Source organism: Lactococcus sp. DD01 (assembly GCF_001578715.1).
Taxonomy (GTDB): domain Bacteria; phylum Bacillota; class Bacilli; order Lactobacillales; family Streptococcaceae; genus Lactococcus; species Lactococcus petauri.
This window is the reverse complement of sequence record NZ_KQ968939.1, coordinates 1,098,547-1,190,118: the sequence shown is the minus strand read 5'-3', so window position 1 is coordinate 1,190,118 and position 91,572 is coordinate 1,098,547. Positions and strand designations below refer to the sequence as shown.

The 91,572-nt window shown below is 38.9% G+C and carries 80 protein-coding genes, 1 tRNA gene and 1 pseudogene; 75 read left to right on the top strand and 7 right to left on the bottom strand.

Going from position 1 to position 91,572, the window contains the following annotated elements; translation table 11 throughout:
* Positions 1-119 precede the first annotated feature (119 nt).
* The 22 genes and pseudogenes from LACDD01_RS05740 to LACDD01_RS05640 all read left to right on the top strand — a co-directional run bounded on the left by LACDD01_RS05740 (position 120) and on the right by LACDD01_RS05640 (position 24,781).
* Positions 120-452: an ArsR/SmtB family transcription factor gene (locus tag LACDD01_RS05740; protein ID WP_061413667.1), complete on the top strand. Its 333-nt coding sequence runs from the start codon at positions 120-122 to the stop codon at positions 450-452.
* Positions 449-1,126, top strand: a complete 678-nt coding sequence (locus tag LACDD01_RS05735; RefSeq protein WP_061413665.1) for a type 1 glutamine amidotransferase domain-containing protein — start codon at positions 449-451, stop codon at positions 1,124-1,126. Before LACDD01_RS05740 ends, LACDD01_RS05735 begins: the two co-directional genes overlap by 4 nt.
* The gene (locus LACDD01_RS05730; RefSeq protein WP_061413664.1) at positions 1,126-2,046 is read left to right on the top strand and encodes an NAD-dependent epimerase/dehydratase family protein; all 921 of its coding nucleotides are present in this window, start codon (positions 1,126-1,128) and stop codon (positions 2,044-2,046) included. The genes LACDD01_RS05735 and LACDD01_RS05730 overlap by 1 nt, the downstream gene beginning before the upstream one ends.
* A 97-nt stretch (positions 2,047-2,143) precedes the next feature.
* Positions 2,144-2,834: pseudogene (locus LACDD01_RS05725) on the top strand (HAD family hydrolase).
* A 51-nt stretch (positions 2,835-2,885) separates the two neighbouring features.
* Positions 2,886-2,957 (top strand) — tRNA-Arg (locus LACDD01_RS05720).
* 186 nt (positions 2,958-3,143) lie between these two features.
* Positions 3,144-4,076, top strand: coding sequence for a ribonuclease Z (rnz, locus tag LACDD01_RS05715; RefSeq protein ID WP_061413662.1), 933 nt, complete (start codon positions 3,144-3,146; stop codon positions 4,074-4,076).
* Positions 4,057-4,704: an SDR family NAD(P)-dependent oxidoreductase gene (locus tag LACDD01_RS05710; protein WP_061413660.1), complete on the top strand. Its 648-nt coding sequence runs from the start codon at positions 4,057-4,059 to the stop codon at positions 4,702-4,704. Before rnz ends, LACDD01_RS05710 begins: the two co-directional genes overlap by 20 nt.
* A gap of 32 nt (positions 4,705-4,736) precedes the next feature.
* Positions 4,737-6,971: a single-stranded-DNA-specific exonuclease RecJ gene (gene recJ, locus LACDD01_RS05705; RefSeq protein ID WP_061413658.1), complete on the top strand. Its 2,235-nt coding sequence runs from the start codon at positions 4,737-4,739 to the stop codon at positions 6,969-6,971.
* Entirely contained in the window at positions 6,961-7,473 is a 513-nt protein-coding gene (locus LACDD01_RS05700; RefSeq protein WP_003134000.1) for an adenine phosphoribosyltransferase, read from the top strand. The genes recJ and LACDD01_RS05700 overlap by 11 nt, the downstream gene beginning before the upstream one ends.
* 125 nt (positions 7,474-7,598) lie before the next feature.
* Entirely contained in the window at positions 7,599-8,159 is a 561-nt protein-coding gene (gene rpoE / locus LACDD01_RS05695; RefSeq protein WP_003134001.1) for a DNA-directed RNA polymerase subunit delta, read from the top strand.
* Positions 8,160-8,264: 105 nt separating this feature from the next.
* A complete protein-coding gene (mltG, locus tag LACDD01_RS11835) occupies positions 8,265-9,980 on the top strand; it encodes an endolytic transglycosylase MltG (RefSeq protein ID WP_061413656.1) in 1,716 nt (571 codons plus the stop codon).
* A gap of 24 nt (positions 9,981-10,004) precedes the next feature.
* A complete protein-coding gene (gene greA / locus LACDD01_RS11830; protein ID WP_019292667.1) occupies positions 10,005-10,478 on the top strand; it encodes a transcription elongation factor GreA in 474 nt (157 codons plus the stop codon).
* Between the two features lie 119 nt (positions 10,479-10,597).
* On the top strand, positions 10,598-11,050 hold the full coding sequence (locus LACDD01_RS05680) for a CtsR family transcriptional regulator (protein WP_019292666.1): 453 nt from the start codon (positions 10,598-10,600) through the stop codon (positions 11,048-11,050).
* Positions 11,040-13,490 (top strand): ATP-dependent Clp protease ATP-binding subunit, encoded by a 2,451-nt coding sequence (locus LACDD01_RS05675; RefSeq protein ID WP_061414148.1) that lies wholly within the window; start codon positions 11,040-11,042, stop codon positions 13,488-13,490. The genes LACDD01_RS05680 and LACDD01_RS05675 overlap by 11 nt, the downstream gene beginning before the upstream one ends.
* Before the next feature lie 122 nt (positions 13,491-13,612).
* The gene (hpf, locus tag LACDD01_RS05670; protein ID WP_003134010.1) at positions 13,613-14,170 is read left to right on the top strand and encodes a ribosome hibernation-promoting factor, HPF/YfiA family; all 558 of its coding nucleotides are present in this window, start codon (positions 13,613-13,615) and stop codon (positions 14,168-14,170) included.
* A 247-nt stretch (positions 14,171-14,417) separates the two neighbouring features.
* Positions 14,418-16,751 (top strand): formate C-acetyltransferase, encoded by a 2,334-nt coding sequence (pflB, locus tag LACDD01_RS05665; RefSeq protein ID WP_061413654.1) that lies wholly within the window; start codon positions 14,418-14,420, stop codon positions 16,749-16,751.
* A gap of 623 nt (positions 16,752-17,374) precedes the next feature.
* Positions 17,375-17,557, top strand: coding sequence for a hypothetical protein (locus LACDD01_RS05660; protein ID WP_061413652.1), 183 nt, complete (start codon positions 17,375-17,377; stop codon positions 17,555-17,557).
* Positions 17,558-17,703: 146 nt separating this feature from the next.
* The gene (gene coaE / locus LACDD01_RS05655; protein WP_019294150.1) at positions 17,704-18,309 is read left to right on the top strand and encodes a dephospho-CoA kinase; all 606 of its coding nucleotides are present in this window, start codon (positions 17,704-17,706) and stop codon (positions 18,307-18,309) included.
* A gap of 46 nt (positions 18,310-18,355) precedes the next feature.
* Positions 18,356-19,546: a multidrug efflux MFS transporter gene (locus tag LACDD01_RS05650; protein ID WP_061413650.1), complete on the top strand. Its 1,191-nt coding sequence runs from the start codon at positions 18,356-18,358 to the stop codon at positions 19,544-19,546.
* The gene (gene rpmG, locus LACDD01_RS11530; protein WP_014024306.1) at positions 19,543-19,689 is read left to right on the top strand and encodes a 50S ribosomal protein L33; all 147 of its coding nucleotides are present in this window, start codon (positions 19,543-19,545) and stop codon (positions 19,687-19,689) included. Before LACDD01_RS05650 ends, rpmG begins: the two co-directional genes overlap by 4 nt.
* 132 nt (positions 19,690-19,821) lie before the next feature.
* Positions 19,822-21,045 carry an FtsW/RodA/SpoVE family cell cycle protein gene (locus tag LACDD01_RS05645; protein ID WP_061413648.1) on the top strand — a complete coding sequence of 408 codons (1,224 nt, stop codon included), beginning with the start codon at positions 19,822-19,824 and terminating at the stop codon, positions 21,043-21,045.
* A gap of 316 nt (positions 21,046-21,361) precedes the next feature.
* Positions 21,362-24,781 (top strand): pyruvate carboxylase, encoded by a 3,420-nt coding sequence (locus LACDD01_RS05640; RefSeq protein WP_061413646.1) that lies wholly within the window; start codon positions 21,362-21,364, stop codon positions 24,779-24,781.
* 45 nt (positions 24,782-24,826) lie between these two features.
* Here LACDD01_RS05640 and LACDD01_RS05635 read toward each other — a convergent pair whose 3' ends face one another.
* A complete protein-coding gene (locus tag LACDD01_RS05635; RefSeq protein ID WP_003134020.1) occupies positions 24,827-25,426 on the bottom strand; it encodes an ATP-dependent Clp protease proteolytic subunit in 600 nt (199 codons plus the stop codon).
* Positions 25,427-25,605: 179 nt separating this feature from the next.
* On the opposite strand from LACDD01_RS05635, the gene LACDD01_RS05630 reads away from it, so the two are divergent.
* The 7 genes from LACDD01_RS05630 to LACDD01_RS05600 all read left to right on the top strand — a co-directional run bounded on the left by LACDD01_RS05630 (position 25,606) and on the right by LACDD01_RS05600 (position 30,269).
* Positions 25,606-25,983 carry a VOC family protein gene (locus LACDD01_RS05630; protein ID WP_061413644.1) on the top strand — a complete coding sequence of 126 codons (378 nt, stop codon included), beginning with the start codon at positions 25,606-25,608 and terminating at the stop codon, positions 25,981-25,983.
* A gap of 59 nt (positions 25,984-26,042) precedes the next feature.
* Positions 26,043-26,573, top strand: a complete 531-nt coding sequence (locus LACDD01_RS05625; protein WP_019292658.1) for a hypothetical protein — start codon at positions 26,043-26,045, stop codon at positions 26,571-26,573.
* A 161-nt stretch (positions 26,574-26,734) separates the two neighbouring features.
* Positions 26,735-27,133 carry a transcriptional regulator Spx gene (spx, locus tag LACDD01_RS05620; protein ID WP_003134024.1) on the top strand — a complete coding sequence of 133 codons (399 nt, stop codon included), beginning with the start codon at positions 26,735-26,737 and terminating at the stop codon, positions 27,131-27,133.
* A gap of 134 nt (positions 27,134-27,267) precedes the next feature.
* Positions 27,268-28,041 carry a TatD family hydrolase gene (locus LACDD01_RS05615; RefSeq protein WP_061413642.1) on the top strand — a complete coding sequence of 258 codons (774 nt, stop codon included), beginning with the start codon at positions 27,268-27,270 and terminating at the stop codon, positions 28,039-28,041.
* Entirely contained in the window at positions 28,038-28,583 is a 546-nt protein-coding gene (rnmV, locus tag LACDD01_RS05610) for a ribonuclease M5 (RefSeq protein WP_061413640.1), read from the top strand. The genes LACDD01_RS05615 and rnmV overlap by 4 nt, the downstream gene beginning before the upstream one ends.
* Positions 28,580-29,506 carry an ABC transporter ATP-binding protein gene (locus tag LACDD01_RS05605; RefSeq protein ID WP_061413638.1) on the top strand — a complete coding sequence of 309 codons (927 nt, stop codon included), beginning with the start codon at positions 28,580-28,582 and terminating at the stop codon, positions 29,504-29,506. Before rnmV ends, LACDD01_RS05605 begins: the two co-directional genes overlap by 4 nt.
* The gene (locus LACDD01_RS05600) at positions 29,499-30,269 is read left to right on the top strand and encodes an ABC transporter permease (protein WP_019292654.1); all 771 of its coding nucleotides are present in this window, start codon (positions 29,499-29,501) and stop codon (positions 30,267-30,269) included. Before LACDD01_RS05605 ends, LACDD01_RS05600 begins: the two co-directional genes overlap by 8 nt.
* A gap of 56 nt (positions 30,270-30,325) precedes the next feature.
* Here LACDD01_RS05600 and LACDD01_RS05595 read toward each other — a convergent pair whose 3' ends face one another.
* Together LACDD01_RS05595 and LACDD01_RS05590 are read right to left on the bottom strand one after the other, a co-directional pair.
* Positions 30,326-31,297 carry a LacI family DNA-binding transcriptional regulator gene (locus LACDD01_RS05595; protein ID WP_019292431.1) on the bottom strand — a complete coding sequence of 324 codons (972 nt, stop codon included), beginning with the start codon at positions 31,295-31,297 and terminating at the stop codon, positions 30,326-30,328.
* Positions 31,297-32,712, bottom strand: a complete 1,416-nt coding sequence (locus LACDD01_RS05590; RefSeq protein ID WP_061413636.1) for a sucrose-6-phosphate hydrolase — start codon at positions 32,710-32,712, stop codon at positions 31,297-31,299. The genes LACDD01_RS05595 and LACDD01_RS05590 overlap by 1 nt, the downstream gene beginning before the upstream one ends.
* Before the next feature lie 182 nt (positions 32,713-32,894).
* Here LACDD01_RS05590 and LACDD01_RS05585 point away from each other — a divergent pair, with 182 nt between their 5' ends.
* From LACDD01_RS05585 to LACDD01_RS05570, 4 genes are all read left to right on the top strand, one after another.
* The gene (locus LACDD01_RS05585) at positions 32,895-34,832 is read left to right on the top strand and encodes a sucrose-specific PTS transporter subunit IIBC (protein WP_061413634.1); all 1,938 of its coding nucleotides are present in this window, start codon (positions 32,895-32,897) and stop codon (positions 34,830-34,832) included.
* A gap of 16 nt (positions 34,833-34,848) precedes the next feature.
* Positions 34,849-35,724, top strand: a complete 876-nt coding sequence (gene scrK, locus LACDD01_RS05580) for a fructokinase ScrK (RefSeq protein ID WP_061413632.1) — start codon at positions 34,849-34,851, stop codon at positions 35,722-35,724.
* Positions 35,725-35,899: 175 nt separating this feature from the next.
* On the top strand, positions 35,900-36,790 hold the full coding sequence (gene rsmA, locus LACDD01_RS05575) for a 16S rRNA (adenine(1518)-N(6)/adenine(1519)-N(6))-dimethyltransferase RsmA (protein WP_061413630.1): 891 nt from the start codon (positions 35,900-35,902) through the stop codon (positions 36,788-36,790).
* Entirely contained in the window at positions 36,791-37,372 is a 582-nt protein-coding gene (locus tag LACDD01_RS05570; RefSeq protein WP_019293328.1) for a uracil-DNA glycosylase family protein, read from the top strand.
* Between the two features lie 97 nt (positions 37,373-37,469).
* On the opposite strand, the gene LACDD01_RS05565 is transcribed toward LACDD01_RS05570, so the two are convergent.
* Positions 37,470-37,916, bottom strand: coding sequence for a GNAT family N-acetyltransferase (locus LACDD01_RS05565; protein WP_019293329.1), 447 nt, complete (start codon positions 37,914-37,916; stop codon positions 37,470-37,472).
* A gap of 109 nt (positions 37,917-38,025) precedes the next feature.
* On the opposite strand from LACDD01_RS05565, the gene LACDD01_RS05560 reads away from it, so the two are divergent.
* The 8 genes from LACDD01_RS05560 to yjeM all read left to right on the top strand — a co-directional run bounded on the left by LACDD01_RS05560 (position 38,026) and on the right by yjeM (position 47,996).
* On the top strand, positions 38,026-39,147 hold the full coding sequence (locus tag LACDD01_RS05560; RefSeq protein ID WP_019292424.1) for an AI-2E family transporter: 1,122 nt from the start codon (positions 38,026-38,028) through the stop codon (positions 39,145-39,147).
* A gap of 45 nt (positions 39,148-39,192) precedes the next feature.
* Positions 39,193-40,521: a hemolysin family protein gene (locus LACDD01_RS05555; protein ID WP_061413628.1), complete on the top strand. Its 1,329-nt coding sequence runs from the start codon at positions 39,193-39,195 to the stop codon at positions 40,519-40,521.
* A 112-nt stretch (positions 40,522-40,633) separates the two neighbouring features.
* A complete protein-coding gene (locus LACDD01_RS05550) occupies positions 40,634-42,094 on the top strand; it encodes a DHA2 family efflux MFS transporter permease subunit (RefSeq protein WP_061413626.1) in 1,461 nt (486 codons plus the stop codon).
* 66 nt (positions 42,095-42,160) lie between these two features.
* Positions 42,161-42,955 carry a pyruvate formate-lyase-activating protein gene (gene pflA, locus LACDD01_RS05545; protein ID WP_061413624.1) on the top strand — a complete coding sequence of 265 codons (795 nt, stop codon included), beginning with the start codon at positions 42,161-42,163 and terminating at the stop codon, positions 42,953-42,955.
* A gap of 145 nt (positions 42,956-43,100) precedes the next feature.
* On the top strand, positions 43,101-44,045 hold the full coding sequence (locus LACDD01_RS05540) for a manganese-dependent inorganic pyrophosphatase (RefSeq protein WP_014024319.1): 945 nt from the start codon (positions 43,101-43,103) through the stop codon (positions 44,043-44,045).
* Entirely contained in the window at positions 44,045-44,809 is a 765-nt protein-coding gene (locus LACDD01_RS05535) for a DUF1803 domain-containing protein (protein ID WP_061413622.1), read from the top strand. Before LACDD01_RS05540 ends, LACDD01_RS05535 begins: the two co-directional genes overlap by 1 nt.
* 2 nt (positions 44,810-44,811) lie before the next feature.
* Complete coding sequence (gene pepT / locus LACDD01_RS05530) at positions 44,812-46,053, top strand: peptidase T (protein WP_019292420.1); 1,242 nt, start codon at positions 44,812-44,814, stop codon at positions 46,051-46,053.
* Positions 46,054-46,394: 341 nt separating this feature from the next.
* Entirely contained in the window at positions 46,395-47,996 is a 1,602-nt protein-coding gene (gene yjeM / locus LACDD01_RS05525) for a glutamate/gamma-aminobutyrate family transporter YjeM (protein ID WP_061413620.1), read from the top strand.
* 61 nt (positions 47,997-48,057) lie between these two features.
* Here the strand turns inward: yjeM and LACDD01_RS05520 are convergent, their stop codons facing one another.
* Positions 48,058-49,509: a UDP-N-acetylmuramoyl-L-alanyl-D-glutamate--L-lysine ligase gene (locus tag LACDD01_RS05520; RefSeq protein ID WP_061413618.1), complete on the bottom strand. Its 1,452-nt coding sequence runs from the start codon at positions 49,507-49,509 to the stop codon at positions 48,058-48,060.
* 193 nt (positions 49,510-49,702) lie between these two features.
* A complete protein-coding gene (locus LACDD01_RS05515; protein ID WP_061413616.1) occupies positions 49,703-50,581 on the bottom strand; it encodes a helix-turn-helix domain-containing protein in 879 nt (292 codons plus the stop codon).
* 280 nt (positions 50,582-50,861) lie between these two features.
* On the opposite strand from LACDD01_RS05515, the gene LACDD01_RS05510 reads away from it, so the two are divergent.
* The 7 genes from LACDD01_RS05510 to rpoC all read left to right on the top strand — a co-directional run bounded on the left by LACDD01_RS05510 (position 50,862) and on the right by rpoC (position 63,882).
* Entirely contained in the window at positions 50,862-51,362 is a 501-nt protein-coding gene (locus tag LACDD01_RS05510; RefSeq protein WP_061413615.1) for a hypothetical protein, read from the top strand.
* 8 nt (positions 51,363-51,370) lie between these two features.
* Positions 51,371-51,925 (top strand): hypothetical protein, encoded by a 555-nt coding sequence (locus tag LACDD01_RS05505; protein ID WP_061413613.1) that lies wholly within the window; start codon positions 51,371-51,373, stop codon positions 51,923-51,925.
* A 113-nt stretch (positions 51,926-52,038) separates the two neighbouring features.
* Positions 52,039-53,757, top strand: a complete 1,719-nt coding sequence (locus LACDD01_RS05500) for a putative polysaccharide biosynthesis protein (RefSeq protein ID WP_061413611.1) — start codon at positions 52,039-52,041, stop codon at positions 53,755-53,757.
* A 95-nt stretch (positions 53,758-53,852) separates the two neighbouring features.
* The gene (locus tag LACDD01_RS05495) at positions 53,853-55,736 is read left to right on the top strand and encodes an endopeptidase PepO (RefSeq protein ID WP_061413609.1); all 1,884 of its coding nucleotides are present in this window, start codon (positions 53,853-53,855) and stop codon (positions 55,734-55,736) included.
* Entirely contained in the window at positions 55,730-56,041 is a 312-nt protein-coding gene (locus LACDD01_RS05490; protein ID WP_061413607.1) for an MGMT family protein, read from the top strand. The genes LACDD01_RS05495 and LACDD01_RS05490 overlap by 7 nt, the downstream gene beginning before the upstream one ends.
* 283 nt (positions 56,042-56,324) lie before the next feature.
* Entirely contained in the window at positions 56,325-59,915 is a 3,591-nt protein-coding gene (gene rpoB, locus LACDD01_RS05485) for a DNA-directed RNA polymerase subunit beta (RefSeq protein ID WP_061413605.1), read from the top strand.
* Between the two features lie 319 nt (positions 59,916-60,234).
* Complete coding sequence (gene rpoC / locus LACDD01_RS05480) at positions 60,235-63,882, top strand: DNA-directed RNA polymerase subunit beta' (protein ID WP_019292410.1); 3,648 nt, start codon at positions 60,235-60,237, stop codon at positions 63,880-63,882.
* A 91-nt stretch (positions 63,883-63,973) separates the two neighbouring features.
* Here the strand turns inward: rpoC and LACDD01_RS05475 are convergent, their stop codons facing one another.
* A complete protein-coding gene (locus LACDD01_RS05475; protein WP_061413603.1) occupies positions 63,974-64,882 on the bottom strand; it encodes a diacylglycerol/lipid kinase family protein in 909 nt (302 codons plus the stop codon).
* A gap of 246 nt (positions 64,883-65,128) precedes the next feature.
* Here LACDD01_RS05475 and LACDD01_RS05470 point away from each other — a divergent pair, with 246 nt between their 5' ends.
* From LACDD01_RS05470 to LACDD01_RS05340, 27 genes are all read left to right on the top strand, one after another.
* The gene (locus tag LACDD01_RS05470; protein WP_019292408.1) at positions 65,129-65,812 is read left to right on the top strand and encodes an adaptor protein MecA; all 684 of its coding nucleotides are present in this window, start codon (positions 65,129-65,131) and stop codon (positions 65,810-65,812) included.
* A 3-nt stretch (positions 65,813-65,815) separates the two neighbouring features.
* Positions 65,816-67,072 (top strand): glycosyltransferase family 4 protein, encoded by a 1,257-nt coding sequence (locus tag LACDD01_RS05465; RefSeq protein WP_019292407.1) that lies wholly within the window; start codon positions 65,816-65,818, stop codon positions 67,070-67,072.
* Positions 67,073-67,149: 77 nt separating this feature from the next.
* Positions 67,150-67,920, top strand: coding sequence for a Fe-S cluster assembly ATPase SufC (gene sufC, locus LACDD01_RS05460; RefSeq protein ID WP_061413601.1), 771 nt, complete (start codon positions 67,150-67,152; stop codon positions 67,918-67,920).
* 71 nt (positions 67,921-67,991) lie between these two features.
* On the top strand, positions 67,992-69,248 hold the full coding sequence (gene sufD / locus LACDD01_RS05455; protein WP_019292405.1) for a Fe-S cluster assembly protein SufD: 1,257 nt from the start codon (positions 67,992-67,994) through the stop codon (positions 69,246-69,248).
* A complete protein-coding gene (locus tag LACDD01_RS05450) occupies positions 69,248-70,459 on the top strand; it encodes a cysteine desulfurase (RefSeq protein WP_061413599.1) in 1,212 nt (403 codons plus the stop codon). Before sufD ends, LACDD01_RS05450 begins: the two co-directional genes overlap by 1 nt.
* Positions 70,460-70,483: 24 nt before the next feature.
* Positions 70,484-70,939, top strand: a complete 456-nt coding sequence (gene sufU / locus LACDD01_RS05445) for a Fe-S cluster assembly sulfur transfer protein SufU (RefSeq protein ID WP_019292403.1) — start codon at positions 70,484-70,486, stop codon at positions 70,937-70,939.
* Positions 70,940-70,963: 24 nt separating this feature from the next.
* Positions 70,964-72,361, top strand: a complete 1,398-nt coding sequence (sufB, locus tag LACDD01_RS05440; protein WP_004259194.1) for a Fe-S cluster assembly protein SufB — start codon at positions 70,964-70,966, stop codon at positions 72,359-72,361.
* Positions 72,362-72,656: 295 nt separating this feature from the next.
* Positions 72,657-73,301 (top strand): CPBP family intramembrane glutamic endopeptidase, encoded by a 645-nt coding sequence (locus LACDD01_RS05435; protein WP_019292099.1) that lies wholly within the window; start codon positions 72,657-72,659, stop codon positions 73,299-73,301.
* Between the two features lie 146 nt (positions 73,302-73,447).
* A complete protein-coding gene (locus tag LACDD01_RS05430) occupies positions 73,448-75,004 on the top strand; it encodes an ABC-F family ATP-binding cassette domain-containing protein (protein ID WP_061413597.1) in 1,557 nt (518 codons plus the stop codon).
* A 164-nt stretch (positions 75,005-75,168) separates the two neighbouring features.
* The gene (locus LACDD01_RS05425) at positions 75,169-76,344 is read left to right on the top strand and encodes an SLC13 family permease (protein ID WP_061413595.1); all 1,176 of its coding nucleotides are present in this window, start codon (positions 75,169-75,171) and stop codon (positions 76,342-76,344) included.
* 57 nt (positions 76,345-76,401) lie between these two features.
* Entirely contained in the window at positions 76,402-77,046 is a 645-nt protein-coding gene (locus LACDD01_RS05420) for a helix-hairpin-helix domain-containing protein (protein ID WP_061413593.1), read from the top strand.
* Between the two features lie 19 nt (positions 77,047-77,065).
* Positions 77,066-79,276: a DNA internalization-related competence protein ComEC/Rec2 gene (locus LACDD01_RS05415; RefSeq protein ID WP_061413591.1), complete on the top strand. Its 2,211-nt coding sequence runs from the start codon at positions 77,066-77,068 to the stop codon at positions 79,274-79,276.
* Between the two features lie 154 nt (positions 79,277-79,430).
* Complete coding sequence (locus LACDD01_RS05410) at positions 79,431-80,207, top strand: alpha/beta hydrolase (protein ID WP_061414146.1); 777 nt, start codon at positions 79,431-79,433, stop codon at positions 80,205-80,207.
* Between the two features lie 195 nt (positions 80,208-80,402).
* The gene (locus tag LACDD01_RS05405; RefSeq protein WP_003135074.1) at positions 80,403-80,618 is read left to right on the top strand and encodes a F0F1 ATP synthase subunit C; all 216 of its coding nucleotides are present in this window, start codon (positions 80,403-80,405) and stop codon (positions 80,616-80,618) included.
* Between the two features lie 54 nt (positions 80,619-80,672).
* Positions 80,673-81,386 carry a F0F1 ATP synthase subunit A gene (gene atpB / locus LACDD01_RS05400; protein WP_004259176.1) on the top strand — a complete coding sequence of 238 codons (714 nt, stop codon included), beginning with the start codon at positions 80,673-80,675 and terminating at the stop codon, positions 81,384-81,386.
* 13 nt (positions 81,387-81,399) lie between these two features.
* The gene (gene atpF, locus LACDD01_RS05395; protein WP_004259173.1) at positions 81,400-81,906 is read left to right on the top strand and encodes a F0F1 ATP synthase subunit B; all 507 of its coding nucleotides are present in this window, start codon (positions 81,400-81,402) and stop codon (positions 81,904-81,906) included.
* Between the two features lie 14 nt (positions 81,907-81,920).
* Positions 81,921-82,448 carry a F0F1 ATP synthase subunit delta gene (locus LACDD01_RS05390; RefSeq protein WP_019292093.1) on the top strand — a complete coding sequence of 176 codons (528 nt, stop codon included), beginning with the start codon at positions 81,921-81,923 and terminating at the stop codon, positions 82,446-82,448.
* Positions 82,449-82,513: 65 nt separating this feature from the next.
* The gene (atpA, locus tag LACDD01_RS05385) at positions 82,514-84,022 is read left to right on the top strand and encodes a F0F1 ATP synthase subunit alpha (protein WP_061413589.1); all 1,509 of its coding nucleotides are present in this window, start codon (positions 82,514-82,516) and stop codon (positions 84,020-84,022) included.
* A gap of 11 nt (positions 84,023-84,033) precedes the next feature.
* Positions 84,034-84,915, top strand: coding sequence for a F0F1 ATP synthase subunit gamma (locus LACDD01_RS05380; RefSeq protein ID WP_061413587.1), 882 nt, complete (start codon positions 84,034-84,036; stop codon positions 84,913-84,915).
* A 59-nt stretch (positions 84,916-84,974) separates the two neighbouring features.
* Positions 84,975-86,384 (top strand): F0F1 ATP synthase subunit beta, encoded by a 1,410-nt coding sequence (gene atpD, locus LACDD01_RS05375; RefSeq protein ID WP_004259151.1) that lies wholly within the window; start codon positions 84,975-84,977, stop codon positions 86,382-86,384.
* Positions 86,385-86,401: 17 nt separating this feature from the next.
* Positions 86,402-86,827, top strand: coding sequence for a F0F1 ATP synthase subunit epsilon (locus tag LACDD01_RS05370; RefSeq protein WP_019292091.1), 426 nt, complete (start codon positions 86,402-86,404; stop codon positions 86,825-86,827).
* Positions 86,828-87,005: 178 nt separating this feature from the next.
* Positions 87,006-87,677 (top strand): hypothetical protein, encoded by a 672-nt coding sequence (locus LACDD01_RS05365; RefSeq protein WP_061413586.1) that lies wholly within the window; start codon positions 87,006-87,008, stop codon positions 87,675-87,677.
* A gap of 31 nt (positions 87,678-87,708) precedes the next feature.
* Positions 87,709-88,536, top strand: a complete 828-nt coding sequence (locus tag LACDD01_RS05360) for a hypothetical protein (RefSeq protein WP_061413584.1) — start codon at positions 87,709-87,711, stop codon at positions 88,534-88,536.
* Positions 88,537-88,624: 88 nt separating this feature from the next.
* The gene (locus LACDD01_RS05355; protein ID WP_061413582.1) at positions 88,625-89,542 is read left to right on the top strand and encodes a lactate/malate family dehydrogenase; all 918 of its coding nucleotides are present in this window, start codon (positions 88,625-88,627) and stop codon (positions 89,540-89,542) included.
* Positions 89,543-89,655: 113 nt separating this feature from the next.
* Positions 89,656-90,360 (top strand): histidine phosphatase family protein, encoded by a 705-nt coding sequence (locus tag LACDD01_RS05350; RefSeq protein ID WP_019292087.1) that lies wholly within the window; start codon positions 89,656-89,658, stop codon positions 90,358-90,360.
* The gene (locus LACDD01_RS05345; protein WP_061413580.1) at positions 90,344-91,129 is read left to right on the top strand and encodes a M15 family metallopeptidase; all 786 of its coding nucleotides are present in this window, start codon (positions 90,344-90,346) and stop codon (positions 91,127-91,129) included. The genes LACDD01_RS05350 and LACDD01_RS05345 overlap by 17 nt, the downstream gene beginning before the upstream one ends.
* A 31-nt stretch (positions 91,130-91,160) precedes the next feature.
* Entirely contained in the window at positions 91,161-91,565 is a 405-nt protein-coding gene (locus tag LACDD01_RS05340; RefSeq protein ID WP_061413578.1) for a hypothetical protein, read from the top strand.
* Positions 91,566-91,572: the final 7 nt, after the last annotated feature.

The window sequence follows — 91,572 nt, the reverse complement described above, 5'->3', positions numbered from 1 at the left end:
TCCCTTTGGTGCTGTGAGTTTTTTTATTTTCTTTAAAAAAAACAAAGAGGTTGTCAATCCAATTTTTTGACATTAAGGTTAGATAATGGTTTAAAAACATAAACCAATAAGGAGTAATAATGAAATTTGAACATTTAAAATATGAACTAAGTGAAGTCAGCGACTTTTTAATTGCCTTAGGTGATGAAAAGAGACAAGCAATTATTATTAAGTTATTGGAGAAGAGTGATTGCAAAGGCATACAAGTTGGAGATTTAATCGAAGCTACAGGCTTATCGCGCCCCGCTATTTCACATCATTTGAAAATCTTAAGACAAGCAAAGATAGTCAATTATCGTTCAGAAGGAACAAGAAACTTTTACTATCTTGAACATGATACATCAGAAATTATGAAATTACAACATTTTCTGGATGAAGTAACAAGGATAATGAAAGGAAAGCAAGAAAAATGAATAAAGTTTTGATTGTCGAAACAAATATTAAGCGTTATAAGAATACTAATGAAGCGACAGGGCTTTGGCTGGGCGAGAGTGCAGAATTTGTTGATGAACTCCAAAAACATGGTATTGCTTATGACTTTGTTAGCCCAAATGGTGGCTATGTTCCACTTGACCCACGGAGTATGAAGTATATGGATGAAGCCATTTGGAACATTTATGAGCGGCAAGACTTTGTCGAAAGAGCTTTAAAAAAGACTTTGAAACCTGAGGAAGTAATCTCGCAAGACTATCGTGCCATATATTTCACAGGTGGCCACGGTGTGATGTGGGACTTTCCAGATAATCCAGAAATAAAAGGTATCGCCCAAGCTATTTATGCGCATGGTGGTTATCTCACTTCCGTTTGTCATGGTATCGCCGGTTTACTTAATCTTAAGAAGCAAGAAGGTCAATACATCATTTCAGGGAAAAAGATAACGGGTTTTACAACAGCTGAAGAAGTTCTTGCAGGCAAGAAAAAAATCGTTCCTTTTCTCAATGAAGAGGTAGCCAAAAGCCGTGGGGCAACATGGTGCAAAAAAAGATTCTATAAAGATTTTGCCCTCCAAGATGGGCAACTTATCACGGGACAAAATCCGTTTTCTGTAAGGTCAGTCGCTAAAATGCTTATAAAGGAGATTGCATAATGCAAACAATACTAGGAAGTAATGGACAGATTGGTCAAGAGCTGGCCAAGGAACTTTTTAAAAAATATACAAAAGATATTAGGCTTGTGAGTAGAAAACCACGTAAAGTAAACCCAACAGATAGCTTGTTTTCGGCTGATTTACTGAAGGCTGAGGAAGCGCATGCAGCGATTGCTGGCAGTGAGATTGTTTATTTTACAGCCGGTTTACCGATGAATTCTGAGCTTTGGGAAGAACAATTTCCTCTGATGATGAAAAATGTCATTGACGCTTGTAAGCTGCACCAAAGTAAATTGGTTTTCTTTGATAATACCTATATGTACCCTAAAAATGCGGAAATACAATATGAAGACACTAAATTTGAACCGAGGGGAAGAAAATCCACGGTACGTGCACGGTTAGCAGAAATGGTAATTGAGGAGATAGAGAACCATTCGCTCGAAGCTGTAATCTGCCGCGCGCCGGAGTTTTATGGCCCAGGTCAGACGCAGAGTATAACAAATACAATGGTCTTCAATGCAATTAAAGAGAATAGAAAAATAAAAATTCCCTTGAGTGCTACTCGTTTGAGAACCTTGATTTGGACACCCGATGCTAGCCGTGCAATGGCTCTCATAGGGAATGATGCGGATGCTTATGGTCAAACTTGGCATTTGCCATGCGCACCAAGCTTGACTTATCAGGACATCATTACACTTTCAGAAGAAATCACAGGAAAAAAACTTCAATACACAATAATTAAGATGTGGCAATTCAAATTGGCGGCCCTTTTCAGCCAAAAAGCGAAAGAATTGCAAGAACTTCTTCCGCGTTATGCAGAGGACAATGTATTTAATTCAGACAAGTTTAAAAAACATTTTCCAGAGTTTGAAGTAACAAGCTTTGAAGCAGGTGTAAAACAGGTGCTTTTAGAGAAATAGCCTTATGAAAAACTTCCTGATGGCTCGTCTTAATTCATTTGATATCCAGAAGGCAAAATGATAAACTTTTAAAGAAAGAGGAAAGGGATTGAGAAGTATGAAAGAGATAAAAAATATTATTTTTGACTGGGACAATACACTCTTTCCTTTTAAAAAAATATTGGGAAACAGCACACCGGAAAGTTTTTTTGGACTTGATTGATTTTCAGGATGAATTTTCTATAGATGATTTTATGGCAAAGTATCGTGAAGTGGATGAGCAACTCTGGCCTTTAGTTCACGAAGGAAAAATGACGATTGAGCAGCTGCGCGAAGAGCGTGTGCGCCAAGTCTTGGATTACTACGCAATTCACTATAAAGAAAACTTTGTGCGCCTGTTCTTTGACATTTTTTTGACAGCTTTACTTGAAGAGATAGAAGTTGATCAGAATTTATTATCTAAAATGCTAGAACTCTCTCAAAATTATAATATTGCTATTTTAAGCAATGGGGAGAGTGGAGAGCAAAGAGAAAAAATTAAACGTTTTGGCTTTGAAAATCTGTTTCCAGTTTATATTTCGGCCGAAACTGGCTTAACCAAACCTGATCAAGCAGCTTTTTATAATATTTTAGATAAGGAAGGCTTCGATCGTGAAGCAACACTTATGGTTGGAGATCTCCTTGAACATGACATTCTTCCAGCACAAAAACTTGGTTTAGCCACTGCTTACATAGGACATGACGATAAGGAAATCGCAGATAAAACCTATGAAAGCATCGAAGATTTCCTTGAAGATTTTTTGAAATAAAGAAACTTGAAATTTCCTTTGTTTTCCTGTAAAATGATAGAGTTATCAGTGCCGTCTGTAGTGTAATGGATATCACGCAAGATTCCGGTTCTTGCGATGGGGGTTCGATTCCCTCCAGACGGATAAATTTTTTATTTTTAGCGCTGTAAGACATTGTGAGAAGCACAATGTTTTTTACATTTTGATATTCTCTTTTCTGACTTAATGAACAGGTGAAAACTATGAGAGACAAGCATCAAAGTAGAAAATGTTTTTTATTTGATTCCAATAATGGATAGGAAAGAACATAATTAGAATATTGAGGAAGATATGGATATTCAATTTTTAGGGACGGGCGCGGGCCAGCCATCACGAACGCGAAAAACACAGGCTATCGCTTTGAAGTTACTCGATGAACGTAACGAAATATGGCTATTCGATTGTGGCGAAGCGACCCAACATCAAATTTTGGAAACATCAATTAAACCAAGAAAAATCACCAAGATTTTTATTACACATTTGCATGGCGATCATATTTTTGGTCTACCGGGTTTTCTATCTAGTCGTTCTTTCCAAGGTTCAAGTAAAGATGAGGAGCATACGGACTTGGAATTATATGGACCAAAAGGTCTGAAAGACTTTGTGATGACGGCTCTGCGCATGTCGGGATCGCGTCTTGGATACAAGATTCACTTTCATGAAATTGAAACGCCTGGTAAGATATTTGAAGATCAAACCTTTGAAGTATATGCTGATACCTTAGATCATACAATTTTTTGTCTCGGCTATCGTGTAGTCGAAAAAGATCGTCCTGGAGAACTAGATGCAGCGGCTTTGAAGGCATCAGGTCTACCTTTCGGTCCCCTCTTTGGCAAAATAAAGAATGGTGAAACAGTAGAGCATGATGGGAAAGTTTTTCATCCAGAGGACTATATTGGCGCAGACAAGCAGGGGAAAGTTGTCACTATTCTTGGAGATACCCGACGTACACCAAGCGCTGTTCGTTTAGCGGTTGGGGCAGATCTTTTAGTTCATGAAGCAACTTATGAAGCAAAAGAGGCAAAAATGGCCCGCCGACACGGACATTCGACCTCAAAACAAGCAGCAGATGTTGCTCAGGAAGCTGGCGTAAAACGTTTGGTGCTCACGCATATTAGTGCACGCTATGTTGGCCCACTTGTGGCTCAGCTTGCGCAAGAAGCACGAGCTGTTCATCCTAATTCGTATGTGGCGAAAGATTTTTATGAAGAAAAAGTTGAGTAAAAAGAATATTGTAATTACAGGCGCTAGCGGTGATATTGCACAAGCACTTGTTCAGCGTTTAGAGGATCATAATCTTATCTTGATCAGTCGCTCGTTTCCTCAGCCAGTCATGCCTGAAAAAGTAGATATTCTCATTAATAATGCAGGTTTTGGAGAGTTTACAGAGTTAAGTAACTTATCGGATGAGCAAATTGATGAAATGTTCAAGGTTAATACGTTAGATCTGATTAAGCGGACGCGTGATTTGCAACCACAGTTGCAAGTAATTAATATTGCATCCATAGCAGGAAAGTTACCTACAGCGAAATCGACCGTATATGCAGCTTCCAAAGCCGCTGTTCTCGCTTTTTCTGATGCTTTACGTTTAGAAAAACCAGATCTTATCGTGACAACAGTCAATACAGGGCCGGTCCGCACAAAATTTCACAAAGACAATATGGACTATTTGGAAAAAGTGGGCGAAAATGTGGTCAGTGCAGAATATGTTGCGGATAAGATTGAGCAGGTTTTAGGGAAAAATAAAAGAGAATTGAACTTACCTGTCCAGCTGGCTTTCGTTGCGAAAGTTCGTGCATTTTTCCCAAGTCTTGTAGATAATATAGGAAATAGGTTTTTTAATTATAAATAAATCTTCAAATAAGCAGTCGAAGTGGAGGAAACTTGATTAAATCAAAATATATATGGAAGTTAACTGAGTCAGACTTACCGGATGAGTTTCTTAAGTTAAGTAAAAAATATAAATTAGATACACTGGCAGCGCAAATTTTGTGGCAACGCGGCATAAGGGCAGAAGAGGAGATTCAAGCTTACTTGAATCCTGATCTTCAGCAATTACATGATCCGTTTTTGTTGCACGATATGGAAAAAGCCGTTCAAAGAATTTTGACTGCAATTGAAAATGGGCAAAATATCTTAATATACGGTGATTATGATGCGGATGGTATGACGGCAAGTTCCGTCATGAAATCAGCTTTAGATGAATTAGGAGCGGAAGTTCAGGTCTATCTTCCTAACCGCTTTACTGATGGTTACGGGCCAAATCTTGATGTCTATAAATATTTCATTCAAAATGAAGACATTGATTTGATTATTACCGTGGATAATGGTGTGGCTGGTCATGAAGCCATCGCCTATGCACAAAGTCAAAATGTTGATGTTATCGTAACTGACCATCACAGCATGCCAGAAGTACTGCCAGAAGCTTTTGCAATTGTACATCCTGAACACCCAGAATCAAACTATCCTTTTAAGTATTTGGCTGGAGTAGGAGTAGCTTTTAAAGTCGCAACAGCTCTTTTAGACTATATTCCTTCAGATATGCTTGATTTGGTGGCAATCGGAACAATTGCGGATATGGTTAGTCTTACTGATGAAAATCGTATTTTGGTGAGTCATGGACTAAAAGTATTAGCGAATACTGAGCGTGCAGGCTTGATGGAACTCATGCGTCTCTCAGGAACTGATTTTGAAAAGGTGAATGAGGAAACGATTGGTTTTCAAATTGCCCCTCGTTTGAATGCTCTGGGGCGCTTAGATGACCCAAACCCAGCGATTGAACTATTAACAGGCTGGGATGAAGAAGTGGCTGCCGAAATTGCGCAGATGATTGATGAAAAAAATAGCGAGCGTAAAGTAATCGTAGAAAATATCTTCAATCAAGCCCTCACAATGATAACGGACGAGCCCGTACAAATTCTGTATCATAAGGATTGGCATAAAGGTGTTTTAGGTATCGTTGCCGGACGTTTACTTGAGCAATTTCACAAACCTATTATTATGTTGGCAGAAGAAGAGGGAATTCTCCGAGGATCAGCACGTTCGATTGAAAGTTTTAATATATTTGAAGCACTCAATGAACACCGTGAACTTTTTATGGCTTTTGGTGGCCACAAACAGGCTGCTGGGATGACTTTTGCCTTGGAGAATGTGGAAGCAATCAAGCAAGTGATGCTCGACTTTATTCAAGAAAACGATATCGATATGTCAGAAAAAAGTTCACTAGAAGTTCAGGGCAGTTTGCAGTTTGACGAGATTAGCTTAGAGACGATTAGAAGTTTAGAAAAGTTATCTCCTTATGGTATGGACAATCCGAAGCCTCATTTTCTCCTTACGGACTATCAGGTTGAGCAGGCACGTAGTATGGGAAAAGACAATAGTCATCTCAAACTTAAATTAGTACAAAATGGACAAGCTTTAGATGCGGTTTACTTTGGGCATGGAGCTGAAAGCCTAGAATTTGAACAAAGTGATACAGAACTTGTCGGTACCTTGTCTAGCAACACTTGGAATGGTACAACAACTGTTCAGCTTATGGTGGCTGATGCTAGAGTAAATGGTGTTGAGCTTCTGGATATTCGAAGTCGACAAGTTGAATTGCCTAAAAATACAATACGTTTTGTCCATAATGAAGTGAAAAATGGTACAATAGAAGAAGTGCTTATTATTGAGGAAGCCCCAACTGATAAGGAAGCCTTATCTGCTTTGACGGAATTAATACATGAGCAGGAATTTGAATTGATTTATTTCAAAAATACAATCAAGAAAAATTATTATTTGACGGGAGCGGGGACGCGTGAGCAGTTTGCGCGCTTCTATAAAGCAATTTATCAGTATCCTGAGTTTGATATACGTTTTAAATTGAAAGACTTAGCAAATTATTTGAAGATACCCGATATTTTACTGATAAAGATGATTCAAATATTTGAAGAACTGAATTTTGTCACTATTGACAATGGCATGATGAGTGTGAATAAAGCCGCCGAAAAGCGTGATATTTCTGAAAGTAATATTTACCAAGAGCTTCAAGAAATTGTTGCTTTTCAAGAACTTTTCGCCTTATCCCCTGTCAAAGAAATTTATAAAAAATTAAAAGAGGAAGATGCACATGCAACTTAAAGATTACATTGCAACGATTGAAAATTACCCAACAGAAGGTATCGTTTTCCGCGATATCTCACCACTTATGGCTGATGGAAATGCCTACAACTATGCAGTTACTGAAATTGTGCAATATGCACGCGATAAAGAAATTGATGTAATTGTTGGCCCAGAAGCGCGTGGATTCATCGTTGGATGTCCTGTTGCTTTTGCACTTGGTGTTGGTTTTGCGCCTGTGCGTAAACCAGGAAAATTACCGCGTGAAGTTATTTCAGCAGACTATGAAAAAGAGTATGGTACAGATACATTGACAATGCATGCTGACTCTATTAAGCCAGGACAACGTGTTCTGATTGTAGATGATCTCTTGGCAACAGGTGGAACAGTAAAAGCTACTATTGAGATGATTGAGCGTTTGGGTGGTATCGTTGTTGGGTGTGCCTTCTTTATTGAACTGGATGACCTTAAAGGGCGTGAAAAACTTGGCAACTATGATTATAAGGTCTTGATGCACTATTAATTTCATCCTACCAAGTAAGACGGAAAACGACACATAATGAAACAGTTTAAATCCGTTTACATATTGACAATGAAGCGAATTTAATATAATATAGAAAAAGAAAATCTGAAAGAGAGCAAAAAAGTTTGAAAATTGAAGCATTAGAAGGACAAAATATCGAAGAACTTTCAATGATTGAAGTTGCTCATGCAATTTTGGAACAAAATGGTAAGGAAATGGCTTTTGCAGAAATCTTGAACGCTGTTCAAGACTACTTGAAAAAGTCTGATAATGAAATCAAAGCCACAATTGCACGTTTTTACACAGAAATGAATACAGATGGAAGCTTTATTCCATTAGGAAATAACATTTGGGCGCTGCGCTCGTGGTACGCGATCGATGAAATCGATGAGGAAGTAATTGCTCTTGATGAAATTGACGACGAAGAAGAAAAAACAACTAAAAAACGTACAAAAGTTAATGCATTCGGTATCGAAGATGAGGTGGATCCTGAAGATGAACACATCGACAAAGGAAACGATGCAGATGACATGACTTATGATGATGAGAATCCAGATGATGAAAAAGATGAGGTTCAAGCTTATGATGCTGAACTTGCTGAAGTTGAACTGGATAACGTGGATGAAGACGTTGAACTCGATGAAGAGGACGACGATGATGACGACAGCGACTCAGAAGAGAATTAAAATCTAAAAGAGTGAGGTCCCTGACCTCGCTTTTGTGAATATTACCCAACAAACTTACGCTTCACTGTTTAAAAAAAGAGGGTGGCGTGATAAGGAGGATTAACCTTGGTAGAAAAAGATACGGAGAAGTTTTCGAGAGAAAGTTTCAAAGATAAAATCTTGCGTGAACTTGAAGAAGGAAATCGAGCCAACACGGATGGGACTTTTGAAAACTATGCCCGTGAATCCAACAAAGAACTTTCTTCAACTCCGAGTAGACATACTCGGCGAGAACGTGCTGATTTTTCGGATATTCAACGTCCAACTTCATTTAAGTTGACAGAAGAACTGGAAAATCCAGAAGTAGAGGAACAAGCTAAAATTTCCGAAGATGTAGAATTTCCTGAAAAAGCTGTTTCTGATCAAGTGAAAACAGAAGCATCAGCACATGAAGAACGTCCAGACTTTGCAAGTGTTCGCGAGCAAATGCTCCAAGCGAGCCAAGGACAAAGTTATTCACGACTTAGACGCAAGACAAAAGAGTCTGATAAAGAAGTTGTTGATGAATATGAGCGACCTGAAGCACAAGCAAGTGATGCTGCAGAGTCTCTTGCCGAAGAGACGACTCACAGACAAAGAAGTCGTCGTGCAGCAGTAAAATCGGATGCGGAAGCTGAAGAAATGCAGCCCAAGTCGAAAGCGAAAAAATCGAAGAAGAAAGTTTCTTCTGGAAAGATTATTGCTGTTATCGTAGCTGTTTTAATTTTGGCTGCGGCAGGGACTGGTTTTTACGGTTATAATTTCATCAAAGAAGGTGTACAACCGCTCAATACTGCAAATACAACCAAACGCGCCATTAACATTCCAGCGGGAGCAAGCAGTAAACAAATCGGAGATATCTTACAACGAGAAGGTATTATCAAAAATGGTATGGTTTTCCAATACTATACTAAATTTAAAAATTTCAGTGGCTTTAAGAGTGGCTACTACAACTTGGCGCCTAGCATGAGCTTGTCAGATATTGCAAGTCTTTTGGAGCAAGGAGGAACCGAACATCCTGTGGAACCAACTCTGGGCAAAATTTTGATTCCTGAAGGTTATACATTGGAACAAATTGCTCAAGCTGTTACAGTGAATTCTGCGGATAAAGATGAAAAAACACCTTTTACTAAAGATGAGTTTATGAAGACTGTACAGGATCAGGCGTTCATCGAAAAAATGAAAGAGAAGTTTCCAAAACTTCTTGCAAGCTTACCAAGTAAAGACAGTGGTGTGAAGTATCAACTTGAAGGTTACCTCTTCCCAGCAACTTATGAGTATACGAAAAAGACAACTGTTGAAAGCTTAATTGAGACCATGCTTTCAACAACTAATACACAGCTGGAACCCTTGTATGAACAAATACAAGCGAACGGACTTACGGTCAATGAAACCTTGAGTTTGGCTGCCATTGTCGAAAAAGAAGCGAATAGCGATGATGATCGCCGTAACGTTGCACAGGTCTTCTTTAACCGTAAGGATTTAGGGATGACGATGGATTCTAATACAGGAATCTTTTATGCTGAAGGTAAGCTAGGTAAGGATACTTCGCTTGATCAGCAAGCTGCAATTAATACACAATTAGACTCACCTTTCAATACTTATTTGTATCCAGGTTTTGGTCCTGGACCAATCGTGAGTCCAAGCTTGTCGTCAATCAAAGCAGTGCTTAACCCGACTGCGAATGATTATCTTTATTTTGTAGCAGACGTTGAAGGTAAGATTTACTTTGCGCAAACACTTGAAGAACAAAACATCAATGTTCAAAAGTATGTCAATGATGCGATTGCGTCGGGTAATTAATTAGAAATTTAAAAAGGATAAAAAATGGTAGAAAAAACTTTCCCCATGACCAAAGAAGGTCTGGAAAAATTAGAACAAGAATTAGATAACCTTAAATTGGTTAAACGCCCTGAAGTTATTGAACGCATCAAAATTGCACGTAGCTACGGTGACCTTTCAGAAAACTCAGAATACGAAGCAGCAAAAGATGAACAAGCCTTTATCGAAGGTCGTATCTCAACTGTGGAAACAATGATTCGTTATGCTGAAATCGTAGACAATGCTAATATTGACAAAAATGAAGTTGCTCTTGGTAAATCAGTTGTTTTCCAAGAAGTTGGAGATGACGAAGAAGAAGAGTACGAAATCGTCGGTACTGCTGAAGCTGATCCATTTTCAGGCAAAATTTCAAATGAATCTCCAATCGCTCAAGCCTTGATTGGCCGTAAAGTTGGCGATGTTGTGAAAATTCCGTTGCCTATGGGTGAAATCGAAGTTAAGATTGTTGATGTAAAATAAAATAAAAAAATCTGCTTTTAGCGGATTTTTTTATTTTAGAGACGTTTCAGCCACTATTTTTGGTAAAAAATTAAAATTTTCGATATAATAGTCAATAAAGGTCAAAGATTGGAGGTTCTATGTCTGCCCAAAATACTTCAGATATTATCGAAGCTTATTTGCGAAAACTGCTAGAAGAGGCACGTGAGATTGAGATTAAACGTGCAGATTTAGCCAGTCAATTTGACGTGGTTCCTTCGCAAATTAACTATGTGATTAAAACCCGTTTCACCCCATCTAAAGGCTTTGATGTTGAGTCAAAGCGTGGTGGTGGCGGCTATATCAAAATATTCAAATACCATTATTCGGCAAAGCATGAATTCTTGCTTGATTTAGCACAGAAGTTGCCTGCCAACTTGACCGAAAGTATGGCACAAGATGTCTTGCAACTTTTATTTGATGAAAACATTTTGACTGAACGAGAAGGAAATCTTCTCCTTTTGCTTTTAGCTGATAGTGATATTTCTAACAGTTGTCGAGCACAAATGATGATAAAAATACTACAGAGATTGGATCGTGATGATGAAATTTAATGAAATGGACTTTACACCACAAGTCGTAAAAGTGCTTGAGAAGTCTGTCGACTATGCGCACAAGTTTAACTACGCATGGGTTGAAAGCTCGCACCTATTGGCTGCCTTGGCTGAGGTCCCGGCTTCATTGGCATTTACGCTACTTAATTCAGAAAAGATTGATTTGGAAGAAATGTTAATCGACATCGAAGATTTTTCAAGTCAAGTGAAGACAAAAAAATCAGAAATAAAGCTTAGTCCAAGAGTGGAAACGATTATTGAGCAAGCACGAGCACTGGCTCAAAATAATGATAAAAACCGCATCGGGACCGAGCATCTCTTATATATGCTGTTGGCAAATGAAGCCAGCTTTGCAGGACAACTTTTACGTGAGCAAGACATCAATATCGTTAACCTCCGCAAAAAGCTAGAGCAAAAAGCATATCTACGCGTGCCAGAACGCCGTAAAGCGGTGACACCAGCTTCGAAAAGAAACCTGTCGGGGAAAGTGTCCGAAACAACGACAACGCCTACTTTAGACACGGTATCAACAGATTTGACAAAAGCAGCCCGTGAAGGAAAGCTTGATCCCATGATTGGAAGAGAGCGTGAAGTTGAACGTCTTATCCACATTTTGAGCCGTCGAACAAAAAATAATCCTGTTCTTGTTGGTGAGCCAGGTGTTGGTAAGTCAGCGATTATTGAAGGCTTTGCGACACGTGTGGCTGCAGGAAATGTTCCTGTAGGTTTACGTGGTAGCCGCATTATGGCTTTAAATATGGCGATGGTCGTAGCGGGGACAAAATTCCGTGGTGAATTTGAAGATCGTTTGACGGCTATTGTTGATGAAGTGACACACGATAAAGATGTTATCGTCTTTATCGATGAACTGCATACAATCATTGGGGCTGGTGGCGGCATGGACTCGGTCAACGATGCCTCAAACATTTTAAAACCAGCATTAGCACGGGGCGAGTTCCAACTCATCGGTGCTACCACTTATCAAGAATATCAAAAATATATTGAAAAAGATGAAGCCCTAGAACGCCGTTTTGCCCGTGTCAATGTCGAAGAACCCTCAGAAGAGGAAACGGTTGCGATTTTACAAGGCTTGAAAGAAAAATTTGAGGCTTACCATACAGTCAAATTTGAAGAAGGGGCTTTGGAGCGTGCTGTCAGCTTGAGTAATCGCTATATGCCTAGTCGTCGTCTGCCAGACAAAGCTATTGATCTTCTTGATGAAGCAGCAGCCAAAGTTAAAATCACGAGTAAAACAAATTACACTAAGTTAGACGAGTTAAAAGCAGAATTAAAAGCGGAAGAGCTGAGATTACAAAAAGCAGTTGTTGCTCTTGATATTGTTGAAGCGCAAGGGGTTGAAAAAGATATTGAAAAACTAACGCACAAGATTGATAATTTTACAGTATCGGAAAATGATAATCCTTTGGTTGAGGAAAGCGATGTTTATGCTGTCGTTTCTAACCTTACAGGAATCCCGCTCCAACAGATGACGAAAACAGAAAGTGAACGTCTGATTAACTTAGAAAAAGAGTTACATAAACGTGTGGTTGGACAGGAAGAAGCGATTTCTGCTGTTTCTCGTGCTATTAGACGTGCACGTTCAGGTATTGCCGATACGAGACGTCCTTTGGGCTCATTTATGTTCCTTGGTCCGACAGGAGTTGGGAAGACAGAGCTTGCTAAGGCTTTAGCGGAAAGTGTCTTTGGCAGTGAAGAAAATATGATTCGTGTAGACATGAGTGAATTTATGGAAAAATTCTCGACATCGCGTCTTATCGGAGCACCTCCTGGATATGTAGGTTACGATGAAGGTGGGCAATTGACAGAGCAAGTCCGTAATAAGCCTTACTCTGTTATCCTCCTTGATGAAGTCGAAAAGGCCCATCCTGATATTTTCAATATCATGTTACAAATTTTGGATGATGGTTTCGTTACAGACACCAAAGGACGTAAAGTTGATTTCAGAAATACGATTATCATTATGACATCTAACTTGGGTGCAACGGCTATTCGTGATGATAAAACGGTTGGTTTTGGGGCTAAATCAATTTCAACGGATTATCCAGCTATGAAAGCAAGAATCATGGAAGAGCTGAAGAAACAGTACCGTCCAGAATTTCTCAATCGTATTGATGAAACTATCGTTTTCCATTCACTGACAGAAAAAGAGATTGAACAAGTCGTGAAAATCATGAGTAAATCTCTTGTATCGCGTTTGAAAGATCAAAATATCAAAGTGAAATTTACACCTGCTGCTTTGAAAGTTATTGCTGATAAAGGATTTGATCCTGAATACGGTGCCCGCCCATTGCGTAAAGCTCTGCAACGTGAGGTTGAAGACACGCTCAGTGAACAATTGCTTGCCGGCGAAATTCATCCAGGGGATACGATTTCGATTGGTTCTTCTAATAAAAAGATTAGAATAAGTGTTATTGATTGACTTGTAAGCGATTATATATTATAATTAAATTAGAAATAAAGAAAGGACGGTTCTTAAAACTTGACTGTCCAGCGCCTGCAAAACAGTGAAGGTTCAATACAAGAGCCGTTAAGGTAGACTCTATGATCAAATATAATATCCGTGGTGAAAATTTTGAGTTAACAGATTCAATCCGCTCATATGTTGAAGATAAGGTTGGAAAACTTGAAAAATACTTTAACGATGGTCATGAAGTAACAGCCTATGTAAATCTTAAAGTTTACTCCGACAAACGTTACAAAGCAGAAGTTACCGTTCCTGCTAAAAATGTAACTTTGCGTGCAGAAGATACAGCAGCTGACATGTATGCAGCTATTGACTTTGTTGAAGAAAAACTAGAACGTCAAATTCGCAAGTATAAAACACGTGTAAACCGTAAATCTAAGATTAATGTTCCTACTGGACAAGCTTTCGGAGACGAGTTTGCACCACTTGATGAAGCTGAAGAAGTAAATGAAGATCAAGTAAAGATTGTTCGTACAAAACATGTTTCCTTGAAACCAATGGATGCTGAAGAAGCAGTCCTTCAAATGGACATGTTAGGACATGATTTCTATATCTTTACAGATGCAGATACAGACAGTACTAATGTCGTTTACCGTCGTGAAGATGGCAACATTGGTTTAATCGAAACCAAATAAGATTTAAGTACAGAAACTGTATCAAGAAAAAAGTCAAGCAAAAAAGCTTGGCTTTTTTTGTTATCTCTGTACTTCTGTGACATTTTACATCTGTAATCGTTTACCATAAATATAACAGTTTAACTTAAAATTCAAACTGTACTAGTAAAGAAAGTGCAAACATTCCCAGATATCCCTTGAAATTAGTAAACTGTATGATATAATAAAAGCGTAATCTGAAACAGAAAGACCAAAGGAGATTTTCTACATGAAAACAGAAACTAAAGAAATCTTTGAGCAAGCCTGGGAAGGTTTCAAAGGATCAGACTGGCAAGATAAAGCAAGCGTTACACGCTTTGTTCAAGCCAACTACAAACCTTATGATGGAGACGAAAGTTTCCTCGAAGGGCCAACAGAACGTACGCTTAAAGTAAAAGATATTATCGAAACAACAAAAGCGCACTATGAAGAAGTAGGATTCCCATTCGATACTGATCGTGTGACTTCTATTCACAAAATTCCTGCTGGTTACATCGATCCTGAAAACAAAGATCTCGAATTAATCTACGGTATGCAAAACAGCGAACTTTTCCGTTTGAACTTCATGCCAAAAGGTGGTCTTCGTGTAGCAGAAAAAATCTTGACAGAACACGGACTTAGCGTTGATCCTGAATTGCACGAAGTGTTGGATACAACAATGACTTCTGTAAATGATGGTATCTTCCGTGCCTATACATCAGCTATCCGTAAAGCACGTCACGCACACACAGTAACTGGTTTGCCAGATGCTTATTCACGTGGACGTATCATCGGTGTTTACGCACGTCTTGCACTTTACGGTGCAGACTACTTGATGAAAGAAAAAGCACGCGAGTGGGATGCAATCACTGAAATTACAGAAGAAACTATCCGTCTTAAAGAAGAAATCAACATGCAATACCAAGCACTTGATCAAGTTGCTAAATTTGGTGATCTTTATGGACTTGACGTTCGTCGTCCGGCCCTGAACACTAAAGAAGCTATCCAATGGATCAATATTGCTTACATGGCTGTATGTCGTGTTATCAATGGTGCGGCTACATCACTTGGACGTGTGCCAATCGTTCTTGATATCTTTGCTGAACGTGACCTCGAACGTGGTACTTTCACTGAACAAGAAATTCAAGAATTCGTTGATGATTTCGTATTGAAACTTCGTACAATGAAATTCGCGCGTGCTGCTGCTTATGATGAACTTTACTCTGGTGACCCAACATTCATCACAACATCAATGGCAGGTATGGGTAATGACGGTCGTCACCGTGTTACAAAAATGGACTACCGTTTCCTTAACACATTGGATACAATCGGTAACGCTCCAGAGCCAAACTTGACAGTACTTTGGTCTGATAAATTACCGCATGCCTTCAAACGTTATGCAATGTCAATGTCTCATAAACACTCTTCTATTCAATATGAAGGTGTAGAAACAATGGCTAAAGAAGGCTACGGCGAAATGTCTTGTATCTCATGTTGTGTATCACCACTTGACCCAGAAAATGAAAACGAACGTCACAACCTCCAATACTTCGGTGCACGTGTTAACGTTCTGAAAGCGATGCTTACTGGTTTGAACGGTGGTTATGACGATGTTCACAAAGACTACAAAGTGTTCGATATCGAACCTGTAACTGACGAAGTCCTTGACTACGAAACAGTTATGGAAAACTTTGACAAATCATTGACTTGGTTGACTGATACTTATGTGGATGCAATGAACATCATCCACTATATGACTGATAAATACAACTATGAAGCCGTTCAAATGGCCTTCTTGCCAACACGTGTTCGTGCGAACATGGGCTTCGGTATCTGTGGTTTCGCCAATACAGTTGACTCACTTTCAGCAATCAAATATGCGAAAGTTAAAACTATTCGTGATGAAAACGGCTATATTTATGACTACGAAGTTGAAGGCGACTTCCCACGTTACGGTGAAGATGATGACCGTGTAGACGATATCGCTAAACTTTTGATGAAGATGTACTATGAAAAACTAGCTTCACACAAACTTTACAAAAATGCTGAAGCTACAGTTTCACTCTTGACAATCACTTCAAACGTGGCTTACTCTAAACAAACAGGTAACTCACCAGTTCATAAAGGTGTATTCCTCAATGAAGATGGTTCAGTGAACAAATCTAAAGTAGAATTCTTCTCACCAGGTGCTAACCCATCAAACAAAGCGCGCGGTGGATGGCTCCAAAACTTGAACTCTTTGGCGAAACTTGAATTTGCTCATGCAAATGACGGTATCTCATTGACAACTCAAGTTTCTCCACGTGCACTTGGTAAAACACGTGACGAACAAGTAGATAACTTGGTTCAAATCCTTGACGGTTACTTCGGACAAGGTGGACAACACGTTAACCTTAACGTTATGGATCTTAAAGATGTTTACAGCAAAATTATGGCTGGCGAAGACGTTATCGTACGTATCTCTGGTTACTGTGTAAACACTAAATACCTCACACCAGAACAAAAACAAGAATTGACTGAACGTGTGTTCCACGAAGTTCTTTCACAAGATGATGATGAAGTAATGCACACATCAAACATTTAATGAAATGCATAAACAATCTATCCTTTGGATAGGTTGTTTTTTGCTTCCTCTTATATTAAAAGCCGCCTCTTTGATTTTTGTCATAATGCGCACTGTATGTATCGTCTAAACCGTAAGTCAAATTATCACGAATTGTTCCCCAATTTGCCTTCCTATGCGACTTTTGTTATAATCATTCTATACAGAACAACACGAAAAAACTGACCGCTCCAACGGCCACGTGTCTTAGTTCTCTGTAGATGGGTTAAACGTTAGTCTTTGGGACTAGCGTTTTTGTATTCTTTCCAAATCTTGAAGAGATCGATAGCAATTGTTACAACATCAAGAACTATCCAAACCCAAACAGTCATCAGTAAGAATTTTCCCTTCTACAGAGAGTAGGAATGTCATCATAACCTGTCCACCTCTCATGACTAGTATTTGCAGGCGACAGGTACAGAGTAACATAAGACACGAGAGTTTTACTCTCATTATATTATTTGTAAAAACTTTATAAATGTAACAAAAATATGGCAAAAAAATAGAACTTCCCTTCATCATCATGGAAGTTCAAATGAAATTATTCAAATTTATATTGAGCCTAAGGACAAGCTTTTGTTTATAAGGATCAGTGGAAAGAAGACTTGCTGGCTAAGATAAAGCCAGCAGATCTAATCGTTGAAGATGACAATGTCCGCTTGTACGGTGTGAAGTTCTATACTGGGGATAATGGACGTGAAATTCTTAATGAATTGGAGACGCTAAGGTCAAATGGACACTCTAAGCTTGTAAAAACTATCGAAGAGGAATTTGAGAACCTGCTTTAGCCAGTAGAATGATAGGGTGAAAACGTATGAATTGATGTGCTTTACGTCTAATCTCATGCGTTTTTTGATTAAGAAGAAATATTGTTTTTGCTTCATGGGGTCGTAATTACTGAATATCGTATCATGAGTTGTGCTATAATAAAGCTATGAAGAAAGTAATCGGTTTGACAGGTGGAATAGCTTCTGGGAAATCAACGGCGGTTGATTTTTTGCGTTCTCAGGGCTATCCGATCATTGATGCGGACCAAGTGGTTCGTGAATTACAAGCACCAGGTGGCTCCTTATATCAGGCGATTCTACAAGAATTTGGCCCTGCCTACTTTGATGAGAAAGGACTGTTAGTTCGGCGAAAATTGGGCGACTTAATTTTCTCAAATGATGAAGCTCGAGAAAAACTAGCATTGCTCCAAAATCATATTATTCGCCAAGAACTTTATAAGAGACGTGAAGCACTTTTGAAGGATGATAAGGTTCAAAAGGCCATAATTATGGATATTCCCTTACTCATCGAACAGGCTTATGATGGTTTTGATGAAATATGGTTAGTAGCTGTTCCAGAAAGTATCCAAATTGAGCGTATCATGAGTCGGGATAATATGACAAAAGAAGAGGCAGAAGCACGTATCAAAGCTCAAATGCCTTTGTCAGAAAAGAAGAAGTATGCCACACGTATTATTGACAGTTCAGGAACAATTCCTGAAACTTATGAAAAAATCACAGAACTGTTAAAAGCAGTAGAAAAGAGGGATTAAAACGAGTAAATCAACAAAAAACAGAAAAGTTAATTGGAAACAAAATTTGTGGATTACATGGATTGGCTGCTTTATTGTGGGCTCATCTTTTTCACTGGTGATGCCATTTTTGCCCCTGTATATTCAAAGCCTAGGTGTGACGGGTTCTAATGTGGAGCTGTTTTCTGGTATTGCTTTTGCTTCGACAGCTTTGGTCTCAGGCTTAGTTGCTCCTATGTGGGGAAAATTAGCGGACAAATACGGCCGGAAACCTATGATGGTCAGAGCTTCTTTTGCCATGACCTTTACCATGTCTGCGATTGCTTTTTCTCATCATATGGGTGGCTATTGGTGGCTCTTGCTCATGCGCAGTCTTATGGGCTTCTTTTCAGGATTTATTCCCAACTCGACAGCAATGATCGCTTCTCAAGCACCGAAAGAACGTTCAGGTTATGCCCTGGGAGTCTTATCCACTGCAATGATTACGGGAACTTTGATTGGCCCTTCTATCGGTGGTTTATTGGCACAATGGTTTGGGATGGCGAATGTCTTCCTTATCGTTGGGAGTCTGCTAGCTCTTGCAACAATTCTGACTGTCTTTTTTGTTCATGAAAACTTTGAACCTGTAACGAAAGATAATATGTTATCTACAAAGGAAATTGTCAATCGTGTAAGTAACAAGCATATCCTTTTTGGCTTACTTATTACCAGCTTCATTATCCAAGTCACCACACAATCAATAGAACCATTTGTGACCCTTTACATCAAAACATTGACTACAAATACAAATAACTTAATGTTTATCTCAGGTCTTATTGTATCTGCAGTTGGCTTATCTGCAATGATGTCTTCTAGTACATTGGGTAAATTAGGAGACAAATATGGCGCACATCGACTGATTTTAATCGGTTTAGCTTTTAGTTTCGCTATGTATTTACCGATGGCTTTTGTAGAAACCCCTCTTCAATTAGGAATCTTAAGATTTATGCTGGGGTTCGGCACGGGTGCTCTGATGCCTTCCGTCAATTCCCTTTTGGCTAAAATCACCCCTAAGGAAGGTGTGTCACGGATCTTTGCCTATAACCAAATGTTTTCTAACTTTGGTGTTGTTGTAGGTCCAATCGTTGGCTCAGCAATTGCAGGCTGGGTTTCCTATCGGATGGCGTTTATTGTGACAAGTCTTTTCGTAGTGGTTAATTTCTTTTGGTCCTTGGCTAATTTCCGGAAATATTTAAGAAAGCGGAGCATCGTAGAATGAGAGTGAAAATAACTTTAGCTTGCACAAGTTGTAAGAGTAAAAATTATATCAGTAGTAAGAATAAAAGCAGCAACCCTGATAAAGTCGAAACGATGAAGTTTTGTCCAAAAGAGCGCATGGTTACATTACACCGAGAAGTTTAAGTGCTATGAAGTATTTTTCATTCTAGAAAAACCATTTATTTTTAAAATAATTGCACATCTGTAAAAATGAAACTGAAAAAATGGTATAATAAAAAATGTTAAAAAATAATAGAAATGAAATGATAACATAAAATGAATGATGGATTGAAGAAAGCAAACTTCCTGAACTATTCTATTTTGATTCCCTACCTGATAATGTCAGCTGTAGGTATCGTGATGGTTTTTTCAGCAACAGTCCCATATCAACTGGCGAAGGGACTTTCACCTTATAAAATGGCAATCAACCAAGGCGCGTTTATGTTGCTGAGTTTTGTTGCTATTGCAGTGATTTACCGGATGAAACTCCGGGCCCTTAAGAGTAAAAAAATGATTGGCTGGGTTTTATTTCTTTTGATTTCAGCCATGATTTATTCGCGTGTCGGGCCAAATACTTCCGCAAATGGCGCTCATGGCTGGATTCCTATCCCAGGTGTGGGGACGATTCAACCTGCTGAATATGCAAAATTTTTCGTTGTGTGGTATCTGGCTTCTGTCTTTTCCGAAAAGCAGGATGAAATATATGAAAAAGATATCGCAGCAATTTTCAAAGGGAAAACTATTTGGCAAAAACTATTTGGTGGATGGCGCTCTGCGATTCTCGTAATGTTAGGGATTTTGGTTATCATGCCAGACTTGGGTAATGCTTCTATTATGGCGATGATTACAGGAGTAATGATTGCTTCGAGTGGAATCTCTTGGCGTTGGTTTAGTGGCTATGGCAAGATAATTTTGGGAGCGATGGTTGCCTTTATTGCCTACCTTTATGCCGTAGGTGGGGATGTTATCCCGGGACACTATGTCAATGCACGTTTTAAGGCAATGGTTAATCCGTTCGGAGGCTTATCAACATATGGTCACCAAATGGCCAACTCCTATTACGCCGTAAGTAATGGCGGATGGTTTGGTCGTGGACTCGGAAACTCTATTGAGAAAAACGGTTTTCTACCTGAAGCGCACACGGACTTTATCTTCTCGATTGTCATTGAGGAGCTGGGTCTAATCGGAGGGATTCTTGTTCTCGGCGTATTGTTCTTTATGATTGTTCGTATCTTAATGGTCGGTATCCGTGCAAAAAGTGCGTTTAATTCGATGATCTGTATCGGTATTGGTTCTACCCTTTTGATTTCAGTATTTATCAATATTGGGGGAGCCTTTGGAATTATTCCGGAAACAGGGGTAACATTCCCATTCCTATCGCAAGGAGGATCATCATTCCTTGTGTTGTCTTTGGGGATTGCTTTCGTACTCAACATTTCGGCAGATGAAAAACGTAGAGAAGTCAGAGAGCTTTCAAGTACATATGCTAAAAATGTTTAATATTAAATGCTAAAGTTAAGAAAAAGCTAATCAAATTAGCTTTTTTTATAAAGTTTGTATGTTGTGAAAATTCATAATTTGGTTGCTGATGCTTTCTAATACTCAATGCCTCTATCTTGCTAAAGCAAGAAGAGCCAAACGCAAACTCTTATGGAGATTTGCTAGAGTCTTACTACTTCCTTCGCAAAAAATGTTTTTACTGCGTCAGGTCGTAATACTCATGCCTCTATCTTGCTAAAGCAAGAAGGAAATTGAATTATAAGGTATCGTCAACCATATTACACAACATATTTAGGAAATAAAGATAGGGGATTGTATGAAAAAACTGCTCGTTGCCAACCGTGGTGAAATTGCCATTCGTGTTTTTCGTGCCTGTAATGAACTGGGTTTGTCCACTGTAGCCATCTATGCAAAAGAAGATGAGTACTCGGTACACCGTTTCAAAGCAGACGAAGCATACTTAGTCGGACAAGGTAAAAAACCGATAGATGCTTACCTTGATGCGGATGATATTATTCGTATTGCTCTAGATGCAGGAGCGGATGCAATTCACCCGGGATATGGTTTACTTTCTGAAAACTTAGAATTTGCGACTAAGGTCCGTGAAGCTGGCTTAGTTTTTGTAGGGCCAGATTTAAAACATTTGGATATTTTTGGCGATAAAATTAAAGCTAAGAAAGCAGCGGATTTAGCGCAAATTCAAGGTATTCCAGGAACGGATGGAGCTGTCGATTTGGATGGGGCTCTTGCCTTTTCTGAAACCTATGGTTATCCTGTCATGATAAAAGCAGCTCTCGGTGGTGGCGGACGTGGAATGCGTGTTGCTCGCAATGACGAAGAGATGCGTGACGGTTATGCGCGTGCCAAGTCTGAAGCACAAACAGCTTTTGGTTCAGCAGAAATTTACGTTGAAAAATATATTGAAAATCCAAAACATATCGAAGTACAGATTTTGGGAGATACACATGGCAATATTGTTCATCTTCATGAGCGAGATTGTTCTGTGCAACGCCGTAATCAAAAAGTCATCGAAATTGCACCAGCTGTAGGCTTAGATCCAGAATTTAGAAATGAAATCTGTCAAGCAGCTGTCCAACTTTGCCAAGCTGTGGGTTATGTTAATGCAGGGACAGTTGAGTTTTTAGTTAAAGATAATCAATTTTACTTTATTGAAGTTAACCCACGGGTCCAAGTAGAACATACGATTACGGAGATGGTTACTGGTGTCGATATTGTTACAGCACAAATTCTTATTGCTCAAGGCAAGGATTTGCATCAAGATATCAAAATTCCTGCACAGGATGAAATTCCATGTCTAGGTGCAGCCATCCAGTGCCGTATCACGACTGAAGATCCCGAAAATAATTTCCTTCCAGATACAGGAAAAATTAACACATACCGCTCACCAGGCGGATTTGGTGTACGTCTTGATGTAGGTAATGCTTATGCAGGATATGAAGTGACGCCTTATTTCGACAGTCTTTTAGTCAAGGTTTGTACTCATGCGACAGATTTTGAAGAGGCGGTGCATAAGATGCAGCGTGTCTTACGTGAATTCCGCATTCGTGGGGTAAAAACGAATATCCCGTTTTTGGAAAATGTTATTGAGGACGAGCAGTTTACCAGTGGTCAAGCAACGACAACCTTTATTGACAATACACCACAACTCTTCAAGTTTTCTCGCAAACGTAATCGCGGTACAAAAATCTTGAAATATATTTCGAATATTACCGTGAATGGATTCCCAGGGATTGACAAAACAGAGAAGCGTTATTTTGAACCTGCTCGTCAACCTGAAATTGAGCTTCTCCAGAAAACAACAACAAAGAATATCCTTGATCAAGAAGGTGCTGCAGCCGTAGTAGACTTTGTTAAAGGTTCACATGAAGTTTTGCTCACAGATACAACTTTTCGGGATGCACACCAAAGTCTTTTAGCCACACGCTTGCGTCTACAAGATATGAAGGGGATTGCAACCTCTGTAGATCAAGGTCTTTCTGACCTATTCTCTGTAGAGATGTGGGGCGGGGCAACTTTCGATGTCGCCTACCGTTTCTTAAATGAATCACCTTGGTATCGCTTAAGAAAATTGCGTGACCAGATGCCCAATACACTTTTCCAAATGCTGTTCCGCGGCTCAAATGCAGTAGGTTATCAAAATTATCCTGATAATGTTATTCAGGAGTTTATTCAAAAAGCAGCAGCTGAGGGAATCGATGTTTTCCGTATTTTTGATAGTCTTAACTGGCTGCCGCAAATGGAAAAATCTATCCAAACTGTGCGTGACACGGGTAAAATTGCTGAAGCAACGATTTGTTATACTGGCGATATCTTAGATAAAACACGTCAAAAATATGACTTGAAGTATTATAAAGACCTAGCTAAAGAATTGGAAGCTAGCGGTGCTCATATTCTTGCAATTAAGGATATGGCTGGTCTTCTGAAGCCACAAGCTGCCTATGTACTGATAACAGCACTGAAAGAAACAGTTGATTTGCCGATTCATTTGCATACACATGATACGGCAGGTAATGGTATTATTACTTATTCGGGTGCGATTAAGGCAGGTGTAGATATCGTCGATGTGGCGACCGCATCACTTGCTGGTGGCACATCGCAGCCTTCTATGCAGTCACTTTATTATGCCTTGGAGCATGGTGGACGTCATGCGGCTTTGCATATTGCTAACGCGGAACAAATTGACCATTATTGGGAAGATACGCGTCGTTATTATGCGCCTTTTGAAGCTGGAATTACGAGCCCGCAAACAGAAGTTTACAGACATGAGATGCCAGGGGGACAATATACCAATCTTAAAGCACAATCTGCTGCAGTTGGCTTAGATGCTCGTTTTGATGAAGTCAAAGCTATGTATAGCAAAGTGAACATGATGTTTGGTGACATTATTAAAGTGACTCCAAGTTCGAAAGTTGTGGGTGACATGGCACTCTTTATGGTGCAAAATGATCTCACAGAAGAAGATGTTTATGCAAAAGGCGCAGAATTAAACTTCCCAGAGTCAGTTGTTTCCTTCTTCCAAGGAGATTTAGGTCAACCTGTAGGTGGTTTCCCAGAGAAACTTCAATCGCTGGTTCTCAAAGGTAAACAAGCGTTAACAGATCGTCCCGGTCTTCACGCGCCAGCCGTTGACTTTGCACAAGTGGAAAAGGAACTCTCAGACATATTAGGTTACCCAGCTGAAGAACATGAAGTTTTAAGCTACATTATGTACCCACAAGTCTTCTTGGATTATCAAAAAATGCAAGATGCTTTTGGCTCAGTAACCTTGCTTGATACGGAAACCTTCCTCCATGGTATGCGTATGGGTGAGCAAATTGAGGTGCAGATTGAGAAAGGTAAAACTCTGATTATTCGTCTTGATGAGATTGGTGAGCCAGATGTTTTAGGAAATCGTGTGCTCTTCTTTAACCTTAATGGTCAAAGACGTGAAATTAGTGTAAATGATCAATCGATCAAAACACAAATTGTTGCGAAGCGCAAGGCTGACAGCACCGATCCACAACAAATTGGTGCAACCATGCCGGGATCTGTTTTGGATATCCTAGTGAAAAAAGGAGATCAGGTCAAAAAAGGACAAGCACTGATAGTTACAGAAGCAATGAAGATGGAGACGACCATCGAAGCACCGTTTGATGCTACGATTGAAGAAATTCATGCCGTAGCAGGAGAAGCGATTCAGACGAAAGATCTTCTTATCGAACTACGTGAGCAATAAAAGAAAAACGTTCAACTCTTAGGTTGAACGTTTTTTTGTTTTACTTTACTTTAAGCTGTTGGCTTCCATGATTTCGTCAATGAAACCATAATCCAATGTTTCTTGGGCTGTCATCCAGTTGTCACGTTCTGCATCAGCATGTACTTTTTCCATAGACTGACCAGAGTTTTCGGCCAAAATCTTTTCTAAAGTACGACGTGTTTTGAGCAAGTGTTCTGCTGCGATAGCCATATCGGTTTGTTGTGTACCACCACCAGTACCGCCCATAGGTTGGTGGATCATGTATTCAGCATGCGGCAACATGAAACGTTTGCCTTTTGTACCACTAGAAGCAATGATTGTACCCATAGATGCAGCAATACCCATAACAATTGTTTGAACGTCAGATTTGATGAAGTTCATAGTATCAACAATTGCAAGTCCAGCAGAAACAGAACCACCAGGTGTGTTAATGTAGAGGTAAATATCCTTTGTGCTGTCTTGGGCATCCAAGAAGAGGAGTTGTGCGATGATTGAGTTGGCCATACCATCCTCAACTTGGCCTGTCAACATGATGATACGGTCTTTCAGTAGACGGCTATAAATGTCATATGCGCGTTCACCACGGCTTGATTGCTCGATGACAGTAGGTACTAAATATCCCATAGATAAGTCTCCTTTTTCAATGTTTTATTCTATTATAAATCAAAGGTCAAAAAAGGTCAAAAAATAAGTACGATTAAAAAGGAGGAAATGAAGATATCTTTTCAAAAGTAAAATGTTTCAAAGAAAGGAACACTTTTATCTGTCGGAGTATATTATAATAGAGTCAAGGAGATAAAAAGATGAAAGTTGAACATATCGGAATTTGGGTAAGAGACTTAGAGAAGATGAGGCATTTTTATGAAACCTTTTTTTCTGCAAGGGCGGGTCAGCAATATCACAACTCTAAAACAGGCTTTACTTCATATTTTATGAGTTTTGAAGAAGGGGCACGTGTAGAGCTCATGCATCGTGCAGATATTGAAAAGATAATGCCTGAAGGTCTGGGTTTTGCTCATCTTGCTTTACAGGTGGGAGATGAAGCCGAGGTAGACAAGCGGGCTCAAGAATTTTTAGAACAAGGCTTTGAAGTTTTATCTGGACCACGGAGAACTGGCGATGGCTATTATGAAGCCGTTATTCTCGATCCTGAGGGAAATAAGATCGAAATAACAGCTTAGCTATATAAATTCTGGAGAAATGAGTTTTAAAATATTAGTCATTTTGTTATAATAATAGTATGAATTCAGAACTTATTATTTCTATGATTATTGCTATGATTGCGGGTGCTTGGCTTTTTATTGCGGGCATGTATATCTACAAACGTTTTGACGAAAATCGCTATAAGAAGCGCTTAGCCATTGAGAAACTCTTACGCGAAATTGAAGTCAGAAACACCTTGAATCAAAAAATTATCGAAATCTTGAACCGTCCGATTATTGGAGATGATGAAGAAATCGTTAATCCCCGTAGTGATGTAAAAGTGCCGTTTTACGACTATAATTTTTTGAAAAATTATACTTCAATGTATAATTTGTACATCCCCGCTTATTTCTTAAGTACTTTCTTTAAAAATCTATCCCACCATTTGGCTGTTTTCGAAGATGAACAAGATTTGAAAAATGGCGGCTATATTTTCAAAGAAGCACGTCCTATTTTTGAAAATTTTTCGGTCGAAATTACGGAAGATATTGAGAATAAGAAAAAAGAACTGGAAGAAGCAAAGAACATTTATCCATCTATGTTAAAACGCCAGTATTATAACATTTAAATACTTTTTTTAATCTGTCCAATAGGACAGATTTTTTTAGAATAAAAAGGGAAAGGGTCTTTTTTTTGTCTGTCAATTGTGCTATAATAGCAAATGCTAATACCGCTAGGTATTATAAATAAGATCATGGATTGTTCCATATTAATATAAAGGAGAGAGGGATGCTTACTATTTATACGGCCCCATCTTGTACGAGTTGTAAAAAAGCTAAAACTTGGCTTACTTATCACAATATTCCATTTCAAGAACGTAACCTCATTGGCGACCCACTTTCAGCAGAAGAAATTAGTCGTATTCTTGAAAAGTGTGATGATGGTGTGGAAGGGCTTATTTCTAGCCGTAATCGCTTTGTGAAGACCTTAGGCGTTGATTTTGAAGACTTGTCGCTTTCAGCAGCCATCAAAATCATTTCAGAAAATCCGCAAATCATGCGCCGTCCAATCATTATGGATGAAAAACGTCTACATGTGGGATACAACGAAGAAGAAATCCGTGCTTTTTTACCGCGTACAGTACGTATTTTAGAAAATGGCGGCGCTCGTTTGCGCAATGCCATCTAAAAGCAAATGCAATTATTATAAACACCCCGAGCGGGTGTTTTTTGCTGCATGCTTTTAGTAAAGGAAAATTTCTTTTTAAAATAGAGCGGTTTTTCTAAGATAAGATTTGCTTTATTTTGGGTTATAATAGAAGAATGGATATTTTTGACACGCACACACACCTCAATTCAGATGAATTTATTGGTAGAGAAAAGGAAATTATTACTCAGGCACATGAGCTAGGGGTTCATCGCATGAATATTGTCGGAGTGGATCGTAAAACAAATGATTGGGCGATAAAGCTTGCTACAGAACATGAAGAATGCTATGCTACGATTGGTTGGCATCCAGATGAATGTGGAAGCTTTGATCAAGCTGCAGAGCAGTATCTGCTGGAAAATTTGCAAAAAAATAAGGTGCTGGCAGTGGGCGAAATTGGCTTAGACTATCATTGGATGGTCGAATCGAAAGAACTGCAAGAACAAAGTTTTCGGCGCCAAATTCAAATTTCAAAAGAAGCAGATGTTCCTTTTGTGGTACACACACGTGATGCTTTAGCTGATACTTATGAAATTATAAAGTCTGAAGGCGTTGGCTCTCGTGGAGGAATCATGCACAGCTTTTCTGGTACCTATGAAGAGGCCCGACAGTTTCTGGAGCTTGGTCTAATGCTTTCTTTCTCAGGTGTTGTGACATTTAAAAAGGCTCTTGATGTCCAAGAAGCAGCTACAAAGCTTCCTTTAGATCGCATACTTGTGGAAACTGATGCCCCTTATCTTTCACCAATGCCTTATCGCGGTAAGGAAAATCAGCCAGGCTACACACGTTATACAGCAGAGAAAATTGCAGAACTTCGTGGACTTAGCTTGGAAGAAGTGGCTGAGCAAACCTATGCAAATGCACTGAAAGTTTTTGGTTTGTCCTCATGAAAGAAAAAATCGAAAAAGTTATTGTCGTTGAAGGGCGAGATGACACAAGGAACCTGAAGCGCTTTTATGATCTGGATACCTATGAAACTGGTGGAAGTAGTATAGACGCGACTGATATCGAGCGGTTAAAGGTCCTACAAGAGAGACGAGGGCTTGTTGTTTTTACTGATCCAGATTTTCAAGGGGAACGCATCCGTAAGATTATTATGCAAGCTATTCCTGAGGCGCAGCATGCCTTTTTGAAACGTGAAGAAGCACGACCTAAAGGTAAAGGTTCTCTCGGAGTAGAACATGCCAAGTATGAAGATTTGCAAAAAGCTTTGGGATACTTGACAGGAGGCGCGAATATCGAGCCGACTGTGGTTCAAGCAGATCTTATTAACTTTGGTCTTGTCCTCCGCTCTGATAGTCGCCAACGTCGGGAATATCTCTGTGAAGAACTCCGCATAGGTTATGCTAATGGCAAGCAAATCCTCAAAAGACTTAACATGTTTGGGATTGAGCTTCAACAAATAGAAGAAATAATGAAGGGCTATAAATGAAAAAAGCACTTGAAATAAAAAACTTAAGAAAAGTATATGATTCCGGTACGGAAGCCTTAAAAGGTATTGATTTAGCAGTTGAAGAAGGAGATTTTTATGCCTTGCTTGGTCCTAACGGGGCAGGGAAATCAACTACTATCGGTATTATTACTTCACTCGTGAATAAAACGTCTGGAACAGTTAAAGTCTTTGACTATGATATTGATAAAAATCTAGTGCAGGCTAAGCAACAACTCGGACTTGTGCCCCAAGAGTTTAACTTTAATCAGTTTGAAACGGTTCAACAAATCTTAGTCAATCAAGCCGGATACTATGGTGTACCTCGTAAGGAAGCGCTCAAACGCTCAGAAAAATATCTCACACAGTTGGAACTTTGGGAAAAGCGTAATGATCGTGCAGGACGTCTTTCTGGTGGGATGAAACGTCGTTTGATGATTGCGCGTGCCTTGATGCATGAGCCTAAGCTCTTGATTTTGGATGAGCCAACAGCGGGTGTTGATATTGATGTTCGCCGCTCAATGTGGGAATTTCTCGCACAACTCAATGCTTCAGGCACAACAATTATTCTGACGACACACTATTTGGAAGAAGCAGAAATGCTTTGCCGAAATATTGGAATTATCCAATCTGGACAAGTAATTGAAGATACAAGTATGAAAAACTTACTATCGAAATTACAGTCGGAAACATTTATTCTCGATATTAAAGCGGAAGGGCAAGCACCAGAGCTTATTGGATATGAGATGAAATTGGTGGATTCCCAGACCTTGGAGCTTAAGATTGAACGCAACCAGGGCATCAATGCTGCTTTTGAACAACTAACTGCACAAGGTGTTCAGGTCCTCTCCATGCGCAATAAATCAAACCGTCTAGAAGAGCTTTTTGTTAAGCTTACCCATGAAGAGGAGGGAAAAAATGTTTAAACTCTACTGGACTGCAGGAAAATCTCTTGCTATCAAGGAAGTCACACGTTTTATGCGTATTTGGGTGCAAACTCTTGTGCCACCAGTGATTACGACCACACTTTATTTTATTATCTTTGGTAAAATGATTGGTTCACGAATCGGTGATATGCATGGTTTTTCTTATATGCAATTTATCGTGCCCGGACTTATCATGATGTCTGTTATTACTAGCTCTTATGCGAACGTTTCTTCGAGTTTCTTTTCGCAAAAATTTCAAAAAAATATTGAAGAATTACTCGTCGCTCCAGTGCCTACACATGTGATTATTTTAGGCTTTGTGGCCGGCGGAAGTCTTCGAGGTATTTTCGTTGGGACGTTAGTGACTATCATTTCGTTGCTTTTTGTTCCTTTAGTTGTGAAGTCTTGGCTCGTAATTATTGTAACTCTGTTGTTGACGGCTTTCCTCTTTTCCTTGGCTGGGCTTCTTAATGGTGTCTTTGCGCGTTCTTTTGATGATGTTTCGATCGTGCCAACATTTGTCTTACAACCTTTGACTTATCTCGGTGGTGTCTTCTATGCTATCTCTATGTTACCCCCAATTTGGCAGGACATTTCGAAAGTCAACCCGATCGTATATATGATTTCAGGTTTCCGTTATGGCTTTTTAGGTGTGCAAGATGTTGCCCTGTGGATTAGCTTGCTTGTGCTACTTGGTTTTGTCATTGCTCTCTATGCCGTTTGCTATTACTTTATTGAACGTGGTCGTGGTTTGAGATCTTGAAAGTAAGATAAAGAAAGTTAAAATAAAAAAGCGAAAACCGATTGGTTTTCCTTTTTTTATTCTTCTTCGAAAGGCTTTCGTCCTTGATGTAAAGTTATAGGAAGTTTATAAGAGTTTTCGACTGTTTCTCCTTGGATTTTACGAATAACTAAGTCGACTAAAAGCTCCGCCAAATCTGTAATAGGTTGCTTCACTGTCGTCAAGTCTGGATGATATTCCCTGATAAACTCTGTGCCGTCAAAGCCAATGATACTTATATCTTTGTTCATTGCCGCCGCTAGATTTTTCACAAGAAGTGCTGTTAAGTCATCTGTGCAGAAAATCCCGTCAAAGTCAGATTTTTTTAAAATTCTCTTGATTTCTTCTTTTTTATTCAGAAAAGTTAAACTTGTTGGGATTTTAATCACATGAGGTTCTAAGTCATGCTTTTTCATCACAGAGAGATAGCCTTCACGTCTGAGGCGCGTGGGCGAATTAGTATTGTCACTGCCGGTAAAAATAGCAATTTTTTTGTTCCCGTTTTTTATCAAAGTTTCTGTTGCTAAACGACCGCCTTGCAAATTATCTGAACTAACGATAGTAGTCTGGGCAGTGAGGATGCGGTCAAAAGATACGATAGGTGCGTGGATTGCAGTATAATCGTTAGTACTTAAATTATGACTTCCATAAATGATACCATCCACTTGGTTAGAAAGGAGTAAAGTTAAATAATCTCTTTCTTTCCTTTCGTCGTGCTCAGTTGTTGCCAGCATGGCTTTATAACCTCTTCGAAAGAGTGCCTGTTCAATTTTTTCGATTAATTCTGCATAGAATACATTCTGGATATTAGGAAAAACGAGACCAATTAATTTTAAAGATTTCCCTTGTAAAGAGCGGGCTGCAGCATTTGGGACATAATGCAAGTCACGCATTGCGGCCTCAACCTTAGCAATAGTTGTGTCGCTTAAGTACCCTTTGTTATTAATCACACGCGAAGCGGTTGTCAAACTTACACCCGCTTTTTTTGCAACATCTTCAAGTTTAACCACTAATTCAGTTCCCACATTTTAATATTTATCGGTTTTTCACTTTGTATAAAATACTGTTCTTTGTTAGGAAATACACGCCCCGATAAGACTTTCTCTCCATCATTAATAAAAATTTCAAAAATAGATTTATCTATAAATAGATTAACTTTTTCTATTTTAACATTTACTGTCCTTTTTTCATAATTTCTTTTAACCGTGAAACAATCATTTTCCTTGTCAATGTGGATTTCCAGTGCACTTTCATGAGAAGCGTTTGCCATGATATTCAAATGGTGTGATTCTTCAGACTTGAGGTCAATTTCCATTTCAAAAGCATTATGTGTAGGAATAAGCTCTTCTTTGAGTAAAAACTCTTTTGCTTTCTTGCGTAAATTTTTCATTTCATCTACAGGAGTTTGATAAAGCTTTCCGTCTTTAATACTTAGTTTTTTGACCATAGACAAGGCGCCTTGCACGCCAAACTGATCTGTCGGATAAGTTGTATCTGGTAAACCTAACCAAGAAATAGCATAAGCAGAGCCGTCAGGAGCATTAAAAGCCTGTGTGGCATAACAGTCAAAGCCATAATCAAGATTTTCTATCCTATTGTCGCCCATTAACCGGACTTCTTTATCAACAGAAAAAGAATCGGCAATAAGATAGGTATTGGGGTAAATATTGCCATAAGAGCAGATTGATTGATCCAAGCCTTGGGGGCAGAAGATGAGGACCGGTGTGTTATTTATAAAGATAAGATTGGGACATTCGATCATATAGCCCATCTTTTCTGAAGTATAATTCAAAAATCCTAAGTCTTCCCAAGCTGTTAATTGCTCATTTTTAGAGCGATAAATCTTTATTTTTCCTTCTTCGGCGACAGATTGTGCACCAATCAGCATATAGTGTTTCTTTTGGTGTTGAAAAATTTGTGGATCTCGAAAGTGATCAGTTGTTTCTGAGAAATTGGGATAGATTATAGGCTCTGGCAACTTTTCTAGCTGATTTTCTTTATCCAACTTAGCACCAAGTTGATAAGGTATGCGTGTCCAATCCTCTTTACGATGATTTCCTGTGTACATGATAAAAAGTGCATCATCAAGAGGAAAAGCAGAACCAGAAAAAGCACCAGCGTTCTCAAATTTCGTATCAGGGTAGAGAATGAGTCCTGATTTTTCAAAGTGCACCAAATCTGTAGAAGTCAAATGTACCCATGACTTCAAACCATGCACAGCGCCAAATGGAAAATGTTGGTAAAAGAGATGCCATTTGCCATTAAAAAATGAAAAACCATTGGGGTCATTGAGAAGACCGGTTTCTGGCTCAATATGAAAAGTTGAGTGCCAAGGGGATTGAGCAACACGTTCGCGTAAGGTCTTTAATTCATCCTCAGAATAGCTTTCATAAGCACGGTATCGTTCAGTGGTAGTCCATGTCATTTCTTGTATTTCCTTATCGTCATATTTTATTTTTATGATAAACGTTTTTCATGTAAAAGTCAATTTATAAACTTGATTAATTTAAATAATATTTTATTTTATGTTAAACGCTTGACATATTTTTTGTAAAGTGATTAAATGTGTTATGTAAGCGACACCAAAATAAATTTTAGGAGAAAACTATGAACCACAAACAAGTTGCTGAACGGATTATTTCTGCTGTGGGAGAAGAGAATATTCAAGCAGCGGCACATTGCGCAACCCGCTTGCGCCTTGTACTGAAAGACAGCTCATTGATTCATCAAGAAGCCTTAGACAATGACCCAGATCTCAAAGGAACTTTTGAGACGGCGGGACAATATCAAATCATTGTGGGACCTGGTGATGTCAATAAAGTCTATGAGGAATTTGTCAAACTTACAGGAGTAAAAGAGGCGTCGACAGCTGATTTAAAAGAGATTGTAAACAGCCAAAGCAAACCAAATCCTGTGATGGCATTAGTCAAACTTCTTTCAGATATCTTTGTTCCTTTGATTCCCGCTCTTGTTGCAGGTGGTTTATTGATGGCACTCAATAACGCTCTTACCGCTGAGAATCTTTTTGCAGCAAAATCAGTTGTTGAAATGTTTCCAGCTTGGAAAGGATTTGCAGACATTGTCAATGCTATGAGTGCAGCACCATTTGCCTTTATGCCTGTTCTTATAGGATTTTCGGCTACCAAACGTTTCGGAGGAAATCCCTATCTTGGTGCGGTTATCGGGATGATTATGGTGATGCCATCGCTTGTTAATGGTTATGCGGTGGCCACAGCTATTGCAAACAATGAAATGACCTACTGGAATATATTTGGTTTAAATGTTGCTCAGGCAGGTTATCAAGGTCAAGTACTTCCTGTTATTGGGGTATCTTTTGTCCTTGCAAAGCTGGAAAACTTTTTCCATAAACATTTGAACAACGCAGTTGACTTCACTTTCACACCATTGCTTTCGGTAATTATTACAGGATTTCTCACTTTTACCATAATTGGTCCTGCACTTCGTTTTGTATCAAATGGTTTAACAGATGGCTTGGTTGGCCTTTATGACACCTTAGGTGCCTTAGGAATGTTCATATTTGGCGGCTTTTACTCACTGATTGTTTTGACAGGTTTACACCAAAGCTTTTCAGCAATTGAAACCATGCTTATCACTAACTATCAGCATTCGGGTATTGGTGGGGACTTTATTTTTCCGGTTGCAGCCGCAGCCAATATGGCACAAGCAGGTGCAACCTTCGCGATCTTCTTCTTGACAAAAAATATTAAAACAAAGGCGCTCGCAGCTCCAGCTGGTTTTTCCGCCCTTTTAGGGATAACTGAGCCTGCCCTCTTTGGGGTCAACCTAAAACTTAAATATCCATTCTTTATTGCACTTGGTGCTTCCGCTGTTGGTTCATTATTTATGGGGCTTTTTCATGTGCTGGGTGTAAGCCTAGGTTCTGCCGGTTTGATTGGCTTTATCTCCATTAAAGCAGGCTACAATCTGCAGTTTATGTTCGCTATTTTGATTAGCTTTATCCTTGCATTCATTGTTACTTTGATTTACGGACGACAAGTTGAAAACAAAAAAATTGAGGAGCCTCAGGTAGAGAAGCCCACTTCTGAAATGCAAGATATAGAAAACTCTGAAAAGGAAGCAATTTTCGTACCAATCAATGGCACAGCTTTTCCACTCTCGCAGGTCAATGATCCTGTCTTCTCCACAGAAAAAATGGGCAAAGGTGTCGCTATCCAACCTGCAGATGATCATGTCTTTGCGCCAGCAGATGGAGAAATTGTGATTGCTTACGAAACGGGTCATGCCTATGGTATGAAAACCGAAAGTGGAGCAGAAATCTTGATTCACATTGGTATTGATACGGTCACGATGAAGGGCAAAGGGTTTAGCCAAAATGTGAAGGCAGGCCAAAAAGTTAAAAAAGGTGACTTGCTTGGAACATTTAACAGAAAGACTATCAAGGAAGCTGGGTTAGAGGATATGGTAATGATGATGATTACAAATTCGTCTGATTATAACGATATTTTAGTGTTAAAGGAATATGCAGAAGTAGTAAAACAGGAAAAAATTCTTTCATTAATTTGAAGAAAAGGAGTAGAAGTTGACAATGTATTATGGATCTATAGAAGCTGGTGGGACAAAATTTGTGCTCGCCGTTGCGGATGAGCAGTTCGAGCTTGTAGATAAAATTAGAATATCTACCACAACACCCGAGGAAACAATTGCTGCTACCGTCGATTACTTTAAATCAAAAAATGTTGCGGCAATTGGCTTAGGATCGTTTGGTCCTATCGATATTAACAGTAAAAGTAAAACTTACGGCTTTATTACTTCAACACCTAAGGCTGGTTGGGCAAATACGGATTTGGTTGGACTTTTAGAAGACGCGCTTCATGTTCCCATAGCTTTTACTACTGATGTAAATGCATCGGCTTATGGTGAAATGATGAATACTGCTCTTGAAAATCTAGTCTACTTTACTATTGGTACAGGGATTGGCGGCGGCGCTATTCAAGGCGGTCACTTTATTGGTGCTACAAGCCATGCTGAAATGGGCCATCAAATGGTTAAACGCCATCCAAACGATCTTTATTTTAAAGGTATTTGTCCGTTTCATGGTGATTGTTTGGAAGGACTGGCTTCAGGTCCAAGTCTTGAAGCCAGAACAGGGATTTCGGGTGAAGAACTTCCTGCAGGCAGTCCTGAGTGGGAAATCTTGGCCTACTATATCGCGCAAGGCGTGCTTAATGCAACTTTAACATTAGCACCTGATGCTATTATATTAGGCGGTGGGATTATGGAGCAGCCCAATATGCTCGCACATGTTCAAAAAGAATTTGTGAAACTTCTGAATCATTACGTTGCTCTCCCATGTTCGATAGATGAATATTTGCGCCTGCCGAGTGTTTCGGAAAATGGCTCCGCAACCCTTGGGAACTTTGCTTTAGGTAAAGCAGCCTTAGAGCTTGTGGAGTGAGATGCTGGGCTTCCCAAAATATTATTCGTAGCTCACAAGCTAAAGTTAAGGAGAAAAAGTATGTTTTGCTTAGCTTATTTGCATTTACGGTTATAAAAAGAAAAAAATGGAAATTCTTTGATTTCTGTTTTTTTCTTTAAAAGCAGTTCGTCGGCTTTTCTGCTATAATAAAGCTATGACAACTTCAAATATAGATCGTATCTCAAATGTCATTCGCACACAGGATATTCTTCGTCGGCATGACTTTAACTTTAAGAAAAAATTTGGTCAAAACTTTTTGACGGACCATAATATTTTGACAAAAATTACGGCAACTGCTGAACTTTCAGATCAAGTAAACGTGATTGAGATTGGACCAGGTATTGGTTCACTCACACAGTATTTACTTGAAGAAGCAGCAGAAGTAATGGCTTTTGAAATTGACAAAACTTTGATTCCAATTTTGGAAGAAACTTTGGCGCCGTATGATAACTTTCAACTTGTAAATGCTGATGTTTTGAAAGTTGATATGCGTGAGCACATCAAGAATTTCAAAAATCCTGACTTGCCTATAAAAGTCGTAGCAAATCTTCCTTATTACATTACAACACCAATTCTCATGCACTTGATTGAATCTAAGATTCCCTTTACTGAGTTTGTAGTGATGATGCAAAAAGAGGTTGCGGATCGTATTGCAGCTAAACCAAGCACAAAGGCTTACGGCTCGCTTTCGATAGCGGTGCAATATTATATGGAAGCGCAAGTCGCTTTCACTGTGCCGCGCACAGTTTTTGTTCCAGCGCCTAATGTAGATTCAGCTATATTGAAGATGACACACCGCGAGCAGCCTTTGGTTGCTGTGAAGGATGAAGATTTCTTCTTTAAAACCATGCACTCAACCTTTGTTCACCGTCGTAAAACCTTGATGAACAACTTACAATCTGCTTTTGGTAAGGATAAAAAACCAGAAATAACTGAACTTTTGGCCCAGGCGGATATTTCGCCTACCATTCGTGCCGAAGCACTTTCAATACCAGAATTCGCACGGTTAGCCGATGCTCTACTTCCTCTCAAAGAAGGAGAATAAATGGATAAGCTGTCAAAAATTTTTCAAGCCATAAAAGAAGATCCGCAAAATACTTTGTATACTGCACAAGGTATTGACCCGCTCTACTCTGCACACCAGGAAGCAAAAATCCTTATTGTAGGTCAAGCACCAGGAATTCGAGCACAGGAGAGCCGTCTTTTTTGGAACGATCCTTCTGGGGATCGTCTTCGTGAATGGCTAGGGATTTCTTATGAAGAATTTTACAGCTCATCTAAGCTCGCCATCTTGCCTATGGACTTTTACTTTCCAGGTAAAGGAAAATCTGGTGATTTACCGCCCCGTAAAGGCTTTGCGGAAAAATGGCATCCTTTATTGATTAAAGAAATGCCGCAGTTGGAGCTTATTGTCCTCATTGGTTCTTACGCGATTCCTTACTATCTTAATGTGCCGAAGAAAACACGTATTACGGATGTTGTACGTGATTTTGAGAATTATCTACCGGAATATTTTCCACTTGTGCATCCTTCACCACGTAATAATATTTGGTTACGGAAAAATCCATGGTTTGAGGCACAGGTCTTGCCGGAGTTAAAAATAAGAGTAAAAAATCTCCTTGCTTGAAGCAAGGAGGTTTAGTTTTGTTTAAGGAATTGCTAATATAATGCATATAAATAAAGGAAAGCGCTCTCCAACGGTGAATAGGTGAGCGCTTATTTTTTTATTTAATTTCAAAAGACATGGTAACATGTTCGATTCCAGCTTCTGTAAAGGTTTTGCCTTGCGCTTGAAAGCCGAATTTTTCATAGAGGCCTTTGGCGCTAAGTTGTGCATGCAAAGTTAAAAGGGTAATTCCTGCTTGATTGCAAAAATCAAGAAGACTTTGTAAGAGGACATTTGCATAACCTTTGCCACGTTCCTCTTTTAGAACGGCCATTCGTTGGACCACAGCATGTTTCTTATCTTCGCTATCCACCAAAAGACGAACAGTCGCTAAGGCTTTGCCATCCTCGTAACCTACAAAGTGCACGGAATGTGCCTCATCAATAGGACTGCCAACTTCTAAATCAAAAGGAACACCTTGCTCCTTTACAAAAACAGTATTACGAATACGTAATGCATCACAGTATATTTCCGACATGGTGTCACGGGTTTGCTTGATTTGCATAAATTTCCTCCCGAAATCTTGAATTTGCGTAAAAATCTTATTTCAATTATAATATAAATAGCTTTAAAAAAAAAGAAAGGGCTTCGTTTGCCCTTATTAGTAGGATATTATGTTTAAAAACAGTAAATTATTTTTTTGGACAGTAGAAATTTTAGCAGCGACCCTGCTTATTTTTATGCTCATGCAACTGGAATTTCTCTTCCAACCGGTCAAAACTCTTTTGGCCCTGCTCTTTATTCCCTTCATCATCGCGGGTTTTCTTTACTACATCTTCAAACCTGTAGTGACTTATATGGAAACCCGTTGGAAAATTAAACGTTTCTTTGCGATTTTGATTGTTTTGATTACTTTGCTTGGACTTGTGGTTTGGAGTATTGCATCCATCATTCCTAATGTCGTTTCGCAGTTAAGTAGCTTGATTGATGCCAGTACGAAAGCATTTCCTGAGTTTCGTCATTGGATTGAATCTTTACAAAATGATCCACGATTTGCTCACATTTACCGTCAGCTGGACATTAATGGCATGATTAGTAATATTAATTTATCTTATACTGATATTCTGAATAATTTGCTTAAAAATTTAACGGACAGTGTTGGAAGTATCGTAAGTATCATTTCCTCTGTGGTTATGGTTGCTATCTTAGTTCCTATCCTACTTTACTATATGCTAAAAGATGGTGAAAAATTACTTCCTTCTTTAAAACGTACAATTTTTCGTGAAGATCCACTTGGTTTTGTTGAGCTCCTTGAGAAGATGAATGCGACAATTTCTCGTTATATTTCGGGCGTGGCTTTGGACTCGCTTTTGGTTTTCATCTTTGTCTTTGTAGGTTACATGTTGTTCGGCATTCCTTACGCCTTCTTGTTTGCCAGCTTTTCGGCTATTACCAACTTAATTCCTTATGCAGGACCCTATATCGGAGTTTTGCCGGTAATTTTTACTTTGGCATTTACTCAACCTTGGACAGCTGTACTCGCTGTCGCTTATGTTTTAATCCTACAACAGATTGACGGGAACCTTGTTTATCCTAAAATCGTGGGGAATGCTGTGCGCGTTCACCCTGTGACGGTTATGGTTTTGATGTTGGTTTCAGGAAGTTTATATGGGATTCTAGGTATGATTATTGCCGTACCTGTCTACTCATTAGTTAAAGAAATTGTGAAGTTCCTTGCTGGCTTATGGCATAATCATCGTGAGCAAGAAAAGAAAAAAATATTTCAAAACGATTAAACTATGATATAATAGTTTTCATATTACTAAAAAATAGGAGTAAAAATGGCACACCCTGACCCCGAGAGCACCTCGATAATTTTACAGATTTTATTACTTGTTTTTCTTACTGCTTTGAATGCATTCTTCTCAGCAAGTGAGATGGCACTCGTTTCTCTATCGCGATCGCGTGTAGAGCAAAAGGCGAGTGAAGGCGATGAGCAGTATCAATATTTGCTTAGTGTAATCGATAATCCGACACACTTCCTGTCCACCGTTCAAGTTGGGATTACCTTCTTGAATATCGTAGCGGGGGCAAGTTTGGCTGATACATTAGCTGCACAGCTGGCACCGTTGTTTGGTGATACAAGCTTTGCCCAAACCTTAAGTAAAATCATTATCTTGGTTATTTTGACTTTCTTTACGATTGTATTTGGTGAGCTTTTCCCTAAACGTATCGCTCAGGCTCTGAAAGAAAAAGCAGCTTTGAAAATGGTTCGTCCCTTGATGGCGATTGGTGTAGTTTTAAAACCTTTCATTTGGTTGTTGACCATTACGATTAATGGGCTGGCAAGAATTTTCCCAATCAAGTTTGACAGCAGTGATGATGACATGACACGTGATGAGATTGAGTATCTCGTGCACACGGATGAAACGGCCTTAGATGATTCTGAACGTGAAATGATTACAGGTGTTTTCAGTCTTGATGAACTTGTAGCACGTGAAATTATGGTTCCACGTACGGATGCCTTCATGATTGATATCAATGATGATCCGCGTGAAAATATTGAGAAAATGCTCAGCGAGTCATACTCTCGTGTGCCTGTTTATGATGATGATAAAGACAACATCTTAGGGATTATTCACACCAAACGTATCTTAGCTCGAGGCTTTGCTGACGGTTTTGATAACATTGATTTCCGCGAGATGTTGCAAGAACCACTCTTTGTTCCTGAAACAGTCTTTGTGGATGACTTGATGCTTCAGATGCGTAATACCCAAAATCAAATGGCTATTTTGCTGAATGAATATGGGGGCGTTGAAGGTATCGTCACACTTGAAGATTTGATTGAAGAAATCGTCGGAGAGATTGAAGACGAAACGGATATTGCAGAAGCAGAAGTTCATAAGATCGGTGAGAACATGTATGTGGTTCAAGGTAAAATGACCATCAATGACTTTAATGACGAGTTTGGCACACATTTGGTCAACAAGGATGTAGACACAATGGCCGGTTTCTTCCTCTCAGAAACAGGACAAATTCCAGAAAAAGGTCAACAAGTGATGTGTAAGATTGACAACTTAGAAGATCATTTCTCACTCACAAGTCTGGAAGTAGATGGAAATCGTATATTAAAACTTCGTGTGGAGTTCGATATAGAGCTTCCTGAATAAAAGTAAAAGATAGATTAAAATTAATCTATCTTTTTATTTTACTGTCCTGACTTTCTGAAAAAAACTATGATAAAATGTAAAAGAAATGAAGATATAGAACAGAGGAGGGAATATGAAAAGAAAAGAACATTTGGCTATTGTTATAGCTATTTTTATTGCAACATTTATGACATCTGTTGAGGTTACGATTGTGACCACAGCTATGCCAACCATTATTTCTCAGTTGAAAGGTCTAGAATTACAAAGTTGGGTTTTTGCTATTTATTTACTGATTTCAGCTATTGCCACACCAATCTATGGGAAGTTGGCGGATAATCTGGGACGGAAAAATATTTTTATCTTTGGACTTGTTTCTTTTGTGATCGGTTCGGTACTTTGTGGTATCGCACCCAATATGCTATTCCTCATTATTTTTCGAGCGATTCAAGGTATCGGTGCAGGAGCTGTGATGCCTTTAACCTTCACAATTATTGCTGATTTATTTGATTTTGAAGAGCGTGCAAAAATTATGGCGTTGAATAATACAGCTTGGGCGATTTCGGCTTTAGTAGGCCCGTTGCTTGGCGGATGGATTGTTGATACGTTGGGTTGGCACTGGGTTTTCTTCATTAATGTGCCCTTGGGATTGATCACACTTTTACTTACAATTTTTGGTTATAAGGATGTACATGAAAAAACAGCAAAACAACCGATGGACTGGTCAGGTATTGTCTCTCTATCTGTACTTTTAGTTTCATTATTACTGATGTTTCAAGAAATGTCAGCTTCCACAATCAATTGGCTATTAGAAGTTGTGCTCCTCTTCTTGATTGTTGCGGCCAGCATCATTTTTATTCGTACAGAGAAAAAAGCAGTCGATCCTTTATTTAATTTAGAAATGTTTAAAACAAGGACTTTCAGTATTCAGATTATTATTTCAATGCTTTTAAGTGGCTGCTTGATTGCTTTCAATATTTATTTTCCTATTTGGCTACAAGCCATTTACCGCGTTCCAGCCTTTGTTGCAGGTCTTGCATTAACACCTACATCATTGTTTTGGATGGTAACCAGTTTCTTTGTTGGTTTTCTTTTACGACGTTTTGCGCCGAAGAGACTTTATGCCGTTTTAGTGGGTATTCTTATCCTGGTCTACATTCCCTTGGTTCTTTCAAGTGTTGCTTTCCCAATTGAAGGTTTTTACATTATTTCAGCTTTCACAGGAAGTGTGATGGGGGTTATACTTTCAACAACGACACTTTTGGCACAAAAAATGGTTCCTGCTGAAATGGTTGGTCAAGCAAGTTCTCTCGTTGTGCTAGGGCGAACTTTGGGTCAAGCAATGATGACCGGGATATTGGGGCTAGCTTTTTCCTTAGGTATCAATGCGGGGCTCAGTAAATTTCCAGAAGTCAGCTTTAAGAATGTCAACGAATTTATTAGTACAGCTTCCAACGTAGTCGTTCCCGAGAAAATTCATGGTCAATTAGAACAAATCGTTCTTGGAGCTTTGCATAATGTTTTCTTCTTGGCCTTGCTTCTCTGCGTGATTACTTTTGTGGTTAACCTGTTTGATGATGGAAAATTAAGAGCCTAGAAAAGGATTTGATAATAAGAGAGATTTGAGGTATGATAAAAGCATACTGAAGAAGAGGAAAAGCTTATGACTGATACATATATTGAAGAAGCCAAAAAAGTAACCGGCCTGATTCACTCTACCGAATCCTTTGGATCTGTAGATGGTCCAGGAGTACGTTTCATTGTTTTTATGCAAGGTTGTCAAATGCGCTGCAAATATTGTCATAACCCAGATACTTGGGCGTTGAAAAACGAAAAAGCAACGACACGTACGGTAGAAGATGTGATGGACGAAGCACTTCGTTTCCGTGGTTTTTGGGGCGAAAAAGGAGGTCTCACTGTATCTGGTGGGGAAGCCATGTTGCAAATTGACTTCGTCATCGCTCTTTTCCAATACGCTAAAAGTTTGGGTATCCATACCACATTAGACACTTCAGCACGGCCATTTAGAACGGATGAATATATCACCTCTCGTATTGATGAACTTCTTGAAGTCACAGATCTTGTCTTGCTGGACTTGAAAGAAATTGATTCAAAACGTCACAAGGCCTTGACGGGACACCCTAATGAAAATATTTTAGAATTTGCCCGCTACCTTTCTGACAAGGGGCAAGCCATGTGGATCCGTCACGTGCTTGTACCAGGTGAAACGGATATTGATGAAGATTTAGAAAAGCTAGGGGAATTTGTTAAAACCTTGGATAATGTTCTGAAATTTGAAATCTTACCTTATCATACGATGGGGGAATTCAAATGGCGCGAACTAGGCTGGAAATATCCACTTGCTGGTGTTAAACCGCCGACAAAAGAACGTGTGTCCAATGCACAATCAATCATGGGTACAGAAACTTATCAAGAATATTTAGAGAGAATTAGATAAAACTTGAAGGCCGCATTTGGCTTTCAAGTTTTTTCAGTGCCAAGATTAAGGCAAGAACACTTCCAGTAATAGATTGAAAGCGTGCGTAAATCCTCTTTTTTTGATATAATGAAGCGAATATAAATATATAAATGAGGTAAAAGAAATGTCAGATAAAATTTTTGTCTTTGGTCATCAAAAACCAGATACAGACGCAATCGCATCATCTTATGGTTTCTCATATTTGAGCAACCATCGTCCAGTTGGCGCTTTGAATACAGAGTGTGTTGCATTAGGTACACCTAATGAAGAAACGCAATTTGCATTGGACTATTTTGGTGTAGAAGCACCACGTGTTGTAACATCAGCAGCAGCTGAAGGCGTGGATACAGTTATCTTGACGGATCACAATGAATTCCAACAATCAATCGCAGATATTGCTTCATTAAATATCTTTGGTGTGGTGGACCACCACCGTGTAGCTAACTTCAATACTGCTTCTCCTTTGTTTATGACAATTGAACCTGTTGGCTCAGCTTCTTCAATTGTTTACCGCAAATTCCTTGAAGCGGGTGTTGAGATTCCCCGTGAAGTAGCAGGTCTCTTGCTTTCAGGTTTGATTTCAGACACATTGCTTTTGAAATCACCAACAACACATGCAACTGACCATAAAGTTGCAGAAGAATTGGCAAAAATTGCTGGTGTTGATCTCCAAGAATATGGTATGGCTATGCTTAAAGCTGGCACAAACTTGGACAACAAGTCAGCAGATGAACTCATTGATATTGATGCAAAAACATTTGAACTTAATGGCAGTCGTATCCGTATCGCTCAGGTAAATACAGTTGAAATTCAAGATGTACTTTCACGCTTACACGATGTCAAAGTAGCCATCAAGAAAGCAATGGAAGTTGAACATTATGATGACTTTGTCTTCATGATTACAGATATCGTAAATTCTAACTCAGAAATTGTCGAAATCGGTAGCCACAAAGATAAAGTTGAAGCAGCTTTCCACTTTACGTTAGAAGACGACCATGCTTTCTTAGCTGGTGCCGTTTCACGTAAAAAGCAAGTTGTACCACAACTTACTGAAGAGTTTAACAAATAATGCCTATTCGCGTTTTTAATGAAAATAGGCTGACTTGTCAGCCTTTTTTCTTAAAACTGATTAATTACCTGCACGTGCATGAAGATGTAACCTTACGCCAAATTCATAAAGTTTTTGAACAAGAGAAAAACTTAGATCGCCAGCTTGATAGCTTTATTGCTGCTGGTTTTATCTGGCGCAAGGATAAACGTTATGGCAATAATTTTAAAGTTTTTACTGATGCTGACTTTGATCTTTCTTCAAAAACAATGCCTGTAGCTGTTAATATCTATGAGGAACCATTTTTTGTGACAGTTGGAAGTCAAGTGGAGCAGAGACTGGAGCAGTCTATTGTCCAGCAAAAACTTCAAAATAAAACCAATACAATCACGCTACATTTTTCAAGTCGGTATGATTTGACCACAGATAGCTTATTTAACTATTTTTACAAGGTGGCGCATCACTTACCGCTTACAATACTTGAACAAGAAGTATATCAGCTTATGGGCGATGTTGATCCAGAGTATGCTCTGAAATACATGACCAGTTTTTTACTCAAGTTTACGCGTAAAGATATTGTCAAAGCACGTCCAGATATTTTCATCAGAGCCTTAGAAAAATATGGCTACATCTCCGCAGTAGGTGAACGAGAGTTTACGTCAAATCTTGCGTTTGACGATACACTTCAACTTGAAGAAATTCATTTTGATTCTCCTCAAGACTTCATCTCTGCCCAAATCCAACAAACAAAGGTATTAAAGAACTTCATTTCCATAGGAGGATAAAAATGAAATACGAAAAATTGTTACCCCGTTTCCTTGATTATGTTAAAGTAAACACACGTTCAGATGAAAATTCAACAACTGTACCATCTGTTCCTGCTCTTGTTGATTTTGCTCATAAAATGGCAGATGAGATGCGCGAAATTGGTATTCAAGATGTACACTATCTTGAATCAAACGGTTATGTTGTAGGGACTATCCCAGCAACTACAGACAAAAATGTCCGTAAAATCGGTCTGATTTCTCACATGGATACAGCAGACTTTAATGCAGAAGGTATCAATCCGCAAATTCTTGAAAACTATGATGGAGAGTCTGTGATTAAACTTGGTGATTCTGGTTTCAGTCTTGATCCAGCAGAATTCCCAAACTTGAAAAACTACAAAGGTCAAACTTTGATTCATACAGATGGTACAACACTTTTGGGTGCTGATGACAAGTCGGGGATTGCTGAAATCATGACTTTGGCTGATTATTTAATCAATATCAATCCTGATTTTGAACATGGTGAAATCCGTATTGGTTTTGGTCCAGACGAAGAAATCGGTACAGGGGCTGACCGTTTTGATGTTGAAGATTTCAATGTTGACTTTGCTTATACAGTTGACGGTGGACCCCTTGGTGAATTGGAATATGAAACATTCTCAGCTGCCGGTGCTGTTTTAGAGTTTCAAGGTAAAAATGTTCACCCAGGTACAGCCAAAAATACAATGGTTAACGCTCTGCAATTAGCAATGGATTACCATGCGCAATTGCCAGAATTTGATCGTCCCGAAAAAACAGAAGGACGTGAAGGTTTCTTCCACCTTTTGAAATTAGATGGAACTGTCGAAGAAGCACGCGCACAATATATTATTCGTGACCATGCAGAAGATAAATTTAATGAGCGCAAAGCCTTGATGCAAGAAATTGCTGATAAAATGAATGCTGAACTTGGCTCTGAACGCGTAAAAGCCACAATCAAAGATCAATATTACAACATGGCTCAAGTTATTGAGAAAGACATGTCAATCATTGATTTAGCCGAAGAAGCAATGAAAAACTTGGATATCGAGCCAAAAATCGAACCTGTTCGCGGTGGGACAGATGGTTCTAAGATTTCATTTATGGGCTTGCCAACACCGAACATCTTTGCTGGTGGTGAAAACATGCACGGTCGTTTTGAGTTTGTAAGCTTACAAACTATGGAAAAAGCAGTAGATGTACTGCTCGAAATGCTTAAACTCAATAATAAAGTTGAAAAATAAAGCATAATAAGCTAAAATAGTTCTTAAGGTTGGGAGGAATAGCTTTCCAACAGTGATTTTTTCGAGAGAATTTACTTTTCTTAATTAAATAAACCAATAAACAAGTCGCCTTTGGGTGACCTGTTTTAGGTTTTTCTTAGAATTGTCGCACAATTATAACGAATTCTAGTTATGATTGTTCTATTCTATCTTTTATAAAAGACAATATAATTCACTGTTGAGAGTTCTGGTCAAACTTCCCACTCGCCTTTACTTATGGTAATTATACAAGTACTTTAAGTTACTTGATTTACAAATATTTTCAATCAGTCAATCTGATTATAAAAAAAGGAGGACATTTGATGTCTGATAAAGCAAAAGGGAAACTTTCTCTTGTCGGCTTATGCCTGATGATCTTCACATCAGTATATGGATTTAACAACATCCCACGTGCATTCTACATGATGGGTTATGCTGCAATTCCATGGTATATCGTGGGTGGATTATTCTTCTTCCTGCCCTTTGCCTTCATGGTAACTGAACTTGGTTCAGCTTTCAAAGAAGAAAAAGGTGGGATCTATTCTTGGATGGAGAAAGCAGTTGGTCCAACTTTCGCCTTCGTCGGAACATTTATGTGGTACGCTTCATATTTGGTATGGATGGTCAACGTTTCAAATGGTATCATGGTACCCATCACAAACATGATTTTTGGTAACTCGCTTCATGTGCCAGATCCATGGATTCTCTCAATCATTGCTATGATTTGGGTTGCTGCAATCACTTTCTTTGCACTTCGTGGTTTGGATGCAGTCAAAAAATTCGCTACACTTGGTGGTATTGCTGTTCTTTCATTGAATGCGATTCTCTTGATTTGCGCACTCTTAGTCCTTATTCTTAATGGACATCCAACAACACCAATTACTGCTGAAGCTTTTGTAACCAGCCTTAACCCTAACTTCAATAACAGTTCTGCAATTGGCTTTATTGCCTTCATGGTATTTGCTATCTTTGCTTATGGTGGTGTTGAAGCAGTTGGTGGTTTGGTTGATGAAACAGACCAACCTGAGAAAAACTTCCCTCGTGGTGTTGTAACGTCAGCGCTTATCATTGCAATCGGTTATTCTGTAATGATTCTCTGTGTTGGTTTCTTCATGAATTACCAAACAGGCGGTGTATTTTACGAAGGCGTAAAAGCTGGAACAATTAACCTTGGTAATGCAGGTTATGTAACAATGCAATACCTTGGTGAAGCGCTTGGTGCTGCTTTTGGTATGAGTCATTCAGGTGCGGTAGTTATCGGTTCAATTCTTGCCCGTTACATGGGTCTTGCAATGTTGCTTTCATTAATGGGTGCTTTCTTTACATTGATTTACAGCCCAGTTAAACAAATTATTTCTGGTACACCAGATAAACTTTGGCCTGGTCGCTATGGACAACTTGATAAAGAATCAGGTATGCCAAAATTTGCCATGGTTATCCAATTCGTAATTGTCTTTGTTATCATCTTGCTGAACATGCTCATCAACCTTGGTGGTGGTGCAGAAGCAGCGGCGAAATTCTTTGCAATCTTGACAAACATGGCCAACGTTGCGATGACATTGCCTTACCTCTTTATCGTTATTGCCTATGCAAAATTCAAACTCAATGATAATATTGAAAAACCATTTACGCTTTATAAATCTAAAGGTGTAGCGATGGCGTCTGTAACGGTAACATTTCTTGTTGTTGCTTTTGCAAATGCCTTCACAGTAATCCAACCTATCACAGATTACTTTGCTTTGCCAGTTGCTGAACGCTCTGCAGTCCTTGGAGATACAATCCAAACAGTTGTATCAATGATTGCTGGTCCAGTTATCTTTGGTTTGGTAGCCTTCTTTATGATGAATCGCTACAAAAAACGTTACCCTGCAGAATATGCCTCATTAACAGAACTTTCTGAAGATGAATTACATAATGCTAAATAAAAAAGAGCAGCTTAGGCTGCTTTTTTTTATTCCAAAACATAAAATGCCGATGAGGCAATTTTTAAATAAATTTTTCTGCTATGGCTCTATCACCAGGATAAGGTTCACGTTTATCATTGACTAACTGGAACTTGTCTGCACCCTTTCCAGCAATAATAACAGCATCATTTTGATCTGTCACACGTTGAATGGCTTGTTTTATAGCCTCTGCACGATCTGCTTCAAAATCACAGGAGCGTGAAACATAACTTGCGATTTCATCAGCAATGGCTTTAGGATCTTCGTGGTTAGAATCATCTTGAGTGAGAATGACTTCTAAGCGTTCGTGTGCTTCGATAACTTGGCCAAAATCCTTACGACGACTTTCACCTTTATTACCCGTAGCTCCTAAAACCAAGACGATTTTACCGTTATGATGAGGTTCAACAACAGACACTAAGTTTTGCAAACTAATACCGTTATGGGCGTAATCGACATAAATTCTTGCACCTTTTTTTGTAGTTAACATCTCCATGCGTCCAGGTACTACGGCTTTTGCTAAGCCGTTTTTAATTTGTTCGATTGTGGCTCCTAGATGTTGGGTTGCTAAAGCTGTTGCTAAGGCGTTTTCTTGGTTAAATTTTCCAAGTAAACGAATGTCAAAATGGTCAGCTATTTTACCGCTTGTTGTAAAATCGTGTGCATGAGATTCGATGATTTGATTGTCAGATTTTTCACCGTAAAAATCATGCGGGATTTTAAGATCTGCTAACTCTTGCTTAATGACATTAAAATGGGTCATTTCGCTGTTGGCTACAAAGTAACCGGAATGATGTAAAAGTTGTCGCTTGCAGTAAAAATAATCTTCAAGTGTAGGATGTTCGACAGGTCCGATGTGATCGGGAGAGATATTAAGGAAGACGCCAACATCGAAGTTAATAGCATAGACACGTTCAGTCTTATAAGCTTGTGAGCTTACTTCCATCACAAGGTGTGTCATTCCATTATCCACAGCTTGGCGCATCATTTTAAGTAAGTCAAGACTTTCGGGTGTAGTTAACTCAGATTTGAAGAAATTTTTCCCATCAAGAGTTGTTTCTGCTGTAGAAAGCAAAGATGTTTTTTGTCCGTTCATTTCATCTAAGATTGATTTAGCGAAGTAAGCAGAAGTTGTTTTTCCTTTTGTTCCGGTCAAAGCTAATATTTGGAGTTCATTTTGTGGATAATCATAAAATGATTGAGCTAAGAGACTCATTGCACGCTTAACATTTGAAACAATGATTGCAGGTATTTCCACTTCATAATCTATTTCAGAAATGTAGAAAGGTGCTGCTAAGTTTTCTAGATATTCTGCTTTAAAATTTAGACCTTTCGCAAAAAATAGGGTTGATGCAGAAGTGTTTCGGCTATCATAGCTTAATTGATCGAAGGTGAAATCTTCTTCCCAGTTATAGTAATATTCCTTTTTAAAGATAATCTCGTGAAAGTTTTCGTCTTTTTTCAGAATTTCTAAAACATCTTGTATTTTGAGCATGGGTTTTCTGCCTCCTTTATTTATACCATTTAACTCTGGAAGAGAGCTAAATTATAAGGCACTTCACTTAAATGTGGATAGGTGCTTTTTTCTTATACGTAGGCTTAATTATACCATTTTCACCTATATTTTTGTAACTTGATAACCGCTTCATGTTTTCGTGAACAAGAGAGGATAGTGTTATAAGAAGTGTTTATCTTGCTTTTACTACAGTCTCTAAGCTTTTAATTTCCTGTTCAAGTTTCAGAGCAATTTGATAGGATTCACATCGTTCAAAAATATATTGACATTTTTTCATTGTTTCTATAGCGCTCGTATCTCCAAAAACCACTTCAAAATGCGCTTTTTGGTATATGAAATTTACTCTTTCAAAAAGATTAATTTCTGGAATCTTTAAAGAAGCAATAAAATGAAGTAACTCTTCCGCTAAATATTTCTGTCTATTTTTAATAAAAATCTCGAGGAAGGTTATTCCAGTTTTGATTTGAGCTTTTTGGGTAAGAGGATGAATGTTTCTGCATCGTGCTGTTTTGAGTATTTTATGGCTAAACTTTGATAAGGTACCTAAGTCTAGAAATCCAGCTATGTCACTCAACAAATCAAATTCATATGCGCCCCATATTTTGACGTTAATTAAGTAGTGTTTAATGACAGTAAGACTTTTAGAAGAGAGGTGATAATGGGAATCTATCTGCTTCATGGTTGCCTCTAAGCGAAATTTATCCAAGTTTAATCTTTGAGTGGAAGATGAGCTTTGTATAAGTGATTTTTCATATTTTTGGATAATTTTTTGAAGATGGAGCGTATTACTGTTTAGATGAGCCATATCACGTTCTTCAAACCAGTCCAAATGATTGAGTTGGGTATTAAGATGATGGAAAAATTCGTGAGGTGCTACATTTATATTATTCAAGAGATAGAGCAAAACAATGCAAGAAACATAATTGCGTCCATTTTCAAAATTAGAAAGTTGGGAAGTGGAGATGCAGTCCTTCGCCGCTTCCTTAAGGGCGAAATTTTTAGAAGTACGAAAATAACGATATATTTCTCCGATGAGCAGTGTTTTTTTCATAAAAGACTCCTATATTTTTAATATTTTTATGTTTTGAAACTGTGGTAAAAGAGCAAGAAAAAGCTTATTTATGGTAATTTTTCTATAAACTAGGTCGACAAAGAGCTGTCAATATATAGTAATTTAAGTCTAAGTTATAACTGTTTTTAGGTGTAATGTTGTTATAGACTAACTATAAGCGATATAAAGGGATAGGGTTAATCAAGATCTTTAAGTATTATTCGTATCTTTGCTGAAAAATTCACACATAAAAAATCATAATCACAGGAAGGAAAATTTAATGAAAAGACAAACTAAAAAAAGGATAGTTGGTATGATTGCGCTCGCTCTCTTATTTTCGACAGTTGGACCGTCTGTGACAGGGCTAGTACAAGCGAATGATATTCAAGCAAGTCAACAACAAAGTGAAAATTGGGATTCGCTTGAACAGGTTACATTTGATGAATCTGACTTGGCTTTTTTACAACAAAAAGAAAAAGTATTGATGGCAAGTCAAAATGTGCCATTATTGGCACCGCGTGCTTTTTCTATCCGAATGGTCGGAAGGAATTTGGAAGGCTTGTGGCATCGTTCAGCAGGGATGCGCAGGGCTTTAACTGCGGTAGGGTTTGGTTGGACACAAATTAAGGCTATCGCGCGTGGCGTATATGTCTATAGCTATAGAGTCATTGCGGCTAAAATAGCAACAGTTGCAGCTTGGAACTGGGCCGTTGGCGCTGTTATTGGTGTTTCAGCAGGAGCAGCTATCTATACAATGGGAAATTTCCGGCTTTTTTATTAATCATCCTTATGAATAAAAATAACCAAACTTATATTTTTAGCGCTCTGATTTTCCTTGGTGGTAGTTTTCTTATCTTTGTTTCAGAGGAAAGTGTATTCACGGGTTTTGATTCACTTTTAGGTCTTCTTGTGGTAATTCAGAGCAGTTTCATTCTGAATTACATGGGTATCTTCATCTTCCAAAACGTGGCATTCATGGAAAGAACAGTGGAGCTAAGCTATTACAAAAAACAACTGCCAAAAATTCAGGCTCTTTCTTACCTGATGGCTCTATCTTTTTTTACTGTAGCTTCGTCCATGAATTTAACTGTAGTCTTGGCAACGGTCTTCTTAATAATGATGAATACGGTAATCCGGGCTTATTTTATCAGTATGCGCATCTTAAAGTTAATGTATATCCAACGACAGATAAAGGAGTATTTTTTTAGAGGACTTCTGGGCTTAGCTTTCATCCTGCTTATAACTTATTTTAATTTTTATAGCGTGACATTTTTTTCTGTGCTACTTTTATGTCAAACGTTCTGGAATTTCAAGTTAATTATATCTCACGGTTCTAGTAAATAAAGGAACTAAACTCATCCATCTAGAATTTGTAGTTCGAAATAGAACTTATTTTGTCCAAGGAGTGTTATAAACTTTTATTGTCAAAAATCCCTACTTCATGGTAAAATAGAAAAATGAATAGTACAGAAATGACTGATAATCTCAGCATGGAAGAAAAGCTCCAGCAAATGGATGCGGAAACCAAGCGTAAAGAGATTCGAGACAATAAAGCAGCACAGCAGGATACAATGATGCGCGGGACCTTGTGGTTTACTTTAGCGGATATTTTATCACGTCTTCTGGGTGCGATTTACATCATTCCGTGGTTTGCGTGGATGGGAGAACACAATAATGAAGCCAATGCCCTTTTTTCAATGGGGTATAATATTTATGCGCTCTTTCTCTTGATTTCAACTGCAGGTCTTCCTGTAGCTATTGCGCGTGAGGTAGCCCATTATAATGCGATGGGAGATGAAAATCTAAGCAATCGTTTAGTTCGTCATATCTTTATTTTTATGGTTGGGCTTGGTATTGTAGCAGCTGGTGTGATGTATATCGGTGCGCCCGCATTAGCAGCTATGTCAGGTGGAGGAGAAAACCTAACAGAGGTGATGCGCTCGCTTTCGCTCGCCATTCTGATTTTCCCGGCTATGTCAGTTATTCGAGGATATTTCCAAGGGCTTAATGATATGAAGCCGATAGCTTTGAGCCAAATTTATGAACAAGTTGTCCGTGTAATTTGGATGTTAGTATTTACGTTTATGATTATGAAGCTTGGCTTCTCAGGTGGAGATTGGACACAAGCAGTTGTCCAATCCACAACAGCAGCCTTTATCGGTATGTTGGGCTCATGTGCTGTCTTGCTCTGGTATTTGATCAAAAACAATATGCTTGGCAAGATTATTAACCCAGGCCCAAGTATTACAAAAATTAGTGCTTGGCGCCTGCTTTCACAAACCATCTATCAAGCTATCCCGTTTGTCGTTATTGGCTCAGCTATTCAAATTTTTAAAATTGTGGACCAAGCGACCTTTGTTACGGTCATGCGGTGGGTATCTGACTATAGTGATACACAGCTTTTAGTTTTCTTCTCATACTTTTCTGCTAATACCGACAAATTGACAATGATTCTCATTGGTGAAGCGATGACTTTAGGAGCTGTGGCTCTGCCACTTATTGCCTCTAACTTTGTTAAGAAGAATTATAAAGAAACAGCGCATTTGATTTCTTACGATTTTCAACTGTTTGTGGCCTTTATGTTGCCTGCGGTCCTAGGCATGACAATTTTAGCTGCACCAATCTATACACTGTTTTATGGTTCAGTAAATAGCTTGCAGCTTGCACTGTTTATCTGGGCTGTCCTCCAAAGCTTCTTGCTGGCTTTGTACACGATGGTTGCCCCAATCTTGCAAGCTTTGCACTATTCTAAAGTAGCGATGCGTTACTTCATTATTACTTTAGTGATCAAATTGATTTTGCAAGTGCCGTCAATTATGATTTTCCACTCTTATGGTCCGCTTGTGGCGACAACTATTGCTTTTGGATATGGCACATGGATTATTATTCGCAAAATTCATGAAGTTACGGGTTTCCGAGTTAAGAGTACTTTGAAAGGAATTATTGGAATCTCAATTATTACGGCTATTATGGCCGTTGTGACTCTGGTTCTTTATGGGTTGATTTCGTTGATTTTGATGCTACTTTCTCCAGGTCATTTCAAAGCCTTGCTCGTGGTAGCTGTGGCTGGTGGCGGTGGATTCTTCACCTACATTTATATTGCAGCCAAAGCTGGCTTACTTGAAAAATTAATGGGGAGCCGAGGCACAAGACTTCGTCAAAAACTTCATATTTAAAAAAATAGATAAAGCGAATTTCAGAATGCAGAGCTGTTCGGAAGTTTGCTTTTTCTTTTATGTTATAATATAAAAAACGTTTTCAGGAGGTTATAATGACACGAATACAAGATGATTTATTTGCAACAGTAAATGCCGAATGGCTTGAACAGGTACAGATACCAGCTGATAAACCTCGTATCTCTGCTTTTGACGAATTGGTATTGGAAAATGAAAAAAACTTAACAGCCGATTTGCAGCGCATGTCTGTGGAACTTCCAGAAGATAATCCTGAACTGCTAGAGGCTATAAAGTTTTACAATAAGGCAGGAGATTGGAAAAGTCGTAATAAAAACGATTTCTCGGCCGTTATTAGAGAGATGGATAAGGTAACAAATCTTAACTCATTCGAAGATTTTCGTACGCATTTACTTGATTTGATTTTTCATTCTCAAGCCCCATTACCTTTCTCAATCAGCGTTGATGCAGATATGAAAGATGCAGTGCACCATTCTCTAGGCTTCACTGGTCCTGGGCTTATTTTGCCTGATACTACTTACTATGAGGAAAGTCATCCTCGTAAAGCTGAACTTTTGAGTTTTTGGCAGGAAAATTCCAAGGAAATATTAGAGCATTTTGGGCAAAAAGATGCCCAAGAAATCGCGGCTAAAGCAGTGGCTTTTGATGGCCTTTTGGTGGAATCAGCAAATACTGCGGAAGAGTGGGCTAAATATGCGGAGCTTTATAATCCGATTCCTTTTAAGGAGTTTGTAGGACATTTTAAAAATATAGATTTTGACTCATTTATTAAGGGTTTGGTTAGCACTGAACCGGAGAAAATCGTTGTCTTTGAAAATCGTTTTTATGACTCTTTTGACCATATCATCAACGAAGAAAACTGGCCTTTAATTAAAGCGTGGATCTTGGTGAAAATCGCGCGTAAGGCAACTGGCTTACTTTCAGATGAATTACGACTTTTAGGGTCTGCATATGGACGTTTTTTATCGAATGTATCCGAGGCAAGGAGTCAAGAAAAACATCAACTCGATATAACGGAGAGTTATTTCAGTCAAGTGATTGGCCTTTATTACGGTCTAAAATATTTTGGAGAAGAAGCTAAATCAGACGTTAAGCACATGACTTCTGAGATGATTAAAGTTTATCAAGAACGCTTAGATAAAAATGAGTGGCTCAGTCGTGCAACGATTGATAAGGCTATTGAAAAATTGAGTGCAATTACTGTGTTCATAGGCTACCCGGACAAACTTCCAGAAATATATAGTCGTTTTAAAGTTGGAAACGGGACTCTCTACGAAGATGCCTGTCATTTTGATGAATTACTCACTGCACGTCACTATGAAAAATTTAGCGAAGAAGTTGATAAGAGCTTGTGGCATATGCCGGCTCATATGGTTAATGCTTATTATAGTCCGGACAGCAATACGATTGTTTTTCCGGCAGCTATCTTACAGGCACCTTTCTACAGTCTTGAACAGTCAGCTAGTCAAAATTACGGTGGTATTGGTGCAGTAATTGCCCATGAAATTTCACATGCTTTTGACAATAATGGAGCACAGTTTGACAAGTATGGCAATCTCAATAAATGGTGGACAGACGAAGACTATGAAGCTTTTGAGAAGAAACAAGAAGAAATGATTGCAGCTTTTGATGGACGAGCAACTGAAGCTGGTCCAGCAAACGGCAAGTTGATTGTTTCGGAAAATATTGCCGATCAAGGAGGAATCACGGCAGCGATGACTGCTGCGCAAAAAGAAGAGGATGTTAATCTTACAGATTTCTTTAGCCAATGGGGGAAAATTTGGCGTATGAAAGCCAGCATGGAATTCCAGCAAATGCTTCTTTCAATGGATGTTCATGCCCCAGCGAAGTTGCGCGCCAATATTCCACCGACAAACTTAGAAGAATTTTATCAGACTTTTGAGGTGCAAGAAAGCGACGGGATGTATCGCGCGCCTGACCAACGTGTGAAAATATGGTAAAGGACTTTGAAGAGCTTAAGCCGGAAACGCAACGGATACTTAAGGAAATCAAAACGGTACCCTATGGACAAGTGAGTTCATACAGAGATATTGCACTACGGGCAGGCCTTATAAATGGTGCGCGGCAAGTCGCCAGAGCACTTCACGGTCTATCGGAAAGCCATCACTTACCTTGGTGGCGAATCATCAGATCAGATGGCACTATAGGGATGCACGGTGAAGGGCGTCTAGAACAAATTCGTTTGTTAAAATTAGAAGGTGTTGAAGTGACGGATAGAGGTAAAGTTAAGCTGAAAGAAAAGTAATTCAAGGGCATTTAGACCTTGTAAAGACAGTCGATAAATGATATAATATAGGGTAATGGTTTGTCGACAAATTCTGTGGGAAATATTGTCCCCACGGGTTTTGTAAGCAACGAAACGTCAAGTTTTCGTTGCTTTTTTGCCGTTTCTGAACTGTAAAAAATCTAAAAAGTAATGAAAAAGACAAACTACTGACTTTTCAGAATTTTTCATAAGAAACTTAAAAACGACAAATCTTGTATAACACATCCAGAAAAACTGGAAAAATAGAATGAGGAGAATCAACTTGGCAGGACATGACGTAAAATACGGTAAACACCGTACAAGACGCAGTTTTTCACGAATCAAAGAAGTAATTGGTTTGCCGAACTTGATCGAAGTTCAAACAGCAAGTTATCAAAACTTCCTTGACGAAGGTTTGGCTAACGTCTTCAAAGAAATGTTTCCAATTGACAACTTTGCGGGCACAATGGAGCTTGAATTTGTTGGATATGAAATGAAAGCCCCTAAATACACTGTGGATGAAGCCCGTGCTCACGATGCAAACTATTCTGCACCGATTCATGTGACTTTCCGCCTTGTAAATAAAGAAACAGGCGAATTGAAAACACAAGAAGTTTTCTTCGGTGATTTCCCACTTATGACTGAAATGGGTACATTCATCAACAACGGTTCTGAACGTTTGATCGTCAGCCAGTTGGTACGTAGCCCAGGTTCATACTTCCACCTTAAAACAGATAAAAATGGTTTGGAATCTTATGGTCATACAACTATTCCTAACCGTGGTGCGTGGTTTGAATTAGATACAGACGCTAAAGGTGTTGGTTATGTACGTATTGACCGTACACGTAAGTTAACATTTACAACAATGTTGCGTGCTCTTGGTTTTGGAAGTGACGATGAAATCCTTGAACTTATGGGACCAAGTGAACTCCTCAATACAACATTGGGCAAAGATGTTCACAAAAACCCATCAGACACACGTGTTGAAGAAGCACTTAAAGACATCTATGACCGCCTCCGTCCTGGTGAACCTAAAACAGCGGACAGCTCTCGTGGACTTTTAATTGCACGTTTCTTCGACCCACGTCGTTACGACTTTGCACCTGTAGGTCGTTATAAATTTAATAAAAAGCTTGCACTTAAAAACCGTATTCTCGGTTTGACTTTGGCAGAGCCAATCGTTGATCCTGAAACAGGTGAAATTCTCGTTGAATCTGATACTCCTGTAACACGTGATGTTTTAGATTCTATCGAAAACCTTTTGGATAATGGTCTCAATACAACAGTTTATCAACCATCTGACGATGCTGTTATTCCTGAGCCAATTGAACTTCAAACATTGAAAGTTTACTCTCCAAAAGATCCAGAACGTGTCGTGACATTGATTTCTAATGGTCAAATTCCTGCAGAAAATCGTGTGTTGATGCCAGCAGATGTGATTGCTAACATTAACTACTGGTTAGGTCTTTCTGAAGGTATTGGTAAAGTAGACGATATCGACCACTTAGGAAACCGTCGTATCCGTTCAGTTGGTGAATTGCTTCAAAACCAAGTCCGTATCGGTCTTTCACGTATGGAACGTGTTATCCGTGAACGTATGTCATCTTCTGAAAATGAAAATATGACACCTCAAGGATTGATTAACATCCGTCCTGTAACTGCTGCCATCAAAGAATTCTTTGGTTCTTCACAGTTGTCACAATTTATGGACCAACATAATCCTTTGTCAGAGCTTTCACACAAACGTCGTTTCTCTGCCTTAGGCCCTGGTGGTATCTCACGTGACCGTGCTTCATATGAAGTACGTGACGTTCACTACACTCACTATGGCCGTATGTGTCCGATTGAAACACCTGAGGGTCCAAATATCGGGTTGATCAATAACTTGTCTTCTTATGCCAAAATCAATGAATATGGTTTCATCATGTCACCATACCGTCGTATTGATCGTGCAACGGGAACAGTTACGGATGAAGTAGAGTATTTAACAGCTGACGAAGAGGACAACTACACTGTTGCCCAAGCTAACTCACCATTGACTGATGACAACAAATTTGTCAACGAAACAGTAATGGCCCGTCACGTTGGTAACAATATTGAAGTTGATGCTTCAACGGCAGACTATATGGACGTTTCTCCTAAACAGGTTATCGCCGTAGCAGCTGCTTGTATTCCTTTCTTGGAAAATGATGACTCCAACCGTGCCCTTATGGGTGCCAACATGCAACGTCAAGCCGTTCCATTGATTGATCCACATGCACCTTGGATTGGTACAGGTATGGAACATCAAACAGCACGTGATTCAGGTGCTGCTGTGATCGCTAAACATGATGGTACCGTTGAATATGTAGATGCTGACGAAATCCGTGTACGTCGTACATCAGGTGAACTTGATATCTATAACATCATGAAGTACCGTCGTTCAAACTCAGGAACTTCATATAACCAACGTCCACTTGCTGAACTGGGTGATAAAGTTGAAGCGGGCGACATCATTGGTGATGGACCATCAATGGAAAAAGGGGAAATGGCGCTTGGCCAAAACCCACTCGTTGCTTATATGACTTGGGAAGGTTATAACTTCGAGGATGCCATTATCATGTCTGAACGTTTGATTAAAGATGACGTTTATACATCTATTGCTATCGAAGAGTATGAATCAGAAACACGTGATACAAAGCTTGGCCCTGAAGAAATTACACGCGAAATTCCAAATATTGGTGATGAAGCCCTCAAAAACTTGGACGAAGACGGTATTATCCGTATTGGTGCTGAGGTTGAAGATGGAGACTTGCTCGTTGGTAAAGTAACACCAAAAGGTGAAACTGATCCTACACCTGAAGAACGTCTTCTTCGTGCTATCTTTGGTGAAAAAGCACGTGAAGTTCGTGATACATCACTCCGTGTTCCTCACGGTGGTGGCGGTATTGTTCACGATGTACGTGTATTCACACGTGAAAACGGTGATGAATTGCCATCAGGTGTGAACAAGTTGGTTCGTGTATTCATCTCACAAAAACGTAAAATCCACGTTGGGGATAAGATGGCCGGACGTCACGGTAACAAAGGTGTCGTTTCAAATATCGTTCCTGTAGAGGATATGCCTTACTTGCCAGATGGTACACCAATCGATATCATGTTGAATCCATTGGGTGTCCCTTCTCGTATGAATATCGGACAAGTTATGGAACTTCACTTAGGTATGGCTGCACGTACATTGGGTATTCACATTGCATCACCGGTCTTCGATGGTGCAAGTGATGAAGATATCTGGAATACCGTTAAGGAAGCTGGAATGGCTGATGATGCCAAAACAGTCCTTTATGATGGACGTACAGGTGAAGCTTTTGATAACCGTATCTCTGTCGGTGTCATGTACATGATCAAACTTCACCACATGGTTGATGATAAACTTCACGCACGTAGTGTTGGTCCTTACTCACTCGTTACACAACAACCGCTCGGTGGTAAAGCACAGTTCGGTGGACAACGTTTCGGGGAAATGGAAGTTTGGGCCCTTGAAGCGTATGGTGCGGCAAATGTTCTCCAAGAAATTTTGACTTACAAGTCAGATGATGTTATTGGACGTACACGTGCCTATGAAGCTATCGTTAAGGGTGAACGTATTCCTAAACCAGGTCTTCCTGAATCATTCCGTGTCCTTGTAAAAGAATTGCAAGCACTTGGTATGGATCTTAAAGTCCTTGATGGTGAGAAAAATGTCCTTGACCTTCGTGAACTTGATGATGAAATCGAAGTTCGTCAAGAAAATATTGACATTACGCCAGAAATGCTTGAAGCTCAGGAGCAAATTGTTACTGAAGCAGTGGAAACTGAACAAGCATTGATTAGCGAAGCAAAAGAAGAAAAATAATTGTTCTTTTCTGTGAACAAGAAGTTTATTAGGAGTAAGAAATAGCTTTTCGTAATAAATTTAAGATAAAAGCCTTTTAAGGTAAACCGCTGTGCAAGTGTGCTAGGCGGTAATGTAGAACTGTATTTGGATGGATAACTTCTATTTTAAAAATAAGTTCTACATTGCTGCCTATCACATGAGCTTTGATCCGTTAGATTGAAGATTTTCGGGCAAGATTGTGTTTTAAAAGATACAGCTAGCGGGCTTCACAGAAATGTTTGTCAAGAGCCAAACATTCAACAGAAAAGAAATAAATACAAAGAAAGTGGAGAAAACATTGGTCGATGTAAATAAATTTGAGAGCATGCGAATTGGTATCGCATCTCCACAAAAAATTCGTTACTGGTCATTTGGTGAAGTCAAAAAACCAGAAACCATCAACTATCGTACGCAAAAACCTGAACGCGAAGGTCTCTTCGATGAGCGTATCTTTGGTCCACAAAAGGACTGGGAATGTGCTTGTGGTAAGCTTAAAGGCGTTTTCTACAAAAACCAAGTCTGCGAACTCTGTGGTGTTCAAGTAACGACAGCTAAATCACGTCGTGAACGTATGGGACACATCGAGTTGGCAGCACCAACTTCACACATCTGGTATTTCAAAGGGATTCCATCACGTATGGGGCTTGCACTTGATATGAGCCCACGTGCTCTTGAAGAAGTTATTTACTTCGCAAGTTATGTCGTTATTGATCCTAAGGAAACAGATCTTGAAAAGAAACAACTTTTGACAGAGCGTGAATATCGGGAACAACTTTTGAAAAATGGTTTTGGTTCATTTGTTGCGAAAATGGGTGCTGAAGCTATCCAAGATTTGCTTAACGATGTTGATATTGATGCAGAAGTTGCTGAACTTAAAGAAGAATTGAAAAATGTTAGCGGACAACGTCGTGTGAAAATCATTCGTCGTTTAGACGTATTAACAGCCTTCAAAAAATCTGGTAACAAATTAGCTTGGATGGTACTTAATGTGCTTCCAGTTATTCCACCAGATCTTCGTCCAATGGTTCAATTGGATGGTGGACGTTTTGCCACATCTGATTTGAATGACCTTTATCGTCGTGTTATCAACCGTAACAATCGTTTGAAACGTTTGATGGAGCTTAACGCCCCTAATATTATCGTCCAAAATGAAAAACGTATGTTGCAAGAAGCTGTTGATACATTGATTGACAACGGTCGTCGTGGTCGTCCAATCACAGGTGCCGGTAATCGTCCGCTTAAATCTCTCAGCCATATGCTGAAAGGTAAACAAGGGCGTTTCCGTCAAAACTTGTTGGGTAAACGTGTTGACTACTCAGGGCGTTCAGTTATTGCAGTTGGTCCAACACTTAAAATGTACCAATGTGGTGTCCCACGTGAAATGGCTATCGAACTCTTCAAACCATTCGTAATGTCCGAATTGGTTAAACGTGAAATGGCTGCCAACATCCGTGCGGCTAAACGTAAAGTTGAACGCCAAGATGCTGAAGTTTGGGATGTCCTTGAAGAAGTTGTTAAAGAACACCCTGTTCTTCTTAACCGCGCACCGACGCTTCACCGCTTAGGTATTCAAGCGTTCGAGCCAGTACTTATTGATGGACGTGCAATGCGTTTGCACCCGCTGGCTTGTGAAGCCTACAATGCCGACTTTGACGGTGACCAAATGGCGATTCACGTGCCATTGTCAGAAGAAGCGCAAGCCGAAGCACGTTTGCTTATGCTTGCTGCTGAACACATCCTTAACCCTAAAGATGGTAAACCAGTCGTTACACCTTCTCAAGATATGGTCTTGGGTAACTACTACTTGACAATGGAAGCAAAAGGACGTGAAGGAGAAGGTATGATCTTCTCTAATCCTGAAGAAGTTGAAATTGCAATGCGTAACGGATATGTTCACTTGCATACACGTATCGGTATTGCAACACAATCAATGAATAAACCTTGGACAGAATTCCAAAAAGGTAAAATCTTGATTACAACTGTCGGTAAAGTAATGTTCAACTCAATTATGCCTGAAGGAAATGAAATTTATCCAGAAGGTATGCCTTACTTGAATGAAAATACCGATGAGAACATCACAACTCAAACGGATGACCGTTTCTTCATGGAACCTGGTGAAGATATCCATAAACGTTTAGCTGAAATTGATACAGTATTGCCATTCAAGAAAAAACACTTGGGTAATATTATCGCTGAAGTCTTCAAACGTTACCGCACAACAACAACTTCTGAGTTCCTTGACTTGCTCAAGAACTTAGGTTACCACCAATCAACATTGGCTGGTTTAACAGTTGGTATTGCGGATATCCCAGTGGTTCCTGAAAAAGCAGAAATCATTGGTGCTGCACACAAACGTGTAGAACAAATCACTAAACAATTCCGTCGTGGTTTGATTACTGATGATGAGCGCTACAATGCGGTTACTGATGTTTGGCGTGGTGCAAAAGATACACTTGAAAAACGCTTGATTGAAGAACAAGATTTGACTAACCCGATCGTTATGATGATGGACTCTGGTGCCCGTGGTAACATTTCCAACTTCTCACAATTGGCCGGTATGCGTGGTTTGATGGCTGCTCCTAATGGTCGTATCATGGAATTGCCTATCATTTCTAACTTCCGTGAAGGTCTTTCTGTCTTGGAAATGTTCTTCTCAACTCACGGTGCGCGTAAAGGTATGACCGATACAGCCCTTAAGACTGCCGATTCTGGTTATCTTACACGTCGTTTGGTTGACGTTGCTCAAGATGTTATCATCCGTGAAGTGGATTGTGGTACAGATCGTGGACTCTTGATTTCTGATATTGCCACTGGTAAAGAAATGGTAGAACCGTTGGTTGAACGTCTTGAAGGACGTTACACACGTAAAACAGTTGTACATCCAGAAACTGGTGAAGTAATTATTGGCGATGATCAATTGATTACAGAAGATATCGCGAAGCAAATCGTTGCTGCAGGTATCAAAGAAGTTACAATTCGTTCAGTATTTACATGTAAAACACCACATGGTGTATGTAAACACTGTTACGGTAAAAACTTGGCAACAGGTGAAGCCGTTGAAGTTGGTGAAGCTGTTGGTACAATCGCCGCTCAATCAATCGGTGAACCTGGTACACAGTTGACAATGCGTACATTCCACACGGGTGGTGTTGCGTCAAGCTCAGATATCACTCAAGGTTTGCCTCGTGTACAAGAAATCTTTGAAGCACGTAACCCTAAAGGGGAAGCAATCATTACCGAAGTTACTGGTACGGTTGAATCTATCGTTGAAGATGCTGCGACACGTACACGTGAAATCACAGTCAAAGGTAAAACAGATACACGTTCATATACAGTATCAATGGCTGATGTACTTATGGTTGAAGAAGGTGAATTTATCCACCGTGGTCACCAATTGATCCAAGGTTCAATTGAACCTAAGCACTTGCTCCAAGTACGTGATGCTTTATCTGTTGAAACTTACTTGCTCGGTGAAGTTCAAAAAACTTACCGTTCACAAGGGGTTGAAATCGGGGATAAACACATCGAGGTTATGGTTCGCCAAATGCTTCGTAAAGTCCGCGTAATGGATACTGGTGATGTTGATATCTTGCCTGGTGGACTTATGGATATTTCTGACTTTGAAAAAATCAATGAAGAAGCTCTCCTTTCAGGTAAAACACCAGCGACAGCACGTCCTGTTCTTATGGGTATTACCAAAGCATCATTGGAAACAAATTCATTCTTGTCTGCTGCATCCTTCCAAGAAACGACACGTGTCTTGACTGATGCTGCAATCCATGGTAAAGAAGACCACTTACTTGGTCTTAAGGAAAATGTCATTATCGGTAAGATTATTCCTGCCGGTACAGGTATGTTCCGTTACCGTAATCTTGAGCCATTGTCAGATTTGTCAAATGCTCCTGAAGTCACTGTTTCAGAAACTGAAATTGAAGAAGTAAAATAAAATAAAAAATAGCGATGATTATATCGCTATTTTTTGTAAAAGAAAAACGGAAGATGAACTCTTATTGAAAGGATAGTCTTCCGTTTTATTATTAACAAATAATCTTTCTTTTTTCAGAAGTTAGAGTCAAAGTGTCATTGGCTTGGATAGTAAAAGACTCTCCATCGATTTGAACGGGTTGAACGGACTGCGATGTTACTGCAGCTGCTGTGGAAACACTATGATGGAAAAGGTTATTATCTAAATGTTTTCCCTTAAGCAGACTAGGAATTAACGAAAATATTTTCGGGATACTGTATCTGTCCAACTCAACTAAATGAATTTCTTGGCTGAGATTAGTCGCTTCAGGTGCAATTTGAATACCACCGCCAAAATAGGGATGCTTAGTAAAGGTCAAGAGAAAGGCATTATCAAACTTAAAAGCATTTTTCATGTTGTAAACGCTAAGCTCAAACGGTTTTTTGCTAAATAAAACATGAAGGGCAGTCAGAAAGTAAGAAAGCCTGCCTAATTTGAGTGCATTAAGTATGCTTTTCATGCGTCCACTGTTAGTTGCTTTGACAATGGCTGCATCTAAACCGATTCCTACATTATTGAGCGCATAGCCAGAAAACGATTGCGATTTATAATGGATAACATAAAAATCTTTGGTCTTATCTTGGCGAATATTTTCGAAGGCTTGGATAGGATCAAAAGAAAGCCCCAAACTGCGGGCAAAATCATTACCTGAACCAGAAGGAATGTAACCAAAGGACAGATCATCCGGTAAAGCATTGAGAGTCAAAGAAATGGTACCGTCACCACCTAAGATGACAAGCCGGTCCTCTGCTGATTTCTCTTCCAAGATTTTTTGGATAAAAGCTGCTTCTTGCCCAGTATGTTCGGTCGCAAAGAGTTTGTAAGAGAGGCCCTCTTTTTCGAGATAGGGCAATAAAAGTTTCAATGAACGCTCCCCTTTGCGTGAACCGGCATTGGGATTGGCAAGAATGTAATAAATCATAGAACTATTTTATCAAAAAAATATATTTTAGAGGTAAATAACATAACAATTTCCAATGATACAAAAAATTTCGTAAGAGTAACAAAGTAAAAAAAGAAAGTTTTCGAGTGAATGGCAAAAAACGCGAACAGCCTTTTATATGTTATAATTAGAAGAAACAGTTAAATATAATTAAAAATATTTCTGCAATGAAAACTAAAAGTTATGGTTCTCATGCAGGTTAATGAAGAATAATAGGTTAAAAATATGCAATATGAAGAAATAAACGAAAAAACGATAAAGATTAGCCTAACCTTTCAAGATTTGGTTGATCATGATGTCAAACTCTCTGATTTTTTTACGAACCAGTCAATGGTTGAAAATCTTTTCTATGAATTAGTAGAAGAACTAGGACTTGAGGAAAGGTTCTCATCAGGACTTTTAACTTTCCAAATTCAACCTTTCCCTAAAGGGGTGAATATTATTGTTACTGAAGAAAATATCGATATTGATCCCAATAATCTCCCTGATGATCCCGAAGAATTTGAGCAGCTTATGACGGATTTCTTTGGACGTGTGGAAGATTTAAAACAAAATGGCGGAACAATGGCAGATACAAGTACAACTGAAACAAAAGAAACAAAAGTAGAAAATAAACCAGATCCAGATTTTGTCTTCTATTCTCTAGAATTTGAAAACATGTCTCAACTTTTGACAGCAGTAAAAAATGTTAAAATTGATGCAGAGGAATCTGAACTTTATAGCTATGAAGATAAGTTTTATTTGATTATTTTGGACAATCAAAAGTCAAAAGGAAAGACAGCCGTAAGTTCGATGCGTGCCCGAATGTTAGAATACGGACAGGAAACGATCAACAGTCGCGAAACACTACAAGAATACGGCGAGATACTAATCAATACACGTGCTTTGGAAGTTCTCTCAAAAATTTAAGATATGATAGATACCATAAAAGAAATCCCGATTAAGGGGATTCCCTTCACAGTAGAGTTCTTCATTGTGCTCTTCGTGACATTTGGAATGTCCTTGATTTTCACCCCATTAATGACCTTTGTTTCACGCCGAATTGGAGCTGTAGACAAGCCTAATAAGCGACGTGTCAATACTAAAATAATGCCCTCGGCAGGGGGATTAGCTATTTTTGCATCCTTTGCAATTGCGACACTTTTTATCCTCCCGATGATCGTTTACCCACAACTTCCCCTAATGAGCCCCAAACAATTGGCGGAAGGAATTAAGCCTCATTTTGTGACTTATATCAACTACATTGCACCTTTTATTGTAGCAGGTGGTATTGTTGTTCTGACGGGATTGATTGACGACATCAAAGAAATCTCCCCTAAGATGAAGATGGCTGGGTTGCTTCTCGCTGCTTCAATCACATGGTTTTTTACCCATGCACGCTTTGACAATCTTAAAATCCCTTTCGGTGGTCCTTTTCTTGAATTTCCCGCTTGGTTATCCTTTATTTTTACCGTTTTTTGGATTGTGTCGATTACAAATGCGGTTAATCTGATCGATGGCCTAGACGGTTTAGCCAGTGGTGTCTCCGTGATTTCACTCTTTACCATGGGGATTGTGTCTTACTTCTTTTTACCAGGTTCAAGTATCTTCTTGCCTATCACCATTTTTACCTTAGTTGCCGCCATTATGGGCTTCTTCCCCTATAACTATCATCCAGCGATTATCTATCTAGGAGATACTGGTGCACTGTTTTTGGGATTTATGATATCGGTTGTGTCCCTGCAAGGTTTAAAGAATGCAACGGCAGTAGCTGTTCTAACACCACTTTTGATTTTAGGTGTTCCATTAACAGATACAATCGTGGCAATGGTACGGCGAAAACTGAATAATCAAAGAATTTCTAGTGCGGATAAAATGCACCTGCACCACCGTTTGATGTATATTGGCTTCACTCATCGAGGCGCTGTATTAGTTATTTATGGCATAGCTGGAATTTTTGCCTTTATTTCCTTAATCCTACAAGTTTCCAGCCGGATCGGTGGTATATTCTTAATTATTGCTTTGCTGCTTGGACTGGGGCTGTTTATTGACTTGGTCGGTATACTTGGCAAAGACCGTCAACCTTTCCTAAATGTTTTGAGGTTCATTGGCAGTTCGGAGTATCGAGAGCAAGTTATAAGTAAGAAACATAAAAGAAAATATAAACACGACAAAACAGAACGGAAATGAGCTTTTCGTCTGTTTTTTTTGTTATAATGGAGGGTGAAGTGTAAAAGATATTTTACTTATTAATTGAAGGAGTTAGAATGGCAATTTTAGAAATTAAAAATCTTCATGTGAGCATTGAAGACAAAGAAATCCTTAAAGGTGTAAACCTTACTATTAGTACCAATGAAGTACATGCAATCATGGGTCCAAACGGTACAGGGAAATCAACCTTGTCAGCAGCAATTATGGGAAATCCAAGTTACACAGTCACTGAAGGAGAAATTCTATTTGATGGTGAAAATGTCCTTGAATTAGAAGTCGATGAACGCGCTCGCCTTGGATTATTCCTTGCGATGCAGTACCCTTCTGAAATTCCAGGAATTACAAACGCTGAATTTATGCGTGCAGCCATTAATGCTAAACGTGCAGAAGATGACAAAATTTCTGTTATGGATTTCATTAAAAAATTGGATAAAAATATGGAATTACTTAACATGAAAGAAGAGATGGCAGAGCGTTACCTCAATGAAGGCTTCTCTGGTGGGGAGAAGAAACGTAATGAAATCCTCCAACTCTTGATGTTAGAACCAACTTTTGCTATTTTGGATGAAATTGACTCTGGGCTTGACATCGATGCGCTTAAAGTAGTCTCAAAAGGCGTGAACGCTATGCGTGGCGATAGTTTTGGTGCCCTTATCATCACCCACTATCAACGTTTACTCGACTATATTACCCCAGATGTCGTTCACATCATGATGGAAGGCCGCGTTGTTATGACAGGCGGAGCCGAACTTGCGAAACGTCTTGAAAAAGAAGGATATGCTAAAATCTCTGAAGAATTAGGGATTGAATATAAGGAAGAAGCATAGGTTGAGGTCGTATGAGGTGTTAAGGGACAGAAAGTCATACATCACCAAATACATCATGGAGATACAATTAAATGAATGAAAAAATAAAAAATTTCTCGCTCATGCATGCTGAACCAAACTGGTTATCAGAGCTTCGTCAAACCGCCTTTGAGGCTATGACAGGGTTAGAGATGCCCAATATTGAGCGTGTGAAATTCAATCGTTGGGGCTTGGATAATACAGAAATAGGGGATTCTGAGCCAAGTGGAAACGTTCCAAGCTTTACAGAATTACCAAATCACCCACTTTTGGTACAAGTAGGCAGCCAAAATGTTATGGAGCAAATGCGTCCAGATTTGGCTGAAAAAGGTGTTGTTTTCACTGATTTTGCTTCAGCGATGGAAGAAATTCCTGAGATAGTCGAAACTTATTTCGGCAAAGCTGTGAGTTATACAGAAGATCGTTTAGCAGCAAGCAATGTTGCCAGTTTCAACTCTGGCGCGGTTCTTTATATTCCGGACAATGTTGAAATTGACGTGCCTGTAGAAGCAAAGTTCTATCAGGATTCTGAGTCAGATTTGCCTTTCAATAAACACATCTTAATTATTGCTGGTCGTAACAGTAAGCTTGATTATTTGGAACGTTTGGAAAGTATCGGTGATGGCAACGTTAAGGTCACAGGTAATCTTTCTATCGAAGTTATTGCCCTTGAAGGTGCGCAAGTGAAATTTGCGGCTATTGACCGTTTAGGAGAACATGTCACAGCTTATATCAGTCGTCGCGGGCATTTAGCAAATAATGCTACAATTGATTGGTCTATCGGAACAATGAATGATGGCAATGTTATTTGTGATTTTGACAGCGATTTAAAAGGTGATGGAAGCCACTCACAAATCAAAGTTGTTGGATTATCTATGGGTAAACAAATCCAAGGGATTGATACTCGTGTGACAAACTTTGGCCGTAATTCAGTAGGGCATATCTTGCAACATGGTGTTATTCTTGATCGAGGCACATTAACTTTTAATGGAATTGGTCAAATCATGCGCGGGGCTAAAGGGGCGGATGCGCAACAAGAAAGCCGAGTATTGATGCTTTCAGACCGTGCTCGTAGTGATGCCAATCCTATTTTGCTCATTGAGGAAAATGACGTAACTGCAGGACACGCAGCTTCTATTGGTCAGGTTGATCCTGAGGATATGTACTACCTTATGAGTCGAGGCTTAGATGAAACAACAGCCAAACGTCTTGTTATTCGAGGTTTCCTCGGTGCAGTTGTAACTGAAATTCCAATTAAAGCCGTTCGTGATGAATTTATCTCAATTATCGAGAGAAAGTTGGCAATCTAATGATTGACTTAACAAAAGACTTTAAAATTCTTAATCAAAAAGTTAATGACGAACCATTAGTCTACTTGGACAATGCAGCCACCACCCAAAAGCCACAGCAGGTGTTGGATGTTTTGACAAACTATTATGAGCATGATAATGCCAATGTTCATCGCGGGGTTCATACGCTTGCAGAGCGTGCAACTGCAGATTATGAGGCAGCACGTGAAAAGGTTCGAAAGTTTATTCATGCTGCGTCTACGAAAGAAGTATTGTTCACTCGTGGAACAACAACGAGTTTAAACTGGGTCTCAAAATTTGCGGAGCAAACCTTAACAGCAGGTGATGAGATTATTATTTCCGTTGCGGAGCATCACTCAAACTTTGTCCCTTGGCAACAAGTTGCCGAAAAAACGGGAGCAATTCTAAAAATTGTCTATCTGAAAGAAGGTGCTTTAGACGTTGATGACTTAAAAGAAAAACTGACGACTAGAACAAAATTTGTAAGCTTAACACATGCCTCAAATGTCCTAGGTTCAATCACTCCGATTAAGGAAATTGCTGAGTTAGTTCATCATCACGGTGCCTATTTTGTCGTTGATGGTGCGCAGTCTGTTCCGCATATGAAAATTAATGTCCAAGAGTTGGATGTAGATTTCTTTGCTTTTTCGGGGCATAAAATGTGTGGTCCAACAGGAATTGGTGTTCTTTATGGAAAAGAGACTTTGCTTAATCAAATGAATCCTATCGAATTTGGTGGAGAAATGATTGACTTCGTTTATGAAAGTCACTCGACATGGACGGAGTTGCCATGGAAGTTTGAAGCGGGCACACCAAATATTGCGGGAGCTATCGCACTCGGGGCAGCTATTGACTACCTTGAAGCAATAGGAATGGACAATATTCATCGGTATGAGCAAGAGCTTGTAGCTTATGTGATGCCTAAACTAAAAGCGATTGAAGGTTTGGAAGTTTATGGTCCAGAAGCTGTTGAAGAGCGCAGTGGTGTGGTTGCCTTTAATATCCGAGGACTTCATCCTCATGATTTGGCGACAGCTTTGGATATGGAAGGTGTGGCTGTACGAGCTGGACATCATTGCGCACAGCCTTTGCTTAATTATCTTGGTCAAGCGTCAACAGCACGCGCAAGTTTTTATATTTATAATACAAAAGCAGACTGCGATAAACTGGTGGATGCTCTTTTGAAGACAAAAGAGTTTTTCGGCTTATAGTATTCAAAAAAACGGAGAAAAAGAATGGCACTTTCAAAATTAGATAATTTATACCGTGCAGTAATTCTTGATCACTCTTCTGCGCCACGTCATGCAGGTGAATTACAACAGGCTTGTGTTGTTGATTTAAATAATCCAACCTGTGGAGATGTCATTCGCTTGACTGTTGCGTTTACAGAAGATAAGATTAGCGATATTGCCTTTAGCGGGCACGGTTGTACAATTTCAACAGCATCTGCCTCAATGATGACGGAAGCTGTGATTGGCAAGACAAAAGCAGAAGCTTTGGAATTGGCAAAGATTTTTTCAGAAATGGTGACAGGACACGTTGAAGAAGCGCAGGAGCGTTTAGGAGATGCACAATTCCTTGCAGGTGTGTCGAAATTTCCGCAGCGAGTAAAATGTTCAACGTTAGCCTGGAATGCCCTGAAAAAAGCGATTGAGACAGATGGTACCGCGACTGTATCTGAATCTCACTAAAATGCAAATAAAGAGAGGAAAATAATGACAGAAGAAGTTCCAGTATTAGAAGAATATAAATTTGGTTTTCATGATAATGCTGAATTAGTCATGTCTACAGGAACAGGTCTGACAGAAGATGTGATACGTACAATGTCGGCCGCAAAAGAAGAACCAGAATGGATGCTGGATTTCCGCCTCAAGTCCTTCGAAGCCTTCAAAAAATTAGATCTCCCAGAATGGGGGCCTGATTTATCAGACATTGATTTTGATGATGTGGTGTATTACCAAAAACCCACCGATAAACCTGCCCGTACTTGGGAAGAAGTTCCTGATGAAATTAAGGAAACCTTTGAAAAAATTGGTATCCCAGAAGCAGAGCGTGCTTACCTAGCAGGAGCATCAGCACAGTATGAGTCAGAAGTTGTTTATCACAACATGAAGGAAGAATTTGAAAAACTTGGTATCGTCTTCACCGATACGGATTCTGCTCTGAAAGAATATCCGGAGCTTTTCAAAAAATACTTTGCAAAGCTCGTGCCACCAACGGACAATAAATTAGCTGCTTTGAATTCAGCAGTTTGGTCTGGAGGAAGTTTCGTTTATGTGCCTAAAGGGGTAAAATGTGAAATTCCAATCCAAGCCTATTTCCGTATTAATAACGAAAAGTCTGGTCAGTTTGAACGTACTTTAATCATTGTTGATGAGGGTGCTTCTATCCAATATGTGGAAGGTTGTACTGCACCAACATATTCATCAGCCAGCTTACATGCTGCTGTTGTTGAAATCTTCTGTGAAGAAGGTGGATATATGCGTTATTCAACCATTCAAAACTGGTCAGACAATGTCTATAACTTGGTAACAAAACGTGCCAAAGCAGAGGCAAATGCAACTGTGGAATGGATTGATGGTAACTTAGGCTCACGTGTCTCTATGAAGTATCCAGCTGTCTATTTAGACGGTCCTGGCGCACGTGGTACAATGCTTTCAATCGCCTTTGCTAACGCAAATCAAGAGCAAGATACAGGTGCTAAAATGATTCATAATGCACCAAATACAAGCTCATCGATTATTTCTAAATCCATTTCTAAATCTGGTGGAGCTGTAAATTATCGTGGACAAGTAACCTTCAACAAAAATTCTGCACATTCTAAATCACATATTGAATGTGACACGATTATTATGGATGATATTTCAAAATCAGATACAATTCCATTTAATGAGATTCATAACTCACAAGTTGCCTTGGAACATGAAGCCAAAGTATCTAAAATCTCAGAAGAACAGTTATACTATTTGATGAGCCGTGGTTTAACAGAAAAAGAAGCCACAGATATGATTGTGATGGGCTTTATTGAACCCTTTACTAAAGAACTCCCAATGGAGTATGCAGTAGAACTCAACCGATTGATTTCTTACAGCATGGAGGGTTCAATCGGTTAAAGAAAAAGCAAAGCTTTTTCCCGATTGAATCAGCAGATAGAGATTTTCATAAGAAAATCATCACTCGTATCGGTTAAAGAAAAAGCAAAGCTTTTCCCGATTGAATCAGTTCTCAGACATCTTGTCTGAAACAATCTCAATATCAAACTAAAAACTCCTTATATAAGGAGTTTTTTTAGAATTGTTATATAATTTCAACACAAAAACATCTTACCTCAATAAAAATATATTGACAAACGATAATTAATCTTATAAAATAAGTCCATCAATATTTATGAAAATTAGGAGTAGAACTATGGAAGTAAAAAGCAAAGAGATAATAAAAGCACTCATTGGCTTCGGCCTTCTTTATATCGGATTTTATCTTATGGGATCTGTAAATTTACATATCGGTCTTTTTCAAGAGTTGACATTGTTAGTATTTAGCCTTTTAGCTGCTGCTCTTATCTTTAAAAACTCCGCACTGGAATGGTTTAGAAAGCCAGAAGGTAAGTATCTTAAAATAATTATTCTTTGCTTTTTTGCAAATGTTATTTGGTCATTTATTGGTGGAGCTTTGGTGCAGATAATCTTTGGCTTAGCCGGAAATCATGGCAACGAGGCCATTGGAAATCTAGCGCTCCTACCTTTTGTACCTTTTATGCTGATGGGAGAAGAACTTTTTTCGATAACTCTTCTGGAAACTTTTCGTAAAAAATTTGCTTGGCCGACATGGATTAGTACCTTGCTGACAGCTTTTATTTTCGGTATGGTTCATTTTCAAACTTATTTTGGCGGGGATGTACTAAGAACAATTGTTCAAATCTTACTCGTGCAGGGAGCTGCCCGTTTGATATTTAACTATGCTTATCTGAAAACAAAATCAATCTGGACTTCTTGGATAGTGCATCTTATCTTTGATATTGTTATGTTAACAGTACCTCTTTTTTTACAGAAATAGTAAGCTGATTCTCTGGATCAGTTTTTACTTATCTGAACGAAATAATAAATGAGGAATAATCTTTACTTAAGGGTATACTCAACTTCCTACTTTTAACTTTTTGTGTTAAACTATTAAACAGTATGTAAAAAAGAAAGAGCTGTAATATGAGTATTATCAATGTAAAAAATTTATCGCATGGCTTTGGTGAGCGCGTGATTTTTGAAAATGTGTCTTTCCGTCTTCTTAAAGGCGAACATGTCGGGCTGGTCGGTGCGAATGGTGAAGGTAAATCAACCTTTATGAATATCATCACAGGAGCTTTACAACCCGATGAAGGTAAAGTAGAATGGTCAAAAAAAGTTCGCGTTGGTTACTTAGATCAACATGCAGTCTTACAAAAAGGGCAAACAATCCGTGATGTTCTTTCAAGTGCCTTTCAGTATCTTTTTGATATTGAAGCGGAAATTAATGATCTGTATTTGAAAATGGGAGATGTGACCCCAGAAGAAATGGATCAACTTTTGGAAGAAGTCGGCGAACTACAAGACATTCTAGAGCAAAGTGACTTTTATCAAATTAACTCTAAAGTGGAGGAAATCGGACGCGGACTTGGTCTTCATGAAATCGGCTTTGAGCGAGATGTTGAAGATCTGTCTGGTGGCCAACGTACTAAGGTTCTTTTGGCAAAACTCTTGCTGACAAAACCCGAAATCCTGATGTTGGATGAGCCAACAAACCATTTGGATGAAGAGCATATTGCATGGCTTAAGCAGTATCTCTTAGATTACGAAAATGCCTTTATCTTGATCTCGCATGACATTCCTTTCTTAAGTTCTGTTATTAACATCATTTACCATATGGAAAATGGTTCCTTAGATCGTTATGTTGGCAATTACGAAGCCTTCCAGTCTGTCTATGAAATGAAGAAAAAACAAGAATTGGCAGCATATAAACGCCAGCAATCAGAAATTGCAGATCTTAAGGATTTTGTTGCACGAAATAAAGCACGTGTAGCGACAAGAAATATGGCAATGTCCCGTCAGAAAAAACTAGATAAAATGGACATGATTGAATTAAGTGCAGAGCGACCAAAACCCCAATTTGATTTCAAAAAAGGTGCAACTTCAAGTAAACTTATTTTTGAGACTAAAGATTTAGTTATTGGATATACAGAGCCTTTGTCACGCCCACTCAACTTACGGGCTGAACGCGGCCAGAAGATAGTTTTTACAGGGGCAAACGGGATTGGTAAAACAACTCTCTTGCGTAGCATTTTGGGAGAAATACAAGCCATTGACGGAGAAGTTCAACGTGGTGAAAAATTAGAAATTGGTTATTTTGAACAAGAAGTGAAAAGTGACAATGGGAAAACATGTTTGGAAGAGATTTGGGATACTTTCCCGGCAATGAACCAAGCGGAAGTTCGGGCTGCGTTGGCACGTTGTGGCTTAACAAAAAAACATATTGAAAGTAAAGTTGCGGTTTTAAGTGGTGGTGAAAAAGCTAAAGTTCGCTTGTGTAAATTAATGAATGCTGAAAGTAACGTCCTTGTCCTTGATGAACCAACCAATCATTTGGATGTGGATGCCAAGGATGAACTCAAACGTGCCTTACAAGAATATAAGGGAACAATTCTTTTAATTTCACATGAACCAGAATTCTACCAAGATGTTGCAACTGAGACTTGGAATTGTGAATCTTGGACGACAAAAGTACTGTAAACAGTACTTTTTATTTATTTAAAGCAACTTTTTTAGAACCGATAATCCTTGCTGTATTTTTTCTTCTAAAAAAAATCCGTTTTTTTATAATCTTTTTCGTAATTTCATGGAAAAAAGTTGTATAATTGTAGGAGTGCAATTAATCAGTTTTTTAAGGAGAAAACATGGAACAGCAAATCACAAGAAAGCCAGACAATGCTTTCAAAAAGTTGACCCAGTTTTTTATTGTTGATAAGGTCTTTCTTGTATCGTTTATTATCGCCGTTATTTCAGTGAGTATGGGCGGAATACAGACTGAATTTTTTGATAACAAAGTCATTGTAACTGTTTTTGGTTTAATGTTAGTTATTGCTGGTTTTCGATCTACTGGTATTTTGTCCTATATGGGCCAAACATTGGTTAAAAGAAGTAAAACAACACGTCAGCTTGTACGATTCACCACAATGCTGGCCTTCTTTTTTGCCGTATTTTTTACTAATGATCTCACCATATTGACGATTTTACCGCTCTACTTGACGATTACTCGAGAAATAAAAAATCGTAAGTCTGTTTACATTGGAGCCGCGATGATTGTACCTGCTTGTCATACAGGCTCAAGTCTTTTACCGCAAGGTAATCCTCACAATCTTTATTTATATTCTTTTTATCAAAACCCAGCACATCATTTGGGGCAGTCATTGACAAATTTAGGATTTTTTAAAGGAACAGGCTTACTATGGCTCGCAGGCTTTCTGCTCTTGAACTTGGCTTGCCAATTTATTGACAACGAGCCCTTGGTCATTGAAACAAAAGTAAACAAGTTCAATCGATTAGAAACCTCAATCTTTATTGCTTTAATGATTTTAATGGCCGCAGCTGTATTTGGTTATGTTAACTTTTATCTTGCTGTAGCTATTGTTGCTGTAATTGTTCTTTTCTATCGTCCCGAACTTTTTAAGGGTGTTGATTACCATTTACTTCTTACCTTTGTTTTCTTCTTCTTGATTGTAGGAAATATCGCAAATATTCAAGTACTTACGGACTTTATTAGCAATACCTTTGTTGGCCCACAGATGTCCTTCTTAGGCACAGTCTTTATGAGCCAGATTATCTCTAATATCGCAGCACCAATTCTTATATCACCTTTTACTCCTCATGCCGTTTCTGTCGTTATCGGTGCAGATATTGGTGGTATAGGGACGATGGTAGCTTCAATGGCAACGTTGATTGCCTATAAAATCATTCGCGTTCAAGCACGTGGTGAAACGGCAGGATTTGTAAAATACTTTGCCTTAGTAAATGCTGGTTTTCTTGCTGTTTTAGTAGTTGTAGGTCTGATTATCGTGAGTTTTGGAATTTAAAAAAATTTTTATAAAAACATGTAGTGAAAAACTGCATGTTTTTTCGTATTTAGAACTATGAAAAAAATATCAGAATATGTAAAAGAAAATTGGAAAATCGTTGTTGGAATTGTTTTGGCAGTAACTATTTTAGGGGCTTTTTATTGGAATAAAAAAGTTTTAGATATTCCAAAGCAAGAAGAAAAGCATTCCGAGTGGGCGGAGCTGAGCAAGGAAAAAGAAGCTACAGGAAAGAAAAAAGTAGAAAAAGACGAAGATGAGAATGAAATCGTCGTTGATGTCAAAGGCGCTGTCAAAAAGCCAGGCATCTACAAGTTATCCTCCAAAAAGTGTGTATCTGATGCAGTAGCAAGTGCTGGGGGCTTTACAGAAGAAGCAGAAAGGAAGGGAATAAATCTGGCAAAAAAATTACAAGATGAAGCAGAGGTCTATGTTCCAGTGAGAGGAGAAACAGATACAAATCACTTGTTAGAAACCAAAGATAATACCAGTAAAACAGCTGAAAAAACTAAAATTAATATTAATACAGCTGATTTAACTGAATTGCAGCAGCTTAGTGGTGTAGGAGCAAAAAAAGCGCAAGATATTCTGGATTATCGTTCTGAAAATGGTTCTTTTGAGTCAGTGGAAGAATTGACCAAGGTAAGTGGCTTTGGTCCTAAAACATTAGAAAAGTTAAAAGAAGCAATCACTGTAGATTAAGAAAGGCTACGTCAGTTAGATGAAACAAAAATTTACGCTTATCTATTTAGTCTATCTCTTAGTTTTTGTTTATTTTCTTATTTTCAGTTTTTCATGGCCTTTACTTATTCTTAGTTTGTTTAGTCTCTTCATCGCTTTTTATCGTCAATACTATAGTTTGTTAGCTCTCTTACTGTGCTTTAGTTTCTTCTTACTCATGGTAAAAAAAGAGACAGAAGTACAAGAAATACAACAACCAGAAAAAATTTCGAAGATTACCCCTTATATGGATACTCTTCAAGTGAATGGAAACAGGCTCAGTTTCAGGGGAGAAGTGAACGGAAGAGATTTTCAAGCTTTTTACACATTGACTTCGGAAAAAGAAAAAGAATACTTTAAAAATCTTAGGATAAAGGGGATTTTTTACATTGAAGGCACTTTAGAGATACCAGAAGAGCAAAGAAACTTTTCAGGTTTTGATTACAGAAAGTATTTAAGAACGCAAGGTATTTACCGACTTCTTAAAATAGAAAAAATTCAGGGATTTGAAGAAAAACATGACTTTGATTTACGGCTGGTACGCCGAAAAGCCATCCTTTGGACGCAAGAACATTTTCCATCTCCCATGTCGTCCTATATGACAGGGCTTCTTTTTGGTTGGTTGGATAAAGACTTTGAAGAAATGGGGGAACTTTATACTAGCCTCGGTATTATCCATTTATTTGCCCTATCAGGGATGCAGGTGAATTTTTTTATTGAACTTCTTCGAAATATTTTATTAAGGCTAGGTTTATCAAGAAAGTTGGTCTATTTTATCCAAATTCCCTTTTCGATATTTTATGCTTTTCTTACTGGCTTATCTCTCTCAATCTTACGTGCGCTTCTTCAAAAAAATATACCTATTAAAAATTCAAGCGATAGATTTTCTATCACTTTTCTTCTTTTAATGATATTCAGTCCATATTTCCTACTGACAACAGGTGGACAACTGACGATGCTCTATTCTTTCTTAATCACATTTTTTTCACAAAAATTCAATGAACTAAAAGGATTAAAAAAAGCATTACTTGATTCTACTGTTTTAGCTGTTGGTGTACTTCCGCTTTTGATTTTTCACTTCCATTCTTTCCAACCATTATCGATTATATTGACTTTATTATTTAGTCTGATTTTTGATTTTTTACTTTTGCCAGGTTTACTTTTTGTCTTTCTCCTTTCTTTATTCGGCATTGATCTTACATTACTTAATCCTTTTTTTATTATTTTAGAATCAATAGTAAGACTGGTTGGCAGTTTATTTGATAAACCGATTGTATTTGGCAAACCAAACCTTATTTTTTTACTTTTGCTTTTTATGCTAAGTGGACTTGCATTCGATTTTTATAGAAAAAGAAACTGGAACTTAGTTGTAATAATTGTTCTTTTCTTTCTTTTTTTCCTTGTTAAGAATCCTAAACACCCAAGCATTACAATGGTAGATGTGGGCCAAGGAGACAGCATTCTCTTGCAAGACAGGTGGAACAGACAAAATATCCTAATAGATACTGGCGGTAGATTAAAAATAAGAGGTGATGAGCAGTGGAGGGAGGGAAGCTATAAGAGCAATGCTGAAAGTACACTTCTACCTTATCTGAGAGCGCGTGGAGTGAGCAAAGTAGATGTTCTGATTGTGACACATCCAGATGAGGATCATATTGGAGACTTGGAGAGTGTAGCTCAGAAAGTACCAATAAAAAAATTTTATGTCTCAGCTAGTGCGTTAGAGAAGAAAAGTTTTGTTAAAAAACTGAGCAGCTTAAAAAGTCAGATTCACATTGTGCAAGAGGGAGATAAGATCCCTATATTCAACAGCAATCTTCGGTTTTTAACGACAGGAGGTGAAGGTAAAAGCGATAATGATAATTCTTTAGTGACGTTTGGTGAATTTTATGGGAAGAAATTTCTTTTTACAGGGGACTTGGAAGAAGAGGGAGAGGTTAAACTCCAGAAAGAATATCCACATTTAGAAGTTGATATCCTAAAAGTTGGATATCATGGCAGTAAGACTTCTACAAAGGAAGGTTTTTTAGAAGCGATTAAGCCTAAGGTTGCTCTTATTTCTGCTGGAAAGAATAATCGATATAAACATCCGAGTCAAGAAACGCTTCACCAATTAACTGTACGAGGAATAAAAATTTATCGGACAGACCAGCAAGGAGCAATCCGTCTCCTTTATAAAAAAGGCACTTGGCAAATTCAAACAGTAAAGTAAGTTCGGGTACAAAAAATGTTACATACTATATGACAAAACAGCGTTGCTTTTTGATTGAATAGCAATGAGAATAAGGCGATATGTAATAATTCTTATGTTATAATAGTAGGAAACGTTTACTTGAATCATAAAAGTAAACGGGATGGGAGGAAAAATGGCTATTATAAATATTGAATATTACTCCGAAGTACTGGGGATGAATCGTAAGTTTAATGTGATTTATCCAGAAGCTAGTAAAACAGGTGTAAAAGATGGAAAAGATATTCCAGTGCTTTATCTATTGCATGGGATGTCTGGAAATGAAGATTCATGGCTTATAAGAACGGGGATTGATCGTTTGATTCGTCATTCTCAACTTGCCATTGTCATGCCTTCAACTGATTTGGGCTTCTATACTAATACTAATTATGGTATGAGATATTTTGATGCAATTGCAAAGGAATTGCCACAGGTGGTACATAATTTCTTTCCTAACTTGAGCAGCAAGAGAGAAAAGAATTTTATCGCAGGTTTGTCTATGGGAGGTTATGGCGCATTCAAGCTGGCTTTGGCAACAGAAAACTTCAGCTATGCTGCAAGCTTGTCTGGAGCGTTAGATATGACTGACCTAAAAGAACAAAGCGCTGAGAATGAAGCTTATTGGACCGGAATTTTTGGCGACCTTGATCACTTTAATGATAGTGAAAACAGTATTCTCTATCTTGCAGAACACCACGCAGGTGAAAAGCCCAAGCTTTACAGTTGGTGTGGGGAACAAGATTATCTTATCTCTGGAAATAATAGAGCGGCTCAACTTCTTGAGGAAAAAGGTTTTGACCTTCGTTATGAAAAATCGGCGGGTACACATGAATGGTACTATTGGACTAAACAAATCGAGACCGTTTTAAAATGGCTTCCTATTGATTATAAGGAAGAAGAACGTCTAAGTTAAACAGCTTAAAATTAAAATATAAAACCTTGAAACTTAAATAAATCCTAAAGAAAACGTTTGCTCGAAAAAGGCCGAACGATTTATAGAAAAATGTTTGATAATCTTAGGTTAAGTTTTGACAAACGGATTGAATAGGACTATAATTTCATAGTAATAAAAATTTGCGAAAAATCGCACATAGAAAGAGGTCATTAAATGACAACAATCTCAATTGAAGCTCTTAAAGCAGTAGCTATTGGTATTAGTGCACTTGGTGCCGCTATCGGTGATGGACTTATTGTTTCAGCATTTATTAATGCTGTTGCACGCCAACCAGAAATGGAAGGCAAACTCCGCGGAAGTATGTTCCTTGGTGTTGCCTTTGCCGAAGGTACATTCTTCATCGCCTTAGCTATGGCTTTCTTGTTCTAAAAATCGTTGATTTAACTTTTATACTCAACAATTATTTAGAAAGGAAGACTAGCTATGGAATCAACATGGACTTTTAATGTTGGACCAGTAACTTTTGACGGTGTCATTCTATATATGACAGCTTTGACCGTTTTAATTGTCTTTGGTCTGATTTATTGGGCAAGTCGCAATATGCAACTGAAGCCTACAGGTAAGCAAAACGTCCTTGAGTGGGTAGTTGACTTTATTAACGGCATCGGACGTGAAAATCTAGGTGCTAAAGAGTCACCAAAGTATGCCCTCATGAGTTTTACACTCTTTTCTTTCCTTTTGATTTCGAATATTATTGGGCTAGTTACTAAAATTACTGCACCGGGTGACATCAGCTTATGGCGCTCTCCAACAGCAAACTCAACAGTTGACTTGACTTTAGCAGTCTTAGTCATTGTACTCGCCAATACTCTTGGTGTGAAACAGTTTGGCTTTAAAGGCTATATTAAAAATGCCTTTTGGAAAGAACCTAAAGCAATGCTTCCGATGACTATCATGGAAGAGTTTACAAATGCCCTTTCTATGGGACTTCGTCTTTACGGTAATATCTTTGCCGGAGAAGTTCTTCTAGGGATTATTGCTGGAATGATCGATTCTGGTTGGTTTATTCTTCCTGTGACATGGATTTTAGCAATGGCTTGGATAGCATTCTCAATCTTTATTTCATCTCTTCAGGCTTATGTATTTGTTCTTTTGACAAATCTTTACATTAGCCACAAAATTTTAGCAGAACACTAGGAAAGGAGTAGAAATGCTTACTACATTATTAGAAACTGCTCCGAATACAGTTCTTGGTAATATTATCGTTGTCAGCGGTGCATTCATCATCTTGCTGATCTTGGTTCGTAAATTTGCGTGGGGTGCTATTACAGGTATCTTTGAAGAACGTGCAAATAAAATCAACAACGATATTACAACTGCAGAACTGTCAAAAAAAGAAGCAGAAACATTATTAGCGCAACGTGAAAATGAACTTGCAGGTTCTAAAGAAGAAGCTGCCAACATTATCCAAACTGCCAATGATACAGCTAAACAAAATCGTGCAAATATCTTGGCAACAGCCAATGAAGAAGCTGCAAATGTGAAAAAACGTGCCCAAGAAGATATTGAACAAGAACGCAAAGAAGCGCTCAGTTCAGTTAAAGGGGATGTTGCTGATATTTCAGTACAAATTGCTGAAAAACTCATCGGTCAATCTTTGGATTCACAAGCACAATCAGAACTTATTGACAGCTATATTGCTAAGCTTGGCGAATAGGGGGTTGGTTGAAAATGACAACAGTCAATTCTCAAAAATACAGTAAAGCCTTGCTTGAAGTTGCAGAGGAACAATCTCAATTAGAAGTTATTCTTTCTGAGGTTAACGAACTGACACAACTTTTTAAAGAAGATGATCTTGCTTCTTTCTTCGGAACGGAAGTATATTCTACAGCAGCAAAATCAGAAGTTATTGACAGTATCAAAGAAAATTCATCACCTTTGATGAAAAATTTCCTTGATACTGTTCGTGCAAACGGACGATTAGCTGATTTAGCAGAAATTCTTGCTGAAATTAAAAATACAGCAGATGATATGTTTAGAATTGCTGATGTAGAGGTCATTTCAAGCGTGAAATTAACCGAAACACAAATCGAAAAATTTGTTGCTCTCGCTAAATCGAAATTTGATTTGAACGAAGTAACAATCGTGAACACAGTAGATGAAAAGATTGTCGGTGGATTTATTGTAAATTCACGTGGAAAAATCATTGATGCTTCTGTCAAATCACAATTGGCAAAAATTGCCAAAGAGATTCTCTAAGAATCTCCTTTGAGAAAAAATTCTCAGCCATTTAACATGAAAACTCAGAAAGGAGCAAAATACATTTGGCAATCAAAGCGAATGAAATCAGCTCACTGATTAAACAACAAATTGAAAATTTTACACCAGATTTTGAAGTTGCTGAAACTGGTGTCGTCACTTATGTTGGTGACGGTATCGCCCGTGCTTACGGCCTTGAAAATGCGATGAGCGGTGAGCTTGTCGAGTTTGACAACGGCGTATATGGTATGGCGCAAAACTTAGACAGTACAGACGTTGGTATTATCGTACTTGGTGATTTCCTTAGCATCCGCGAAGGAGATACAGTAAAACGTACAGGTAAAATCATGGAAATTCAAGTCGGTGAAGAACTCATCGGCCGTGTTGTAAATGCACTTGGACAACCCGTTGATGGCTTAGGCGATATCAATACAGGTAAAACTCGTCCTGTTGAGGCTCCAGCTTCAGGTGTTATGCAACGTAAATCTGTTTCAGAACCACTCCAAACTGGACTTAAAGCTATTGATGCACTTGTACCAATCGGTCGTGGTCAACGTGAGTTGATTATCGGTGACCGTCAAACAGGTAAAACATCTGTAGCTATCGATGCAATTCTTAACCAAAAAGGTAAAGACATTATCTGTATTTACGTTACCATTGGTCAAAAAGAATCGACAGTTCGTACACAAGTTGAAGCACTCCGTAAACTTGGAGCGATGGATTATACAATCGTTGTAACAGCTTCAGCTTCACAACCTTCACCATTACTTTATATCGCACCTTATGCGGGTGCAGCTATGGGTGAGGAATTCATGTACAATGGTAAACACGTTCTGGTTGTTTATGATGATTTATCTAAACAAGCCGTGGCTTACCGTGAACTTTCACTCTTGCTCCGTCGTCCACCAGGTCGTGAAGCTTACCCAGGGGATGTATTCTACCTCCACTCACGTCTTTTGGAACGTGCGGCACAATTGAGTGATGACTTAGGTGGTGGGTCAATGACAGCTTTGCCTTTCATTGAGACACAAGCCGGAGATATCTCTGCCTACATCGCTACAAACGTTATCTCAATCACAGATGGACAAATCTTCCTCGAAAACGACCTTTTCTATTCAGGTATTCGTCCAGCCATCGATGCCGGATCTTCTGTATCACGTGTTGGTGGTGCCGCTCAAATCAAGGCAATGAAAAAAGTTGCCGGAACACTCCGTTTGGACTTGGCATCATTCCGTGAACTTGAAGCATTTACACAGTTCGGTTCTGACCTTGATGAAGCAACACAAGCTAAATTGAACCGTGGGCGTCGTACAGTTGAAGTCTTGAAACAGCCGTTACACAAACCATTGGCTGTTGAAAAACAAGTTCTTATTCTTTATGCATTGACACATGGCCATCTTGATGATGTTCCCGTAGAAGATATTCTCGATTTTGAAGAAAAAATGTTTGATTTCTTCGATGTCAACTATGCTGAACTTTTACAAGTCATTACAGATACTAAAGATTTGCCAGATGAAGCAAAACTTGACGATGCAATCAAAGCCTTCAAGAAAACTACAAATTACGTTAAATAAGGAGGTTCATTATGGGCGCTTCACTTAGCGAAATTAAATCAAAAATTGCTTCAACCGAAAAAACAAGTCATATCACTGGTGCCATGCAAATGGTATCTGCAGCGAAATTGCAAAAATCAGAAAAGATTGCGAAAACTTATCAGGTTTATGCAGATAAGGTGCGTCAAGTGACAACCGACTTGGTTGCTGCAGATCGTGGCCCTTCTAAAAATCCGATGATGACTAAACGTCCCGTTAAGAAAACAGGATATTTAGTTATCACTTCAGATCGTGGCCTCGTAGGAGGTTACAACTCTAATATCTTGAAGTCAGTCATGAATAAATTACGTGAAAAACACCAGGGACCAGAAGAATATTGTATTCTTGCTTTAGGTGGAACAGGAGCTGATTTTTTCCGCTCTCGTAACGTAGAATTATCTTACGAATTACGTGGTTTGACTGACCAACCAAGTTTTGAAGAAGTTCGTGAAATTGTACGTCAAGCTGTATCTCGCTATCAAAATGAAGAGTTTGATCAACTCTATGTTTGCTACAATCACCATATCAATTCATTGACAAGTGAAGCACGCATGCAAAAAATGCTTCCGATTACATTTGATGAATCAGAGGAACCAGAAGATGAAGCACCAGTATCATTGGTGAGTTTCGAACTGGAACCAAGCCGCGAAGCTATTTTAGATCAACTTTTACCTCAATATGCTGAAAGCATGATCTATGGTGCGATTGTTGATGCTAAAACAGCTGAACATGCTGCTGGTATGTCCGCAATGCGTACAGCTACAGATAATGCTAAAACAGTGATTAACGATCTGACAATACAATATAACCGCGCGCGTCAAGCAGCAATTACACAAGAAATTACGGAAATTGTTGCAGGAGCCTCAGCGCTTTAAGCACGTGGTAACCTTTCTTAAAGAATTAAAGACAGAAAAATAAACTAGGAGGAAAAATATTGAGTTCTGGTAAAATTACTCAGGTCATTGGTCCCGTTGTCGACGTTGAATTTGCGTCAGGCGCGACTCTTCCTGAGATTAATAACGCACTCATCGTTTATAAAGATGTAGACGGCGTTAAAACTAAAATCGTCCTTGAAGTGGCGTTGGAACTTGGTGATGGTGCCGTACGTACCATCGCTATGGAATCAACTGATGGCTTAACACGTGGACTTGAAGTTCTCGATACAGGTAAAGCAATCAGCGTACCTGTCGGTCAAGAAACACTTGGACGTGTCTTCAATGTACTTGGAGATGCTATCGATGGTGGCGAAGCGTTTGCTGAAAATGCAGAACGCAGCCCTATCCATAAAAAAGCGCCATCTTTTGATGAACTTTCCACAGCAAATGAAATTCTTGTTACAGGGATTAAAGTTATTGACTTACTTGCCCCATACCTTAAAGGTGGTAAGATTGGCTTGTTCGGGGGTGCCGGAGTTGGTAAAACCGTTCTTATCCAAGAATTGATTCACAATATTGCCCAAGAACACGGTGGTATTTCCGTATTTACTGGTGTTGGGGAACGTACTCGTGAAGGGAATGACCTTTACTGGGAAATGAAAGAATCAGGCGTTATTGAAAAAACAGCCATGGTCTTCGGTCAAATGAATGAGCCACCTGGAGCACGTATGCGTGTTGCTCTTACTGGTTTGACAATTGCTGAATATTTCCGTGATGTAGAAAAACAAGACGTTTTGCTTTTCATTGATAATATCTTCCGTTTCACCCAAGCCGGTTCAGAAGTATCTGCCCTCTTAGGACGTATGCCATCAGCCGTTGGTTACCAACCTACGCTTGCAACCGAAATGGGTCAACTTCAAGAACGTATCACTTCAACAAAACAAGGTTCTGTAACTTCTATCCAAGCGATTTATGTCCCAGCCGATGACTATACTGACCCTGCGCCAGCAACAGCCTTCGCTCACTTGGATGCAACAACAAACTTGGAACGTCGTTTGACACAAATGGGTATCTACCCAGCCGTTGATCCATTGGCTTCTTCATCACGTGCGCTTACACCTGAAATTGTTGGTGAAGAACACTATGCAGTAGCTATGGAAGTACAACGTGTGCTCCAACGTTATAAAGAATTACAAGATATCATTGCTATTCTTGGTATGGATGAATTGTCTGATGATGAAAAAGTGTTGGTTAACCGTGCACGTCGTATCCAATTCTTCCTCTCACAAAACTTTAACGTTGCCGAAACATTTACTGGTGTACCAGGGTCATATGTACCAATTGAAAAAACTGTTGAAGATTTCAAAGCGATTCTTGACGGTAAATACGATTCAATCCCAGAAGATGCTTTCCGTGGTGTAGGTCCAATCGAAGACGTTCTTGAAAAAGCTAAAAAAATGGGTTATTAAGATAGGAGGTTGCTGAAATGAGTGAAAATGTCATGGCTATTCAAGTCATCACTCCTGCGGGTGTCGTTTATGATCACCATGCAACCTACATTCTTGCGCATACGATTGGTGGAGATATGGGGATTTTACCCAACATGATTTCCACAATCGCTGGTTTACAAATCAGTGAACTTAAGGTGCGCCGTCCTGATGATGTGAAGCACGTTGATTATATTGCTGTTAATGGCGGTATTATTGAAGTGAAGGATAGTATGATTACAGTGATCGCAGACTCTGCTGAGCGTAATCGTGATATCGATGTTCCACGTGCCGAACGTGCAAAACTTCGTGCTGAAAAAGAGCTTGAAGAAGCTAAAGCGGCACATAAGACTGATGAAGCTAAACGTGCCGAAGTTGCACTTCATCGCGCGATTAACCGATTGAATGTATCGAAACACAATTAATAAAAGAATAAAAAACATCCTAAGGATGTTTTTTTTGTTATTTAATATAAATGTAACAAAAAACAGCAAATTAAAATGTAAACAATAAGTCTTTTTTACTGTTTGATGAATAAATAGTTACGGATGATGGACTTTTGGAACAATTTAGAAATGTAGTGTTGAGAAGAGAGAGGGAATTATGGGAAAGGAGGAAAGTGTGGCATTGGATCATTGCCAAGAACTGATGGAAATAGTCGAAACAATAGAAGACAAACTCCATCAACTTGAAGTTATAAAGATCGAATTTCGTCAAGAAATTCAGTACAAAATTAATTACCGCTCGGCTTTACTTGCGTTCAGCTTTCCTGTCCTTATCTTAGCTTTTTATATTATAAACGATTTTTCTTTTATACATGGTCATGGGCAACTGGATCGTTCCGCTTTAGAAACCTTCTTAATCACGTTTATGTTGAGCTTTGCCTTATGGGCTCTGGGAATTTTTCTAAATGATATTTTCAAAAAGATATTTGGAAGTAATACACTTCCCATTGGTCGAAAAGCTCTTGTTAAGCAACTTTTTCCTAAATACAATCAAAAAAGTCAATGTCTGATTGATAGTCTAGAGGAAACGTTGGGATCTGAGACTTTAACAAGTACTGAACTTCCTGAAAAGTATCTGAATGTCAAGAGCTTGAACTATATTATTGAGGTCTTAAGTGTAGAAGATGTTCAAACTTTGCATGAAGCAGTTGAACTATTAGAGCTAGAAATAAAAAATTCTCGTGTTGAGCAAAGTTTACTGGCTGAGCCAAGTATCCGTCGAGCGCAAGAAGCGATAGCAATCCAGCATACGTTCAAACAAGGTGTATAGTAGAAATAATGAGAAAGGAGGCAAAAAGCGAATGAGAAAGAAAAGATATTGTATAATTTTAGCAACCACCATAGTATTAGGGCAAACAATCATTCTGAACCCGAGCCAAGCTTATTCTGCATCAGTTTCACGTGTCCAAGCTGAAGAACTGCAGGACAAAAGTGCTGAGGATCCGATAACCGAGGAAGCAAATACAGGCGGCGGATTGACAACACCTGAAAACCCTCAGCCTATTACGCCGACAATGCCTCCAATCGTGCCAGAAACACCAGACATTACACTTCCGCCAGTAACTATAGGTGAACCTGTTCCTATCACACCAACAGTCCCCATAATTCCGGATAATACTCTTCCTTTGGTACCGGTAGGCGAACCTGTGCCGATCACACCTACAGCACCTCCAATTGTACCAGAGCAGCCGGATAATAGTTTACCTTCAATTTCACTCACAAGACCAGAAAAAGGAGAGGTACAGAAACCAGAGTCGTATACAGAAAAAAATCAACCCCTTAAAAATCTGGAAGCATATAATCAAGATAAAAAGAGTACAACAGAAGTTACCCCAGCAGAAACTAGAGAGCCACAAGAAATAGAAAATAAGGAGACAACTACTCAAGTTTCTACCAAAGGAGAACTTCCTTATACCTGGGGGGAAGCAAATATCCCACTGATGTCACAACATACCTCTGTCAATTCCAATTCACGTGATGATGTGGACAAGGATGCTGCAACGCGTAAACATGCCATAGCTGTGCATGCAGCCGGGACAGGAGGAGTAGTTACAGGAATAGGAACCTCTGTACTCCTTCTCGGAATCCTCAAGAAAGCCAGTTGGCTAAAACAATTCTTTGGTAAATAAAAGAAAAAATCTCTGAAAAAAGGGATTTTTTTTGATACAATGAAACAAACAATGAGGAGAAATCCTCTAAAATTTAAAGGAGATTCAGATGCGTAAAGTAGGTATAATTGGGTTAGGGAATGTCGGAGCAATGATTGCTCAAATGATTGTTCAAGCAGGCTATGTTGATGAATTAGTCCTTATTGATAAAAATACTGCAAAATCTAAAGCTGAAGCTTTTGACATGCTAGATGCAGCTAGCCTACTCAATAGTCATACGAAGATTACTGTCGGTGATTATCCAGATCTTTCTGATGCAGAAGTCGTTATTTCTGCTTTGGGCCATATCAAAGCTCTTGATGCCCAAGATCGTTTCCAAGAGTTGAAAATTAATACACCCATGGTCAAAGCAGTGGCAGATGAAATTAATGCTTCAGGCTTTAATGGTGTTTTCTTAATCGTAACCAACCCTAATGATGTGATTGCACAGCTTTATTCACAAGCTCTTAACCTTCCCAAAAACCAAGTTTTTGGAACAGGAACATATTTAGATTCGGCTCGTTTGCACCGTTATATTGCTGAAGAAGCAGGTGTAGATGCGAGAAGTGTGAGCGGTTATATGCTTGGTGAACATGGTGATTCACAATTTGCAGCGTGGTCAACAGTAAATATTGGTGGTGTACCATTTGAAAAAACAGCAGTGACAAACAATTTTGACCTTGAAAAAATCGAAGATTCAGCACGCCATGGCGGTTTTGTCGTATATGAAGGAAAAGGCTATACGAACTTTGCTATTGCTGCAGCTTCAGTGAGTCTAATGAATCTCATTTTATCTGATGCCAAAGCAGCTGTGGTCTGCTCGCATTACGATGCTGAACTTGATGCGTATTTGTCAACACCAGCACTTGTTGGACGCGATGGTGCACAAGCTTATCCTGGATTTATCGAAAGTATCAGCAAAGAAGAAGCGGATAAATTGAAAGACTCAGCACGTGAGATTCAAGAAAAAATCAAAAAATTTAGCTAAAAATAGCCTATAAATGGAAAATCTCTTATATAAGAAGAGGTTTTTTTCTCTGTTCAATTGCTTTGAAATAAAGTATAATTAAAGATATATATAATAGAAGATAAGGTGAGTTCATGGTTGAGGTTTATTTGGTAAGACACGGAAAAACAATGTTTAATACAATCGGCAGAGCCCAAGGTTGGTCGGACACACCGCTCACTGCTGAAGGTGAACGTGGTGCTATGGAGCTAGGGCTAGGCTTCAAAGCTAAAGGGTTGAAGTTTGATCGAGCTTATTCTTCTGACTCTGGCAGAACAATACAAACGATGGGCTTTATCTTGGAATACTCCGAGAATAAAGATATTCCTTATAAGATGGACAAGCGTATTCGTGAATGGTGTTTTGGTTCTTTTGATGGGGGATATGATGGCGAACTCTTTGATGGGGTTCTTCCTATTATCTTTGCTGAAAAAGGTATGCAAGAGACAGGAAAGTTCCCTTCAGATGAAGAACTGGCGCGTGCTATTTATGAAGTTGATACTGCAGGATGGGCGGAAACTTGGGAAGAACTCTCTGGACGTATTATGAATGGCTTTTCTGATATGGCAACTGAAGCAGAAGCAGCGGGAGCGAAAAATATCGTCATAGTTAGTCATGGGATGACGATTGCAAGCTATATCAAAATGCTTCGTCCAGATAAAGAACGTCCGCATAATTTGGATAATGGTTCCGTGACACATCTGACTTTTGAAAATGGAAAATTTGAAGTAGGAGATATCGGATCGATGGAGTATCGCAAACTTGGAGCAGAAATCATAAAAAATGCAAAGAAGAACTAAAAAAAGAAAACTCAAAAAAAGTAGAGTAATCGGAAGTTTCATTATTCTCTTGGTCTTCATTGGACTATGTGTATTTGCTGTAAGTAAACTCAAGACACAAGTCACGAAAAAAACGGCTGAACCAAGACAAACTTCATCTTCAAGTTCGCCAGCTGAAAGTAAGGCAACTGATTTACCGGAAGCTCATCGTTCTGACTGGAATCTTGTTCTGGTAAACAGGGAAAATCCAAAAGAGGAACTCTCCCCAGAGCTTACAACTGTTGGCACTGTGCAGGTTGATCAACGTATCGCAGATGCTCTTGTTAAATTTTTAGCAGCAGCGCAAGCTATTGATCCCTCAGAACACTTGATTTCGGCATATCGCTCAGTGGCTTATCAAGAACAACTCTTCAATACTTATGTGGAAAATGAAATGGTTGGTGCTGCAGGATCAGTCAATAACATAGGGCAACCTATATCTCGTGAGCAAGCTGAAACTAATGTTAAGACTTATTCACAGCCTGCAGGTAGCTCAGAGCATCAAACAGGCTTAGCTGTTGATATGTCGACAGTAGATGCTTTGAACCAAAGCCCTGAAGATGTAGTCGCACAAGTGAAGAAAATTGCGCCTGAGTACGGTTTTGTACTACGTTTCCCGGAAGGTGGGAAAGCATCCACTGGTGTGGATTATGAGGATTGGCATTTTCGTTATGTAGGTGTGGATAATGCCAAATATATGACAAAACACAACCTTACACTTGAAGAATATTTGAAGTTATTGCCCCAGTAAAATAAAGGGCGTTAAAAGGAGTCACACAACAATGTTGAATAAAGCCTACTTGATTTTATATGCTAATATTGCCTTATTTCTCTATACTTTAATGATTATTGCACAACGGCTTTTAGCATCACCCAATACCTTTACGACGGTTTTTCAAAATACAAGCCGCACAATAACGGGATTTATCAATAAAACTCTGGCTCCAGTAGCCCAATGGCAAAATATAATAGAAATACTCTTGGTCTTCCTTCTCATCTTACTCATACTCCGCTTTTTCAGTGTGGGACTATGGATTTTAGAGATAGCGGCTGTGCTGGTAATTGTTGATTGGGGCTATCAATATCTCATGCATCAGCAAAATCTAGCGCTATTATTTCCACTAGCTGTCATGCTTGTTAGTCTCTTTAGCATCCGTTTCATTGCTAAAGAAGTAGGATTTATTTAAAAAAACC

Coding starts and splice junctions, on each gene's coding strand:
- LACDD01_RS05740 (WP_061413667.1), top strand. CDS start 120: ATGAAATTTGAACATTTAAAATATGAACTAAGTGAAGTCAGCGACTTT.
- LACDD01_RS05735 (WP_061413665.1), top strand. CDS start 449: ATGAATAAAGTTTTGATTGTCGAAACAAATATTAAGCGTTATAAGAAT.
- LACDD01_RS05730 (WP_061413664.1), top strand. CDS start 1,126: ATGCAAACAATACTAGGAAGTAATGGACAGATTGGTCAAGAGCTGGCC.
- rnz (WP_061413662.1), top strand. CDS start 3,144: ATGGATATTCAATTTTTAGGGACGGGCGCGGGCCAGCCATCACGAACG.
- LACDD01_RS05710 (WP_061413660.1), top strand. CDS start 4,057: ATGAAGAAAAAGTTGAGTAAAAAGAATATTGTAATTACAGGCGCTAGC.
- LACDD01_RS05700 (WP_003134000.1), top strand. CDS start 6,961: ATGCAACTTAAAGATTACATTGCAACGATTGAAAATTACCCAACAGAA.
- greA (WP_019292667.1), top strand. CDS start 10,005: ATGGTAGAAAAAACTTTCCCCATGACCAAAGAAGGTCTGGAAAAATTA.
- LACDD01_RS05680 (WP_019292666.1), top strand. CDS start 10,598: ATGTCTGCCCAAAATACTTCAGATATTATCGAAGCTTATTTGCGAAAA.
- LACDD01_RS05675 (WP_061414148.1), top strand. CDS start 11,040: ATGAAATTTAATGAAATGGACTTTACACCACAAGTCGTAAAAGTGCTT.
- hpf (WP_003134010.1), top strand. CDS start 13,613: ATGATCAAATATAATATCCGTGGTGAAAATTTTGAGTTAACAGATTCA.
- pflB (WP_061413654.1), top strand. CDS start 14,418: ATGAAAACAGAAACTAAAGAAATCTTTGAGCAAGCCTGGGAAGGTTTC.
- coaE (WP_019294150.1), top strand. CDS start 17,704: ATGAAGAAAGTAATCGGTTTGACAGGTGGAATAGCTTCTGGGAAATCA.
- rpmG (WP_014024306.1), top strand. CDS start 19,543: ATGAGAGTGAAAATAACTTTAGCTTGCACAAGTTGTAAGAGTAAAAAT.
- LACDD01_RS05645 (WP_061413648.1), top strand. CDS start 19,822: ATGAATGATGGATTGAAGAAAGCAAACTTCCTGAACTATTCTATTTTG.
- LACDD01_RS05640 (WP_061413646.1), top strand. CDS start 21,362: ATGAAAAAACTGCTCGTTGCCAACCGTGGTGAAATTGCCATTCGTGTT.
- LACDD01_RS05635 (WP_003134020.1), bottom strand. CDS start 25,426: ATGGGATATTTAGTACCTACTGTCATCGAGCAATCAAGCCGTGGTGAA.
- LACDD01_RS05630 (WP_061413644.1), top strand. CDS start 25,606: ATGAAAGTTGAACATATCGGAATTTGGGTAAGAGACTTAGAGAAGATG.
- LACDD01_RS05625 (WP_019292658.1), top strand. CDS start 26,043: ATGAATTCAGAACTTATTATTTCTATGATTATTGCTATGATTGCGGGT.
- spx (WP_003134024.1), top strand. CDS start 26,735: ATGCTTACTATTTATACGGCCCCATCTTGTACGAGTTGTAAAAAAGCT.
- LACDD01_RS05615 (WP_061413642.1), top strand. CDS start 27,268: ATGGATATTTTTGACACGCACACACACCTCAATTCAGATGAATTTATT.
- rnmV (WP_061413640.1), top strand. CDS start 28,038: ATGAAAGAAAAAATCGAAAAAGTTATTGTCGTTGAAGGGCGAGATGAC.
- LACDD01_RS05605 (WP_061413638.1), top strand. CDS start 28,580: ATGAAAAAAGCACTTGAAATAAAAAACTTAAGAAAAGTATATGATTCC.
- LACDD01_RS05600 (WP_019292654.1), top strand. CDS start 29,499: ATGTTTAAACTCTACTGGACTGCAGGAAAATCTCTTGCTATCAAGGAA.
- LACDD01_RS05590 (WP_061413636.1), bottom strand. CDS start 32,712: ATGACATGGACTACCACTGAACGATACCGTGCTTATGAAAGCTATTCT.
- LACDD01_RS05585 (WP_061413634.1), top strand. CDS start 32,895: ATGAACCACAAACAAGTTGCTGAACGGATTATTTCTGCTGTGGGAGAA.
- rsmA (WP_061413630.1), top strand. CDS start 35,900: ATGACAACTTCAAATATAGATCGTATCTCAAATGTCATTCGCACACAG.
- LACDD01_RS05570 (WP_019293328.1), top strand. CDS start 36,791: ATGGATAAGCTGTCAAAAATTTTTCAAGCCATAAAAGAAGATCCGCAA.
- LACDD01_RS05565 (WP_019293329.1), bottom strand. CDS start 37,916: ATGCAAATCAAGCAAACCCGTGACACCATGTCGGAAATATACTGTGAT.
- LACDD01_RS05560 (WP_019292424.1), top strand. CDS start 38,026: ATGTTTAAAAACAGTAAATTATTTTTTTGGACAGTAGAAATTTTAGCA.
- LACDD01_RS05555 (WP_061413628.1), top strand. CDS start 39,193: ATGGCACACCCTGACCCCGAGAGCACCTCGATAATTTTACAGATTTTA.
- LACDD01_RS05550 (WP_061413626.1), top strand. CDS start 40,634: ATGAAAAGAAAAGAACATTTGGCTATTGTTATAGCTATTTTTATTGCA.
- pflA (WP_061413624.1), top strand. CDS start 42,161: ATGACTGATACATATATTGAAGAAGCCAAAAAAGTAACCGGCCTGATT.
- LACDD01_RS05540 (WP_014024319.1), top strand. CDS start 43,101: ATGTCAGATAAAATTTTTGTCTTTGGTCATCAAAAACCAGATACAGAC.
- LACDD01_RS05535 (WP_061413622.1), top strand. CDS start 44,045: ATGCCTATTCGCGTTTTTAATGAAAATAGGCTGACTTGTCAGCCTTTT.
- pepT (WP_019292420.1), top strand. CDS start 44,812: ATGAAATACGAAAAATTGTTACCCCGTTTCCTTGATTATGTTAAAGTA.
- yjeM (WP_061413620.1), top strand. CDS start 46,395: ATGTCTGATAAAGCAAAAGGGAAACTTTCTCTTGTCGGCTTATGCCTG.
- LACDD01_RS05520 (WP_061413618.1), bottom strand. CDS start 49,509: ATGCTCAAAATACAAGATGTTTTAGAAATTCTGAAAAAAGACGAAAAC.
- LACDD01_RS05515 (WP_061413616.1), bottom strand. CDS start 50,581: ATGAAAAAAACACTGCTCATCGGAGAAATATATCGTTATTTTCGTACT.
- LACDD01_RS05510 (WP_061413615.1), top strand. CDS start 50,862: ATGAAAAGACAAACTAAAAAAAGGATAGTTGGTATGATTGCGCTCGCT.
- LACDD01_RS05505 (WP_061413613.1), top strand. CDS start 51,371: ATGAATAAAAATAACCAAACTTATATTTTTAGCGCTCTGATTTTCCTT.
- LACDD01_RS05500 (WP_061413611.1), top strand. CDS start 52,039: ATGAATAGTACAGAAATGACTGATAATCTCAGCATGGAAGAAAAGCTC.
- LACDD01_RS05495 (WP_061413609.1), top strand. CDS start 53,853: ATGACACGAATACAAGATGATTTATTTGCAACAGTAAATGCCGAATGG.
- LACDD01_RS05490 (WP_061413607.1), top strand. CDS start 55,730: ATGGTAAAGGACTTTGAAGAGCTTAAGCCGGAAACGCAACGGATACTT.
- LACDD01_RS05475 (WP_061413603.1), bottom strand. CDS start 64,882: ATGATTTATTACATTCTTGCCAATCCCAATGCCGGTTCACGCAAAGGG.
- LACDD01_RS05470 (WP_019292408.1), top strand. CDS start 65,129: ATGCAATATGAAGAAATAAACGAAAAAACGATAAAGATTAGCCTAACC.
- LACDD01_RS05465 (WP_019292407.1), top strand. CDS start 65,816: ATGATAGATACCATAAAAGAAATCCCGATTAAGGGGATTCCCTTCACA.
- sufC (WP_061413601.1), top strand. CDS start 67,150: ATGGCAATTTTAGAAATTAAAAATCTTCATGTGAGCATTGAAGACAAA.
- sufD (WP_019292405.1), top strand. CDS start 67,992: ATGAATGAAAAAATAAAAAATTTCTCGCTCATGCATGCTGAACCAAAC.
- LACDD01_RS05450 (WP_061413599.1), top strand. CDS start 69,248: ATGATTGACTTAACAAAAGACTTTAAAATTCTTAATCAAAAAGTTAAT.
- sufU (WP_019292403.1), top strand. CDS start 70,484: ATGGCACTTTCAAAATTAGATAATTTATACCGTGCAGTAATTCTTGAT.
- sufB (WP_004259194.1), top strand. CDS start 70,964: ATGACAGAAGAAGTTCCAGTATTAGAAGAATATAAATTTGGTTTTCAT.
- LACDD01_RS05435 (WP_019292099.1), top strand. CDS start 72,657: ATGGAAGTAAAAAGCAAAGAGATAATAAAAGCACTCATTGGCTTCGGC.
- LACDD01_RS05430 (WP_061413597.1), top strand. CDS start 73,448: ATGAGTATTATCAATGTAAAAAATTTATCGCATGGCTTTGGTGAGCGC.
- LACDD01_RS05425 (WP_061413595.1), top strand. CDS start 75,169: ATGGAACAGCAAATCACAAGAAAGCCAGACAATGCTTTCAAAAAGTTG.
- LACDD01_RS05420 (WP_061413593.1), top strand. CDS start 76,402: ATGAAAAAAATATCAGAATATGTAAAAGAAAATTGGAAAATCGTTGTT.
- LACDD01_RS05415 (WP_061413591.1), top strand. CDS start 77,066: ATGAAACAAAAATTTACGCTTATCTATTTAGTCTATCTCTTAGTTTTT.
- LACDD01_RS05410 (WP_061414146.1), top strand. CDS start 79,431: ATGGCTATTATAAATATTGAATATTACTCCGAAGTACTGGGGATGAAT.
- LACDD01_RS05405 (WP_003135074.1), top strand. CDS start 80,403: ATGACAACAATCTCAATTGAAGCTCTTAAAGCAGTAGCTATTGGTATT.
- atpB (WP_004259176.1), top strand. CDS start 80,673: ATGGAATCAACATGGACTTTTAATGTTGGACCAGTAACTTTTGACGGT.
- atpF (WP_004259173.1), top strand. CDS start 81,400: ATGCTTACTACATTATTAGAAACTGCTCCGAATACAGTTCTTGGTAAT.
- LACDD01_RS05390 (WP_019292093.1), top strand. CDS start 81,921: ATGACAACAGTCAATTCTCAAAAATACAGTAAAGCCTTGCTTGAAGTT.
- LACDD01_RS05380 (WP_061413587.1), top strand. CDS start 84,034: ATGGGCGCTTCACTTAGCGAAATTAAATCAAAAATTGCTTCAACCGAA.
- LACDD01_RS05370 (WP_019292091.1), top strand. CDS start 86,402: ATGAGTGAAAATGTCATGGCTATTCAAGTCATCACTCCTGCGGGTGTC.
- LACDD01_RS05365 (WP_061413586.1), top strand. CDS start 87,006: ATGGGAAAGGAGGAAAGTGTGGCATTGGATCATTGCCAAGAACTGATG.
- LACDD01_RS05360 (WP_061413584.1), top strand. CDS start 87,709: ATGAGAAAGAAAAGATATTGTATAATTTTAGCAACCACCATAGTATTA.
- LACDD01_RS05355 (WP_061413582.1), top strand. CDS start 88,625: ATGCGTAAAGTAGGTATAATTGGGTTAGGGAATGTCGGAGCAATGATT.
- LACDD01_RS05350 (WP_019292087.1), top strand. CDS start 89,656: ATGGTTGAGGTTTATTTGGTAAGACACGGAAAAACAATGTTTAATACA.
- LACDD01_RS05345 (WP_061413580.1), top strand. CDS start 90,344: ATGCAAAGAAGAACTAAAAAAAGAAAACTCAAAAAAAGTAGAGTAATC.
- LACDD01_RS05340 (WP_061413578.1), top strand. CDS start 91,161: ATGTTGAATAAAGCCTACTTGATTTTATATGCTAATATTGCCTTATTT.